Below are 115343 nucleotides of genomic sequence, written 5' to 3'. Positions count from 1 at the left end.
AGCAGGACGACCGGTACTAGATATGAAATGATCATGTCTTGGCTCCTTATGGATTGCATGGTACCTGGTTGCTTGTTTCACACCGGCTCGACATGCAGCGTCAAGCCCTCGACGCGAACCACTTTAACCGTCTGGCCCTGGCTCAGCGGCGTTTGACTTCGTGCATGCCAGCGCTCGCCTTCCAGTCGTACATAGCCCTGCTCTTCGAAGTCCTTCAGCACTACCGCTTCATGGCCCACCAGCTGATCCTGGCCGGTATGCGCCGGTTGTAGCTTGAGTCCGATGAAGCGTGTTGCCGTCCACAGCATCACCGCCGCGGCCAGCAACGCCACCCCACCGATCATGGGCAACGAGACACGTAAATTTTCGGCGTCCATCAACATGATGGAGCCGAACACGAAGGCCGCAATTCCGCCTATGCCCAAGATACCAAAGCTAGGCATCAGGGCTTCGCCCACGATCAATCCCAGCCCGACCACTATCAGTGCTAGTCCCGCGTAGTTGATAGGCAACACTTGAAAAGCAAACAACGCCAATAACAGACAGACGATACCGATGGTGCCGGGAAACAGGCTGCCGGGGCTGGAAAGCTCGAAGAGCAATCCATAAAACCCGATAAGCATCAGAAAATAGGCGATGTTGGGGTTGGTGATAATCGCCAGCAACTGGGTACGCCAATCCGGGTCGAAACGATCAACCTCCAGCCCTGCGGTTTGCAGAATACGCTCACCGTCATGCATGACCACTTCCCGACCGTCAATTTTCGCCAGTAGCTCCGACAAGTCGCTTGCCAGCACATCGATCACCTCTTGTTCCAGCGCTTCGCTTGCGGTCAGGTTGACGGCTTCGCGCACGGCTTGCTCCGCCCAGTCGGCATTGCGTCCGTGGCGCTCGGCCAGGCTGCGAATGAAGCTGACGGCATCTTCCAGCACCTTACGCTCCATGGCGTCACCGCCTCGGCGGGGTGTATCGGTCGAGGTATCCTCATCGCCCGTGGCATCATCCTCATCGGGCTGCTCGCTCATGCCGGGAAGGCCTCCACCCATCTGAATCGGCGTGGCGGAACCCAGGTGAGTCGCGGGTGCCATCGCTGCCACATGGCTGCCATAAAGCAGATAGGTTCCGGCACTCGCCGCTCTTGCCCCGCTAGGCGAAACATACATCACCACCGGAATATCCGAGCCCAGCATTTCCCGAATCATGTCCCGGGTGGTTTCCACCAAACCACCCGGGGTATCGAGCTGCACGATCATCACTTCACTGCCCCGCTCCCGGGCAGTTCGCAAGCCGCGCTCAAAATAATCCTTGGTCGCTGGGCCGATTGCCCCTTCCACCGTCAAAAGTAGCGCCTGGCGCTCAGCTGTTTGAGTTTGAGCATGGGTTTGCCAAGCCAGCAGGAGGGTACCCAGCAGCAGGAAGCCCAAGGAAATCGAAAAAATCCTGAGAACATGCTTCCCGAACGTCATGATGACTCTCCCTGCATATGCCTAGGCTTACTGCACAGCCTAGCAGCTGAATACCATCCCACCCATATCTCATGCTCGGTCGATGCATGCTAAGCCCAATGCAGAATGTGAGTCGGCGGTGTCTTTCGTTACCATGGGCAGCAAGGGTGGCGATCACCACCGAACCAACCTGTTCGGCGACATCCTTTCCGACCTCTGCGCGGGGCTGATGGGCGGCCTGGGCCTGGCCCCCGGCTCCAATATCGGCGAGCAAGCGGCAATCTTCGAAGCGGTACATGGCTCGGCACCCGATATTGCCGGCAAGAACATGGCCAACCCCTGCGCCTTGTTGCTCGCGGCAGCCGATATGGGAGGCAGTGGTACCACGCAAACCTTCGCCGAGGCACTCGTGGCCGAACTGAAGTGGCGAAACTGAAGTAACCCAGCACCGCATCGTGCTTCCCCTTTGAGCCACGATGCGGGCACCGGAACTCCCCTCAGGCACCTCCCTATCACAATCCTCATGCTTTCAAAGCAACTTCTAATAACTTTTTATTAACTAAAAAGAATGTTAAATAAAAAAAATAACTAATAAAAATTCCTAAAAAAACAATAAAAATAATTGATTAAAAAACAAAACAGGCTACCCAAATACCCCTCGTTCCTGTTTCTCTTTATTTATCTTTCTTTCCAGGTCCCTTACTTGATCTAAATTATAGTGATCACTGCTTAGCTAATCTATGATTATTCGACTATACCTGTGTACTAGCTCTTACAGACGCAGAGCCTACGGTAAGATTGCCAAACGCAGGATGCGTAGTGAGATCAGCATTAAACGATGCCTATAGGCATCGTTGACCATGATAAATCCAAGGAGGGCAAACATGGGCAATGTGGCTTTACATGATGTTACTACCAACAAAGGTGATCTAAACCCAAACATTCCGGATGATATCGTGCAAATTGACTCAAGTGTCATTGATACCCCTTTTACCTATGAAAAACCTCTTCGCGAAGCTAAAAAGCCGTGCAAGACAGTTCATGACCGCAACGTTAACCAACCTCCTGAAAAGACGCTCGAATCTCCCCAACGTATACTTTTCGTTACTTCCGAGATTGCCGATTTCGTCAAGGTCGGGGGACTGGGCGATGTCTCCTCGGCACTGCCCCGAGCGCTCGCGACGCACCATGACGTAAGAGTGTTGATTCCCGCTTACCGGGAAATGATTGAGTCCGAGCATGAAATCGAACCTGTCGGTCACCTGGCCGCATTTGCGGGTCTGCCGGCCTGTGATATCGGAAAAATCACCTGTGACGACGGCCTGATTATCTATGTGTTGTTGTGTCCCGAGCTTTATCAACGTGAGGGTACGCCCTACGGCAGGGGTTCGAGCGGCTATGGCGATGGGCAAAATGAAGGCTGGGATGACAATGATATTCGCTTCGCCAGATTGTCACGCGCCGCCGCAGATATCGCCCTGGGAGATGCCGGTCTGGATTGGCAGCCCCAACTGTTGCACCTCAACGACTGGCAGTGTGGCCTGACAGCGGGCTATCTGCATTGGCAGGGAGAGTCGGTACCCAGCGTATTCACCATCCACAACCTGGCCTATCAAGGCATATTCAACGCCTCGCGTCGCGAAACGCTGGGCATTCCCCAAGAGGCGTTTCATATCGAAGGGGTCGAGTTTTACGGCAACCTTTCTTTCATGAAAGCCGGGATCGTCTATGCCTCGCATGTCACCACCGTCAGCGCGACCTATGCCCAGGAGATCACCACGCCTAACTTCGGCTGCGGGCTGGATGGCCTGCTTCGCTGCAAGGCCGAAAGTAAGCAATTGAGCGGTATTCCCAACGGGATTGACGACTCTTGGGATCCACGTACCGATATCCACATCGCTCAAGCTTTCTCCTGCAATGATTGGCGGGGCAAGCGCGTCAACGCCGATTACGTAAGGCGCCACTTCGGCCTGGCAGCCGGCCAGGGTCCTCTGTTTGCCGTGGTGTCTCGTCTGGTACATCAAAAGGGGCTGGATCTGACCATAGAGGCGGCCAAGACCATCGTTCATGCGGGGGGCCAGATCGTTTTCATGGGCTCCGGCGAGCACCACGTGGAAGAGGCATTACGCAAGCTGGCAGCGCGTTTTCCGGGCGCCATCGCCGCCTATATCGGTTTCGACGAGCACCAGGCCCGCTGCCTGTTTGCCGGCAGTGACTTTCTGCTGATGCCTTCACGGTTCGAACCATGCGGGCTGAGCCAGATGTATGCCCAGCGTTTCGGCTCATTACCCATCGCCTATTGTACCGGCGGCTTGGCCGACACCATTGAGGATGGCGTGTCCGGCTTTTTGTTCAATGACATGGAATTCGGCAGTTACATGAAATCCATTCAGCGAGCCTTCACCGTTTTCAAGTCGACCGACCTGTTCAATGCCATGCGCGGCGCCGCCATGGCGGGCCGCTATCACTGGCGGCAGTCGATCGAACCGTATAGCAGGCTGTACCAGCAGGTACTCGAAAAGCAGGGCGACAAGACGCAAGCCATCTACTGAAGAGATGAGCCATGTTTCAAAGCGACGCATCTCAGAGAGCCAGGTTTCAGCCTACCTTCGGCGCCCAGGTCATCAGTGAAGGACGAACACGCTTTGTTCTATGGGCGCCTAGCGCGCATACAGTCGAGCTGGAAGTCGAAGGGAGACCACGCATGGTCATGGCGGAGGCAGGCAATGGATGCTTTTCGATCGAAGCGTCATGTAGCCATGGTGCTCGCTACCATTATCGCGTGTTCAAGGATGATGACCAAGCCGGTACTCGGATACCCGACCCGGCCTCCCGCGCCCAGGCCGGTGACGTCGACGGGCCGAGCCTGGTGATCGACCCCCAGCATTATGTATGGCGAAACATTGCCTGGCAGGGCCGCCCTTGGCACGAAACCGTGCTTTATGAAGTGCATATCGGCACCTTGGGCGGTTTCGACGGTGTGCGCCAACGTCTGCCTTATCTTGCCGAGCTTGGGGTCACCGCCATCGAACTGATGCCGGTCTCGGAATTCCCCGGGGCACGCAATTGGGGCTACGACGGCGTGCTTCCCTACGCGGTGGAGGCCTCCTACGGCAGCCCCGACGATATGAAAGCGCTGATCGATGAGGCTCACGAGCTCGGATTGATGGTGTTTCTCGATGTGGTCTACAACCATTTTGGTCCGGAGGGCAACTACCTCGCTCATTATGCCGACGCCTTCTTTCGTGACGACCTGGTCACGCCCTGGGGTCCTTCCATCGATTTTCGCCAGCCCATGGTGCGCCAGTATTTCATCGACAACGCCCTGATGTGGCTCGAAGAGTACCGGCTGGACGGCTTGCGCTTCGATGCAGTGCATGCCATCAGCGAGCGCGACTTTCTGATCGAAATGGCGGAGGAAATACGCGCACGCAGCGCACCGCAACGCCATCTGCACCTGGTTCTTGAAAACGAGGGCAACAGCGCGAGCCTGATCAACCCTCGACAGTACAGTGCCCAGTGGGACGATGACTGGCACAACGTCATCCATGTGCTGCTGACCGGCGAGCATGAAGGCTACTATGCCGATTTCGTCGAGGATGCCACGTCACGCCTGGCACGCTGCCTGAGCGAGGGCTTCATCTACCAGGGCCAGCAGTCGCGTCACGGCCATTCCCGTGGTGAGCCCAGCGGCCACCTGCCGCCTACCGCCTTTGTGGCGTTCTTGCAGAATCACGACCAGATCGGCAATCGCGCCCTTGGCGAGCGGCTGAGCGTTCTCGCCGACCCCGAGGCACTCGAGGCCGCCACCCTGCTGCTGCTGCTTTCGCCGATGGTGCCCTTGCTGTTCATGGGCGAGGAATGGGGTTCCAGGCGCCCTTTTCTGTTCTTCACCGAACATAAAGATGACCTCGCCGAGGCAGTCCGTGAAGGAAGACGCTCGGAATTCGCCGACTTCAGCGCCTTTCGCGACGCAAGGACCCGCGAGCAAATTCCCGACCCCAACGCGCGCCAGACTTTCGAGGACTCGATTCCCGATTTCGAAGCTCGCAAAACACCTCCTCATAATGCCTGCCTTGAGCGTTATCGCACCCTCCTGGCGCTGCGCCACCGTGAGATCGTGCCACGCCTGGAAGGCGCCGTGGCACTGGGGGCAGAGGTGCTGGGCGAAAAAGCCGTCGTCGCCCGTTGGCGGATGAACGATGACAGCCAATTGGCCATAGCGCTCAACCTGAGCGATGAGCCGGTGGCGACCTCCGGTTTCGGCGTCGGTCAGCATTTGTATGAAACCCGGGAAGGCGTGGCGGTAGCAGCACAAAGCGGGCGCCTGGCACCCCGCTGTGCCGCCGCTTGGCTGCAACACAATCCAGGAGAAGAGGAAATGAGTGTATGAGCGATACGCTGAGACAACTCGCCACGGCGGCCGGTTTACTCCTGGAATGGGAAGACAGCGATGGTGAAACCCGCCAGTTGCCGGAAGAGCGCCAACGCAGACTGCTTTCAATCCTCGGTTTTCCCGCCGATGATGAACCGGCCATGCGGGACAGTCTGAAACGCCTGAAACGCTTGAACGAACCCGAAGGACCCGAGCAATGGCCGCCGCTGATTACCGCCGACGGTGGTTATTCGGTGGCACTGCCTTCGTCGCTGACGCCCGGCACCCCTTTCACCCTGATTCTTGAGCAGGGCGGCCGTCGAGCGGGGTATCTTGAAAAACGCGATTACCTGCCCGCCGTAGCGGAAATTGGCTACCACCGGCTGCAAATTGCCAACGTGGAAATAACGCTGGCCGTCGCCCCGGCGCAATGTTTTTCTCCCAAGGATGCGGTCACCGAGCCTACTCCACGACTCTGGGGACTCGCCGCACAACTCTATGCCCTACGGCGCCCCGGTGATGGCGGGATCGGCGATGCCTTGGCCCTGGAAATCTTTGCCGCGCGCGCGGCTGAACAGGGAGCTGCGGCGCTGGCAATCAGCCCGACTCACGCCATGTTCAGCGCCGACCCCGAGCGTTACAGTCCCTATTCGCCTTCCAGCCGCTTGCTGCATAACGTGCTTTACGGTTCCCCCGAAATCTTACTGGGCAAGGCGGCGGTGAAAAAGGCCGAGGCACAAGGCGACCTGGAAGCGCGAATGCGTCGCCTGGAAGCCGACGACTATCTCGACTGGCCTGCAGCGGCACGTACCAAGCTGGCCTGGTTACGCACCCTCTACGACGACCTGACGACCCGCCAGGATAGCGAGGCTCAAGCACTGCGCCAGAACCTGGCGGCGTTTCGCCAGGCAGGCGGCAGTTTGCTGGAAGATCATTGCCGTTTCGAGGCGCTGCAAATGGAGTTCGGACCGAGTGACTGGCATGACTGGCCTCAGGCCCTGCGCGACCCCGCCAACCCCGACGTCAGCCGCTTTGCTGAAGCCCACTCCCAGGAAGTGGGCTTTCACGCCTTTTTACAGTGGGTCGCAGACCAAGGGTTGGCTCATGCCCAGAAGGCGGCCCGCGATGCAGGCATGAAAGTCGGGCTGATCGCCGACCTGGCCGTAGGCGCCGACGCCGCGGGCAGCCAGACATGGAGCCGCCAGTCCGAAATGCTGGAAGGCGTCTCGATCGGCGCCCCCCCCGACCTTCTCAACGTCCATGGCCAGGACTGGGGATTGGCCGCCTTTTCACCCTACGGCCTGGTCCATGCAGGGTTTCGCAGCTTCATCGACATGCTGCGTAACGCCTTCACCCACGCCGGCGGGTTGCGTATCGACCACATTCTCGGCCTGATGCGTCTGTGGCTGATTCCCTATGGCGCCCCGCCTACCGAAGGCGGTTACCTGCGCTATCCCTTTGACGACATGCTGCGCCTGGTGGCGCTGGAATCGTGGCGCCATCGCGGCATCGTCATCGGCGAGGATCTGGGCACCGTCGCCCCGGGCTTTCGGGAACACTTGGCCGCACGCGGCATCCTGGGCATGCAGGTGCTCTGGTTCGAGCTGGATGAAAACGATGCCTTCCTGCCGGCAAGCGACTGGTCTGCCGAAGCCTTGGCGACCACCTCGACCCATGACCTTCCGACTGTCGCTGGCTGGTGGGCGGGTCGCGACATCGAATGGCGCAGCCGCCTCGGACTACTCAAGGAGACGCAAAGCACCGAAAGCGAGCAAGGCGAACGTCGCCGAGCACGCGCCAGGCTCGCAAGCACCCTGGGGCTGCTTTGCAACGGTTCGTTGACCAGAACGCTGGAAGCGTCCGACATTCCCACCTCCCAGGTACTCGATGCCTGCGCCCGCCATTTGGGTCGCACGCCCGCCCCCCTAGCATTGCTCCCGGTGGAGGACGCCTTGGGGCTCGAGGAGCAGGCCAACCTGCCGGGCACTATCGACGAGCATCCCAACTGGCAAAGGCGCTGGACGGCCGATGCCGACGTGTTGCTCGCATCGGATGAAGTTCGCCATCGCCTTGGCGAACTGGCGCGCGCCCGCAAGGCTTCAGGTACCGAGGCGCCCCGGGAGCCCCAATCATGAGCGATATCCGTGCGACCGTTCGTCTGCAATTTCATGCCGGTTTCACCCTGGATGATGCGGAACGCTGGGTGGACTACTACGCCGCCCTGGGTGTCAGCCACATCTACGCCTCGCCGCTCCAGGCCTCGCGCGCCGGCTCCCCACATGGCTACGACGGGATCGACCCGACCCGCATCGACCCGGAGCTTGGCGGCGAGGCGGCGCTGGAGCGCCTGGTGACGCGGCTACGCGCGAACGACATGGGGCTGATACTGGATATCGTGCCCAACCATGTCGCGGTCGGCGGCTCGGAAAATCCCTGGTGGCAGGAGGTGCTGGCCTGGGGTCGTGACAGCCCCTATGCCGAATTCTTCGACATCGACTGGTGCTCTCCCGACCCGTTGCTCACCGGAAAGCTGCTGGTTCCGTTTCTCGGTGCGCCTTATGCCGAGATACTCCAGTCAGGTGAGTTGTCGCTGCGCTACGTGCCGCAAGCGGGGAATTTTCACCTCGCCTATCACGAGCATCGCTTTCCCATCGACCCACGCCATTACGGCGATATCTTGCGCCTTGCCGAGCATGACTTGCTATGGAACCTGGCGGCACAGTTCGATGCGCTGCAGCAGCGTGAGGACGCCTACACCGCGGTTAGCGAAGCACGAGGCGCGCTGCAACGAGCCGTGGAGGACTCATCGGCCCGTCAAGCGCTCGACGAGGCCCTGGTGCAATTCGACGGCGCCACCTCCGACGAGGCCATCCGTCTGCATGCCCTGCTCGAACGTCAGCATTACCGCCTGGCATGGTGGCGAACCGCCTCCGATGAAATCAACTGGCGGCGTTTCTTCGACGTTACCGAACTGGGGGGATTACGCGTCGAGCTGCCCGAAGTCTTCGAGGCCACCCATGCCCTGCCGCTACGCCTGGTCGAAGCGGGTTGGGTGGATGGCCTGCGGGTCGACCATGTCGACGGGCTTGCCGACCCCCGCGGCTATTGCTTGCGTCTGCGCCAGCGCCTGGACGCCTTGCAGGAAAAGCGTCCCGCCGATGCGCCGCGCCATGTTGTCCTCTATGTAGAAAAGATTCTGGGCGCCGAGGAGACATTGCATTGCGACTGGGGCGTGGATGGCACCAGCGGTTACGAGTTCATGAACGACGTCTCCGGGGTACAGCACGACCCGGCCGGTACCCAGCCTCTGCGAGAGCTGTGGCATGAGGTCAGCGGTCGCGACCCCGACTTTCTTGTCGAGGTACGCCTGGCCCGGCGTGAAATACTCACCCATATCCTGGCCAGTGAATATGCTGCCTGCGCGCGAGCGCTGCACGCCGTCGCCCGCTCACAGCTGGCCAGCCGCGACATCACCCTGGCGGCGATTCGACGTGCGCTGAAGGCATTGATCGCGCATTTTCCGATCTATCGCACCTATGCCGACGACGCAGGCCGCCCCGAGGTAGACGAACCTTTCTTCGCCCAGGCCATGGCGGGGGCACGCCAAGACCTTAGCCCTCCTGATGCGTGGGTTCTCGAACAACTCGACCTTTGGCTGGGTGGCGAAGCGCCAAGCGACTGCGAGGATAACCAGGAACGCCGGCTGCGCCAGCGGGCCATCGTGCGTTTCCAGCAACTCACCTCCCCGGTCGCCGCCAAGGCGGTGGAAGACACCGCCGGGTATCGCAGTGCGGTGCTGATCTCGCGCAACGACGTGGGCTTCGATGGCGAGCACTTCCACCACTCCCCCGAGCATTTTCATGCCGCGAACGCCTGGCGCGCTCGCCACTTCCCTCTCAGCCTGGTAACCACCGCGACTCACGACCACAAGCGCGGCGAGGACGTACGCGCACGGCTGGCCGCGCTCAGTGAGCACGCCAAGCCGTTCACCGACCAAGTCGAGCATTGGCGGCTGTTGGCCACCCCGCTGCGTCGGACACTACTCGACGGGCCTGCCCCCTCGCCCGGCGACCAGTTGATCCTCTATCAGCTGCTGCTCAGTGCCTGGCCGCCGACCCTCGAAACTCAGGACGCCGACGGCATGCGGGACTTTACCCAGCGCCTTGTCCAATGGCAGCAAAAAGCCCTGCGCGAAGCCAAGTTGCATAGCCATTGGCTATGGCCGGACGAAGCCTACGAGGCGGCCTGTCGTGAGTTTCTGGAAGGTCTGCTGGCAGAGCCGATGCTGCGTGATTCACTCGCCGACGCGGCGCGAGCGCTCGATCTTCCCGGGGCGATCAACGGCCTGACCCAGACTGTACTGCGACTCACCGTCCCCGGTGTGCCGGATCTCTACCAGGGGTGCGAATTCTGGGACTACAGCCTGGTCGACCCCGACAATCGGCGCCCGGTGGATCATGCTGCGCGCCAGGCGGCGTTGGCTGAGGAGCCGACACCGCTTGCCACTCTGCCTGATTGGCGTGACGGACGATTGAAGCAAGCCGTCATCGCTCAGCTGCTGGCGCTTCGACAACATCAGCCTGCGCTATTCGCTCAAGGCAACTATCGTGAGATAGCGACGACTGGCGAAAACGCGGCCAACCTTCTAGCTTTCACACGAGGCCACGCCGGGCAACAGCTACTGGTGGTAGTGCCCCGGCTCCCCGCTGGCCTGTTGGGCGATGCCGAGCAACCACATATCCCGCCACAGCGTTGGGGCAACACCCGTTTGCAGCTGACGCCTGAACTGCAAGGCACCTGGCAGGAAGTGCTGACTCACGCCACCCTAGCGATAAGCGAGAGCGAGATTCCAGCCGCAACACTTCTGACAGAGCTGCCCGTCGGGGTTTTTCTACGTGACGATGCCTTGGCCGCTAGAGATCGGGAAACATCTTTTCTACATTGAAACAAACAAGTCAGGGAGAATTGATATGGCTGACGAAATGAGTGAAGCCGAGCGAGTACGTTACTTGGCCTACAAGATCTGGGAGTCCGAAGGGCGCCCCGAAGGGCAACAACAGCGCCATTGGGACATGGCATTGAAAATTGTCGCCACCGAACAAGTAGCGGGCACCGATGCCACTCTCGAAGAGGTGGGGGAACCCCTTGATGAGGCGCCTATTCTGGAAGACGAATTGCCCTTGGAAGAGGACGAAGTGGGCATTCAGGAGAACCGTCTGCCGTTGGAGCCGCCCGACGGGGAGCCTTCTTTCGATGAGGTACCCTTTCGTGATGACAAGATGGCGGGAGCGGATGTCCCGGTACAGGATCGTGGCCATCCGGAACAGGCACCGCCATCAGCTGAACCGCCGCCAGGGGTGATGGAGCCGCTGCCGGAAGATTCCGCCACGGCAAAGCGTGCCCGCCGCCCGAGGCGTAGCGACGATACCCTAACGCCGACTAACGAGACGGATACCACCCAGGTGCCGGGCAAGACAGCATCCCGCACTCGCAAAAGCGCCACCACCTCGGAAAAAACCACCAAAAAGCCTGCAAAAACGACAAAAGCTACGAAAACGGAGCAAGAACCTAAAACAGCGAAAAAGACCAAAGCCTCCAAGACCAAGAAGACCTCGGACCCTAGCTAGACACACGCCTGACGTGCCCGAGCGGATCAAGGACGAATGCGATGAATACCAATCAAGCCTCACAGGACAGTGAAAAAATCGTTACTTCCGAGGAGGCCCCCAGCGTCATGCGGCGCTCCAGAGTGCATGAAGGTCAGTCATTCCCGCTGGGGGCGACCTGGGATGGCTTGGGCGTAAATTTCGCGCTGTTTTCGGCCAACGCCACCAAGGTCGAACTGTGCCTCTTCGATGAGTCTGGCGAGCAGGAACTGGAACGTGTCGAATTGCCGGAATATACCGATGAGGTATGGCACGGCTATCTCCCCGATGCCCGGCCCGGCCAGCTTTACGGCTATCGGGTTCATGGGCCTTACGCGCCCGAGGAAGGCCATCGCTTCAATGCCAACAAGCTGTTGCTCGACCCCTACGCCAAACAGATCGTCGGCGACCTGAAATGGGATGAAGCCTTGTTCGGCTACACTATCGGCCACCCTGACGGCGACCTGAGCTTCGATGAACGCGACAGCGCTCCCTTCATGCCACGCTGTCGTGTACTCGACCCCGCCTTTACCTGGGGCCGTTCGCGAGGCGTACAACTACCTTGGGATCACACCATTCTCTACGAGACGCATGTACGCGGCTATACCATGCGCCACCCGGCGGTGCCGGAAGCACTGCGCGGCACCTTCGCCGGGCTGATGGTTAACGAAGTGGTCGATTACATCCACTCGCTGGGGGTGTCCTCGGTGGAGTTTCTGCCGATTCACGCCTTCATCGATGATCAGCATCTGCTTGAAAAGGGCCTGAGAAATTACTGGGGGTATAACACCCTGGGATTTTTCGCCCCGCATTCGCGTTATCTTTCGGGCGAAAGTATTCATGAATTCAAAGAATTGGTGGCGCGTTATCACGCTAAAGGCCTGGAGGTAATTCTGGATGTGGTCTACAACCACACCGCTGAAGGCAATGAACTCGGTCCCACGCTTTCGCTCAAGGGAATCGACAACGCCGTCTACTACCGTCTGATGTCCGACGAGCCGCGCTACTACATCGATGATACCGGCACCGGCAACACCCTGAACCTGAGCCACCCGAGAGTGCTGCAGATGGTCACCGACTCACTGCGCTACTGGGCCACGGAGATGCGTGTTGACGGCTTTCGCTTCGACCTGGCGACAATTCTCGGGCGCGAACACCACGGCTTCGACGAAGGCGGGGGGTTCCTCGATTCCTGCCGTCAGGACCCGATCCTGAGCCAGGTGAAGCTGATCGCCGAACCTTGGGACTGCGGCCCCGGCGGCTATCAGGTCGGCGGTTTCCCGCCGGGCTGGGCGGAGTGGAACGACCGCTACCGCGATACCGTTCGTGCATTCTGGCGCGGCGACGAGGGCCAATTGCCGGAATTGGCCACCCGGCTGATGGGTTCGGCGGATTTCTTCGATCGGCGTGGCAGGCGCCCATTCGCCTCGGTCAACTTCGTGACCGCCCACGACGGCTACACTCTTTTCGACCTCGTCGCCTACAACGAGAAACACAACGAGGCCAACGGCGAGGACAACATGGACGGTCATGACCATAACCTCTCCTGGAACCACGGCGAGGAAGGCCCCACAGATGACCCTGAGATCAAGGAACTTCGGCTGCGTCAGATCCGTAACTTCATCGCCACTACCCTGTTTTCTCAAGGCACCCCGATGCTATTGGCGGGCGACGAGCTGCTGCGTACCCAGCAAGGCAACAATAACGCCTACTGCCAGGACAATGAGATCAGCTGGCTTGACTGGAACTTCAGTGGCGATGCCCACGAGATGATTGAATATCTGCGTCGCGTGACGGCACTGCGATTGCGCTACCCCATTCTGCGCCGCGGACGCTTTCTAAGCGGTGAGTACAATGAGGACATGGGGCTCAAGGAAGTCACCTGGCTAGCCCCGGACGGCGAGGAAATGGATGTCGAGCGCTGGGAGGACTCCGAAGCCCGCACCTTGGGGCTAATGCTCGATGGTCGCGCCCAGCCCTCGGGCATTCGGCGTGCGGGTGCCGATGTCACCCTGCTGCTGATCTTCAATGCCCACCACGACGCAGTGGCTTTCAAGTTACCCGACGCGCCGAGCGGAAGCGGCTGGCTATGCCGCCTCGATACCAGCCGGACCATCGAGGAAGAACCTTTCCAGCATGCTTTCGGTGACGAGCATGTAATGGAAGGCCGTTCATTGGCCCTACTGGAATTGGTGCAGGGAAAAGTCAGCGCCTTTGCTACCTAGACATGACGCAGCTCAGGCAAGGCACAGTGCAATTATCGACCAGGCCGAACTGCAACAGAGGAGCATGTGATGAGTTCACCTCCGTATTCAACGCCCGGGGCCGCCCCGACGCAAGAGCAGGACCCGCAAGACGTATGGGCAGCCGTCCAGGCACCTCGTATCGCTATCGAATCGGTACAGCCGACACTCGACCATGGGCGATTCGCGGCCAAAGCCATCGTCGATGAACCAGTGACTGTCACGGCGACGATCTTTGCCGATGGTCACGACGTGCTGGCAGCTGCGGTTTGCTGGTACGACGAGCAAGGCCAGCAGCACCGTGAGCCCATGCGTCAGATAGAACCGTTGGGCCTGGATATCTGGGAGGGCCGTTTCACACCCCAGCGGGTTGGACGACACGGTTTTATCATCGAAGCCTGGTGGGACATTTACGCCACTTACCGCTACGAACTCTCGAAGAAGCATCAGGCCGGGGTGCCGGTGGAACTCGAACTCGAGGAAGGCAGACGCCTGATCGAGCAAGCCGCCGAACGCAGTGAAGGCGCGCTAAAAGAAGCGCTCGACGTCATTCATGAGCACTTTCGCATCCTCGAGCATGGCGCCGAGCGAGTCGCCCTGCTGCTGGCTAGCGAGACGGCGCATTTGATGCACCAGGCGGATGCCCGCCCTTACCTGACCCGAAGCGATGCGCTTTATCCGTTGGAAGTGGAACGCCTCAAGGCACGCTTTGCCAGCTGGTACGAGCTGTTTCCCCGCTCGGAAACCGACGACCCCGAGCGCCACGGCACCTTCGACGATGTCCACAAACGCCTGCCGATGATTCGCGACATGGGCTTCGATGTGCTCTATTTCCCGCCCATCCATCCGGTTGGGCGCACTCATCGCAAGGGCCCTAACAATATTCTTGAGGCAGGGCCGGACGACCCGGGCAGTCCTTACGCCATTGGTAGCTCCGAAGGTGGCCACGACGCCATTCATCCGGAACTGGGTAGTCGCGAGGATTTCCGCAATCTTGTGCGTGTGGCCGCCGAGCATGGCCTGGAGATCGCCCTGGATTTCGCCATCCAGTGCTCGCCGGATCATCCCTGGCTCAAGGAGCACCCCGGCTGGTTTTCCTGGCGGCCCGATGGTTCGATCCGCTACGCCGAAAATCCGCCCAAGAAATATCAGGATATCGTCAACGTCGATTTTTATGCCGAGGACGCCATCCCTTCACTGTGGATCGAGCTGCGTGATGTGGTGCAGGGCTGGATCGACGAGGGAGTGAAAATCTTTCGCGTCGACAACCCTCACACCAAGCCGCTGCCCTTCTGGGAATGGCTGATCGCCGATATTCGCGGGCGCGACCCCGCGGTGATTTTCCTTGCCGAAGCCTTCACCCGGCCGGCCATGATGCTGCATCTCGGTAAACTGGGATTCACCCAGAGCTACACCTACTTTACCTGGCGGCATACCAAGAAGGAGCTGACCGAGTATTTCACCCAGCTCAACGAGTCGCCGCTGCGCGAGGGATACCGGCCCAACTTTTTCGTCAATACGCCGGACATCAACCCCTACTTTCTGCAATCGTCGGGGCGGCCCGGCTTTCTGATTCGTGCAGCCCTTGCCACCATGGGCTCAGGGTTGTGGGGCATGTACTCGGGGTTCGAGCTATGTGAAGGTCAACCGGTGCCGGGCAAGGAGGAATATCTCAATTCCGAGAAATACGAAATACGCCCGCGTGATTACACCGCGCCCGGCAACATCAATTACGAGATCGCCCAACTCAACCGCATCCGGCGCGAGAATCCGGCGCTGCAGACCCATTTGGGGCTTCGCTTCTATCCGGTGCACAACGACCGGCTGCTGTTCTTCGGCAAGCGTAACGAAACAGGCGACAACTTCATTCTCGTCGCCGTCAACCTCGACCCCTTCGAAACCCAGGAAGGCGCCTTCGAATTGCCGCTCTGGGAGCTTGGGCTACCTGATGATGCCGCCCTGCATGGCGAAGATCTCATGAATGGTCATCGTTGGACATGGCATGGCAAATGGCAATCGGTGCGGCTCGACCCGTGGCACCAGCCGTTCGCCATCTGGCGCATTCGCCCGGCCCACTAGCCACTTCATTCGTGCCCATAAAATGCAGGGAGGGTAAGCCCAATGATGGATGCCAGCAGCGAAACACACGCCGTCGAGGCCATTGATTTCCTTGACGATCCCCTCTGGTACAAGGATGCCGTGATCTATCAGGTGCACGTCAAGGCGTTTTTCGACGCCAATGACGACGGCATCGGCGACTTCGAAGGGTTGATCCAGAAGCTCGACTATATCGTTGAGTTGGGCGTGAACACGATCTGGATATTGCCGTTCTATCCCTCGCCACGTCGCGACGACGGCTACGATATTGCCGAATACACCAGCGTCAGCCCCGATTACGGCACCCTTCAGGATGCGCAACGCTTCATCGAGGAGGCACATCGGCGCGGCCTGCGCGTACTCACCGAGCTGGTCATCAACCACACCTCCGACCAGCACGAATGGTTTCAGCGCGCCAGACAAGCGCCGCCGGGCTCACCGGAACGTGACTTCTACGTCTGGTCGGATACCGATCTGAAGTACCCGGGCACGCGGATCATCTTTCTCGACACCGAGTCCTCCAACTGGAGCTGGGACCCGGTGGCCGGCGCCTACTACTGGCACCGCTTCTATTCCCACCAGCCGGATCTCAATTTCGACAACCCTCAAGTACTCGATGAAGTGCTCAAGGTGATGGCGTACTGGCTGGACATGGGCGTCGACGGCCTGCGCCTGGACGCCATTCCCTATCTGGTCGAGCGCGAAGGCACCAACAACGAAAACCTGCCCGAGACCCATGTGGTACTCAAGAAGATCCGGGCGGTGATCGACGAGCGCTACCCCGATCGCATGCTGCTTGCCGAAGCCAACCAGTGGCCGGAGGATACCCGACCCTACTTCGGCGACGGCGACGAGTGCCATATGGCGTTTCACTTCCCGCTGATGCCGCGCATGTACATGGCCCTGGCCCAGGAAGACCGCTTCCCGATTACCGACATCCTGCGCCAGACCCCGGAGATTCCCGCCACCTGTCAGTGGGCGATATTCCTGCGCAACCACGACGAGCTGACCTTGGAGATGGTCACCGACAAGGAGCGCGACTATCTCTGGAACCACTACGCTTCCGACCGCCGGGCACGCATCAACCTGGGGATTCGGCGTCGCCTGGCACCGCTACTCGAGCGCGACCGCAGGCGGATCGAACTGCTCAACAGCCTGCTGCTGTCGATGCCGGGCACGCCGGTGCTGTATTACGGCGACGAGATCGGCATGGGCGATAATATCTATCTCGGCGACCGGGACGGCGTGCGTACCCCGATGCAGTGGTCGGTGGATCGTAACGGCGGTTTTTCCCGCGCCGATCCGGCAAGCTTGGTTCTGCCGCCGATCATGGACCCGCTTTACGGCTACCAGACCGTCAACGTCGAGGCTCAGGTACGCGACTCGCATTCGCTGCTCAACAACATGCGGCGATTGCTGGTGGTGCGCAGCCAGCACCGCGCCTTCAGCCGCGGCACCATGCGTCCGCTCTACCCGGCCAACCGGCATATCCTCGCTTACCTGCGCGAGATGACGCTGGACAACGGTGAGACGGAAACGCTGCTGTGCGTGGCCAACGTGGCACGTACCGCCCAGGCGGTGGAACTCGACCTTTCCGCTTTCGCCGGCCAGGTGCCGGTGGAAATGGTTGGTGGCAGCGCCTTCCCACCGGTCGGCAAGCTGCCTTACCTGCTGACCTTGCCGCCCTATGGCTTCTTCTGGTTCCTGCTGGCCCCGGAAACCGCCATGCCGGAGTGGCACGTCCCGGTACCCGAACCGATGCCAGACTATGTCACCCTGATCATAAAACGTCACCTGGAAGAGATTTTCGAGGCGACACCCAGGCAGCTTCTCGAACGTGAAACATTGCCCAACTACCTGCCCAAGCGGCGCTGGTTCGCCGCCAAGCAGGCGCGCATCAAGCAGGTAAAAATGCTCTACGTGGCTCGCTTGGAGCACAACCGACATACTTTGCTGATCAGTGAACTGGACGTCGATCATGCCCAGGGTAGCGAGCGTTATCAGTTACCGCTGGCATTTCTGAGTGAGGAAGAGCAGACCAGCGCCCTGCCGCAGCAGCTCGCCATGGCGCGGGTACGCCGCTTCCATGAGGTAGGACTTCTGACCGACGCCCTCACTCTGGACGCCTTCACCCTGGCAGTGCTCGATGCCATGCGCCAGGAAACCCGCCTGCCTTGCGATGCCGGCGAAATATGCTTTCTGCCCACCACGGCCTTTAGCGAGCTTGCGCTTCCCGAGCAACCGGAGGTGGTGCAACAGGCCGCGGAGCAGTCCAACAGTTCGGTGATCATCAATCGTCAGCTGGTACTCAAGTTGTTCCGGCGCCTAGAGCCGGGCCTGCACCCCGAGGCGGAAATCGGACGCTACCTCACCGAGCGGGGCTTTGCGCATATTGCACCACTGCATGGCGAGGTGAGCCGCTTCGACGACCAAGGCACCCCGCAGACGCTGATGATCCTGCAAGGCTACATCGATAACCAGGGCGACGCCTGGTCCTGGACCCGTAACACCCTGGGGCGGGCGATTCGTGAAGCGGTAGCCGACAGTGAGCGCGGGCGGGATACCAGCCGCGAAGAGACAGGCTACGGCGCCTTCAATGAGCTTGAAGATTTCACCATCACCCTGGGCCGGCGTTTGGGCGAGCTGCACATGGTTCTGGCGTCGCCCAGCGACGATCCGGCTTTTGCCCCCATGATCGCCGATGAAACCCAGGTGGAGCTCTGGACGCAGCGCGTACGTGAACGCGTCGAGGAAGCGCTGGAATTGCTTGAGCATCACAAAAGCGCTGCTGGCGAAGCCGAACAGCAACTGGCCGATAAGATTCTGGCCCAGCGCGATAACTTGCTGGCTTCCATCGAGACGATGGCGGCGCTTGCCGAAGGCAGCCTGATCACGCGTATTCATGGCGACCTGCATCTCGGTCAGGTACTGGTGGCGCATGACGACGCCTACATCATCGACTTCGAGGGCGAGCCGGCCCGGCCCCTGGAGGAGCGTCGCGCCAAGGACAGCCCGCTTAGAGACGTTGCCGGGATGTTGCGCTCGTTCGCTTACGCCTACGCCAAGGTCGAGGAAGCGCAAACCGGCCATGAAGGCACCGAAGCGCAAGCCGATACCGGCCACGACGTAACGGAACAGTATCTGCTCAAGGGACGCCAGGCGTTCTTGAATGCCTACTGGCAGGCCACGCTCGATATGCCCCACGAATGGAAACAGACCAGTGGAGCAGCCGCAGCGGTCGATCTATTCGTACTCGAAAAGACCGCCTACGAGATCGCCTACGAAGCCGCCAATCGCCCCGCCTGGCTGGGGGTACCGTTACGTGGCCTGGCCTCCATCGTCGAACAATTGAGCTCAGGAGAACCCCATGAATGATTTTACTGCCAGACCCATGCTGGATCGCACCCTGTGGCTGTCGGAGGATGATGCCGAGGCGCTGGCAAAGGGGTCGCACCGCAATCCTTTTTCGCTGCTCGGCATTCACGACACCGAGGAAGGCAGTCTGCTGCGGGCTTTCCTGCCCGGTGCCTTGGGTGTTGATGTGCTTGACCGCGAAGACGGGACTTTTCGCTGCTGCCTGACGGCCATCCAGATTCCTGGGCTATTCGCCGCCCAGCTGCCGCATGCCGCCCCTTACATCTTGCGTATCCGCTGGCCCGACGGTGAACAGCTAACCGAAGATCCCTACAGCTTTGGCCTGCTGCTCGGCGAGATGGATCTTTACCTGATCGGCGAAGGCAACCATCGTGACTTGGGCCACTGCCTGGGGGCTCAACCCATGCAAGTGGACGGCGTCAGCGGAGTGCGTTTCGCCGTCTGGGCACCCAATGCGCAACGTGTCTCGGTGGTGGGGCCTTTCAACCACTGGGACGGACGCCGCCATGTGATGCGCCTGCGTCATCCCGCAGGGGTGTGGGAATTGTTCATTCCACGCCTCGGCCCGGGAACGTCGTACAAGTACGAAATACTCGATGTCCAAGGCACCCTAGGGTTACGCGCCGACCCGGTGGCACTGGCCACCGAAGCTCCCCCCAATACCGCTTCGGTGGTCGCCGATACCACGCCCTTTGTCTGGCATGACGAAAAATGGATCGCGCAACGCGACGAGTCGCACCAACCTACCCGGCCGATCAGTGTCTACGAAGTGCATGCCGCCTCATGGCGCAAGCACGGCGGCGACAACGGCGAGATGTACAGCTGGCGCGACATGGTCGAGCATTTGATCCCTTATGTCGTGGAAATGGGTTTCACACATGTCGAGTTACTGCCGATCATGGAACACCCCTTTGGCGGCTCCTGGGGTTACCAGCCGCTGAGCCAGTTTGCGCCCAGCGCACGCTTCGGCACGCCCAAGGACTTCGCCTATTTCGTCGACGAATGCCACCGCGCAGGACTCGGTGTGATTCTCGACTGGGTACCGGCGCACTTTCCCACCGACCCCCACGGTCTGGCGCGTTTCGACGGTACCGCCCTGTATGAGTACGAGCACCCTTTCGAGGGTTTCCATCAGGACTGGGACACCTACATCTACAACTTGGGCAGGCGTGAAGTACACGGCTTCATGCTCGCCTCGGCGCTGCACTGGCTGCGGCATTTCCATGTCGATGCGTTGCGCGTCGATGCCGTCGCCTCGATGCTCTACCGCAACTATTCGCGCAACGAGGGCGAGTGGATTCCCAACAAGTACGGCGGCCATGAAAACCTCGAGGCGATCGACTTCCTGCGTCACCTCAACGATGTGGTCGCCGAAGAAGTTCCCGGCGCGGTGGTGATTGCCGAGGAATCCACCGCCTGGCCCGGGGTTACCCGGCCAACCGCCGAGGGCGGGTTGGGCTTTGCCTATAAATGGAACATGGGCTGGATGCACGACACCCTGGAGTACATCGCCAAGGATCCGGTATATCGCGCCTACTCGCATCACGACATGACCTTCCCCATGATTTATGCGTTTTCCGAACACTACGTGCTGCCGATCTCTCACGACGAGGTGGTACATGGCAAGGGGTCGTTGATCGGCAAGATGCCCGGCGATGAGTGGCAGCAATTCGCCAACCTGCGCGCCTATCTTTCCGTCATGTGGTCCCAGCCCGGCAAGAAGCTGTTGTTCATGGGCTGTGAATTCGGCCAGTGGCGCGAGTGGAGCCATGACCGCGAACTCGACTGGTCGCTACTCGGCGAGCCCCGCCATGTCGGCGTTCGCCGGCTGCTCTGCGATCTCAATCGCCTCTACGCGGAACAGCCCGCCCTGCATGAATGCGACAGCGAGCCGCAAGGCTTCATATGGGTGGTGGGTAACGATGATATCAACAGCGTCTTTGCCTGGCTGCGGGTAAGCGCCACGGGCGAACCAGTATTGGTGGTCGCCAACATGACACCGGTGCCTCGCATCGACTATCGGCTAGGGGTACCCCAGGCAGGGGGGTGGGAAGAGATATTCAACAGCGACGCCGAATGCTATGGGGGATCGAACTTGGGTAACATGGGCCGGCTGACAGCCGCCGATGCTCCCTTGCACGGTCAGATCGCCAGCCTGGAATTGACGCTGCCACCGCTGGGGGTATTGATGCTACGCCCGACTGAAGTTCTCCGAGAATAAGCTGGGTAGGCTGGCACGAGGTAACCCTGACTCAATGCCGAGTCAGGGCAAGCTATCTTTAATCACTCTATCCGCTTCAACCTTCCCAGGCGTAATCGGCAAAGGCGTCATCCAGCTCAGGATGATTGATGTGATTCGAGTAGTTGCTCAGAGTCTTCACCGCCATGGCGAGCACAATCTGCATCACATGCTGCTCTTCAAACCCCGCCTCCAGAAACGCTTTTACATCGGCGTTGTTCGGCTTGCCTCGGGTATCGAAAATGACCTGGGTGAACTGGCTCAAGGCGGCCAGACGCTCATCGGGAATCGGCTGGTCATTGCGCAGCGCCTTTATCACCTCGGACGGTACCTGAGAGACCTTTTCGCCCAGCATGCTATGCGCCGACATGCAGTAGCTGCAGCCATTCAGACGGCTGATGGTGAGAAATACTACTTCCTGCTCGGGCGGGGAAAAACCTGACTCCTCACGGAACAGCTCATAGCCGTGCAGATAGGTATCCAGTACCCCCGGCGCCTTGGCCATGGCCTGGTACATATTGGGCACGAACCCCAGTTTGGCGTTGGCTTTTTCCAGCAACGGCTTGGCCTTGGCATCGGCGTTATCGAGGGTTTGCGGGGCTAGCTTCATTTTATATTCGGCTGTCATGGTAGTTTCCTTGCTGTTGTTGGATGGGCGATAATAAATATGGAACAATCGATCCAAAAATACCAAATGGATTATTTCAAGCGTGCTTTTTCTCGCTCTTCCGTGCAGGTATTTTTCAGCGAAGCCCTGTCAACACCTGCTCGACCGCGCCGCCGGCATCTTCGGCACTGGCGCCGCTCTTGAGTAGCGTGCGCAGCCCGGCCATCGAAAGCGTCAGGTAATTGGCCAGCATGGCGGCATCTCGACCCGCGTCGATATCGCCTTCCTCCTGGGCCTGAAGCACCGCCTGGTGGAAAAGCTGCCTGATCGCCGCAACGGCAACAGCGGCCTCACGCGAGGGGGCGTCGCCACGCTGGCCCAGCTCACTGGCGGAATTGAAAATCAAGCATCCCAGGGCAGCACGCTCGCTGCAGGCATCCCGGGCGGTGTCGCGAAACAAGCCTTCGATGAAGGCAAGTGCACTCGGTGAAGCCGTCAGCGTCCGCTGCAGTCTTGCCACCAGGTTGTCACGGTAACGATGCAGCGCTTCAAGAAACAGCTGTTCCTTGTTACCGAAAGCCTGATACAGGCTGCTGCGCGAGATCTGCATGGCCGCCAGCAGATCACGGGTGGATGCACTATTGTAACCTTGTGCCCAGAAGACCTGCATTGCCTGGGCAATAGCTTGGTCGGGGCTGAATGCTAGGGGGCGTCCTCTTGTCATGGCTGGACTTTAAAACCAATCGTTCCATAATGCAAACCGTAGCGTCACACGACAGATGTTGCCAATTTCCATTTTTCTCCACAGAGTCGCTCTCTCATGTTGCATCAAGCCTCCTCTTTCGAGAGTCAAAAGCGCCTTGAAGCGGTGCGCCCGCGTTTAATAGCTTTTGCCAGGTTGCATTTACGCAATGCCACCCTGGCAGAAGATGTGGTCCAGGAAGCGCTGCTTACCGCCCATGAAAAAGCCAATGATTTCGAAGGACGCTCCGGCTATGAAACCTGGGTGTTCGGCATATTGAAATACAAGATTCTTGATGGGCTTCGCGCTCAGAAACGCCAAGGTACCTGGCAGCCGATGAACGACGATATCAGCGACGACCTGCTCGATCGCCTGTTTCAGGAAAACGGACGCTGGCAACCTAATGCCCGCCCTAGCCGCTGGGGCGAACCGGATGCCGTGTTCGAAAACGAACATTTCTGGCAAGTGTTCGATGCCTGCATGACCGCCCTGCCGGACACCATTGCCCGGGTATTTTCGTTGCGGGAATTGATGGGGCTCTCGACCCAGGAGATATGCAAGGAGACCGGCCTCAAGGAAAACAACTGCTGGGTCATCCTGCACCGCGCGCGGCTACGCCTGCGTACCTGTATCGAGCACGGCTGGCTCCAGGAAGAATCAACTTGAGGAGGAATACAGCATGATCATGTGCCAACGCGCCACAGAGCTGATGTCTCAACGTTTGGACCGCCCACTGAGCTGGCTGGAACGTGTATCGCTGCGTTTGCATCTTTCGATGTGTGGCGCCTGTAGCCAGTGCAATCGTCAATTCGACCTGCTTCACCAGGTGGGCGAGCGTCACCCGGCAGTAAACACGCACAAAAAGCCATCCATGAAGTGATAATTCATTGTTGCCATGCTTCTTCGTGGCTATTGTGCATTGAGCACTGAACAGAAAGTTTCTAGCAATATGTCGCTGCATTTCTTGCGCTGGCGCATTGAAGTCAATACAAGAAACGGGTTTACTAGCAGAACATCCTATGAGGAATTCTCGATGAAGGGGTTTGGGATACCACCGCTTCGCCTACGAAATAGCCGCCTGCTGGCGTTATTTCTGGTGCTGGTGCTGTCATTGAGCAGCTTGCCGGTGCATGCGAGCATGGATGCCTGCTTCATCGATTGTACCCCTACCCAAGTAGAGATGCTGGATACCCATGAAGGCTGCGCCGCCTGTGCCGCCCTCACCTCAACGGGTATTTTTACTATAAACGTTCCCAATTCCCTGGCCATCGCTCCCTTGATGGCCGTTGACGTTCACACGCCTCCTCCCCCGCGCCGACCTCCCAAAGCCTGAACGAACAACTGACATCTCTATCAGTTGCGGAAGCACTCACGCTTCCTGAAAGAATATTTCGCATATTCCCCGTTCGTCAGGAGTTACATCATGATGACTGCATGCTTCAACGCCATGGGTAGCATGGGCTGGTTAGGCTGGCTGATGCCTATCGTCATGCTCAGCCTATTAGGCTTAAGTATCGCCGCACTGGCCAAATATCTTTTTTCTTCTTCCTCCGTAGACTCCTCCTCTTCCGCAGATTCCTCTTCCAAGGGAGCTAGCTAATGAACCGTCCTATTACCGCCCTCGTTCTATCCACCGCCTTGATGACGGCCGGTACAGCGCAAGCCGCCCTGCCGAGCGAAGCGACTCTCTACAAGAACCCGCAATGTGGCTGCTGCGATGCCTATGCCCGTCATCTGGAAACCTTGGGTGTCAGCGTTACCATCGTCGATGATGTCGAGGTGGGCAGCATCAAGATGGAAGCCGGTTTGCCCTACGGTCTTGGTTCCTGTCACACCACGCTGATGGGTGATTATGCCATTGAAGGCCATGTGCCTCTTGAAGCCGTCGAGGCACTGTTCGAGCAACAACCCGACATCGACGGCATCGGCTTGGCAGGCATGCCTATCGGCACGCCGGGGATGCCCGGTCCTCAACAGGCACCTTGGGATGTCTACCAGTTCACTGATCAAGAATCGCAACCCTTCATGACACTTTAGCCATCAGCAGCAAGTTTTCGGCTATTTTTCGCCTCGGCTCGACCACAACATCGCGTAACGAGCTGAGGCAGCCATACTTATCTCGTGGCATCCCGCCACAAGGTGTTCAACGACACTGACATAATGGGCTGACGCGCCCGAAAGGAGATAAATAATGAAACTATTCAATAGCTTGCCAAAAAACTTTCTTAAGCGTTTTTCCAAACAGGCTCTTGCGCTCGGCTTGGCCGTCTCGTTCAGCGCCGGTTCCAGCATCGTTCTTGCACAAGGCATGATGGGTGGTGGCCAAGGCGGTGGCCAGGGCATGCACCAAGGCATGATGGGTGGCGGTCAAGGCGGCATGGGTCCCGGCATGATGGGCGGCGGCAAAGGCATGGGTCCCGGCATGATGGGCGGCATGATGGATATGCCTTGTCCCATGATGGGCGGAATGGACGGAATGGACAGCGCCGGGATGGGCATGATGCTGCAGGCCGATCCTGAACAGCGAGAGCAGTTACGAGCGCTGAAAGAGGAATATCGTCCCGCCCAGTTCGCCCGCATGGGCCGGTTGATGAACCTGCGCGACGAGATGATGGCGGCAATGCACCAGTCTCGCCCCGATCCCGAAGAGGTAGAGGAAATCCATAGCCGCATGGCCGAGTTGCGGGGCGAAATGCTCGTCGAGCATATTCGTCATCGCAATGAGATGATGGAATTGCTGAGCGATGAACAACGCCAGAACGGTGGCTCCTCCATGCAGGAAGGTATGTCCCCATCCGCTGGTTCCAACGCTCAGCAGTAGTAAAGGCGGTAAGCAGTTGAAAACCGCAACGAAATGGGCGGCCATTTCATGGGTCGCCCATTCATCCTTATCCAGAATGCAAAGGTACTGATCGGCAAACAGAATAAAACAATTGAGCTCAGGCGCGAGTGACGTAACGCAATATCTCTACCACCTGCTCGGGGGTCGTGGCCCATGCCATGGCGGCGGCATCGACTTCCTTGAGCGGATGAATGATTTCCTCGCCATGCAAGGTGATATAAGGCTTGTCGAGTGCCGCGCAATACCCCGCATCGAAGGCGGCATTCCACTGTTTGTATTTGTCTCCGAAGCGTACCACTACCAAATCACTCTGCTCGATCAGGGTCCGCGTGCGGATGGCGTTGACCTTGGATGATTTATGGTCGCGCCAGAATTGATTGCCTTCCTCACCCAGATGATCGCCGGCGGCGTCACTGGCGTCGTGATCAGTCACCGGCGACGTGAACACCACATCCAGACCGGCAGCCTCGGCGCCTTGGGCAATCTGCTCGCGCCAATCGGTATGAATCTCGCCGGAAAGATAGACATAAAAGCTCATGCTGATTCCTTGTAGTTTTTGAGTAAAACTCATCAGAAAGGCGCGGCATGATAACGAGGAACGCAGCGAACCTTCAAGCAATCACGCGGTCCGCCAGCTCTTCCAAGTCGGCAACGGTCATGCTCGGTTCGATGGCCCAAGGGTCGAAAGGCGCTTCCGGGCTGCGCCGCACCCAGGCGCTACGCAAGCCGGCATGAGTGGCACCAATCACGTCAAAGGCGTTACTTGACACAAGCCAAGTATGTTCCGGGCGGGTTTCCAAGCGGTCGCGCAGATGGGCATACACCACCGGGTCCGGCTTGAACCGCTTGATCTCATCGACGCTGATGATGTCATCCATGTGCGCTTTCACCCCGGCGCGATCCAGCAACTTTTCTACCGCCTCCCGGGTGCCGTTGGAGAATGCCACGCAGCGCATTCCCGCCTGATGAAACTTGTCCAGCGCGGGCGCCACATCGGCGAAAGCGGGTAGTTCGGCGTAGCTGGCCATCAGGTGGTCATGGTCGTTTTCGCTAAGCCCCGTCTGCATGGAGCGGTCGGTGAACAACAGGGCATCGCGGGTACATTCGGAAAACGGTACGTAAGCACCCATCAGCCCGCGTCGAAAACTGTATTCAAGTTGTTTTTCGCGCCAGCGACGAGCAAATTCCAGCGCTTTTTCAGGCTGTTTCAAGCGCCGTTCGAGTTCCACGGTGACGCCCTGGGTGTCAATCAAGGTACCGTATACATCCAACGCGATAACTGGTTGCATGGTAACTCCTGCCTTGGTGGATAGAGATTGGCGACTAAGGATCTTAATGCATCTAGCATAGCTGGCCACTTCGAAAACAAAAACGCCGCTGTGTAGTGACACAGCGGCTCAGGGGTAGGGTTAGCCGCTATTAAACCGTAAAGGCGGCTTCTTTTTCACCGGTTTTAAGATCACCGGCGCGCACCAGCTCATCGGTAACGCGGTCAATCGCGCGTTTCGCACGGCCGATCATATCATCCACCTCATCGCAATTGATGGTCAGCGGCGGAGCGAAGCCCAGAATGTCGCCTTGCGGCATGGCGCGTGCAATCAGGTTTTCTTCCAGGGCGGCGGCGGCCACACGCGGGCCGACTTTCAGCGCCGGGTCGAAATGCGCACGACCGGCGGCATCCGGAGAAAACTCGAGCGCCGCCATCAGGCCGACACCCCGCACGTCACCCAGCAGCGGGTGGTCACCGAAAGTGGCCTTGAGCTGTTGCTGGAAGTAAGCACCGGTTTCGGCGGCGTTGGCCACCAGGCCTTCGCGCTCGATGATATCCAGGTTGGCGATAGCCGCCGCACAGCCCAGTGCATGGCCGGAATAGGTCCAACCGTGACCGATGGGGCCGTATTCGCCGGTGCCCTGCTCCAGCACACTCCATACCTTGTCGCCCACGATCACGCCGGAAAGCGGCTGGTAGGCGCTGGTCAGACCCTTGGCAATGGTGATCAGGTCCGGCTTGATCCCGTAGAAATGGCTGCCGAAATCAGCGCCGGTACGCCCGAAACCACAGACCACTTCATCGGCGATCAACAGCACATCGTACTTCTTGAGCACCGCCTGAATCTGCTCCCAGTAGCCTTCCGGCGGTGGCACGATACCCCCGGTGCCCAGCACCGGCTCGCCGATGAAGGCGGCGACGGTATCCGGGCCTTCCTCCAGGATCATGGCTTCGAGCTTCTGGGCGCAAAAGGCGGAGAATTCACGCTCGGTCATGTCGTGCTGCTCGGCAGCGCGCAGGTAGTAATGCGGTGCTTCGGTATGGCGAATGGTTTCGATAGGCAGGTCGAAGTGATCGTGAAACGCCTTGAGGCCGGTCAAGGAACCCGAAGCGATGCCCGAACCGTGATAGCCGCGCATCCGCGAAATGACCTTCTTCTTCTGCGGGCGACCCAGGACGTTATTGTAGTAACGCACGATCTTGAGCTGGGTTTCATTGGCATCCGAGCCGGACATGCCGTAATAGACCTTGGACATCCCCATGCCGGCGATTTTCAGGATGCGCTCGGAAAGCGCAATCTGCGGCTCGTTGGAATGACCCACATAGGTGTGGTAATAGGAAATTTCCATGGCCTGATTGTAGATGGCTTCGGCGATTTCCTTGCGACCATAGCCGATATTCACGCAGTACAAACCGGCAAAACCGTCGATGAACTCGCGGCCGTCCTTATCCACGATATTGATGCCCTGGCCCCCGCTGATCACACGACCCGGCGCGTCGCCATGGGCAAAATCACGCAGATGAGTGGAAGCGTGGAAGGTCACCTTGCGGTCGCGGTCGATCAAATCCTGATGCTGGCTCATGGCGTTCTCTCTGTACGGTGAACCTCCCCACTATTTGGGGAGGGTATTTTATCATTGATGACTAGCTAAATTTTTGGGCAACTAGCGGTGCCTTCGCCCGGCAGAGCCGGCCTCCCACGGTACCTACTCTCCTTTACTAGGCAAGGATGGTGGGAGGGCGCGTAAGCCGCGCGATGATCAACTTCCCGATACTGAACCTAGTGCCCCAAGGCAGTAATACTTGGTTTCGAGATACTCATCGATCCCCGTGGCGCCGCCTTCGCGGCCCAGACCCGACTGTTTGACACCGCCGAAGGGCACCGGCGGGCCGGTCATCTTCACCGAGTTGACACTGACCATGCCATATTCGAGTGCCCGCAACAGCCGCCAGATGCGCCGTATATCGTGGGTATACACATAAGCCGCCAGGCCGTATTCGGTATCGTTGGCCAGTTCGATCACTTCATCATCGTTGGCGTAAGCAGTGATGCCCGCCACCGGAGCGAAGTTCTCTTCCTTCCATACTTTCATCTGCGGGGTGACGTTGGTCAGCAACACCGGCATGAAGAAGTTGGGACCAGGCGCTTGCGATTGATCACCCATCACCAGCTTGGCGCCGCGCGAAACGGCATCGTCGACAATGGCGGAAGCTTTCTCTACCGCCTGAGCATGGATCAAGGGGCCGAGGTCGACTTCGCTGTCCAGGCCGTTGCCCACGGTGAGCGCCGACATCCGCTGAGCGAAGTGCTCGACGAACTCATCGTGAATCGACTCATGCACCAGGATGCGGTTGGCTGCCAGGCAGTCCTGCCCGGCGGTCTGGAACTTGGCCGACACCGCCGCAAACGCCGCCTCCTTGGGGTCGACATCCGGCCCCACGATGAAGGGCGCATTGCCGCCAAGCTCCAGCGCCAGCCGCTTGATGGTATGCGCGCTCTGCTCCATCAGAATCCGCCCCACCCGAGTGGAGCCGGTGAATGACAGCGCCTTGATGCGCGGTTCGTCACACAGCACCTTGGAAACTTCCGGCGCATCACCCAGCACCACGTTGAAGATGCCATCGGGAATACCGGCACGCTCGGCCAGTTCCGCCAAGGCCAGGGCGGAGAATGGCGTTTCATTGGCAGGCTTCACAATCACCGGGCAGCCTGCCGCCAGTGCCGCGGCGGCCTTGCGGGTGATCATCGCCAGCGGGAAGTTCCAGGGGGTGATCAAGGCGGCGATACCCACCGGCTCCTTGAGAGTACCCAAGGCCGCATTGGGAATGTGGCTGGGAATCGTCTCGCCGTAGGTACGCTTGCCCTCCTCGGCGAACCAGCGAATGAAGCTGGCCCCGTATTCCACTTCACCACGTGCATCGGGCAGTGGCTTGCCCTGCTCCAGCGTCATGATGGTGGCAAGGTCTTCGCGGTGTTCCTGCAACAGGTCGTGCCAGGCCAGCAAACGCTCACAACGCTCATCGGCGCGTAGCGCTCGCCACTGCACGAATGCCGCTTCGGCGGCGTCTACCGCGGCGGTGATCTGTTCAGCTTCAAGCAGTGGAATATGCCCCAGCGCTTCGCCGGTGGCCGGATCATACACAGCCTCTTCGCGGCCACCTGAACCGTGCGTCCACTTGCCATTGATGTAAGCATATTGGCGAAATAGGCGTGGATCGCTGAGTCGAGTCGACAGTGTCATGAACACCTCCCCTGGGTCTCGCTGCGAGATGGACATCGGTGCGCAGCGGGAAAAAAAGTGAACGGCCCGCAGGCCGTTGCATGTGTTCAGGGTAAGGCCATTCGTGGCAAGAGAGTTTTTGAAAGGCCGCCCGTTGGGCGGCACTTTTTTTGTCTATCCCCTCTGGAGTGTGGTTTTTTTTGGTGGAGCCGGTTTCATCAGCCTGCAGCCGGGTCGATCAGGGCTTCCTCGGTAAACACCACCAGCCCCAGTTCCGGCCGATAGCCGTGGATCTCGGTCACATCCAGCGCCTGAAGGAAATACAGAATTTCCTCGCTGATCACCTGCCCCGGCACCAGCACTGGAAAGCCTGGTGGGGGGAAACTCACTTTCATCCTAAGCCAACGGAGCGCTGAATGGGTGTTGACCATGCGTCTGGCTCAATCATATGAAATCCTCCGGGAGAACACCCAGCTCAGACTGCTTGACTGCCTTGGTCACGATATAAGTGCAATAGCGCTCGATGCCCACTTCCGAGACCAGCCAACTATCGATCAGACGCTGATAGCTATCGATGGAGCGCGCCTCGAACTTGACCAGGTAATCCACCCCGCCGCCCACCGCCACGCATTCGGTGACTTCCGGGGTTTCCTGCACCATCGCCTCGAAACGCGAGAAACTTTCGCTATTATGCGCCTTGAGTTCGATCTGCACCCATACCGTATTGCGCGGCACCAGCGCCTGGCTGTCGATACGCGCACTGTAGCCTTGAATGATACCGGCCTTTTCCAGGCGGCGAACGCGTTCCCAACAGGGGCTGACCGAGAGATTGATCGCCTCGGCCAGCTTGGATTTGGTAATTCGCCCGTCCCGCGCCAGGATTTCCAGAATCTTTACGTCATAACGATCAAGTTTCATTGATTCAGACGTCCAGTGACTCAACGATGGCGGCAATTACCGCCAGCGTATCGCCCATATTGATCAGCGCCGGACCGCGCCGTGCCATCAACATGCCGTCACGCTCGGCGTAATAGGCCACCGGCTCGGCGCCACTGCGGGTCATGTCGTAGACGTAGGCGATCACCTGCCCTTTCTCGATCCTGTCGCCCAAGGCCACGGTCAATTCCAGCAGCCCGCTGTGTTCACTCTGTACGTAGCAGCTGGCATCGGGCATATCCAGGTATACCTGCGGCGCGTCGGGCATGACGATCTCGCCTTGAGTGAGCCCGAAATGCACCAGGAAGTTATCGATGCCGCGCTGGGTAATCGCGATGCTTTGCGGTGTCGAGGTACCCACGCCGCCCAGTTCGGTTGCCACAAAAATCTTGCCCTGACGCTCACAGGCGGTATCGAACAATCTTTCGGCATCCAGTTCGAACATCACCATGGCGTAGGGAGCGCCGAAGGCCTTGGCGCCGTCAAGGGCGTGCTGTTGCTGATGTTTGTCATCCAGCACATGCGAAGCGGCAAACGGCAGGATGTCCAGCGTCCGCCCGCCGGAGTGCAGGTCCAATACCACATCCACCAACGGAATCATTACCCGGTTGAAATAATCGGCGATCTGGGCGGTGGGACCCCCATTGGGGTCGCCGGGGAAGCTGCGATTGAGGTTGCCGCCATCCATCGGTGAGGTGCGCTTGCCGGCCATGGCTGCGGGCGTATTCATCATCGGCACGATAATCACCCGGCCGCTGACGTCTTCCGCCTTGAGGGTCGTGGAAAGCTTCATTAGGGCGGTAATGCCTTCGTACTCGTCGCCGTGATTGCCCCCGGTCAGAAGCGCCGTCGGGCCATCGCCGTTCTTGACCACAGTGACCGGAATCATCACCGCGCCCCAGGCGGACTCATCGGTGGAGATCGGCAGCTTGAGAAAGCCGTGCTGCACACCCTCGGCATCAAAATCAACCGTGGCGGAAATCGGGCTGGGTCGCTTGCTCATAATAAGGTCCTCGTTGGCGGGCAGTGCTTATTTTATTTCTCTTCATTTCACAAACAGCTGACGCGGAAAATTGGCCAGCGTTTCGACGCCGGTTTCGGTGATAAGAATGCTTTCGGTAATTTCCAGCCCCCAGTCTTCGACCCAGAGTCCCGGCATGAAATGAAAGGTCATGCCGGGCTTTAAAATGGTTTCATCCGAGGGGCGCAAGCTCATGGTGCGCTCCCCCCAGTCCGGCGGATAGGAAATACCGATGGGATAACCGCAGCGCGCCCCGCCACGGTCGAAGCCGTATTTATCCATTGCCGCCCCCAGCGCCATGGCGATATCCGCGGTGCGGTTGCCCGGCTTAGCCACCGCCAGACCGTTCTCGATACCTTCGAGCAGGGCGGACTCGGCCCGGATGAAGTCTCGCGGCGGCCTTCCCAGAAAGACGGTACGCGACATCGGGGCATGATAGCGTTTATAGCAACCGGCAATCTCGAAGAAGGTGCCTTCCCCTTCGCGAAAGGGAGTGTCATCCCAGGTCAGGTGGGGGGCGGAAGCATCCGCGCCGGTAGGCAATAACGGCACAATGGCCGGGTAGTCGCCGCCGAACACCTTGCCGTCTCCGTCAGTCCAGCCTTCGATACCCACACGATAGATTTCCGAGACCAGCTTGCTCTTGGGCAAGCCAGGCTCGATCACTTCCAGAATGCGCGAGTGCATGCCTTCGACGATCTTCGCCGCCACGCGCATGTACTCCACTTCCTGGGACGACTTGATCGCACGACACCAGTTGACCAAGGCATTGGCATCCAGAAAACGGGCATGGGGAAGCTCGCGCAGCAGACTCTGGTAGGCCTTGGCGGAAAAGTAATAGTTGTCCATTTCCATGCCGACTACCCCGGTATGCCAACGCCGGTCAGGCAGAATGGTCTGCGCCAGATAGTCCATGGGGTGCATGTGCGGATTCTGCACATAGTGATCCGGATAATAGGTAATGTTCTCAGGGTCCATCCAGCAGGTACGCAGCGCGCCATTGGCATCCATCCGGCGACCGTACCACACAGGCTCACCTTCCAGTCCTACCAGCACACATTGGTGTACATAAAATGACCAGCCGTCATAACCCGTCAGCCAGGCCATATTCGAGGGGTCACTAACGATCAACACATCAATGCCACGGCCGGCCATCTCAGCTCGCACCTTCCACAGGCGGGTGGCGTACTCGTCTCGTGTGAAAGGGAGGGAAACCTGAATCATGGGCGACTCGCCATTAAAAAATCATTCAAGAACCGGGGCACACCAATTGCCGCCGGACCGGAGAATCGACTGCTAGCCTCGAGCTGCCTGCCATGGCACGCCCGACAGCCCCGCCAATGTCGTCTTGGCCGATACTAGCACCCACCCTTGGCCAGTGGTCAAAGCCTTTGTATCAAAAGATGAATAAAGCCGATTCAGCCCGCCAAAGCGCTTCGGGTGGTTGCACTCGACAATGGGGCTCACCCATCATGGGCAATAAACCCTTACGTTCATTACCCTTTGAAGGAGAGCCTTCGCCATGAAGATTCTTGTGCATATCGACGACGCTGAGGCTTGGCGCGATGCATTGGCCGAACGCCTGCCAGACGCTCAGGTGATTACTAGTGATGCTCCTGCCGAGCAACGTCGTGACATGGATTACCTGGCGGTATGGAAGCCCTCCGAACAGCTGCTGCGCGAACAGACACAGCTCAAGGGCATCATCAACCTGGGCGCGGGCGTGGATGCCCTGCTGCGCAACCCGGGGCGCCCAAGCGATGTGCCCATCGTCAAGCTGCGCGATGCTGGCATGGGCGATTTAATGGTGGACTACGTGCTCTATGGGGTGCTGCATTTCCAGCGCAATTTCGATCGGTATCGCTTCCAGCAACAGCAGGCGCAATGGCGCGAAATCATGGTTCCCGACAAGGCCGACTGGCCGGTGGGGGTGTTGGGGTTAGGCGCTATCGGGTGCAAGGTCGCCACGCGCCTGGCAGAGGAAGGGTTCCCGGTGATCGGCTGGAGCCGTTCGCCCAAGCAACTCGACGATGTCGAGGCTGTTCACGGCGATGACGGCTTGAACCACCTGCTGGAGAACGTCAAGACGTTGGTCACGCTGCTGCCGGACACCGCCGAGACCCGTGGGCTGCTCGATGCCCGGCGTCTCGCACAGTTGCCCGAAGGCGCTAGCTTTATCAACCCGGGGCGTGGCAGCCTCGTCGATGAGCGGGCGTTACTCGATGCACTGGGTACGCCCTCTTCCTCCGGCCATCTGCGTGGCGCTCTGCTGGATGTCTTTCAGGAGGAGCCTTTGCCGCAAGACAGCGAGCTGTGGCGACACCCCAACGTCATCATCACGCCGCACATGGCCGCCCCGACACCGCTCAAGGAAGCCGTGGACCAGGTCGCCGACATGATTCGTCGCTTTGAAGCGGGGGAACCCCTGGATACGGTCAATCGCGACGCCGGTTACTGACTCCCTTGCCAATGGCGGTATACTCGATGGTTCGGCAACGCTTGCCCGCTAACGCTAATAAGCGCTAGCACCACTGTCGGAACCAAGAGCGCACCAAGAGTTCCTATGCTTATTATAGGCTGCGGTTATTGCCCTGACCGTGGAACCTGCGTGAACCGTTTTGGAGCAAGTGCCATTGGCTAATTCTGCTGTATCAGCATTCCGGCTAGCGAGTCGGCTGTTTCGGGTACCGGCGCATGCCTGGGTCGCGGTTGCATTTTTTTCGCTCTTGAGTGGTGTGGGAGCCGGCACGCTACAGGCTGCCATCCACACCCAGCAAACGCCCTTGGCCGAGCCAAAGCCGTTCGAAGCCCAGTATCGCTTTGAAATGCGCGGTTGGCCGAGCGCCACCATCATTCATCAATTAAGCCAGGAAGATAATCATTGGCTCAGCGACATGAGCTTCTCGGTGACGGTTGCCAGAGGGGCTGAGCGCAGCCGTTTCATTGTCAATGAAGACAGCGTGCATTCGCTGGTTTACAACAGCAGCTACGCCCTGTTCGGCATTGGCGACACCTATCAGCTGGAAGAAGCCGAGATGTTCCTGCCGGACCGCCAGGCCGCCCTGTTCGAGCTCTCCCGCCAGGCGGGTAATGCCGGCTGTGTGGTAACCTCTCCTTGTGAAATCAATTACCTTGATCACCGTGGCCGTGAGGAACAATTCGCGTATTATCTCGTTCAGCGTGGTCCGATCAGCTTGCCCGCCGGTGAATTTGATGCCCTCACCGTGGCGCTGGTCGACGCGGAAAAACCCGATCGTCAGCTGCAACTCAGCTTCCATCCCGGTTTTCCCGGCCTGGTGCTGTCCGCCGACTATCGGCGCGAAGGCCGCCGAGAAACCAGGCTATCCTTGACCCACTTCCAACCCCAGGGGGGCGCTACGCCCTAAATGCTCTCCGGTCTTGTTATCGTTCTCTTACCCTTAGTGTTGGGTTATCTGGTAGCGCTGCGCTCCACCGCCGTACTCAATATCGTCAATCAGGCGGTCAATCTGTGTGTCTATGCCATCCTGTTGTTCATGGGCATCAGCCTGGCGGGGCTGGAAAATCTGGCCAGCCAGCTATCGCGGCTGGGCGGACAGACGCTGCTGCTGTTCAGTGTGACCACGCTATTCAACCTCGTGGCCCTGTGGTGGCTTTCGCATCGGGTCGCATTGCGTGGGGGCACCTCGCCTGTGGTGGAAAATGCTCCCACCAGCAAGCTGGCCGCCATGGCGGGTTCGCTCATGCTGGTCGGGGTGGTCGCCGGGGGAGTAGGCGCGGGATTGATTCTTGGCCCATGGATGGGGGTGAGCCTCTTTCATGGCGCGGAAACCCTGGCTGAGTGGACCCTTTACCTGCTGCTGGTGTTGATCGGCTGCCAATTACGCAACTCCGGCATGCCGCTCAGGCAGATACTGCTCAACCGGCTGGGATTGGTCATTGCCCTTACGTTGGCGGCAAGTTCGCTGCTGGCGGGGCTGGTGGCAGCGCCGCTGCTGTCGCTTTCCTGGAATGAAGGTCTGGCCATGGCCGCCGGGTTTGGCTGGTATTCGCTCTCCGCTATCCTGATCGGTGAACACCTGGGGCCGCTCTTGGGCGGGGTGGCATTTTTCAACGACCTGACCCGGGAGCTATTCGCCTTCATCCTGATTCCTCTGGTCATTCGCCGCTACGCGGCACTGGCCATCGGTTACGGCGGCGCCACCTCGATGGATTTCACCCTGCCGGTGATTCAACAGCACGGCGGCGTGGCCTGCGTCCCGGTAGCCGTGGTCAGCGGCTTCATACTCTCGCTGCTCTCCCCGCCGTTGATCCTGTTTTTTCTGTCGCTTTCGGGTTGATGGTGGTGCCTGGGTGGGGTGGCCGTCCGCGTGCAAAAGCATTAACAACACCAGGTACTACGCTTCTTTTGTTGAATTCAGGTCTATTTCAATAGGATAACTGCATGGAAACCACCCCTCCGATTGTCCTGGCGTTTCTTGGCAGCCTGGCAGCCGGTTTGCTCACTGCTGTTGGAGCACTGCCAGTCTTGTTTGGCAAGGTACCAGGCCGCGCTTTCCGCGATCTGGCGCTGGGCTTCGCGGCCGGGGTGATGCTATCAGCGTCCTTTTTCTCCCTGATCATCCCTTCCCTGGAAGCATCAGAGCTACTCTACGGTGGTACTGCCTTGCCAGCCGCCATTGCTTGCCTTTCGATTCTGATGGGTATTGGAGCGATTGCCCTGCTGAATGAGCGCCTTCCCCATGAACACTTCCAGCAGGGCCGAGAAGGACCCGAGGCCGCTTCACTTCGCCGAGTGTGGCTATTCATCATCGCCATCACTATTCACAATCTGCCGGAAGGGCTTGCTGTCGGCGTTGGTTTTGGTGCCGGCGGGTTCGAACAAGGGTTGCCGTTGGCGATCGGGATAGGTCTTCAGAACATGCCGGAAGGACTGGCGGTGGCCATTTCTCTATTGGGTGAAGGCTACTCCCGATGGAAAGCGTGGATGATCGCCGCCTTGACAGGCCTGGTCGAACCAATCGGTGGCTTGCTGGGAGCGAGCATCGTGAGCATATCCCAACCGCTTCTACCTTGGGGCCTGGCTTTCGCCGCTGGGGCCATGCTTTACGTTATCAGCCACGAAATCATTCCCGAAACCCACCGCAACGGTCACCAGAACAAGGCGACGCTCGGTCTTTCGATCGGTTTGGTTATCATGCTATTTCTCGATGTTTCTCTTGGGTGACGCGTAGCCACTCCCTTTCTCCCCAAAGGCCAACGCAACACCTGAACTGGGCAGCGTCGCTTGCGAAAAACAAAGTGAGGATAATGCATGGGACATCATCACGAGCATCACCATCTCATTGATCCCGCCTCCGGTGACCGGCGCGTGACCCTATCCATCTGGGCCAACGGGCTATTGACCGTGGCTCAGATTATCGGCGGCATTCTGTCGGGCAGCCTCGCCTTGATCGCGGATGCGCTGCATAACTTCTCTGACATGGCGGCACTTATCATTGCTTTTGCCGCCCGCAAGATAGCCAGGCGGCCGGCAGACGCGAAGATGACGTTCGGCTATGGCCGCATCGAGATTGTTGCGGCGCTGATCAATTACACCACGCTGATTCTCGTTGGCATCTACCTGATTTACGAAGGCGCCATGCGCATGATCGACCCGCCGGAGATTCAAGGCTGGGTGATCGTTATCATCGGCGGCGTGGCACTGGCCGTCGATACGCTCACCGCATTTCTCACTTGGTCGATGCAGAAACATAGCGTTAATATCCGGGCCCTTTTTCTGCACAACCTGTCCGATGCGTTTGCGTCGATCGCCGTGATCGTGGGGGGAACACTGATCCTGTTATACGATGTACGCTGGGTCGATCCAGCGATTACGATCGGCATTGCGCTATACATTCTCTATCTCGCCTTTACCGAGATTAGCGGCCCTATTCGTACATTGATGCTGGGTTCGCCGCCCGATATCGACGGGCAGGCGGTCATTGACCTGATGCGCGATGTCGATGATGTAAAGGACGTTCATCACGTTCACCTATGGCAAATGCAGGAGAACACCGCAGCCCTTGACTGCCACGTGGTGATCACAGAGGCTGGCTGGCAGCATCTTGAAGCGATCAAGGCGGATATCAAAACGCGCCTAAAAGAACATTTCGGTATTGAGCACTCCAGCCTGGAGTTTGAGCATATCGACTATCCCCATGAGAACGTCAAACTCTATGGGCACTGGTAATTTTACAAGTTTGGCCTCACCAGGCCCGGCTTGTAATTATTTTCAGCGCGTGAGGGGGGTTGCTTGCACAAAAAAACCTAATGCCTCAAGACATTAGGTTCAAAAGTAAATGAATTAAAACTAATTCACATACTGCGTTACAGCTGCTGCTGCGTCGGGCGGATGATCAGTTCGTTAACGTCGACATCGGCGGGTTGCTCGATGGCAAAGGCGATGGCACGTGCAATCGCATCGGCGTCGATCGCCATCTCGTAGAGCTCGTTGACACCCTGCGCCGTCTTGTCATCGCTGATGGTGGTGGTCAGTTCGGTGGCTATTGCCCCGGGGGAGATATTGGTCGAGCGAATCTCGCCGTTGGATTCCTGGCGCAGTCCTTCGGAAAGCGCCTTGACCGCAAACTTCGTCGCGCAGTAAATCGCCGCGGCGGGAAACACCACATGCCCCGCCACGGAAGACAGGTTGATCACATGGCCGGAATGCTGGTCGCGCATGGTCGGCAGCACAGCAGCAATGCCGTACATCACGCCCTTGATGTTGACATCGACCATCTGCTCCCACTCGTCAACCTTGAGACGGTTGAGCGGTGACAGCGGCATCACGCCAGCATTGTTGATCAGCACATCGATACGTCCGTAGGTATCCCTTGCCGCCTGGGCCAAGTCTTCGACCTGCTCGCGCTTGGTGACGTCGGTCACCCGGTAGATCGCATCACCGCCCTGCTCATTGATCTGATCGGTCAGGGCTTTCAAGCGCTCTTCACGGCGTGCGGCGAGTACCAGCTTGGCACCACCCCTGGCCAAACGGTGTGCGGTAGCTTCGCCCAGGCCGCTGCTGGCACCGGTGATAATGACGACTTTTGCGTTGATCTCGGACATGAAATCTCCTTACAGAAATGAAATGTAGTGCGTGAATGATAAAAGACGTTGACCTGAAACTCAGGTATCGCTCAAGAAGGGATAGTCGGTATAACCGTGCTCATCGCCTCCGTAGAAGGTGCTGTCGTCCCAGTCGTTGAGCGGGGCATTGCGCCGGAAACGTTCAGGCAGGTCGGGGTTGGCAATGAAAGGCCGCCCGAAGGTCACCAGGTCGGTCTTGCCGGCGGTGATACGTTCCCGAGCTTCGTCGGCAGTGTAGTTGCCATTGGCAATGTAGGTGCGCGAAAAGACTGCCTGAATGGCTTCGATGACGCTTTCGGGACGGCCGTTCGCATGATTGCCCTGGAAGGAGTCTTCCACCACTTCGATGAAGGCGATGCCCAGCGCATCCAGCTTCTTGGCGAAGGCAGCGAATGTTTCCTCGGGGTTATCGTCCTGCATGGCGTTGAAGCTTCCGGTGGGCGATACCCTCACGCCGACGCGCTCGACGCCCCACACATCGACCACTGCATGCACGACTTCCAGCGGCAGACGCAGGCGATTTTCGAGTGAACCGCCGTAGTCGTCATCGCGCTGGTTGCTGCCGCTGCGCAGGAACTGGTCAAGCAGATAGCCGTTGGCGCAATGCACCTCCACCCCATCGAAACCGGCCTGCTTGGCATTTTCCGCGCCTTTACGATACTGGGCGACGATATCGGGCATTTCCTCAGTTGTCAGTGCGCGAGGAGTGGGGATATCCACCATACCCGAATCAGCGCTGATAAAGGTCTTGGCGCCTTCCGGCTTGATTGCCGAAGGGGCGACCGGCAGGGCATTGTCGGGCTGAAGCTCAGGATGAGAAATGCGCCCCACGTGCCACAGTTGCAGGTAGATGCGCCCGCCTGCCGCGTGAACTGCCGAGGTTACCTGGCGCCAGCCTTCAATCTGAGCTTGTGAATGAATGCCCGGCGTGAAGGCGTAGCCTTTGCCCTGGGGTGAGACCTGGGTTGCCTCAGCGATGATCAAGCCGGCGCTTGCCCGCTGGCGATAGTATTCAGCATTCATGGCAGTGGGCACATCGCCGGGCTGGGCGGCACGCGAACGCGTCAAGGGCGACATCAATATCCGGTTGGGCAGCTCTAGATCGCCTAGCTTGAGCGGCTGAAACAATACGTCTGGTGTTGCCATGAAAGCCTCCTTAAGGTGGTTCATGAATCATTTATGTTAGACCGGTCTACTAGAGAGTAGACGATAAACGGTGCCTACCCAAACCCTTCAGGAACCAGGAATGGGTATTTAACGAAGCTGTGTGCCTTCAACGAAGGAACAATGTCAGGGTTTTAACAGCTGGCTGAACAGAATATCTTCAAAACGCTGCATGGGCGTCACCGACTTGAGTGTCTTGGCACGCAGGATGGCGCCTTCCCAGCCGGCTAAAATGAAACTTGCCAGGTCGTGGGTATCGATATCAGCGGCGATCTCACCGACGGCCTGGGCGTCGTTCAAGCAAGTCACCAGGCGATGCTCCCAACGCTGAAAGACTTTATCCAGGGTGTCGCGAAACACATCGCTTTGTCCGGCCAGTTCCTGGCCCAGGTTGCCGATCAGACACCCACGCGCATGGTCACAAGTGAGCATGTCAGCGCGCCCGGCAGCGAAATAACGCTGCAGTCGTTCCAGCGGCGTTACCGAGGTATCTTCCAACAACTGCGCCAAGGCTTCATCGTATGCCTCGGCAAAGCTTACGATCACCGCCAGACCGAAATCTTCCTTGCTGGAAAAATAATGGTAGAACGACCCCTTGGGCACACCGCTCGCCTTGAGCACGGCATTGATGCCGGTGGCGTTGTAGCCGTGCTGAGCAATCAACTCAGCACCTGCCTCGATCAATCTGTCACGAGTGGCCGTCTGTTTCATGCCTGTCTGTTTCGTGGCTGTCTTTTCCATAGGCTCAAAGTAGACCAGTCAGTCTAATCTTGTCAAGAAACGCAACCCGTCAAGAACAGAAATGCGCGGCGGTAGCTTGCATCCCCGCTTTAGCCGCGCGGGCCGCGTGAAGCTTCTTGTAGCTTTCGACCAGACGCAGGTGCCTGTCCAAGCCTTCCAACTGCATATTGGTCGGGGTCAAGCCATGGAAGCGCACCTCGCCGTTTACCGAGCCCACCACGGCGACCATGGTGTCTTGGCCAAACATGCGCTGGAAGCTGTGCAGGTAGTCTTCAAGCACCAAGTCGTCATCCAGAGCGATTTCCAGCACTGCGTTGACCGCCTGATAGAACAGGCCGCGCTCGACAGTGTTGTCGTTGTATTGCAGGAACATCTGCACGCAGTCCAACGCCTCTTCGTGGCGCTGGAGCGCCAAGTAGACAAGCAGCTTGAGTTCCAGAATGGTGAGCTGCCCCCAGACGGTATTTTCATCGAACTCGATGCCGAGCAACGTGATGATATCGGCATGGTCGTCCATCTGGCTGTCTTCCAGGCGCGCAACCAGGTCGGCCAGCTGATCGTCATCCAGGCCATGCAAGTTGAGAATGTCCTCGCGGTACTCCAGCGACTTGTTGGTGTTATCCCAGATCAGTTCCTCCACGGGATATACTTCCGAATAGCCCGGCACCAGAATACGGCACACCGGCGCGCCGAGGTCCTCATGCACCGCCATATAGACTTCGGCGCCCAGCTCCTCGAAGATGCCCAGCAGTGTCGCGGCTTCTTGCTCGTTGGTGCCGGAGAAATCCCATTCGTAGAACTCGAAGTCCGGCTTGGCACTGAAGAAACGCCAGGAAACCACACCCACCGAGTCGATAAAGTGCTCGACGAAGTTGTTCGGCTCGGCGACCGTCTGGGAATTGAAGGTAGGTAACGGCAGGTCGTTCAGGCCCTCGAAGCTGCGGCCCTGGAGCAGCTCGGTCAGGCTGCGCTCCAGCGCTACTTCGAAACTGGGGTGCGCACCAAATGAGGCAAACACGCCGCCGGTGCGCGGGTTCATCAAGGTGACGCACATCACCGGGAACTGCCCGCCCATGGAGGCATCCTTAACCAGCACCGGGAAGCCCTGGTCTTCCAAGGCGTCAATGCCTGCGACAATGCTCGGATACTTGTCCAATACCTTTTGGGGTACATCCGGCAGCGTCAGTTCCTGCTCGAGAATCTCGCGCTTCACCGCCCGCTCGAAAATCTCCGAGAGGCACTGTACCTGCGCCTCCACTAGGGTATTGCCGGCGCTCATGCCGTTACTCAGGAACAGGTTCTCGATCAGGTTCGACGGAAAGTAGATCGTTTCCCCATCCGACTGGCGCACAAACGGCAGCGAGACGATGCCGCGATCGGTACGACCGGAATTAGTGTCGATCAAGTGCGAGCCGCACAGCTCACCGTCGGGGTTGTAGATCTCCAAACAGTGCTCATCGAGAATTTCTTCGGGCAGCTCGTCGTTGGGCCCCGGCTGGAACCACTTTTCATCGGGGTAGTGAACAAAGGCACCACCCGCAATTTCTTCCCCGAAAAACTGATCGTTATAGAAGAAGTTACAGCTCAGCCGCTCGATAAACTCGCCCAGCGCCGAGCACAGCGCGCTCTCCTTGGTGGCACCCTTGCCATTGGTGAAACACAGGGGAGAGGCCGCATCGCGGATATGTAGCGACCATACATGGGGCACGATATTGCGCCAGGAGGCGATCTCGATCTTCATGCCCAGACCCGCCAGAATCCCGCTCATGTTGGCGATGGTCTGCTCCAGCGGCAGATCCTTGCCTTCAATGTAGGTACTGCCGCCTTCCGGTGCGCCCATCAGCAGCGCCTGGGCGTCTTCGTCGATGTTCTCGACCGTCTCGATCTGGAACTCGGGGTTGGTTTGCACCACTTTCTTGACCGTGCAGCGGTCGATGGAACGCAGAATGCCTTCGCGGTCCTTGGCGGAGATATCCTCCGGCAGCTCGACCTGAATCTTGAAAATCTGCTTGTAGCGGTTTTCCGGGTCAACGATGTTATTCTGGGAAAGGCGGATATTCTCGGTGGGAATATCGCGGGCGTTGCAGTACACCTTCACAAAGTAAGCGGCGCACATGGCCGAAGAGGCCAGAAAATAATCGAACGGACCGGGTGCCGAGCCGTCGCCCTTGTAGCGGATTGGCTGGTCCGAGATAACGCTGAAGTCGTCGAACTTGGCCTCCAACCGGAGGTTGTCGAGGTAATTGACTTTGATTTCCATGAGCGGGGGTCCGGATAGAGAAATGGGTCTAGGCCATAGGCTGATTGGCGGCCATTATCCAGTTTTTAGCCCACTGCGTCTTGGGGAAGCGTTGCACTCAGGTTATCAAGAGGCGGATAAATGGACGGTGAATAGCTTAATCATGCACTTGCCATGCGCCACGGCCTGAATCGTCCACCCATTTGCACATTGTTTACACGCTTATTGCCCAATCGCTGCGCGCCGATCGGCGATGCTAGCATGCAGTCGATACTCGTGTAGACACGCCTCAGGCTAATCAACTACGCCAACCGCAAGCACCGCGGATGATTCTAGAAACCTCGTGCCAGGCGCGTTTCATGATTCCCATGGCGGTTTCGATGGGTTTCGGTATGTTGTTCGCTACCGTGATTCTGCTGGCACTGGCGTCCTGCCTGTATCTGAGGCTGGAAATTTCCGGGAGCGCCTAGGGCGTTCTCTTCAAATAAAGGAGCCATGTCCTGATGGCAAGGCCTTCTTTTCGATGGGCTATCTCGCCCCTCGGGCTCAAACTGTTCGTGATCATTCTGAGCGTCAATGTGGCGATTTCCGCCGCGGTGTTCCTTGCGGTGTCTCACAGCATCGACCGCGGCTTTCTGGATTATCTGAACCAGGCACAGCAGCGCCGTGCGGAAACCTTGGCCGAAGGGCTGGTAGAACAGTGGAGTCAGCACGGCGACTGGGAGTGGCTGGCCCGTTCTCCCGAGCGCTGGCCGCTATTGGTACGTCAGGCGTTGGCCGTGGAGCGCCGTCGCCGACCGTCTCCCTTGGGAGAAGCTCATGACTTCGTGCTGCGCGCCCCCGACGGCGCTTTCGTGATTCCGCCTCAAGAAGAAGACCCCGACGCCGCCGCTGACTGGCACTGGTTGCCGTTGAGCTACCACAATGCCGTCATCGGAGAATTGGGCTATCGGCCACCGCAACAGATGATGGAACGTATGGAGCGCGGCTTTCTCGCGCGCCAACAGCGCAACCTGATGATTATTCTAGCTTCATTGGGTGTCGCTTCGCTGTTGCTCGCCGGGGGACTTTCCTGGTGGCTGGGGCGGCGCACCCGAGCGCTAGCCTTGGCGACTCGCCGGCTGACGGAAGGCGATTACAACACTCGCCTGAAAGGCGGCGGCCGCGATGAGCTGGCGCGCCTGGCACAGGATTTTAATGTCCTGGCAGCCACCTTGAAAGCCAACCGTGAAGCCCGCGCTCGCTGGGTATCGGATACCGCCCATGAATTGCGTACCCCCCTTGCCGTCTTGCGCGGTGAAATCGAAGCCATGCAGGACGGGATTCGCCCGCTAGACCAGGAAAACCTGGGCTCTTTGGCGCAGGAAGTCAGCCAGCTCGAACGCCTGGTGACCGACTTGCGCCTGCTTTCACAGAGCGATGCCGGTGCCCTGGAAACGCAACTGGCGCCCCTGGATCTCAGCCACAGTCTCAAGACCCGCCTGCTCGACGCCCATGGCTGGCTGGCCGACAGCGGCCTGACTCTCAGCACCGAGATTGCCCCCAAGGTAATGATTCGGGGTGACAGCCAACGCCTGCGCCAGTTATGGAACAACCTGCTGGACAATAGCTGCGCCTATACCTCACCGCCCGGCATTTTGAAAGTGAGCCTGCACCGCAAGGCGGACCAGGCGGTGGTGACCTGGCAAGACAGCGCTCCCGGCGTTCCCGAACGGGAACTCGACCGCCTGACGGAGCGCCTTTACCGGGTGGAAGGTTCACGGAGTCGCGCCAGTGGCGGCAGCGGCCTAGGGCTTTCGATTGCCAGTGCCCTGGTAAAGGCCCATGGCGGCACCATGGTCGCCTCGACCTCCGCCCTTGGCGGGCTGTGCTGGACACTGACATTTCCTCTTCTGACGGATAAAATCCAATGACATCAAATGCAACCGATCATCTGCTGATCGTCGAAGACGAACCCAAGATTGCTCGCCTGGTGACGGACTACCTGGAAAGCAATGGCTTTTCCACCCATCACCTAAGCCATGGCGACCAGGTACTACCCTGGCTGGAAGAGACCGCTACTACTCCTTCACTGGTGTTATTGGATCTGATGCTGCCGGGCACCGACGGCCTGACATTGTGCCGGGAAATTCGCCAGCGTTGGCCGAATATCGCCATCATCATGCTCACCGCCAAGGTGGAAGAAGTCGACCGGCTGCTGGGCCTGGAACTGGGCGCTGACGACTACATCTGCAAGCCTTTCAGCCCACGAGAAGTCGTGGCCCGCGTCAAGGCCGTGCTGCGTCGCAGCCAGGCGATTCAGGATGCTCCCGTCGCCCTGGCCTCCCAGGCATTGCTGTCTCTCGACGAAGACGGCTGGCGAGCACTTGCCGATGGCCAGGACATCGCCCTGACCGCCGTGGAATTTCAGTTATTGAAAGTATTGATGCAGGCGCCCGGGCGCATCTTCAGTCGCGAACAGCTGATGGATCACATGTACCGTGACCACCGTATCGTGTCCGAGCGTACCGTCGACAGCCACATCAAGAAGCTGCGCAAGAAGATCAACGAAGCCTTGCCCGAACATGACATCATTCGTTCGGTCTATAGCGTCGGTTACAAGTATCAACCCGAAGGCTAGAACACCTGCTGATTGAGGAAGGCGATACCTGCATCCACCGCGTTGCCCCGGGTCAAGAAGCTGGTGATGTGGCCGCGAAAATGCTGCAGATAAAGTTCGCTTTCCACACCGTTGGCCTTCAGTTCATCATAGAAATCCGTGGCGTGATCCACCGGCACCAGCCGGTCCCAAGTGCCATGAAAGAGAAAGAACGGCGGCGCTTGCGGGGTAATATGCCGAGCGGGAGATGCCAAGTAATACGCTTCGGGTTCCTCGGCACGGGTACCGCCGATGAATTCAACCACCAGGCGACCATCGGCGAACTTGAACAGGTCACTTGGCAAGCCGCCGGCAACCACGGCCGCCAGACGCGTATGCTCGCCGCCATAAGGCTCGGCCAAGGGGCCTTCGGCACCGGTAAGTGCCAGCAGGCTTACCAGATGCGCCCCGGACGAAAATCCCACCCCGACGATACGCTGCGTATCCACCCGCCACGCATCAGCCTGTGAATGCAGCCACGCCATGGCTTGCTGGAGGTCATGGAGTGGTTTGGGAAATTTATATTCGGGCGCCTTGCGGTGTTCGATATTGATCACCACATAGCCTTGCTCAGCCAGCTTTCGTGCGATGCTCCGCATATCTTCAGGACCCCGGTTCTGCCAGCCGCCACCGTGAACCACCAGGGCGGCGGGCCGTAAGGCGTCCCCTGGCATTTCGGGCAGATAGACATTCGCTTCAAGGGGTTCCGGCCAGTCGCTGGGAGTATAGATTTGTCCTTCCAGGCGTTTGAAATCCAACGAATCTCTTCCTGCGTCAGCGGTCGTCGCCGCCGGCTCGCCTTGGCTTGCCAGATGCGTTCCCCCGCACCCGACGAGCATCAAGGCAACGCCTGCCGTCAGCACTAGATACAGACACTTTTTCACCTGAGCGCTCCCTTGAGTGATGGTTTGAAAGATAGTTTGAGGGATAGTCTAAGAGATGGAAGTCATGATTGTTGCACAGTATCTGCAATGACCTTGCACAGCGTCCGATGATACTGCAGTTGTCCACTCACAAGGAGAGCTCACATGACCGCTCAACGTATCAGCAAGTTTTTGGCGCCCGCCCTTTTCGCACTGGCCATCGCCCCTTTCACCTTGACCGCGCAGGCCGGCCAGGACGACGACAAGACAGAGCGCGGTTATGGACGCATGCAGCTCCATGAGGAAAACCGCCAAGCGCTACATGAGCGCGCCGGGCTCGATGAAGAGACCCGCGCAGAACTCACCAGCACCCATGAAGAATATCGCGCCGCCATGCGTGAATTACGCGACCAGCACCGCGAACGCATGGATGAAATTCTCGACGAAGACGAACAACAGGCCTTGCACGATGCCATGCAGGAAATGCGGGCGGAAATGCGCGAAAAGGTCCGCGATAGCCATGACCCTCGTGGTGAGCGCAATAGCGACTAACGCTTATCGATAAATCCATGGATAGCCCATAGTTAACTTGAAACGCCCGGCCCTGCCGGGCGTTTCTGCGTTCGGCTTGCGCAAAACACGACTTGAAGCACCGGGGGAAAGCGGGTATTTTATTTGAACGTTCATTTAAAATAAAACCTCCAAGACCTTTCCCTTAACGACAGGAGTTAGCCCTGCATGGCGCATGACAACCCCGTCCAGGCCCCTCGTGACCGGCTGAATCCCGTGGTTTTCCATGGCAGCGTCGCCGGTATTGTTGTGTTTCTGGCACTCACCATGTTGTTCACCGAACAGGCGGGAGCATTCTTTGATGCTGGCCTGGCCTGGGTCAGCAAAACCTTCGGCTGGTACTACATGCTGGCCATCGTGGCCTACCTGGTGTTCGTGATACTGATCGGCGTTTCGCGCTATGGCAGCATTCGCCTCGGGCCGGATCATTCGCGCCCCGAATTTTCGCTGCTTTCCTGGTCGGCGATGCTGTTTGCCGCCGGTATCGGTATCGACCTGCTGTTCTTCAGTGTCGCCGAGCCTGTGGCCCACTACCTGGCGCCGCCGGACCTTACACCGGAAAGCCAGGCGGCGATGCGTAACGCCGTCGTCCAGACCTACCTGCACTGGGGGGTTTCCGGTTGGGGCCTGTATGTGTTGATGGGGATGGCCCTGGCCTACTTCAGCTACCGCCATCGTCTGCCCCTGGCGATTCGCAGTGCGCTCTATCCGTTGCTGGGCAAGCGCATTCACGGCCCAATCGGTAATGCCGTGGATATCACGGCGGTGATTTCCACCGTTTTCGGTATCGCGACCAGCCTGGGTATCGGCGTGATGCAGCTCAACTACGGCCTGGCATACATGTTCGATGTGCCGGAAAGCTTGAGCGTGCAGATCATCCTGATTGCCCTGGTGGTGATTCTGGCCACCATCTCGGTAGTAAGCGGGGTTGAAAAAGGCATCCGACGCCTGTCCGAGTTCAACATGCTACTCGCCTTGGCGCTGATGTTGTTCGTGCTGTTTCAGGGCAACACCTTGGCACTGTTGGATAAACTGGTGCTCAATGCCGGGGACTACTTGTCCGGTTTCGTGGGCAAGAGCTTCGACACCTACGCCTTTTCCGGTGAGGAAGCCCAGGAATGGAAGATGTGGTGGACGATCTTCTTCTGGGGCTGGTGGATTGCCTGGACGCCGTTCGTCGGCCTGTTCCTGGCGCGCATTTCGCGCGGACGTACCATTCGTGAATTCGTCGCCGGTGCCCTGTTCATTCCATTGGCGTTCATGATGGTATGGATGTCGGTATTCGGTAATAGCGGGATAGACCTCGTTGCCAACCAGGGTGTCGTCGAGCTGGGCGTTCAAGCGCTGAACACGCCGCAAACCACGATGTATACCCTGCTGGAATATTATCCGTTCGTGTCCATTACCGCTGCCGTGGTAACGGTGCTGGGGATCGTGTTCTTCATTACCTCGGCGGATTCCGGTGCCCTGGTACTGGCCAACTTCACTTCCATTCTGAGTGACGTGAACCATGATGCCCCGGTAAAGCTGCGTATTTTCTGGTCGGCCATCATCGGACTTATCACCATTGCACTATTGATGGCGGGCGGCCTTGCTGCGCTACAAAGTGCGGTGGTGATCACGGCACTGCCTTTTTCGCTGGTGATCTTTGCGATCATGGTGGGCATGGTCAAGGCGCTGAAGCTCGAAGGCAGCAAGGCCGATGCTCGGCGCCAGATTGCCGGTAGCGCCCCGGGAGGCGACTGGCGTGAGCGCCTGGACCGCGCCCTGGATACCTCCAACCGCGCCGGTGCCGCCGCGACGATAGAGCATTCGATTCGCCCGGCCATGACGCAGTTTGCCCAGGAGCTTGAAAGCCGTGGCCAGACGGCCAACGTCACCGAAGAGCATGCGGAGGGAGAATCACTTCCCAACCTAACGCTACAGGTCGATTTTGGCGATGCCACCAGCTTTGTGTATCAGGTTTGCCCGCATCGCATGCGCACCCCGAGTTTCATTCCGGCGGATGACGACTACTATGTGCGCCTCGATGTCTACCTTGCCGAAGGTGGCCAGGATAAAGACCTGAACGGCTATACACGTGGTCAGGTGATTGGCGATCTGGTAGCCGAGTATGAGCGCCACCTGCACTTCTTGGCCTTGGCCGGTCAGCAGGGCAATATCCAGGCCATGCCCGGCACCATCGGCGAACCGCCGGAGGACGCTACCCAAGGCTGAACGTCAGTAGGTACTTTTTTATCTGTAACACTTTTATCATTAGCCATTTTTAGTGGTTCCTCTTTCCCCAGCCTGCAGGCTGGGTTTTTTTATGTGCCATGCTCCTTGGGTTCAAGCCGCAAGATTTTGTGTTCAATGAGCACGCCGATTAAGCTTTAGCCTTCTTAACTTATTTCTTGTTGGTTTATTTTCTTCGGCCACGACCCGGATCGCCTATCGGTTGAAAGCTCAGGAGCCGCTCATGTCGTTCGATGTCACTTTATGGACGGTGTTCGTCGCCGCCATGATCACCGCCCTGGCCACCGGCCTCGGGGCGCTACCCTTCTTGTTTGTCAAGCAGTTCAGCAGATACTGGCTCAGCCTGTTCAATGCGACCGCTGCCGGTCTGATGCTGGCCGCCAGCCATAGTCTGCTGGTGGAAGGGGCCAATAATGACCCTTGGCTGACCATGCTGGGTATGGTCGTGGGGCTGGTACTGATCAATGTATCCGATATGTGGATTTCTCGACGCGGCGCCCCGGACATCAGTGACCTGCATGGGGCCAACGCCCGCAAGGCCTTGTTGATACTGGGGGTGATGACCATCCATTCCTTTGCCGAAGGCGTGGGGGTCGGAGTGTCGTATGGCGGCGGTGAGTCGCTGGGGATGTTCATTACTACCGCCATTGCAGTACACAATATTCCCGAGGGGTTGGCGATCAGCCTGGTGTTGATACCGCGCGGCATGTCGGTATGGAAGGCCGGGGGCTGGAGCATTTTCACCAGCTTGCCCCAGCCGTTGATGGCGGTACCGGCGTTTCTATTCGTCACCCTGTTTGCGCCTTTCCTGCCGTTCGGGCTGGGGCTGGCCGCCGGGGCGATGATCTGGATGGTGTTTGCCGAACTGGTGCCGGATGCCATGCAGGATGCGTCCAGCACAGCCGTGGCCACCATGGTGACCCTGGCCTTTGTGCTGATGTTCGGCTTCCAATACCTGATCCATTAAAGGGGCTGGAAGCTCTGTCATACCTTGGCCGCCTTGCGAGCCACCTGGGGTGGGCGTAGCGTACCGGCTCCTTCCGCTAAGGCACGGTGGCAATGTCGCGCAGAACCAAGACCCCCAGTTACCTCTTTCCACTTCCCGGCCGGGCATTGTTCAATGCCTGGCGCGAAGGCTACAGCCTGGCCGCCTTCAAGCGCGATCTCATGGCCGGGTTGACCATCGGCATTGTCGCCGTGCCGCTTTCCATGGCGCTGGCAATTGCTACCGGGGTCCCGCCCCAGCACGGCCTCTACACCGCTATCGTGGCCGGTGCCGTTATCGCCTTGACCGGTGGTTCACGCTTCAATATTTCCGGCCCCACCGCCGCCTTCGTGGTGATTCTGTTTCCGATCGTGGCCAATCACGGCATCGGAGGGCTACTGATCGCCACGCTAATGGCGGGTCTGATCCTCGTCGCTCTGGGCCTGGCGCGGCTGGGCAGCCTGATCCAGTTCGTCCCCTACCCGGTGGTATTAGGCTTTACCGCCGGGATAGGGGTGGTGATCGCCCTGTTGCAGGTGCCTGACTTTCTGGGCCTGTCTGGGGTGGCGCTTGGCGACAGCACGCCGCACAACGCCGTCGCCATTGTTCAGGCCCTGCCGAGTATCGCTCCGGCGGAGCTGGGCATCGGGCTGATCACTCTGGCGACCTTGCTGCTATGGCCCCGCCTTAATACGGCCGTGCCCGCGCCGTTGGTCGGCTTGGCCGTGGGAACCCTGGCAGCGGCTTTGCTCATGGCGTTCGGTGGCGACGTGGATACCATCGCCTCGCGCTTTAGCTGGGAATTCGAAGGCCAAAGCGGTAGCGGCATTCCGCCTTTTGCGCCGAGCCTGGTGGCTCCCTGGCACTTGCCGGGAGCCGATGGCACGCCTCTCAACGTGAATTTCGACTTGATTCGGGAGCTGCTCGGCCCGGCCCTGGCGATCGCCTTGTTGGCCGCCATTGAATCGTTGCTTTGCGCCGTGGTGGCGGACGGTCTGACGCGTACGCGACACGATCCCAATGCCGAGTTAATGGGCCAAGGTATCGGCAATATCGTCGTACCGTTCTTCGGCGGCATCACGGCCACGGCGGCGCTTGCGCGCACCGCCACCAATATCAAGAGCGGGGCTTTTTCGCCGGTAGCGGCGCTGGTGCATTCTCTTGTCGTATTGTTGGCGGTGGTGGCGCTGGCCGGCGTCTTGGGGTTGGTGCCCATGGCGGCACTGGCGGCACTTTTGTTCATCATTGCCTGGAACATGAGCGAAGCGCGCCATTTCGTCCACACCTTGAAAAGCGCTCCGTTCACTGACGTCCTGGTACTGGTGATCTGCTTCGGCCTGACGGTCATCTTCGATATGGTGCTGGCCGTCGCCGTGGGCATGGGTCTGGCCGCCGCCCTGTTCATTCGGCGCATGGCGCAACTCACTCATACCCGGCGCCTGAATAGTCCAGAAGATCAAGCCACCTATCATCTGCCCGCCAACGTGACGCTTTACAAGATATCCGGCCCTCTATTCTTCGGTGCCGCGGAAAAAGCCATGGCATCGCTGCGTATCGTCGATCATGGGGTGAATGTTGTGATGCTCGACATGCAGGACGTACCCAGCCTTGATGCCACCGCCATTGTGGCGCTGGATGGATTACGCCAGGAGTTACACGACCAGCAGGTAGGGGTGATTTTCATCGGCCTGCCCGCGCGCATGGTGGTCAAGTTGAAGCGTGCGGGAATCAAGCGTGAAGCCGGAAAACTGGCGGTGGTTTCCAACATTGAGCAGGCTCGGCGCTTGGCGAACCGTTGGCTGGAAACACAGCCTCAGCAATCATGATTTTGATGCATGGCGCTCGAAAGCTGCCAGCTGGGTCGGCTGGCCAAGATGCGAATGCCATTCCCCGACCCCGCCGAAACGCACGCGATAACCATTACGCCGCGCTACGCCCTGAGCCCAATCGCGAAAGCGGTCGCGTGGCCATTCAAACTTGTGGTCGGGGTCACGAAACTCGCCGTCTTCCAGGTCGAACAGCGGGTTGTATTCGCTGTTGGGGGTAGTCATGACCAGATAGCCGGGGCGTAACCCACCGAAAACCACCTGCTCCACAGCGGATAAACGCTCTGGAGGGATGTGCTCGATGGTTTCCACCATGGCCGCGCCCGCGAACCCGGTGAGCGCGGGGTGATGTTCGGTATAAGAACCGCATACCAGCTCCAGACGCCCTTGGCGTGCCTGCGGCAGCCTACCCAGACGAAACTTGGCTTGAGCCAGCAATTCCCCGCTCAACTCCAAGCCTACCAATTTCTCGAACTGAGGCTGATGGAGTAGATATTGCAAGAGCCCACCCGAACCGCAGCCCAAATCCAGTACTTTGCGAGCACCGCTGTCACGCAGCCGCTCCACCACGTGAAGAAGCCGCTGTTGGTGTAAATCCGGCGCTTCGATATCGCTCATGATCCGCCTTGTGTTGGGCAAAGCCGCCATGATGCAGCAAAGTTTCGCTGTCTTATAGCGAGAAAGAGCAAAAAATGGGCGGGATAAGGCACGAAAAATAGTGCGTGGGGAATAAAAGCTCCGTTCGGGCACTGGCGTATTTTAATAAACGTCCCGAACGTTTCTAACCAGAGACATGCACGCTTCTCCAAGCCCCCATAGCCGCCAAGGTACGCTCCGCGGTTTCAAATAACTGTTGCAAGGCAGCGTCTATTTGAAATTGATTCTCTTCCTTAGCTAGAAGCTCCACGATTTTGGCTTGCTGGGCCAGACGTGCGCCCCCCAAGCTTGCCGATTCACCGCGTAGCTGGTGTGCCAAGCGACCAATTTCTCGAATTGGCGATGCGCGACTCGAGGGTTCTTCTACGGCGTACTTAGCGGCTGTTTTCTCAGTTTCTGACAGGGCCATTAAATCAGCGATATAATGACTAATATTCTGATGATGCAGTTCCACCAATTGAGCCACTCCTTGGACACCCAGCATGGCATTCAGATTTTCCAGGATCGCGATATCCAGCAACGGCGCCAAATCCGCAGAGTCATACCAGCACAACCGTTGCGGTGGCGAAAGCGGGGTTTCCAGTTGCCGGGAAAGCAGTTCGCTAAGGGCCGTCAACGATAATGGTTTGGTGATATACCCGTTCATGCCCGCAGCAAGACAACGAGCACGATCATCATCATAACCACCAGCGGTCATGGCGACGATAGGTACATCCTTCAGCCAGCCGGTTTGAGCACGCAATTGACGTGTTGTTTCAATCCCATCCATGTCCGGTAACTGGATATCCATGAAAATTAGCGCTACCTGCTGATTGTCCACACGGCTCAAGGCTTCGTTGCCAGTGCCCGCACATATTACCTTGCAGCCCAAATACTCCAGCATGCCCACCGCTACTTTTTGATTGACCGGATTATCCTCCACCAACAACAGGGTTACTCCGTCGAAATGGTGCTGGGCAGGAACAAGGGCACCAAGTGACGATTCCGGTTCTGCTTTCACCAACGGTAGCTTCAACAAGAACTCACTCCCTTGGTCGGGAGTACTTTCCACCTCTATTTGGCCCTGCATGGCAACCACCAGACGCTTGCATATCGCCAAGCCCAAACCGGTACCGCCATAGCGCCGAGTCACGCTATTATCTGCCTGTTGGAAGGGTTCAAACAAGCGGGCCTGTTGCGATGGGGTCAAACCGCAACCGGTATCGCTGACGCTTATATGCAAGCCACTATCGCGGGTAAAGACACTTACCTGAATACTTCCGTGCTCAGTGAATTTGATGGCGTTAGCAATCAAATTGAGCAGAATTTGGCGCAACCGTCTGGCATCCATCAGTATCCATTCGGGAAGCTCGGAATCAAACGTTACCCTCAAGGCAACTCCCTTGGCCTGCGCCTTGGGATCAAACAATGCGACCACGCTCTTCACTAATGGCTTGATTTCGGTAGGACTGGTTTCAAGTATCAGATGTCCGGCTTCAATCTTGGAGAAATCGAGAATTTCGTTGATCAGTTCCAGCAGCTGGCTGGCACTCTCATGGATCGTATGCGCGTAGTCACTGACATTTTCAGCCTTAATCGGCGCCAGGAGTAATTCGCTCATTCCGATCACGCCATTGAGTGGCGTACGCACCTCATGACTGACCATGGCCAAAAAGTCGGATTTGGCACGACTGGCTGCTTGGGCTTGATGAGCCGTTATTTTCAATTTATGGCTCAGAAGCTCCTGCTCATGCCTAGCGTTTGTACTTTCACGCATTTCTCGCACCAGGAAGATCACCACTAACAGCGCTGCCAAGCTCATTGCCATAATCAAGCTAAGCAAGAGGCTGTATAAGATATTCAGTTGGTTACGCGCCTGGGTGGCTGCTTCCGCCAAATGACCATTGAATGCAATCACAAAACGTTCGGTCAAATGCGCCAATGCTTTAAGTCGATCTTCCAGCTCACGCAAATGCGGCGTATCAAAAGAAGCGGTTGGAGTAATCAGCGGGTCCAGCGCATCCAATGTCTGCTGGATCTGGGGAATCAAGAGCTGACCGGCGGGAATGCTTTGCCACAACTCCCTGATTTCTCCATTAGTCAGTAGGTTGATACGGCTATAAAGTAATTCGAAGCGTAAATTAAGCTCTTGTTTTTCCGCGTCTTCGAAGGGGGCCGGCAAAGTACTCAAGAGATAATTAAGTAGCTGAACCGTATCTCGGTCGAGCTTGTACGCCACCCATGCGGTGTCTTCTCTCAGGCTGCGCGTCAGCCCGTCCTGACGCCAGGCGACTAGGGACGCCACCACCAAGGCAGCTGCAAACAACACAACGGCAATAATCGCGACGCTTTTCAAACGCCGCGGATAACGCAACACCTGGGGAGCATTCATGGGGGAATGCTTAGCGAACATGAATATGCATTACCTGCCACACCGAACGAAAACGAAACGTTTCGCCGAGCAGTTCTACATGGTCATCAAAGGGATACAGCACCCAGAGCGGCCCGTATTCGCGAATCGGCATGATTTCACCATCACGATGTATGGCTAACAGGACATCGTAGTTATGCAGATCGGCAATCGGGAGAGTAGCCTCGTAATCGTTAAGAGCCCTTACGTAAATGTCTTCTCCTTCAGCGCCAAGCGTTTCAAGCAAGTCACGCAGCAACGGACCGCTGTAATAACCAGACGTTTCCGTCCAGGGAGTTCTCGTTTCAAAGCCGTGAGAAGGCATTGCTTCCAACATGGCAAGATCGAATTGAGCTTCATCTCCCACGTTGGTTACCGCAATATCGCCACTTACCGTCAAGATGGCCGAGCCGATGGGCGGTGCCAAGGTAAGCTTGTCTTCGGCGTAAAGCGATGCCCAAGGAATCACGCTTCCCATCACCATGACCCATCCCAACACTATATTTTTCACGTAGCGGCCCCTTATAGTCTAACGACTCGACACTCTGTTGTTCGGCATAAAAAAGATGGCGCAAGAATACGCCATCTTATGGTCAAGGTCAGGTCATCCAACAAATTTCAGGCTTTACTATCTGATTCAGCTTTTCTTCAACGACTGCTTTGCCTTCCAATTTTCTTTCAAATTTTCACATAATCGATACGAACGAGGTCCTTATAGGCATGCCAGCTGGCATGACCCAGTATCGGAAGCACCAACGCCAAGCCGATATAAAAAGTAAGCACGCCCACCAGAACACAGCCAGTCAGTATCGCCGCCCACAAGAGCATGGGACGGAAATTCTTCGACACAGCACGTCCGCTGGCTTCGATGCCTTCCATGAAGGTGAGGTCCTGGTCCATGAGGGTAGGAATCGCCACCACACTGATGGTAAAAGCCCCAAATGCCAGCACCCCTCCTGCCGCTGTACCCACAGCCAACATGCTTAGCCCTTCAGGCGTGGTTAAAAGAGAGGTATACAGCGCTTCGGGGCTGGGCACTTCAAAGCCGAAAAACAAGGCAAACAATAACGTCGCCAAGCGAATCCAGGCCATGAAGAAGATCATCATCATCACGCCCATCATCGCCAGCTGTCCGGCATGGGCTCTCCAGCTACCGAAGGCATCCCCCAAGTGAGCCGGCCGGCCTTGCTCAAGGGCACGGCTGATCCCATAAGAACCTACCGCAACCAGCGGTCCAAGAAACATGAAGCCCGCAATCAGCGGCAATAGCCAATGCCAATAACCCAAGGTAAAGGCACCTACGGTAATCGCGATGCTCCACCCGACCCAAAACATCCCATATGACAGACTGACTGCCATGGCACGCCGGAAATCTTCGAAACCGGCGGCCAACCAAGCTCTCGGTCTTTCCATTCCTATCTTGTTAATCGAAATTTGCACCCTGGAGGAGGTGTCCGCGTAGGCTTGTGTTTTTGTCGTGGCCTCACTCATGGCATGGCTCCTGTGGTTCACCCTTAAACCGTTAATCCCGACATAATGTCGTAATGCCAGTTTAATGTAGCCGAGTTCCCCACCCTCTGTCCGCAAACACCATTAAACGATACAAAAAATCCACCAGAATGGCTTTTAGCATCGATTTAAATCGTTCAACGCACGATCATCACTGAAATCTTGGAGTGATGTACCACATGCTCGGCATTGGGCCCCAGCACATAATCGATAAACTTACGCTTATTGTGCGAGGCCATGACGATCAAATCTGCATCCAATTTCTTCCCGGCCTTGATGATCGCCTCCCACGGCGAACCATCGACGATCACGCTCTGTACCTTGATATCCTCCGGCACATGTTGCTGGATGAATTCATGCTGTGCTTGCGAGATGGCTTCATGCGCCTTCTCGGAAAAGCCTTCAGGAAAATAGGAGCCCACCATGGGCATCCGGTAGTCCGGTAATGCCGTGACGATATGTAACGAGGCCCCAAAGGTCTTGCACAACGTCAGTGCCGTGGGCAACGCCTTCTCCCATGAGCTTTCCTCGTTGATATCCACTGGCAACAGGATTTTCTTGTACATGGTATCTCCCTCCTTCAGGCAGTAGCGGTAGTCGCCGTTTTGTCACGACGCCGGCGCTGCATCAGTACAATCAGCCCGAAGACCAGGAAGGCAGGAATCCACATCAACTCCTTGGTCCAGCGGTCGACGGGGGCCAGCACCTCGATGATTTCCTGGTCGAAGTCAAAACCGAGATCCGACGCCTGGCTGCCGTAGGCGACCATATCGACGATCACCCTGTTGTCTTCGATCAAAAGCTCCATCCCCAGGTTATCGAGTCTCTCCTGACCAGTATCACCCTCAGGCACCGGCAGGGTCATGTAGGTGGTCATGGGATCGCCATACGCATCGAGGCCCGCAATCTGCAGGCGCAGGGTGGAGTCTTCATCGACATTGCCCAGAGCCTCGACAAATTGCGTGGGTGGCACGGATTCGTAGGGATCATGGATCATGTCCATCCAGAACCCAGGCCGGAACAGCGTGAACGCAATCAGTAGCAGCACAATGGACTCATACCAGCGGTTACGGGTGATCATGAAGCCCTGTGTCGCCGCGGCGAAGATCAGCATGGCGATGGTCGACACCACGAAGATCAATATGCCCTGCAAAAAGGTCACGTCGATCAGCAGCAGGTCGGTATTGAATATGAACAGAAACGGCAGCGCCGCAGTACGCAGGCTGTAGTAGAAGGCCTGAAAGCCGGTCCGGATGGGGTCGCCACCCGATACCGCCGCTGCCGCGAAGGACGCCAGCCCCACCGGTGGCGTGACATCAGCCATGATGCCAAAATAGAACACGAACAGATGCACCGCAATCAACGGTACCAGTAGGCCGTTCTGCGCCCCCAGCTGCACGACGACCGGCGCCAGAAGCGCCGATACCACGATGTAGTTGGCCGTCGTGGGCAGCCCCATGCCGAGAATCAGGCTGAGCACCGCCGTAAGCAGCAGGATCAGCATCAGGTTGCCCATGGCGAGGGTTTCCACCACCTCGGCCAGCACCAGGCCGACACCGGTCTGCGATACGGCCCCGACGATGATGCCGGCGGTGGCCGTGGCGATGCCGATACCGATCATGTTGCGGGCACCGGTGACCAGGCCATCCCACAGATCCATGGCGCCTTCACGCAGGTCCGCGCTCATATCGCTGCGACCCCGGAATATCGAGGTAATGGGGCGCTGAGTCACCATGATGAAGATCATGAACATGGTGGCCCAGAAGGCGGACAGCCCCGGCGACAAGCGCTCCACCATCAGACACCAGACCAGCACGATGACCGGCAGAATGTACTGCAGGCCGACCAGCACCGTGGGCTTGGTCTGCGGCAGCGAATAGATCGGTTGATTGGGATCATCGAGCTCGAGTTCGGGGTAACCGGCGGCCAGCTTGAGCAGCGCGATATAGACCCCTGTCAGCCCAACTGCGATTACCCAGGGCGTGGCGTCTCCCAGCACGGGCTTGAGCCAGCCAAGGCCGTAATAGACCGCAAGAGCGGTGATCATCATCAGCAACAGACCACCGAGAAAGCCGATCACCTTGCTCACCAGCGGCTTGGGCGGGTTGCTGCTCTGAAGCCCCTGCATGTTGGCCTTCATGGCCTCCAGATGAACGATATAGACCAGCGCGATATAGGAGATCAGTGCGGGCAGGAAGGCATGCTTAATCACCTCGACATAAGAGATACCCACATACTCGACCATCAGGAAGGCGGCAGCGCCCATGACCGGCGGCATGATCTGACCGTTGACCGAGGACGCCACCTCGACGGCCCCGGCCTTTTCGGCAGAAAAACCGACACGCTTCATCATCGGCACGGTAAAGGTACCGGTGGTCACGACGTTGGCAATCGAGGAGCCGGAAATCAGCCCGGTCATGGCCGAGGCCACCACGGCGGCCTTGGCCGGCCCGCCCCGGTAGTGACCGAGCAGCGAGAATGCCACCTTGATGAAATAGTTGCCGGCCCCGGCCTTGTCGAGCAAGGCACCGAACAACACGAACAGGAACACGAAACTGGTCGAGACCCCCAGCGCGATGCCGAAGACCCCCTGGGTCGTCAACCACTGGTGATTGATCAGCCCGAAGAGGCTGACCCCGCCATGCGAGAGAATACCGGGCATCCAGGGGCCGGCCAGGCTATAGAGAAGAAAGACCGACGCCACGATCATCAGTGGCGGACCAAGGGCTCGGCGGGTTGCCTCGAGCAGCAACAAGATTCCCGCCACCCCGACGATCACGTCCTGCAGTATCGGTGCCCCGGGGCGCTGGGATAGCTGCTCGTAGAACATGAACATGTAGGCGCCGCAGAAGGCCGCCGCCGCGGCTAGGATCCAATCCTGGATGGGGATGCGATCGCGGGGCGAGCGCTTGAGTGCCGGATAGGCCATGTAGGCCAGAAAAAGCGCAAAGGCCAGGTGAATGGAGCGAGATTCAGTGGCACTGAACACCCCGAAACCCAGAATGAAGGGTACCGGGGACGCTATCCACAGCTGGAAGAGGGACCACGCTGCCGCAATGCTCACCAAGAGCTTCCCGGGCATGCCGGCCGGTTTGCGGGCCCCCGTGTCGGTGGAGGCGACCATGTCCTCCAAGTCCACTCCGCTTCCCGAAGCCCTGCTGTTATCGTCAGTCATATGCCTGCCCTGCTCCGAGTCGATTGACGCCTGATTGCCATATCGAAATGCCTATCAACATCCTAAACCCAGAATGCGCGGCACCCTGGGGTAACCGCGCATTCCTTACCAAGGTAGCAACACCTCGGACTGTAGGATTACTCGATCCAGCCTTGTTCACGATAGTAACGCGCCGCCCCATCATGCAGCGGTGCGGAAAGCCCTTGAGTCACCATCTCTTCCTGATTCAGGTTCTCAAAGGCCGGGTGCAGACGCTTGAAGCGATCGAAGTTGTCGAATACCGCCTTGACGGTCTGGTAGATGATCTCGTCATTGGCCTCGGCGGTGGTTACGAAGGTCGCCGCCACCCCGAAGGTCTCGACATCTTCGTCATTGCCGCGATACAGGCCACCCGGAATTACCGACGTGGAGTAGTAAGGATACTCCTCGACGATGTCCTGAATATCCTCGTCGTTCAGCGGGATCAGACGAGCATCGACAGTGGTGGTGGCTTCCTGAATGGAACCATTGGGGTGGCCCACGACATAGACCATGGCATCGATGTTATTGTCAGCAAGGGCGGCAGCCTGCTCGGCGGCATCGAGCTGAGACGCCAGCGAGAAGGTATCCTCGGTCCAGCCCTTGGCGTCCATCACCACTTCGAAGGTGTTGCGCTGACCGGAACCCGGGTTACCAATGTTGACGCGCTTGCCTTCCAGGTCGTCGAGTTCTTCGATGCCCGAATCAGCACGCGCCAGCAGGGTCAATGGCTCACCGTGGACGCGGAACACGGCCCGCAGCTCCTCGTAGGCATCGCCTTCGAAGTTGCCAGTGCCGTGGTAGGCCTGGTACTGGACATCGGACTGGGCGACACCCATGTCCAGTTCGCCGGACTTGATGCCATTGATATTGGCAACCGAACCGCCGGTCGAGGGCGCATTACACTTGATGTTGGAATCTTCCAGACGATTCACCAAGCGACAGATCGACTGGCCGACCACGTAATACACACCGGTTTGGCCACCGGTGCCGATGGTGATGAATTGCTCGTCATCCTGAGCCACCGCCGGGGAGGCAAAGGAGGCTGCAGCAATCAAAGCGCCGGAAAAAGCGGCGGTGGAGAAGACATGGCGTTTCATGAACACACCTCTTGATATTGTCAGCAAAATATTTTGCATTTTTCAGTACCGACCCGGTATATGCCGGTTATTTAACGTAATTTTCTACTTAAGCAATTTACCACAGCAAGATTCCAATTCAATGAAGAAATGCTCCTTGGTGTAGCCATTTTCTTTTGGCTGAGCTTTTTACTCATTCTGAAGTCTAGCCATAAGCTACGTTTAGAGAACGTTAATTTTTACCTTGCATCATGCTATCTTCTCGGCATTATTTCACGACGCTTTCATGATCAACGTCTGCTTAGCTTCAATGCTTGCGAATCAGCTTGGCCGTCACTCTCTGAAAACGGGGTGCGCCTACCCATATAAGAGAAAAAGCTACTGGCCAGGCAATATAGAACGCATGCCACCAACGCCCGAGAAAACCATCGCCAAGGCCAGTGTTGATCCAAGTAATCAGACACGTCATCAGCGATACCATATAGAACGACATCAGCACGGCAAAAACCAGCGGGGCAAAACGTGGAGCAAAAAGCATCCGACTCTCCTGAAACAGGAAAATGAATTAACGTTATAACAATATCGTCCTTCAGTATATTACCTCAGCTTGTTAAGCACACTCAAAAGCAACCAGACTGCCATTGACTCAGTATTTTTTGACAACTAACCAGAATCGAACATCCTTCCACAGGAGTGCGATCATGAACACACCAGCGGAACGTATCGAATGTCGACAAGGGGATATTGCCAACCAGCCGGATATGGACGCAGTCGTCAATGCCGCTAACGCCCAACTTAAAAGTGGTGGAGGCGTGGCGGGAGCATTACACCGTGCCGCCGGGCCAGGCCTTGCGCAGGAATGTCACTCAATGGCCCCGATCAAGCCTGGACAGGCGGTACTCAGCAGTGCCCACGACCTGCCCAACGACTACGTTATTCATTGCCTGGGGCCGGTATATGGGCGCGACGAACCTTCCGACAAGTTGCTTGCCGATTGTTATCGCAATGCCCTACACCTTGCGGAAAAGCATGCTATTGCGTCTCTCGCGTTTCCTGCGATTTCAGCTGGAGCCTTCGGTTATCCACCCGCCGAAGCGGCTCGTATTGCGCTGAGCACCGTCATCAAGACGTTACCCGAGTGCCCGCATATCAAGTGCGTGCGATTCGTGCTGTTCGATGCTAAAAGCGCCCAATTACACCATGAAATCCTGGCTCAATTACACTCCAATACCAGTCATAGTGAGTGAACCGCAGCAAGCCGGTGACCGCCTGGCTCATGTCCTGGGCCAGGCGCTATAAAACGTTATCTCCAGATAGCCCACACAGCCAACTCAACACATGCCTTCAAGCCCCGGCCAACTGACGCAGTCGCCAACCTTGATAGCATGCTCGGCGAAAAATCCTGCGTTTACCTCAAGCGCGGAGCGGTAGCTTGCTCCTGCCGGATAAGAGGCGCAATCGGCCGCCGACTCAGATTCACAGGGTGACATACGATTGATGGCGACAATCCGACCTTGCTCATCCAGATAAGCGATATCCAGCGGAATGCGCGTGCGGTACATCCAGAAAGCGCTTTCCGGAGGCTGATCCTCCGCGTAGCGAAACAGCATGCCCGAGCGGGGCGCAAGGCTGTCACGCTCCATCAAGCCCTGGCGTCGCTGTGCTGGGGTTCGAGCCACTTCCACCTCCAGGCGCTGCGGCCCTTGGTCGCTATGGATCACCAGGCGCGTCACCGCTGGCAGGGGAGACTCTTCGGCCTGCAACCAGGCAAAGGGCACCAGGCTGAAAAACGGCAGGGCAAGCGCCCCTTTAAGCAAAGCACGACGTGTCGGGTTCATTTCGGTGTCACCTCGCCGTGGACATCGTCCACCTGCATGACCTTCATGGTATTGGTGCCACCGTGAGCATTCATGTGATCGCCCCGCGTCAGAATGACATAGTCGTCCTTTTCAGCCAGTCCGTGACTCACCAACAAGGCCAAGGCGCGGTGATTGAGTTCTGTCGGGCTCATCCCGGAGGTATCGAACGGCAGCGATACCACACCGCGATACAGTGCCATGCGTCGCTGGGCAATGGGGTTGTGCGCCAGACCCACGATCGGCAGACCCGAGCGTATACGCGAGGCGATCAGGGGGGTATAGCCCGATGCCGTCATGCAGGCAATGGCAGCCACGCCGGTCATATGATTGGCCGCGTACATGGCGGAAAGTGCAATCGTTTCATCCGCCCGCGTGAAGCCTTCGTGAATACGATGACCCGATTCCTGGGCGCTCCTTTCGCGCTCGGCACCCAGGCAGATACGCGCCATGGCTTCGACGGTTTCCACCGGATAATCGCCGGCGGCGGTTTCGGCGGACAGCATCACGGCGTCACTACTGTCGAGCACGGCGTTGGCCACATCGAATACTTCAGCCCGCGTCGGCAGCGGAGAGTCGATCATCGACTCCATCATTTGAGTGGCGGTAATCACCGCACAGTTGAGGGTGCGGGCGCGCTTGATAAGGCGTTTTTGTATCCCCACCAGCTTGGCATCACCAATTTCCACACCCAAATCGCCACGTGCCACCATGACTGCTTCCGATGCTTCGATAATCGCATCCAAGGTCGCGTCATCGGCCACTGCTTCGGCGCGTTCGATCTTGGCCACCAGACCGATATCGGCACCAGCCTCACCCAGCATGCGGCGAGCGGCATGCATGTCGTCGGCGGAACGCGGAAAGGAAATCGCCAGATAATCCACGCCGATGGCGACGGCAGTCTCGAGGTCCTGCTTATCCTTTTCGGTCAAGGCCGGGGCGGAAAGCCCACCGCCTTGTTTATTGATCCCTTTGTGGTTGGAAAGCTTGCCGCCCACCACCACCGTCGTGTAAATTTCCTTTCCTTGAACGTGAGCGACTTCCAGCACCACGCGGCCATCGTCGAGCAACAGGCGATCACCTGTTACCACGTCATCCACCAGAGCGGTGTAATCGCACCCCACCCGCTGGTGGTCACCGGCATCACGATCCAGCGCCATGTCCAGAATGAACGCCTGGCCTTCTTGCAAAGCGATAACGCCTTCCTTGAACCGGGCGATGCGAATCTTGGGGCCTTGTAAATCACCCAAGGCCGCGACGCTGCGACCCAGCCGGGCGGCAATTTCACGGACCTGTTCCAGGCGCCGTTTGTGATCTTCGGCACTGCCATGCGAGAAATTCAGCCTGACCACATCCACACCCGCCGCCAACATGGCTTCCAGCACACCGTCACGGTCGCTGGCAGGCCCCAGGGTGGCAACAATCTTGGTACGGCGAAGGGGAATATGCGGTAGGGGTTTCATAAGGCTCCTCGATAAACCGGCACGGCAAGATCGTAAATGCTTGCCTTTATTTTTCAGGCACCACCTCGATCATTGACGCCCTATAGATGAGCATCGAGGTAGCTGAGAGCCTCCGAGTATACTCGCCATTGAATGACAGAGGTACGAGAGAGGCACGAACGTCCCCACTCAAAATCGAGCTCGCCCTTCCATGGGTTAATAGCCTCCCTCGGCCACTCAGTACCGAAAGCGCATAAAAAAACGCCACCTTATAAGATGACGTTTTTGCACTCCGGCCTAGCAGCGCGGATCAAACCTTTCAAGCTAACCCTGACAATTACTGAGTTGCCACGACATTATTGGCTTTCTTGCTATTTTCTTCGGTCATTTCCTGGCTTTGTTGAGCGAAATCCTGGCTCATGGAAATGACTTTTTCCGCGTCACCTTTCATCCGTTCGGTAAGGTTGGCGGCGATTTTTTGCTGGCTTTCCATGGCTTTTTTAATGCTGTCGGTGTCTTTGACGTCCAGCCAGGTGCGCGCTTGCTCCATGGACATGTCAGTGTAGGCCCGCATTGCATCAATCTGGGTGTTGAGTAATTGATCATAATAGTTCAAGGCGGCGACGGCGTAGGAACGCATTGGAGAAATCATTGCAGATTCAAACTGTTGGCTGGCTTTTTCGGCTGTGTTTTTCATTGTTTCATCTCCTCAAGTGATAACGCCTCAGGGGCGACCATCCCCGTTAAGGGGAGACTTATTGCCCTGGCTGGGTAAAAAAGTAGCAGGGAGTTTTGTGCAGCGCAACATAGTTTTTGTCTTCGTTTCATCCTCTTTTCATGTTTCCCCTTTTTAGGGCTTTTTAAACATATACTTCCGTGCTTCTCGTTCATCGGCTATCGATGGCTTAATCCAGGTCTCGAATCGTGAAAGCCTTGGCCCCCACGCCATCGTGCACCATCAACATGCGCTTGAACCATTCATCCACCGGGTCTCCAGCACTCACCCAGGCGGCACGTGAGACGCTATAGGCCCACATGCAGCTGCCGAACATCAGGTAGTCCGCGCCAGCCGGTGCATCGCCATCGATGAAATCAGTGCCCCGTAACTGATCCCGTAAGGGTGCGAGTAGCGTTTTGAGCTGCGCGCGTCCTTGTTCGGGCTGGTGAAATTCTTCCAGGCGGCAGCCGAAACGTGCTTCGCGTGTAGTACGGAAATAATCTCGGTCATCGGGGTGAATGGCAGCCAATAAGTCCATGACCACAATTCGAAACAAGGCAGGCGTGACGCTGCGTTCCACGAAATGCTTGAAGAAAAGTATCCGGGATTGAGCTAAACCTTCTCCCAATACGGGTGATTCAGGGTAGGCCTGATCCAGGTAACGCATGATCTCGAAGCTGTCAGTCACCACCTTTTCGCCATCGCACAGCACCGGTACCTTGTCATGATCGGCAAAGGCCAATGCCTGCTTGTCACTGAAACGCCATTGGCGGGTTTCAAAACTCAGCCCCTTGTGCGCCAGCGCCATACGCACGCGCCAGCAATAAGGGGAAAAACGTAGCCGCTCATCACGACCGCAAAGATCATAAAGTATTCGAGTCATCATAATGCCTTGTTATCAGGGGATGGAATTACCTTTCATTTGTCGCACAAAGGTCTGGATGGCATCAATATCCCTGTTGCCTTTCGCTGGACTGCTTTGCATAGGCAGGCACACAAACAGAGCCCGAGAAAGGAGCGGGCAAAAATAGGGTGGGCAAAACAGTGGTCAAGGCCTGTCTATTAGTCTAATGAAATTATCATGACTCAATGCCGATAAACCCAAGCAAACATCATAAAAATCATAATATTAAAAAAACCTCTCCTGATACCCAATAGCTTCGGACACTCAAAATATTGGTCATACCAATTCTCCAATAGTAGTCAAGCTGATAAGCGATACGTATCTTTCAGCCTGGCTTGGCTGCTGTATTTACGGCGCCGAGGTTATCGCGGAGCCTACCGATAAATAACAAGGGGCAGTTTTTTCCATGAATGAAACAACGCTTGCACTGATTGCTTTTGTACCCTTGGTACTGGCTGGGGTGCTGTTGATTGGACTACGCATGCCGGCCAAGAACGCCATGCCGATCGTCTTCGTGGTCACAGCACTGATCGGCCTATTGGCCTGGGAAATGACTTTCACACGCGTGCTGGCCTCCACCCTTCAAGGGTTGCTTCTGACGGTGGCGATACTGTGGATCATTTTCGGGGCTATTCTACTGCTCAACACCTTGAAACATTCCGGCGGCATCACGGCAATTCGCAAAGGTTTTTCCGGCATCAGCCCGGACCGCCGCGTCCAGGCGATCATTGTTGCCTGGATGTTCGGCTGTTTCATTGAAGGGGCTTCCGGCTTCGGGACGCCGGCGGCGGTAGCAGCGCCGCTGCTGGTCGCCTTGGGGTTTCCCGCCCTAGCGGCAGTCGTGGTGGGCATGATGATCCAGTCGACACCGGTTTCCTTCGGCGCCGTAGGTACGCCTATCGTGGTGGGGGTGAGCGGTGGCATCAACCGGGAAGGCATTACCCAGCAGCTCGCCGAGGGTGGCTATACCTGGCTTGAGTATTTCCGATTGATTGTTTCTGAAGTCGCGGTGATCCACGGCATCGTGGGTGTGCTGATGCCACTGATCATGGTGGTCATCATGGTGCGCTTTTTCGGTGCTAACCGTTCGTGGAAAGAAGGTCTCTCCATCGCCCCCTTCGCGATCTTCGCCGGTGTGGCCTTCGTGGTGCCCTACATGCTCGCAGGCGTATTTCTCGGACCGGAATTCCCGTCGATGATCGGCGCCATGGTGGGCCTGGCAATCGTCGTGCCCGCGGCTCGTCGCGGCTTCTTGATTCCCAAGGACACCTGGGACTTCCCAGATCGTAAGTCCTGGCCTGACGAGTGGATCGGCAAGTTGGAAATCAAGATGGACGACATCGCCGGCAAGGCACCGATCTCCACTTTCATGGGCTGGGTACCCTACGTACTACTGGCTGTTTTCCTGGTCGCTTCACGCGTCATCGAACCGCTCAGGGATGCCTTGACCTCGTTCGCCTTCGGCTGGAGCAATATCTTGGGAGAGGCAGGCGTCTCGGGCAGCATTCAACCCTTCTATCTGCCTGGCGGTATCCTGCTGATCGTGGTTTTGATCACTGCGTTACTGCACCGCATGAAATTGGGCGAACTGAAAAATGCCTTCAGTGATTCCTCCAAGACCATTCTGGGTGCCGGTTTCGTACTGATCTTCACCATTCCCATGGTGCGCATCCTGATCAACTCCGGCGTCAATGCAGCGGATCTGGTTTCCATGCCGGTAGCCATGGCGCAATTTGTCGCCAACAGTGTGGGAGATGTCTACCCATTCTTCGCGCCGACCGTGGGGGCTCTGGGAGCTTTCATTGCCGGCTCCAACACCGTGTCCAATCTGATGCTCTCGGAATTTCAGTTCAACATCGCCCAGCAGTTGGGGGTTTCCACGGCCATGATGGTGGCACTCCAGGCCGTCGGTGCAGCCGCGGGCAACATGATCGCCATCCACAATGTGGTGGCGGCATCGGCGACGGTCGGCTTGTTGGGGCGTGAAGGTACAACGATCCGCAAGACTATCCTGCCAACGCTTTATTACCTCATCGCCAGTGGTATTCTCGCCATGATCGTGTTGTATGGAGTGGGTATCAGCGATCCACTTATGCGCGCATCTGGCACCTAACCAAGCCCATCGCCGGGATAGCATTATCCCGGTGATTTCATGGAAAAGGTTTCCATAATTTATTTTAAGAATTGCAGGAGGAAACCTTTTGCATGAAACAATACCCTACAGGGCGGAGGCGTTCATTTCGTCTCGCCCTCTCTGGTTTCAGGAGTTGCCATGAATATTCACTTCGACGAGCGCCTGGATGGTGAACTGACTGTCATCGACAAGGCCGAGGTACTGGCCGACCTTCAGCACGCCTCCCCTGACTTGACCTTGCTGCATCGCGAAGAAGACCTGCATCCCTTCGAGTGCGACGGCCTTGCAGCCTATCGCGTACTTCCCATGCTAGTGGCGATGCCGGAAACCTTTGAGCAGGTACAAACGCTACTCAAGCGCTGTCACCACCTGGGTGTGCCTGTAGTGACCCGCGGTGCCGGCACCGGCCTTTCCGGCGGCGCCCTGCCCCTGGAAAAAGGCGTGCTGCTAGTGATGTCGCGCTTCAGCAAGATTCTGAGTGTCGACCCGGATGCCCGCCTGGCCCGAGTGCAACCGGGGGTACGCAACCTGGCCATTTCCGAGGCGGCCGCACCTTACGGGCTGTATTATGCACCCGACCCCTCCTCCCAGATCGCTTGCTCGATTGGCGGCAATGTGGCGGAAAATGCCGGTGGCGTGCATTGCTTGAAGTACGGCCTCACGGTGCACAACGTCATGCGCTTGGACATACTCACCATCGAAGGCGAACCCATGACACTGGGCTCGGAAGCCCTGGATGCACCCGGCCTCGACCTGCTGGCGCTGATGAACGGCTCCGAGGGTATGCTGGGTGTGGTCACCGAAATCACCGTCAAACTGCTGCCCAAGCCGGAAACTGCCAAGGTACTGATGGCCAGTTTCGACGACATCGAGAAGGCCGGCCGGGCGGTAGGCGATATCATCGCTGCGGGTATCATTCCCGGCGGTCTGGAAATGATGGATAACCTGGCCATTCGCGCCGCCGAAGACTTTATTCGGGCGGGCTATCCGGTGGACGCCGAGGCCATTCTGCTCTGCGAACTGGATGGTGTGGAAGCGGATGTCGATGATGACTGCGCCACGGTACGCCGCGTTCTCGAAGCTGCCGGCGCCACCGATATCCAGCAGGCCCGCGACGATGCCGAACGCGCCAAGTTCTGGGCCGGACGCAAGAACGCCTTTCCAGCCGTTGGACGCATGTCACCGGATTACTACTGTATGGACGGCACCATTCCTCGCCGTGAGCTACCCAGGGTACTCAAGGGCATTGCCGCACTGTCCGAAGAAAGCGGCCTGCGCGTGGCCAATGTCTTTCATGCCGGCGATGGCAACATGCACCCCTTGATCCTGTTCGATGCCAATCAGGAAGGCGAACTGGAACTCGCCGAAGATGTCGGGGGCAAGATACTCGAACTCTGCGTGGCTGCCGGTGGGTCCATTACCGGGGAACATGGCGTGGGGCGCGAAAAGATCAATCAGATGTGCAGCCAGTTCAAACCCGATGAGCTGACGATTTTTCATGCCTTGAAGGCAGCTTTCGATCCAAAGCGCCTGCTGAACCCCGGCAAGAACATTCCCACCCTGGCGCGCTGTGCCGAGTTCGGCGCCATGCACGTGCACAACAATGAATTGCCGCATCCGGAACTGCCCCGTTTCTGAATGGCCTGCAGGAGTGATTATGACCAATACCAACCAGCCGTTACCCCAGGCCCCGGCCATGACCGAGCAGGACAATGCCGAGACCCTGTGCGAGCAAGTGCGTCAAGCCTATCGTGAACGCTCACCGCTGCGCATTGTCGGGGGTGATACACGCGCTTTCTATGGGCGCGCAGTGGAAGGCCGGACCTTATCGACCTCGGAGCATCGCGGCATCGTGCACTACGACCCTGTCGAACTGGTGATCTCCGTGCGGGCCGGCACGCGCCTGAGCGACCTGGAAGCCGCCCTGGCGCACCATAATCAAATGCTGCCTTTCGAGCCACCTCGCTTCGGCGAAGCCAGTACCATCGGCGGCGCCGTGGCAACCGGCCTCTCCGGCCCCCGGCGCCCTTGGGCGGGTGCCGCACGCGATTTTGTACTCGGCACCCGCGTCATCACCCAAGAGGGCAAACTGCTACGTTTTGGTGGCGAGGTAATGAAGAATGTCGCCGGCTACGACCTTTCACGTTTGATGGCAGGCGCCCAAGGCACATTGGGCATCCTCAGTGAAATCTCCTTCAAAGTATTGCCCCGGCCCAACGCGACTCACAGCCTGCGCCTGACAATGCCCATTGACGAAGCCTTGAAAAAACTCGCTGAGCTGGGTCGAAAACCGCTACCGATCACTGCGGCCGCCTGGCATGACGGAGGCCTGCACCTGCGTCTGGAAGGGGGGCAAAGCTCGGTCAAGGCCACCCATGAACGCCTGGGGGGGGATCATCTGGAGGCTTCCTTCTGGCAAGAATTGCGCGATCATTCGCTGAGTTTTTTCCAAGGGACCGGCGATAAAGCCCTGTGGCGCCTGTCGCTACCTCCCAATAGCGGCATCTTGGCGCTACCCGGCATCCAGGAAAACGAGGTGCTTTACGACTGGGCTGGCAGCCAACGCTGGGTGAAAACCTCCCTTGATGCCGAAACGTTACGGCGCCTGTGTCAGGAAGCCGGTGGTCATGCCACCTGTTATACCGCTCACCAGGACGGGGGCGCTAGCGAGCCGTTCACACCGCTCAACCCGGTGGTGGCCAAGTATCATCGCAACCTGAAGCGCGAGCTCGATACCTACGCCATCTTCAATCCCGGCCGTCTCTACGCGGAGCTTTGAACCATGCAGACGCAATTTACCGATGCCGACCGCCAGAAACCGCATATCCAGGAAGCCGATCGCATTTTGCGTACCTGTGTGCACTGCGGCTTCTGTAATGCCACCTGTCCCACCTACCAGCTGCTGGGCGACGAACGCGACGGTCCGCGCGGGCGCATTTACCTGATGAAGGAACTCCTGGAAAGCGCCGATGACGACGACCAGGTCACAAAAGAGACCCGCCTGCATCTGGACCGCTGCCTGACGTGTCGCAGCTGTGAAACCACCTGCCCTTCCGGGGTCGAGTATCACAAACTTCTGGATATCGGGCGTGCCGAAATCGATCGTCGCGTTCCCCGCCCGGCGGCGGACAGAATGCTGCGCTTTGGATTACGCAAAGCCTTGGTCGAACCCAAGCGTTTTCAGGCATTACTCAAGCTGGGCCAGACTTTCAAGCCAATGGTTCCCGGCGCCCTGCAGAACAAGATGCCACCCAAACCCGTCGATGCAGGACAGCGCCCGGATACACAAACGCATACCCGCCGTGTACTGATGCTGGAAGGCTGCGTGCAACCCGGGCTTTCGCCCAACACCAACGCCGCCACGGCGCGCGTGCTTGACCGCCTGGGCATCAGCGTCACACCCGTCAATGAAGTCGGTTGCTGCGGTGCCATCGACTTTCACCTCAATGCGCAAGAAGACGGCCGTCGCCGCATGCGCACCAATATCGATGCTTGGTGGCCGCATATCGAGCAAGGGGCTGAAAGCATCGTTCAGACCGCCAGTGGCTGCGGTGCCTTCGTCAAGGAGTATGGCTACATGCTCCGGGACGACCCCGCCTATGCCGAGAAGGCCCAACGCGTGAGCGAACTGGCCAAGGACCTGGTGGAAGTATTGCGTGACGAAAAACTGGAAGTATTCGAGATAGGCGACACTCAGCGCCTGGCCTTTCATTGCCCTTGCACTTTGCAACATGCCCAGCAACTGAGTGGCGCCGTGGAAGGTGTACTCACACGCCTGGGGTTTGCGCTGACGCCAGTGGCGGATGCCCATCTGTGCTGTGGCTCCGCCGGCACCTACTCGGTCACCCAGCCGGAACTTGCCACCCAACTGCGCGACAATAAGCTCAATGCCTTGGAAGCGGGCAAGCCGGCGGTGATCGTGACCGCCAATATCGGCTGTCAGACACATCTTGCCGGCGCCAACCGTACGCCAGTACGCCACTGGATCGAAATAGTCGATGCCGCCCTTGTCTGACCCTCTAGCTTCAAGCTTGATGCCGGCATGATTCAGCTGCGAGTCGTGCCGGCATCGACTTTTCGGGCATTTGCTCACCACCCCTGATCGACAATCAATCATCAAAAGGAAACTCTCATGCAGACCAAATCTGTTTTGTCCCAAGCCGATGTCACCGCCATGCTGGACGCTGCCCAACAGGAAGCCGACAGCAATGGCTGGCCGGTGACTATTGCGGTCAGTGATGATGGTGGTCATTTGTTGGGATTGCGTCGCCTGGATAACGCCGCCCCCATGAGCGCTTACGTAGCCACCGAAAAGGCGCGTAGTGCTTCTATCGGGCGCAAGGAAACCAAGGTCTTCGAAGACATGATCAATGGCGGGCGAAATGCGTTTCTTTCAGCCCCATTGGAAGGAATGCTCGAAGGTGGCGTACCAGTCATCATTGATGGCCAGGTAATTGGTGCAGTGGGCATTTCCGGGGTAAAGCCGGATCAAGATGCCCAAGTAGCCAAGGCAGGCGTCAAGGCTGTCGGCGGCTAAACATATTTACCGAAAAGCGCCCATGACGAAAACCCCGGATCAGTTACCTGATCCGGGGCTTAGGGATTCGTAGATGCTAAATGGCGGACCGGACGAGACTCGAACTCGCGACCTCCGGCGTGACAGGCCGGCATTCTAACCAACTGAACTACCGGTCCGCGTGGTGGGTGATACCGGATTCGAACCAGTGACCCCCAGCATGTGAGGCTGGTGCTCTAACCAACTGAGCTAATCACCCACGCATAAGCATTCTAATAACGCTGTTCTTACTACTTTCTACTACAAATTCGGCACTTTCATCATGGCGGACCGGACGAGACTCGAACTCGCGACCTCCGGCGTGACAGGCCGGCATTCTAACCAACTGAACTACCGGTCCGCATAATGAAAATTCACTCAGAAAAGCAAGACTAGGAGGATGATGCTGGCGGACCGGACGAGACTCGAACTCGCGACCTCCGGCGTGACAGGCCGGCATTCTAACCAACTGAACTACCGGTCCGCTATATGCATCAAAACTTCAGACTACGTTTTTCTTTGCTTTTTCAACGTGATCACATCACCTAGGTGATGGTGGGTGGTACTGGGTTCGAACCAGTGACCCCCAGCTTGTAAGGCTGGTGCTCTCCCAACTGAGCTAACCACCCGTCTGGTCACGTGGCGCTGCATTCTACCAAAACTCAGGGGGATGTCAATATTCATGAAAATTTGATTGTCATGAATTATCTCCCTGCCACGGCAGCCTGCTGCGAGCGCGTGAAGAATGCAATATACGCGCCTCTGGGTCAATCATCTTGAAGAAATACCTGTGAGACAAACATGGAGGCAATTTGTCGCAGGCCAACCAGGATCGCTTCTCGGTCCTCAAAAAAACAGTAGGGATAACAGGCCTTCCGGTTAACCGCTGCACTCGCAAATGCTTGCAATAAAGGCGATTCCAGGCGTTTGGAAGGTTTGTAGGCTAATAATAAAGGGTGCTACAAAAATCCACCCGCAAGGCTCGAACCCAGACGTTATTGCTTGCGTATATAATCGCTTAGCCAAACGCCTTGTTCAGCTTGTAGCGTGGCTGCGATAGAATACCAAACGGAATTATTGACCTGCATCATCAAGCGGGTGGCCGCACCCGAGCACAATGCTACGGGTTACCCCCTAACCGCGTTCGATGGGAACATTCAAATGAACTCAGCACTAGAACACCCGACCTACAATTACAAGGTAGTTCGGCAGTTCGCGATCATGACAGTGGTATGGGGCATCGTGGGCATGCTCCTCGGTGTCATCCTTGCCGCACAGCTGGTATGGCCGCAACTGAATCTCGATCTACCTTGGACGAGCTTTGGGCGGCTACGCCCGCTGCATACCAATGCCGTCATCTTCGCCTTCGGTGGCTCAGCATTGTTTGCCACGTCTTATTACGTCGTACAGCGTACTTGTCAGGTACGTCTTTTTTCCGACAAGCTCGCGGCGTTTACATTCTGGGGCTGGCAAGCTGTCATTCTTTCCGCCGTCATTTCGCTACCCTTGGGTCACACCACCACCAAGGAATACGCCGAACTGGAATGGCCAATCAACATATTGATCGCCGTTGTCTGGGTGACGTATGCATTGGTATTCTTGATGACCATCAAGAAGCGGACGACGTCGCATATCTATGTGGCCAACTGGTTCTTTGCTGCCTTCATTCTGACCGTGGCCGTGCTGCACATCGTCAACAATGCAGCCATTCCAGTCACGGCCATGTATTCCACCTCGCTTTATGCCGGCTCCATCGATGCCATGGTGCAATGGTGGTACGGGCATAACGCGGTAGGGTTTTTCCTTACTGCCGGCTTCCTGGGGATGATGTATTACTTCGTACCCAAGCAGGCGGAGCGTCCGGTGTACTCCTACCGGCTCTCCATCGTCCACTTCTGGGCGCTGATCATGATTTACATGTGGGCCGGCCCGCACCACCTGCATTACACCGCTCTGCCTAACTGGGCGCAGTCTTTGGGCATGGTCATGTCGATCATCCTGCTTGCACCTTCTTGGGGTGGCATGATCAACGGCATGATGACGCTATCAGGCGCCTGGCATAAGCTACGCACCGATCCGACCTTGCGTTTTCTGGTCGTGGCACTGTCGTTCTACGGCATGTCGACCTTTGAAGGTCCAATGATGGCCATCAAGACCGTCAATGCTCTTTCTCACTACACTGACTGGACCATTGGACACGTACATGCGGGTGCGCTGGGCTGGGTCGCCATGATTACCATCGGCTCCATGTACCACTTGATTCCACGCCTGTTCGGCCAGGTACAAATGCACTCGGTCAATTTGATTGCCGTGCATTTCTGGCTGGCGACCATCGGCACCGTGCTGTATATCGCCTCCATGTGGGTCAACGGCATTCTGCAAGGCCTGATGTGGCGCGCCATCAACCCGGACGGCACCTTGATGTATACCTTCATCGAATCCGTGGAAGCCAGCGGACCAGGCTATTTCGTTCGCTTGATTGGCGGCTTGTTCTGGGTAACCGGCATGCTGATCATGGCCTACAACGTCTACATGACGGTGAAGCGTAGCGAAGCCATTCGTCAGCAGCCTGCACCGCAAGCGGCTTAAACGGGGATACCAAGACCAATGAAACACGAGATTGTTGAAAAGAATGTCGGTCTGCTCGCCGTCTTGATCCTGGTAGTGATCAGCTTCGGCGGCCTGGCAGAAGTGGTACCGTTGTTTTTCCAGAAACAAACCACGGAACCGGTGGAAGGGCTTGAACCGCTTTCCGCTCTGGAGCTGGCAGGGCGCGACATCTATCGCCGGGAAGGCTGTGTCGGCTGTCATTCCCAGATGATTCGTCCGTTCCGCGCAGAGACAGAACGCTACGGTCACTATAGCGTGGCTGGCGAGTCGATCTACGACCACAACTTCCTGTGGGGCTCCAAGCGCACAGGCCCGGACTTGGCACGCGTCGGCGGCCGTTACAGTGATGACTGGCATCGTGCCCACCTGTACAACCCGCGCGACGTCGTTCCTGAATCGATCATGCCTTCCTACCCTTGGCTGTTCGAGAATACCCTCGATGGTGAAGACATGGCCGCCAAGATGAGCACATTGCGCATTCTAGGCGTCCCGTATACCGACGAGCAGATCGAAAATGCCAAGCGTGACGTTCAGGGAACTCAAGAAATCACCGCGTTAATCGCTTATTTGCAACAACTCGGAACTGTGCTTGAGGGCACTCGCTAAGTTATGGATACGGGAACCTTTCGCGGCCTTATCACTTTTATGCTTCTGGTCGCCTTCATTGGCATCACCTGGTGGGCCTACTCCAAGCGACGCAAGCCGGATTTCGACGAAGCGGCCAACTTGCCCTTCGCCGATGATAAAGATGAAGAAGAAATCCGCAAACAACACGCCGCGCAAGAAGAGCAGACCAATTCCCGACACGACGGGGGAGACAAAAACATATGAATAATCTCTGGGGTGACTCCCTATCCGGCTTCTGGAGTGCTTGGATCATCATCATCACGCTTGGCACCATTGCCTTCAGCTGGTGGATCCTAGTCTCGAATCGCCGTACCGATAAAACTCCTGACGCCGACGGCAATGTGGAAACCACAGGGCACGCAGCAGACGGAATTGAAGAATATGATAACGCTCTGCCCAAATGGTGGTTTCAGTTGTTTATCGCCACCATCATATTTTCTTTGGGCTATCTGGTGCTTTACCCAGGCCTGGGCAATTTTGCCGGCATTCTGGGTTGGACACAGGAAGGTCAATGGGAAGAGGAAGTGGCTCAGGCCGAAGAACGTTTCACACCGATTTTCGCGCAATATCAGGAAGTACCGATTCCTGAACTGGCAGAAAACGAAGAAGCCATGCAAGTGGCCGAGCGCGTCTACCAGAATAACTGTGCCGTTTGTCACGGCTCCAACGCCCAGGGCGGGTATGGTTTCCCCAATCTCACCGATGATGACTGGCTATATGGGGGAGAGCCGGAGAACATTCTGACGTCCCTGCACAATGGACGTAATGGTTTGATGCCTTCCTGGCAGCAGTTGGGGGAGAACAATATTGGCAACCTGACACAATATGTCCTCTCTCTTTCTGGGCTTGAGCACGACGCCGAGAGTGCCGAGCAAGGTGAAGCCACCTTCGCATCGGTATGTGCGGCATGCCATGGACCAAGCGGTACCGGTAATCAGGCCTTGGGCGCGCCCAACCTGACCAACGACACTTGGCTCTACTTGGCTCCTGGCCAGGAAGTCGCGGATTCAGTTCGTCAAACACTGCGTAACGGGCGTAACGGACACATGCCGGCACAGGCCTCTTACATTGGTGAAGAACGGGTTCATCTGGTAGCGGCTTACGTCTATAGCTTTCGCCTACAAGACTGATTCAATTAGCGTTTTTAACCAAAGGGTGCGGCTTCGAGTCGCACCCTTTCTTGTTGGCGACGATGAATAGTTATAATGAGGCTCCATTCTCTGGAGCAGCTTCCTTCTGTTCCTTCTGAGCTATGACATCATTATGGAAAGAATACCCAGCGAAGATGTAACTCCGGATTCCGTGGGTCATTACGCCCCCAAGGATCAATCAGCCACCCAGGAAATGTATGCTAGACGGCAGCATATTTATGTGCGTGAAATAAAGGGGCTATTCCAGAAAATCCGGCGCAGCGCCAACTGGGTACTGATGCTGGCATTCTTTCTGCTTCCATGGATCCGGTGGGGAGATCGGCCGATCATCTGGTTTGACCTGCCGAGTAGGGAATTTCACCTCTTTGCCGGGACATTTTATCCTCAGGAGTTCATGCTGCTTTCCTGGCTGCTGATCATCTGTGCCTTTGGTCTTTTTTTCATCACGGTTTTTGCAGGCCGAGTCTGGTGCGGCTATACCTGTCCGCAAAGTGTCTGGACCTTCTTGTTCATGTGGGTCGAGCACCGCATCGAAGGGCAACGCAACAAGCGCATCAAGCTCGACAAACAGCCCATGACATCTGAGAAATTAGCCCGCAAGAGCGCAAAACATACTATTTGGCTGCTGATTGCTCTGGCTACCGGCATTACATTCGTGGGTTATTTCACCCCGATTCGCCAGTTAGTAGTTGATCTTCCCACCTTTGAGGCGCATGGCTGGTCGTATTTTTGGGTGGGTTTCTTTCTGGTATTCACCTATTTGAATGCTGGCTGGTTGCGCGAGCAGGTGTGCTTTTACATGTGCCCCTATGCCCGTTTCCAATCGGTCATGTTCGACCGCGACACCTTGATTGTGTCTTATGATCAAGAGCGTGGTGAACCTCGCGGCGCGCGTAAAAAAGGTGTCGATCCCAAGGAAAAGGGCTTGGGCGACTGTATCGACTGCGAGCTTTGCGTTCAGGTATGCCCCGTGGGGATCGACATTCGTGACGGTCTGCAATATGAATGCATAAGCTGTGCCGCCTGCATCGATGCCTGCGATAGCGTGATGGACAAGATGGACTACCCGCGCGGCCTGGTGCGTTACACCACAGAAAATGCGCTGGAGGGTAAGAAGAGTCACATTCTGCGCCCCCGCCTCGCAGGCTATTTTGCCGCCCTGGTGATCATGATCGGGGTATTTGCCTGGGCGGTAGGTGATCGCCTGCCATTGGGCTTTGATGTGGAACGTGAGCGCAATCAGCTTTATCAAATGACACGTGACGGTCGCATCACTAACGTTTATACATTGAACGTGCGTAACCTGGATGATCGTGACCATACCTATCAGCTAAGTGTTTCCGGACTTCCGGGGCTCACTCTTGATCACAAGACGCTCGACGTGGAAGCCGGTGAATCACGCCTACTCGTGATTGACGTGACCGCCGATGAGGAGGTTATCGAAAAACCCAGCCATTCCATCTTCCTGACTATTGAATCTCAGCAGGATGAAAGTATCAGCCTAGAGCGTGACATACGCTTTATCGGCAACATAAGGAGGTAACATGCCTACCACGACACCCACAAAGATACCTCCTTGGTACAAGCAGTTTTGGCCGTGGTTCTTACTCGGCCTGCTGTTTTCCTCGATTATCGTCAGCACCACTTTTGCCGTCGTGTCGATAAAGAGCTTCGACGGCATGGTCGTCCAGGAAGATTATTACGAGCATGGCAAAGCCATTAACATGGTAATCGCCAAGCAAGTACGTGCGCGTGAATTGAACTTGAGCGCAGAGCTGCTTCTTGATCCGCTCACCAGCGATATCGTGGTGGACTTGGCGGGCGATACACGCCCCGAAAAGTTGTATTTACAGCTCATTTTCCCCACGGAAAATAACCGTGACCAATCGTTCGTGCTCGAGCATGTCCGCGACGGCCGTTATATCACTCAAGGCCCCGATAACCTGCGCTATCGTTGGTATCTGCAGCTACAGCCCGATCAGCAAGATAGCGATTGGCGTCTCACGGGTGAGGCTACCTTCCCCAGTGATAACAGCATCGTGTTACTGCCGGGAGGGCGTAAAGAAAGCGAATGAGCCACGCACCTGCCTGCTACCATTGCGGTAACCCAGTGCCCGCTGCAGCACCTTGGACCATCACCCTGGACGAGGACACCCACCCGCTTTGCTGCCCAGGCTGCGAAGCGGTAGCCCATGCTATCGTCGACGGTGGTCTGGAAAGTTATTACCGCTATCGTACCGAACTTCCAGAGCGCCCGGATGAACGCCAAGCCGTGCGTGCCGACACCTGGTCGGTCTTCGACGACCCAGGCCTGCAACAGCAATTTGTCCATCCCGACGGCGATGAAGGGCATGTCGCCACCACACTAGCGGTGGAAGGCATTACCTGTGCGGCCTGCGCCTGGTTGATCGAGCACCGCCTGAACGCCATGCCGGGAGTAAAATCCAGTGCCGTCAACCTGACCCACCACCGGGTCCGTGTCAGCTGGGACCCCGATCAGATCAAGCTTTCCGAGCTACTTGCCGAAATGGCGGCTATCGGCTATAACGCCCAACCTTATGAGCCGGATCAGGCTCAGGCGCGCCTGCAGCACGAAGAACGAATGAACGTACGGCGTTTGATTATCGCCGCTGTGGGGATGATGCAGGTGATGATGTTTTCCATCCCTATCTATGTCTCTTCACCAGGCGAGATCAGCGAAGATTTCTACGCCCTGTTCCACTGGCTGTCGTTTGCACTAGCAACACCGGTCGTATTTTTTTCCGCCTTGCCGTTTTTCCGCAATGCCGTGCGGGATGTAAAAACAGGCGTACTCGGCATGGATGTTTCGGTATCACTAGCCATTGGTGGCGCTTATCTCGCCAGCGGTTATGCCGTGATATTCGGCGTGGGGGAAGTGTATTTCGATTCAGTGGCCATGTTCACTTTCTTCCTGCTGTTCGCCCGTTATGTGGAAACCCGCGCCCGCCGTCGCAGTGGGCATAGCGGCAATGCCTTGAGTGGCGCGCTACCCCTTTCTGCCGTTCGCCTGGATGATGAGGGCAATGAACGCATTCTCCCCGCCTCAGAGCTCAGAACAGGCGACCGAGTCAGAGTAAAACCAGGCCATAGCGTACCCGCTGACGGCATAATAGAAGCGGGCGAATCAAGTCTCGACGAGTCCATGCTGACCGGCGAATACCTACCTGTCACTCGGCGAATAGGCGATGAAGTCACCGGGGGCAGTCAGAACATGGAAAGCCCTCTGGATATTCGGGTCACTTATGCGGGACGCGAAGCTCGTGTCGCTGGTATTGTCGACTTGACCGACCGCGCCTTTGCCAGCCGTCCGCGTCTGGCACAGATGGCCGCACGCATGGCGCACCTTTTTGTGCTACGCCTATTGATCGTTACCGCCTGCGTGGCAGCGGTCTGGTGGTTCATTGATCCCTCTCGTGTACTCTGGGTCACCCTTTCCGTACTGGTGGTCACCTGCCCTTGCGCCTTGGCACTGGCCACCCCAACGGCTCTTACCGCGGGTCATGGCCAACTGCGTAACCGTGGCGTCTTGATTACGCGTGCCGACGCCCTGGAATCCCTCTCCCAAGCCCATAGAGTGATCTTCGATAAAACCGGCACACTGACGCATGGCGAAATGCAGCTGATGCAGACCCTTCCACTGGGGAATATCGACGAAGCAGATGCCCGCGCCCTGGCAGCCGCCCTTGAAGCCCACTCGGAACATCCCATTGCCCGAGCGTTTCATCCTTTTCGTGACACCACCGTGCAAGCAAACGAGGTGCAAAGCCATACGGGACAAGGGCTGTCAGGCTCCATCAACGGGGCACGCTGGCGACTAGGCAAACCCGAATTCGCCGCGATACAGCCGCCGACCATACCCGATGAAGGGCAATGGCTATTGTTGGCGAAAGAAGGCGAGCCACGTGCCTGGTTCGGTCTGCACGACGCGATTCGCGAGGACGCCGGAGAAACTGTAATGACACTACAGGCCGCTGGCCTCAAGGTCGAACTGCTTTCAGGCGATACGTCGCATGCAGTGGCAAGCTTGGCCAGACAGCTGAATATCGATACCTGGCAGGCAAGCACCTCCCCTGAAGGCAAGCTTGAGCGTTTGCAGCAATTGCAGGCTAGCGGCGAAACCGTGATCATGGTCGGCGATGGCATCAACGATATTCCGGTGCTGGCCGGGGCTGACGTGGCGATCGCCATGAATAGCGCCACGGACCTGGCCCGCACACGCGCCGATGCGATACTGTTGAGTCCACGCCTGATGCGCATTGCCGAAGCGATCCAGATTTCTCGGGCGACGCGCCGGGTGATGCGTCAAAACATGATCTGGTCGGTATGTTATAACGCTTCCGCCTTGCCGCTGGCCGCGATAGGTATCGTACCGCCCTGGCTTGCCGCCATCGGAATGTCTCTCAGCTCACTGGTGGTGGTAGGCAATGCCTTACGCCTATCCCGCTGGCGCAGCAGCACTGTGCCGCTGCCCCATTCCCCTACGCCGGTGCCCGCATGACGATATTGTATCTGTTGATTCCATTATCGCTAATTCTCCTGGGGTTGGCGGTCTGGGCTTTTTTCTGGGCGGTGAAAAATGAACAGTTCGATGATCTGGAAGGGCCCGCTCATCGCATCCTGTTCGATGAAGATGAAAACGACCTCTCGCCCGAGGAGCGCCAGCGCAGAAAACAGCAAAAGCAGCCCCGGACGCGACCGGACGATAACTCCGAGAGCCCTCGATGAATCCCACCGGCATGGACCTACCACCACTGCTGGCGGCGTTCGTTTTCGGTCTTTTGGGTGGAGCTCACTGCATCGGGATGTGCGGCGGCATCATGAGCGCCCTGACCTTTGCCGTGCCGCCCAGCATGCGCCATCCAGCTAGGCTCACAGGCCTGTTATTGGGTTATAACGCCGGGCGTATTGTTAGCTACATGGCTGCCGGTGCCTTGGTGGCAACGCTCGGCACCTTGCTGGCATTGTCCCCCGAGGCCGGCATGGTGCTTCAGGCCTTCGCCGCCGTCATGCTCATCCTCATGGCCTTGTACATCGCCAACTGGTGGAAAGGGCTACTCAAGGTTGAAGCGGTAGGCAAGCGGTTATGGCGTTACCTGGAGCCTTTGGGGCGCCGCTTGATGCCGGTGGTCAAACTCCCCCAAGCCTTTGCTCTAGGTGCCATCTGGGGCTGGTTGCCCTGCGGTCTGGTGTACTCAATGCTCGCTTGGAGTCTGGCCACAGCGGACCCTTTGCATGGAGCCGCCCTGATGGGAGCCTTCGGTCTGGGCACGCTTCCCGCATTGCTGGTTACCGGCATTGCAGCACGCCAGATGGCCGGCTTGATTCGTCACCGCGCCACACGCAGCCTGGCAGCATTAACTATCATTAGCTTCGCGCTTTGGCAATTATGGACATTGCTCACAACCTCCTCGCTTCACTAAGCCCAACCATCGTTACATTGACTCAGCTCAATCTTCCTTTCCTCTCTGCGAACTACCATTAGTACTCTACGTTCTAGATACCGGAGCATCTGTATGCCCGTTCAAGCCATTCCCGACCGCTACCCTGCTTTGAACGGATTCATTCCAGGCAGAGCTTGGAACCAAGCCATGTTACAGCGCAACGACAAAGAGGAGCCTCGCTATGCGTCTTACCCTACGCCGCGCTCCTTTCATGATAACTTCAGTGCCGAAGAGTTTACTGCTGCGCTAGAGCGCAGCAATAGTGGCAACAAGCCTTTAGGCGTGTATGTTCATGTGCCATTTTGCCGAAAAGTTTGCTTTTATTGCGCTTGCGACAAGATAGTCACTCAGAACACCCAACTAGCCGAGCCTTACCTATCCCGGCTGGATCGAGAAATGGTGCTGAGCTCACGCCATCTAGATTCCTCTCGTCAAATACAACAGCTTCACTGGGGCGGCACACCGGCTTTTTTGACATTGGATCAAATGAGCGACTTGATCGACCGGCTGGATGCACGCTTTGGTCTTTCCTACGCGCCAACCCGCGATTACTCCATCGATATTGACCCGCATCAAGCCGATGTATTGACCTTGCGCCATCTTCAAGCCCTGGGCTTCAACCGGATAAGCCTGTCGATACAGGATTTCGACCCGACTGTTCAGCATGCAATCAATCGTGTGCAACCGCACGTCTTGACCGAGACATTGATGGAAGAAGCCAGCCGTCTCGGTTTTCGCTCGCTTTCTCTAGACCTGATTTACGGCCTGCCTTGCCAGACTCGCACAAGCTTCGCCAAGACACTCGCCCAGGCAATCGAACTCAACCCAGCACGCTTCAAGATAACCAGCTACCGTCATATGCCTGAGCGTTTTGCGTCCCAACGGCACATCAACCGCGACGACCTGCCGTGCCCCGAAGAAAAAACGGCGATTCTACATACCGCTATCACCATGCTGACCCAGGCCGGTTACGTGCCTATTGGACTAGACCATTTCGTCCGACCGGACGACAACCTGGCTATCGCTCAGCAGCAAGGCACCCTACAGCGAAATTTCAAGAGCTACTCCAGCCACACCCAATATGATTTGGTGGGCTTAGGAGTTTCCGCTGTAAGTTGTGTGGATAATATCTATGCCCAGAACCCCACTAAGCCGGCAAGCTATGAACAAGCTTTGGATAAGGGTCACTTGGCTATAAAACGCGGCATTCGCCTGACACAGGATGACCAAATCCGCCGGCATGTCATCGAATGCATGTTGTGTGACATGGCGCTCGACCTTGATGAAATCAGTAGACGATGGAGCATCGACGCACCGCGCTATCTTGCAGATGCCTTGACCAAGCTGGAAGACGCCGAACGAGCCGGCTTGATTCAGCGAACCGGTAATAGATTGGTGGCTACTGCCCAAGGGCGATTACTGCTCGGCCGCCTAGTCATGGCTTTCGATGCTCATTCACCAGCCCAAGCGATTTTTTAAAAACCGTTTTTTTAAGGAACTTTTTCGACAACACTTGCTGCCGGCGCTTAATTCCTCATAATGGTCCTTGCCACCTATTTGAGGGAGGAACTCATGCCGGACATCATGGGCCGTCATAGAGCCATACTGAACGAAGCTCACTGTCAAACCTGCAGTTTGAGCTCACTTTGCCTCCCCTTGGCGCTTGAGCTTGAACACATGGATCAGTTCGACTCGATTATTCGTCGTCGCGCACCGCTCAAGAAAGGTGAGCCCCTATTTCGCCAAGGTGATGTCTTCACCAGCGTGTTTGCTGTGCGTTCCGGCAGCCTCAAGCAAGTCACCACGGAAGGTAATGGTAGCGATCAATTGACCAACTTTTACCTCCCCAGTGAGTTGGTGGGTCTTGATGGCATCAACGAAGCAACCTATCCCGGCAGCATCATTGCGCTGGAAACGACTACCGTTTGTGAAATTCCTTTCGACCGTCTGGATCTTCTTTCCGAGCAACTCCCTGAATTACGCGGACAGCTTTACCGCAGCATGAGCAAGGAGTTACGTGAGGATCGGCGCATGATGCGCCTACTTTCACGCAAGACGGCAGACCAACGCCTGGCAAGCTTCTTGATAACGTTATCCGAGCGGTTTCGCCGCAGGGGCTATTCGCCCTATAGCTTTCGGCTTTCCATGTCCCGAGCGGATATTGGTAACTACCTGGGACTGGCAGTGGAAACCGTCAGTCGCATCTTGAGTCGCTTTCAAAGCCAGAAGGTGGTGGCGGTTTCCGGAAGGGAGGTCAATGTTCTCGATATGCCTGCGCTGATTGCCTTATCCGAGGAAGAAGAGCAAGAGCTCAACTCACCTTGACTGCCTGAATGCGGCTGGCCATCAGGTCAGCCTGCTTGGCTTCCAGCCCGATAAAATCGAACAGCTCACGATCGGCCAACTGAGACGGTGCCACATTGGTGACTGCCTTGAACATGCTCTCCAGTCGGCCAGGGTATTTCTTGTCCCATTCCGCCAGCATCTCTTTGGCCAACTGACGCTGCATGTTGGGCTGGGAACCACATAGATTGCAGGGAATGATCGGGAAAGCCATTTGTCGGGAAAACTCGGCGATATCGGCTTCCTTGCAATACGAAAGCGGCCGAATCACAATATTTTTTCCGTCATCAGAGAGCAGCTTAGGCGGCATGGCCTTGAGCGTTCCACCGAAAAAAAGATTAAGAAACAAGGTCTCCAGTATATCTTCTCGGTGATGCCCCAACGCAATTTTGGTGGCCTTGATTTCTTCGGCAAAGCCATACAAAGACCCTCTACGCAGCCGTGAACACAGCGCGCAGGTGGTTTTGCCTTCGGGGGTTTTTTCCTTGACCACCGAATACGTATCTTGCTCGAGAATATGATACTCGACACCTAGATTGTCGAGATAGGCTGGCAAGATATGCTCGGGAAAACCGGGTTGTTTCTGATCAAGATTGACTGCTATCAAGGAAAAATCAACCGGTGCATTGCGCTGCAGGCTGCGCAATATTTCCAGCAGAGTGTAGCTATCCTTCCCGCCACTGAGACATACCATGACGCGATCTCCTTCCTGGATCATGTCATAGTCAATAATGGCATTGCCTACCTGACGCCGCAGGCGCTTTTGCAGCTTGTTGAAGGCGCGTTTTTCCTTGCCATCTTTGCCTGGCTCGGAAGCCGCGACGACGCCATGAGAATTATCTACACCGGAACCGCTCACGCTGGAATGGGCAAAAGCATCAGGATCGAAATGTTCAACGGATTGCATAGAGTAAGACCTGCCGATGGCTGGAATGGCGGGCAAATATTCTATCAACACTCACCCCTTGCCTACCAACAATCTATCCACCAATGATCCCCCGCAGCCTCCACTCACGAATATTCCAGATGGTAACGATGCGTCAGGCGCTGCTTGAAATCCTTGACGATGTGCAGGGCCTCACGCAGCAGATCACGTTCCAATGAGGAAAGTTCCTGCACCACCACGCGATCCGGCTGGCGATCTTCGGCCTCCCCATCCATCTGGGCCAATTGCTGTCTTAGACGAAGTTCGGTGAAAAGTGCCAAGGCTTCTCCCAAGTCTTCGGCAAAACGTTTTTTCAGCCGCCCATCCTCCACTAACGCATCGAGACGCTCAAACGTGGACGTCGCCTTGATACGCCGCTCCAAGGCCATGGTGCGAACCCCATGCACAATCGTAAAGATACCGCCTTTTTTGATATCAATGCCGTGCTGAGGTTTTTTCAGCGAGCCGAACAATGTCAAAGGTGTCGAGAAACGCAGCGCCGTGCGAGCAAAATAGGACAATAAAATCTCATCTCGTGCGCAGCGTTCAAACAATTCATCGCGTACCTGCTCCAGCAATGCTGCATTACCCGCCACCGCATGAGAGTCCAGAAGGATGGCCAGCTTCATCAGGCTCTCACCATCACGAGCCGCGACCCAGTGAGCAATATTGTGCTTCCACTGAGTTACCGTTCCCACCCATTCAGGGTTACATACCATGATATTGCCGGGACAAGGAGGATAGCCCAGCTCCACCAACGTATCCGTCAGGGCTTGCATTTGTTCGCCAACATCCGGCCACTCCAGATCGTCAGCAAGAATCAATCCGTTGTCCTGGTCGGTCTTGAGAATTTGCTCGCCCCGCCCTTCACTGCCCATCACCATCATGCAGCTATCACGATGGTAGCGCTCATCAATCAGAAATCCCCACGCCTTGTTCATGATGCGTCCGTTGAGTGCAGCCAGAAGATCCATGGCAAAGCGTAATTTGACTCCCTGAGCCATTAACGCCTTAACCAGCTCAGGGGTGCGCCGGCTAGCTTCGGTCAGAGCCTGCAGGCTATCCGCCTGCTCGACTTGGAGGCTGATGACATAGCTACGACTGGAGAAATAACTCAGCACATCCGTCAGTTCGACAACGCCGGTTACTTCCTTGTCTTCCACCACCGTTACACGGGCGACTTTGTGACGCGTCATGGCGACCAAGGCTTCAAACAGATATTGCTGCGGTGTGACGCTCACCAGCTCAAAATGGGCAATATCCTTGACCGCAGTGCTCTGCGCCAGCCCCTTGACCACCAAGGCATTGAGCAGATCGGTCTTGGTCACCATCCCCACGCCTTCCTGACTTTTCACCAACAAGCTATCGGCATGGCTGTCATTGAGGGTATGTACCGCCTGGTCGATTGGTGTCGTCGCCTCGACCATCAAGGGCGCGCGCATGCATTCACTCACCTTGGCCAGCATGAACCCGGCCATGGTAACGCCACCTTCTGCACGCTTTTCGGTCAATAAGCGCGCTTTGTGGGCCAAGGTTTGACGAAAAAAATCGTTGAAATCGGGATATTTTCGGCATAACTGCTGAAACAAGGCCTTTGGCAGTAAGTAGCACAGCGTCTCCTGCTCCGCCTGGAAACGATAACGGCTCTTGCCATTGAGGATACTGATCGCGCCAAAAAGATCGCCGGCAGTGTAAAGACCGATCCGAGCACTTGAAGCGGGCAAGGTGGGATCAAGTTCAGCTACTTCACCTTTGTGGATCAGAAAGACAAACTCACCCGGCTGCCCGGTTTCCAGAATGATTTCGTCTCGATCAAAATAGGCCAGATCCACACCACTGCGTATCCGTTCTCGACCCTCCTCGTCCAACAATGAAAAAGGCGGTTGTGAAAGTTCGACATCGACCATGGTATTACCCTCGTTATAGTACAGGTACTACAAGCTTGTGGTGATTCACTGTCTGTCGCCGGCAATGCCGGTAATACTCGTTTCGGTGCAGTTTGCCAAAAACTGCAGCCACACCTGGAGAAGGGTTTCACCGCGCCTTACCATTATTTGATGGAACCCAAAGAACGACTTATGAAAAGAACTCACCCATGCTGAGAAACTGAAAGTCGATGAAAACAGAATACCAAAATCATGTTTTGCGAGAATACCTAGACTATCGTTTCGTATCCTTGAGAAACACATAAGCCCCTACAACAAAAAAATTATCAAAGTCTTTGTTTTTTAAGGTTTTATTAAAAATATTCATTACTCCCCTTTTGTCGTGATACCAAAGTCTGGGATTTAATTTTTGTGTTTATTGCCCAGTATTGTTCATGAGTCAGGCAGGGTAATCGCATGTTAGTAACGTAGCTCGATAGCCAGGCATTGAGGTGAGTAGAGAGCGACTTTAGTCGGCCAAGGGCAGTAAAGGGTAACCGGCGCTGTCATCACCAGTGATGAAAACGCCAGTTACCTTGTTACCTTTTGGACCTATGAACGAGCAAGATGGCTGTAGGCTGAAAAGCGATACAAGAAACTATTCCGTGCATGCGACACCCTGATGAGTCATTCATTTTCAATGCAACTTACCCTCCAACCTTAAATTACAAGTGGAGATCACCACTATGGCAGACGATAAATCCAATGCTGCTGCTTACTGGAAGGCTAACGTACGCCTGATTGCCGGGTGCCTGGTCGTCTGGGCATTCGTCTCGTACGGCTGTGCCATCCTGTTCCGCCCATTGCTGGCAGGTATCCCTGTCGGCGGCACCGACCTTGGTTTCTGGTTTGCCCAACAAGGTTCCATTCTGACGTTCATAGTGCTCATTTTCTTCTACGCCTGGAAAATGAACAAACTGGACGAAAAATTTGGACTCGGGGAGTAAGCCAGCATGAGTCAATTTGCAATCAATCTTTTGTTCGTTGGGGCATCATTTGCCCTATACATAGGCATCGCTGTATGGGCGCGTGCCGGCTCGACCAAGGACTTCTATGTTGCAGGGGGTGGGGTACACCCGATCACTAACGGCATGGCAACGGCGGCCGACTGGATGTCGGCCGCTTCCTTTATCTCCATGGCGGGTCTGCTGGCGTCCGGCGGCTATGCCAACTCATCGTTCCTGATGGGCTGGACCGGCGGCTATGTCATCCTGGCCATGTTGCTGGCACCTTACTTGCGCAAGTTCGGCAAGTTCACCGTACCGGACTTCATCGGCGATCGCTTCTACAGCAACACCGCACGTCTGGTGGCGGTAATCTGCCTGGTAGTGGCATCGGTCACCTACGTTATCGGTCAGATGACCGGTGCTGGCGTGGCCTTCTCGCGCTTTCTGGAAGTCAGCAACACCTGGGGCATCTGGATCGCCGCCTTCATCGTGTTCCTGTATGCCGTATTCGGTGGCATGAAAGGCATCACCTACACCCAGGTGGCGCAGTACGTGGTACTGATCATTGCCTACACCATCCCGGCAGTGTTCATTGCCATGCAGTTGACCGGCAATCCCATTCCCATGTTTGGCATGTTCAGCACTCATACCGAGTCCGGCTTGCCGCTGCTGACGAAGCTGAACACAGTACTCAATGAGCTTGGGTTCCGGGACTACACGGCTGATGTCGACAACAAGCTGAACATGGTTCTGTTCACCTTGTCGCTGATGGTAGGTACCGCTGGTCTGCCTCACGTCATCATCCGCTTCTTCACCGTTCCCAAGGTGGCTGACGCACGTTGGTCCGCGGGCTGGGCATTGGTGTTCATCGCCCTGCTCTACCTGACGGCCCCGGCTGTCGCCTCCATGGCACGCCTGAACCTGATGACGACCGTTTACCCACAAGCTGCAGGTCAGGTGGAAAACTACGAGGAGGCCATGGATAACGCCCTGGTCTACGAAGAGCGTCCCGAATGGATCAGAACCTGGGAAGAGACGGGCCTGATTACCTTCACCGACCTCAACAATGATGGCCGCGTCCAGCTTTACAACGATGGCAATGAAGACTTTGCCGATACAGCGGAAGCGCGTGGATGGGAAGGCAGCGAACTGAATGTCAACAACGACATTCTGGTACTCGCCAACCCGGAAATTGCCAACCTGCCGCCTTGGGTTATCGGTCTGATCGCCGCCGGTGGTATTGCAGCGGCACTATCTACCGCCGCGGGTCTGTTGCTGGCCATTTCCTCGGCCATCAGTCATGACTTGATCAAGACCATGATCAACCCGAAGATCTCCGAAAAAGGCGAAATGCTGGCTGCGCGCATCTCCATGGGCGGCGCCATCTTGCTGGCAACCTATCTCGGTCTTAACCCACCCGGGTTTGCGGCTCAGACGGTGGCGCTTGCCTTCGGCATCGCCGGTGCTTCGCTGTTCCCGGCGCTGATGATGGGTATCTTCTCCAAGCGCATGAACAGCAAAGGCGCGATTGCCGGCATGCTGGCCGGTCTGCTCTGCACCCTACTGTATATCTTCACCTACTTGGGCTGGCTCTTCATTCCCGGCACCAACATGCTGGCCAACACCGCGGAAAACTGGGTACTTGGCGTTTCGCCGCTGTCCTTCGGCGCGGTGGGTGCAATGATCAACTTTGCGGTTGCCTTCGCGGTATCCAGTGCCACTGAAGAACCTCCGCAAGCTATCCAGGACCTGGTGGAAAGCGTTCGCTCTCCAAAAGGAGCTGGCATGGCAGTCGACCATTAAGCCATAATCGATTCCGGATGCAGCCTCTCTGAGCTGTGGAATCAAAATGAAATCGGGCTTCCCCTAGGGGAGCCCGATTGCTTTGAGGAAGGTTGAATTATGTTATGGCATTTAGTTGCGGCAGTATTTGCCGGTTTAGCAGCCGCCGGAGTGGGCTTGTTCTTGCGGGTTGTGACTCGCAAATGGCTACCCAGCTGGATCGTTCCGGTCTGTGCCGGGCTGGGCATGCTGGCTTACCAAATCAACCACGAGTATTCCTGGTTTAGCCACAAGCAAAGCCAGCTGCCTGAATCAGCGCAGGTAATCAGCAGTGAAAGAGGCGAAGCCTTCTGGCGCCCCTGGACGTATTTCTTTCCGATGACCATCGCCTTCAGGGTCGTGGATCAGGACAACATGGTGAAAAGTGAGGCGAATGACCAACAACTGGTTGAATTCATCCTCTACCACTTTGAAAAACTGCATATGGACCGGGTAACCACGCAGGCTTATCTACTCAATTGCACCACCCGCGATATCGTGCCCCTCGGAGGGGAACAGCGTCAGCCCCGCACCACCGAGATGCGTCAGCTAAAAGACTCGGCCCCTCTCTACCAAGCGTTATGCAACACCTGACATTGCTTTCAAGCGACCTGTGTCAAATTTTCAATGCCTGAGTAGCGCCCGGAAACCGCTCGGTGGACTGGACTCACTCAGGTTATTTCGCCATTACAAACTTCCCGCCTCACGACTGCCCCCCTAAGCGGTATTAACGTAGAATCGGCGTTTTCCCCTGCTGCCTATCGCTTGGCCCGGGTTTTCCAGCACTTCCAGGCGCTATTTCGGTAATCGTATTTGCCAAGCTCCTATTGTTAGCTCTATTGACGGAGAGATGCATGTTCCACGGCTGGCTGCTGGTAATTATTTCCTTGTTCTACATTGCCGTGTTGTTCACTATCGCCTGGTACGGTGACCGTCGCGCACGCATGCATGGCGCCAGCCGACGCCGTCCGATCATCTACAGCTTGGCACTGGCCATTTACTGTACTTCCTGGACGTTTTATGGCGCGGTTGGGCAAGCCGCTACGGCGGGCTGGTCATTTGCCAGCATCTTTGTCGGACCGATACTGACCTTCCTGCTTTTCTGGCCGATTCTGGCCAAGATGATCCGGGTGGCCAAACACCAGAACGTCACCTCGATCGCCGACTTTATCGCTTCGCGTTATGGCAAGACACAATCCTTGGCCGCCTTTGCCAGCCTGATCGCCCTCGTCGGTACCCTGCCTTACATCGCCTTGCAGCTGAAAGCCGTTTCCACATCGTTTACCGTACTGACTGATGCCACTGATATCACCCATACCCCGCTATTCGGGGACACTGCCTTTTACATTGCCATCGTCATGGCCGTGTTTGCCATTCTATTCGGCACCCGCCACACCGATGCAACCGAACATCATGAAGGTCTAATCCATGCGGTCGCCTTCGAATCATTGATCAAACTGGTGGCATTTCTCACCCTGGGTGCCTATGTCACCTGGGTGATGTTTGACGGCTTGGGCGAGCTAATGAGCCATGCCGAAAGCCAACTTGAGCTGCAGCGCCAGCTCGCTCGCCAGGACTTCGGGCAAAGTTTCTGGGCGCAAACGCTTCTGGCCATGCTGGCGATCCTTTGTCTGCCCCGCCAATTCCATGTAGCAGTAGTGGAAAACATTCATCCAGATGACGCCACCAAGGCGCGCTGGCTATTTCCGCTCTACCTGATTGCCATTGCCTTCTTCGTAGTGCCTTTGGCCGCCGCCGGCCTGATGCTGTTTTCCGGCACTGGGGTGGAAGCCGACTCCTACGTCCTGGCCCTGTCGATGGCCTCCAACCAGCAATGGCTGACGTTACTTACCTTCATCGGTGGTTTTTCCGCCGCCACCGGCATGGTCATTGTTGCGGCGGTAGCCGTCTCCATCATGATCTCCAATGAAATCGTGATCCCCGCCCTGTTCCGTATGCGCTGGTTCGACACCAAGGCCCGGGATTATGGGCGTATGGTGCTGCGAGCACGGCGCCTTACCATCATCGCCGTCCTCGCCATGGCCTACGGCTTCTACCATTTGATCGCCGAGTTCTCCTCACTGGCATCGATCGGCATGCTGTCTTTTGCCGCTGCGGCACAGTTCGCTCCAGCGGTAATCGGCGGGCTTTACTGGAAACGCGGTAACCGGCTCGGGGTTATCGTGGGGATGAACGTGGGTTTTGCCATCTGGGCCTACAGCCTGTTACTCCCGGCAATGATCAGTGCTGGGGTGCTACCGATGGAATGGCTGGACGGTGGACCATTGGGGCTGAACTGGCTATCACCCGTGTCATTGTTCGGACTCAACCTGGGCGACAGCTTCACCCATGGGGTCATGCTGTCGTTGGGACTCAACTTATTCTTTTATATCTTTATTTCGCAAATTACCTCGCAACGCGTGGTAGAACGCATTCAGGCTTCGCTGTTCGTCGATAGTGTTGAAACTCGTCAGACCTCGGTCAATCGTCCCTGGACGGGCGCCACCACGGTGGGCGACTTGAAAGTACTCTGTGAACGTTTTCTCGGAGCAGGCCAGGTCGACAGAGCCTTCGAGAACTACGCCCGGCGTAGTGGCAAACCCTTGGATAACAGCACGCGTGCTTCGATCGACATCATTCAGTTCACCGAGCGCTTTCTGGCATCGGTGCTTGGCGCCTCCTCGGCGCGCATCGTGGTCAACTCGGCGCTCCAGGGCCGGGGTATCGGCATTTCGGATGTTATCTCGATTGTCGATGAAGCCTCGCAAGTGCTGGAATTCAACCGCGCCCTTCTTCAAGCCACCATCGAAAACATCAACCAAGGCATCAGTGTGGTGGACCAGAACCTCAAACTGGTGGTGTGGAACCAGCGCTATCTGGAGCTGTTCCGCTTCCCAGATCACTTGATTCGCGTGGGCGCGCCTATCGACAGGATCTTTCGCTATAACGCCCATAACGGTGAATACGGCCCTGGTGACCCGGAAGAACACGTCCAATTGCTGCTCGACAACATTCGTGACGGCCAACCGCATCGCTATGTGCGCTACCGCCAGGATGGCAGCGTGCTGGAAGTTCAGGGTAACCCGATGCCCGGCGGCGGGTTCGTGTATACCTATCAGGATATTACTCAGCAAAAGCGCATTGAAGAGGCGTTGATTCGTTCCGAGAACAACATCCGCATCTATACCGACAACGTCCCGGCTCTCATTGCCTATTTCGACAAGGAGTGTCGCTACCTCTTCACCAACCGCGCTTATGAGCAGGCCTTCGGCATCGACCGTAATGCGGTCATCGGCAAACGCTATGAAGAGGTACTTCCGGCCAGGCATGCCGAAGAACGGGTACCTTGGGTGGCACGCGCCCTGGCTGGCGAGCGAGTCAACTTTGAAGTCTCGCTCAGGGTCAGTGACGCCATGCGTTACATGCTGGTGACCTACACCCCACACTTCGGCGACAGTAATGCCATCCTGGGTTTCTTTGCCCTCTACCAGGACATTACCGAACGGCGCCAGGCTGAAATCGCGCTTAAAGAAACCAACGAAACTCTGGAGGAACGGGTCCGCGAGCGTACTCAGGCGTTATCCGAGGCCAACGCCGCCCTGCGCCAGGAAAACCGCGTACGTGCAGAAGCGGAGCTGGCGCTACGCCAGGCCAAGCAGCTCGCGGAAGATGCCAACGCCTCCAAGACCCGCTTTCTGGCGGCGGCAAGCCATGATCTGTTGCAACCTCTCAATGCCGCGCGTCTTTTCACCTCAGCCTTGCTGCAGAACGTGAAAGCCGAAGACACCCAGCGCACCATCGGCCATATTGATAACTCCTTGCAGGCCGCCGAAGAGCTACTCGGCACCTTGCTGGATATTTCCAAGCTCGATGCCGGCGCCCTGACCCCGCGGCGCAGTCACTTCGCCCTGGCGGATATCTTCCGTCCCTTGCGCGCCGAATTCGAAGTCATGGCCGATGAGCGCGGCCTGGATCTGATGGTGGTTCCCACTCAGCAATGGGTGGACAGCGACCCCCAGATGCTCAGACGCATCGTGCAGAACTTTCTTTCCAATGCCCTTCGCTACACTCAAGACGGCCGCGTATTACTGGGATGCCGACGCCGGGGCGACCGGTTATGGATAGAAGTCTGGGACAGTGGCCCGGGCATTCCTCAGTCCAAATTATCGGAGATCTTCCAGGAGTTTCGCCGACTGGACCAGGTATCACGCCACAAGGAAAGCGAGAAAGGATTGGGGCTCGGGCTGTCGATAGCCGACCGAATGAGTCGCGTACTCGATCATCCGATCAAGGTGCTTTCTCAGGAAGGGGTGGGTACCGTCTTTGCCGTGAGCGTTCCGCGAGTAGCCGCCAGAGAGCGACCCACCGAAAATACCGAGCTTCAACAGCGTCGCGGCAGTAACAAGCTTGCCGGCATTCGCCTTGTATGTATCGACAACGAGACATTAATTCTGGAAGGCATGGTCGCCATGCTATCGGGATGGGGATGCGAGGTGTTTACCGCAACCACCATCGGAGGAGCGAAATCGATACTGCGCAACATGAACGGAGAACCCGATGCGATTTTGGCGGATTATCATTTGGACAATGAAGTCACGGGGCTGATGGCGCTGGAAGTGTTGAGTGAACGCTTGGAAGGGGAAGTACCGGGAGTCGTGATCACTGCCGATAGAACCGAAGCCGTGGCGGAAGAAATCAGACGCAGTGGTTATCAGCTATTGCTCAAGCCAGTGCGCCCCGCTGCGCTACGTGCCCTGCTGACCCGCACCTTGCAGGCCAGCCGTGCCCCTCACAGCGACTAGTCGATTCGCTGCAAAAGACAAGGTTAGCTCAGGACTGAACCTTGGGGGGGTCGACTTCAAGCTTCTGGGCGGCAATCACCGCCTGGGTGCGTGAATGCACTCCCAGCTTGCGCAAGATAGCCGTTACATGCGCCTTGATCGTGGCTTCGGAAACACTCAGTTCGTAGGCAATTTGCTTGTTAAGCAAGCCTTCCGTCAACATGTTGAGAACACGAAACTGCTGAGGCGTCAACGAGGCAATGGCTTCGGCAAAGCGCGTTTCATCCTCATTGTTGCCTTCCATGACATTGGCCAAGGCTTCCGGCAGCCATACTTCACCTTCGAGAATTTCTCCCACTGCTTCAGCAATCAGGGCAAGCGAAGATGATTTGGGAATGAAGCCGGAAGCGCCATAATCGATGGCACGTCTTACCACATAAGGTTCATCACTACCCGATACTACTGCTACCGGGATATCGGGCATCTGGCCGCGTAACTGGATCAACCCGGAAAAACCATGAGCGCCGGGCATGTGTAAGTCCAGAAGGATCAAGTCCGCATCGGGGTGGCGCTTGACCACTTCATTGGTCGCTTGCATGGTGTCGGCTTCCACGATTTCTGCTTGTGGTGCCAACTGGCGCAACGCCTGAGTCAGCGCCGCACGAAAAAGCGGGTGATCGTCGGCGACAATAAATTTATGGGCAAAGGCCATGGATATTCCTCCGGTTCCTTACGCAGCGGGTCACTACCTGCCGCCACGAGGCTAGGCTCATTGGGTGGGAGCATGGTACCGCATGGACTTCCTGATGCCCAAGCACTGCACGAAGAATGTATCATTTTTATACAACAATGCCGGCCCAAAGGGCCGGCATTGTTCATTGGCATCGCTTATATTTGATTTGGCGCAATTATTTGATGGCGCGTTGCTCGATCAAGTCATCCACGACAGAAGGATCCGCCAGAGTACTGGTATCGCCTAGGCCCTCACATTCATTTGCAGCGATCTTGCGAAGGATGCGACGCATGATCTTGCCTGAGCGCGTTTTGGGCAGACCCGGCGCCCACTGAATGATATCCGGTGAGGCAATAGGCCCGATGTCCTTACGTACCCACTTGATCAACTCTTTCTTGAGTTCGTCGGTAGGTTCGGCATTATCGTTCAAGGTAACGTAGATATAGATACCCTGACCCTTGATATCATGCGGGAAGCCAACCACGGCAGCCTCGGCAACGGCTTCATGGGCCACCAAGGAAGATTCGATCTCGGCGGTACCCATACGGTGGCCGGAGACGTTGAGCACGTCGTCAACACGCCCAGTGATCCAGTAGTAGCCATCTTCGTCACGGCGGGCACCGTCACCGGTGAAGTACATGCCTTTGTAGGTCGAAAAATAGGTCTGAACGAAGCGCTCATGATCATTCCAGATCGAACGCGCCTGACCCGGCCAGGAATCCATGATCACCAGATTACCGTCGTTCGCGCCTTGGAGCTCATTGCCTTCGTTATCGACAAGGGCCGGCACAACCCCGAAGAAAGGCATGGTCGCAGAGCCCGGCTTGAGGTCAATTGCGCCCGGCAAGGGAGCAATCATGATGCCACCGGTTTCCGTCTGCCACCAGGTATCCACGATAGGGCATTTTTCATTGCCGATAACCCGGTAGAACCACTCCCAGGCTTCCGGGTTGATCGGTTCACCTACCGAGCCCAGCAAACGCAGACTTTCACGGGTGCTGGAATCCATGACGTTGTCGCCATGCGCCATCAAAGCACGCACTGCCGTGGGAGCCGTATAAAGGATGGAAACCTTGTGCTTATCGACGATCTCGCCCATGCGGCCGTGAGTCGGATAGCTCGGCACCCCTTCGAACATCAGGGTGATGCCACCGTTGGCGAGCGGTCCATAAATAATATAGCTATGGCCCGTGACCCAGCCCACATCGGCGGTACACCAGTAAACCTCGCCTTCCTTGTAATCGAAGACATACTGATGCGTCATCGCGGCATACGTCAGATACCCCCCGGAGGTATGCTTCAACCCTTTGGGGGCACCGGTGGAGCCGGACGTGTAAAGGATGAATAGCGGGTCTTCGGCGCCCATTTCTTCCGCCACACAGTCGGTGGACTGATGGTCCACGGCATCCTGATACCAGACGTCACGGCCGTCTTTCCACTCGACATCGCCCCCGGTACGCTTGACCACCAATACCTTCGTGCAGACGTCGGTACCGGGACGCGTCAGGGCGGCATCGACGTTATCCTTGAGCGGCACGTGCTTACCGCCACGCACGGATTCATCGGCGGTAATCACCAGTTTGGAGTCGGCACCGATGACACGCTGGGCCACGGCGTCCGGGGAGAAACCACCGAAAACTACGGAGTGAATGGCGCCGATACGTGCACAGGCCAGCATGGCGACGGCGGCTTCCGGAATCATCGGCATGTAAAGCGTGACCACGTCACCCTTGGCGACACCCATTTCCTTGAGCGCATTGGCAAGCTTGCAGGTACGCTCATGCAGCTGACGGTAGGTGATCGTCTCGGAGTCGTTGGGGTCATCCCCTTCCCAGATGATCGCCGGCTGATCGCCGCGCGCTTCAAGATGGCGATCCAGGCAGTTGGCGCTGACGTTGAGAGTACCGTCTTCAAACCAGCGAATATCTACGTTATTGATGTCAAAAGAAGTGTGCTTGATTTTTGTGGGTTTTTTGATCCAGTTAATACGCTCGGCCTGGTCGGCCCAGAAGCCTTCAGGATCGTCCACCGATTGCTGGTACATGGCCTGATACTTTTCTTGGTCGGCCCAGGCATTGGCGGCGAAATCGTCGCGCACCGGATAGACGTTCTGCTGTTCGCTCATGAAATTGCCTCTAGTCCGTAGGAATGTGTTCGCGGAAACAATTCCGTGAAATGCATTCACTAAGGGGAATGTTGTCGACCAGGTTATTATTAACTCTATCGACGCCATATAACTCTCTTAGCATAAACCTCCCTTGGCGGCCTTCCCTTTAGACATTGGTATTAGCTATTTTTATTTATATAACAAAGACTTATATACACCCTTTGGGCCTATCCTCCGCATGATAGACCAAGGTCTCGGCACAAAAACGGCACCGGTAGTATCCTCCTTGCAGGACGAAGGTATGTCGGCGGCGCGTCAAGGCATGCTCCCGGCAACCACAGCGATAGCGAAACGGGGTCGAACGCACGCGCCGCGTATCGAAGCGGTGGGTTACCCGAGGCACCAAACCGAATAACTCTCGCATGACGGTTTTCCATTCATGCCCATGAGGTTTCAGCCGAGGACCATTTTCCAGGTGAAATACCAACCAGTGGGCCATTTCATGGGGAATCACTTCCTCAAAGAAAGCCAGACGATTATCTCCCAAGAGTAGTCGATTAAAACGCAGTCCGCCGCGTTTCATATTCGCCTGACCCGCCCCGGCCCCACGCAGATCCAGCCATACTCCCGGTCGCGGTAAATCGGGATGCACTTCCCGGCACAACTGCCATGCCTCGGCCACCCGCACATCCACGGCCTGTGCCAAGGCGCTCGAATCAAGTGATCCTAGCCGTTTGCTGCACGGCGAAGGCAATACCGGTGTCATCATAATGCTAAACTGTGCCCTTGATTCACGTAATGATGAGGTTCCCATGGCAGATCACTCCTCCCCTCATGCGGAGACACCCTCTCCTCAGCCGCTGCTTGACGATGAGCAACTTGAACGGCTGGATGAGTTTCTCGATTCCGAGCATGTCGACCCCGATGCGCTGGATTTGATTTCAGCTCATGGCTTTCTTGTCGCTCTCGCCGTCGCTCCGCGGGAAACCCCTTTCACTGAATGGATGGCGGAGCTTTTCCAGGGCGAGCCGACGTTCACCAGCGACGCTCAGCGCCAGGACATTTTCGCGCTGCTCACCCTGCTGCGCGATAACGCCGTGGACGTGCTCGAACAAGGCGGGCTGCCGGAGCTACCTTTCGACTTGACCCTCGAGGGAGCCATACCGGAAGACACACCTATAGGCGACTGGTGTGCCGGTTTCATGGAAGGCGTTTTCCTCGATGAAACCGCCTGGTTCGACGATAACGAAGAGGCCACGGCAACGCTACTTCTGCCGTTCATGCTGCTCTCCGGGCTGTTCAATGACGAACCGGACATGGCAGAGCTCTCCGCCGATACCCAGCGCCTGGAAGCGCTGGTGGTTCAGCTACCCGAACTGGTACTGGATATTTACCTGCACTACCGGGTGCCGCCGGAAACCGCCAAGCCCAAGCCGCGCAGAAAGACACCGGCGCCGGGCAAAAGACGTTAACGCAATCGAGCCAGCAAACTGTCCAGCGTGCCATACAGCCATTCCTTGATGCGTTGCGGATAGGGACGTTTCGCCCATTCACCGGCATTCACTTCTGCACTGGAAGCGAAATTGCGCTTGAACAATTCGCCCACCTCATCCGCCAGATATCGATCTTCGATTTCCTGGTTGGCTTCCAAGTTCCAGTGCAGATTCCAGTGATCGAAATTGCAGGAACCCAAGCTGACCCAATCGTCCACCAGCACAAATTTTGCATGAATGAAGGTAGGCTGAAATTCAAAAATTCGCACACCCGCCTTGAGCATACGCTGATAAAACCGCTGACCGGCATAGCGCACGCCAGGGTGGTCGTGCTTGCTCCCCGGCAGCAACAAGCGTACATCCACCCCACGGCGCGCCGCTCGAGTCAGCCGCAGGCGCAAGGTAAAGGTGGGCACGAAATAAGGCGTACATAGCCACAGCCGTTGCCGGGAAGAGGAAACACGTTGGTACAATGAGTGGCGGATGGCCTGATAACGGTAACCCCGCCCCCAGATCACCCGGCCGCGCATGCCTTCCTCGCCTTGCCGCAACGTAGACATATCCGGAAGCTTGCGTACCAGCCACGTCTTTCCCTTACCGCGCGTCAGCCTGGAATCCCATAACTGGCGGAACAGCCGCTCCCAGTCGTTCACTACCGGTCCTTGAATACGGATGGCAATTTCGTACCAGGCTTGAAGGAATTCATCCACGGCCCCGAACCCACCGGTAAATGCCACCTTACCATCGACGACCACGATTTTACGGTGATCACGGCTCAGGTTACGCGCCAGGGAATGAAACCCCAGCGGATTGAAAAGACGCAGTGCCACACCGCCCGCCTCCAAGCGGTTTCGGTCTTCATTGGAAAGGCCCATGGCGCCGTAACCATCCAGCAATAGAAGAACCGTCACGCCGCGCTGGGCCGCGGCTATCAGTGCATTGCAGACCCGAGTGGCAAGCTTACCGGACTCCATCAAGTAGAGTTCGATCAGTATGTAATCCTGCGCTTGCGCCACTGCCTTGAACATGGCGGGCAAAAACCGAGAAGCCTCGGGCAATAGCGTAAACTGATTGCCCTCTTGCCATACACTTTTCAAGTCGCTTCCTTCATGCATCCCGTCGCATCCTTGGTCTTCTTTCCCAGGCGTTTGTGGCTCAGCCCGGCAAGTATCAGCGCTGGGTCAAAGCCCGATGAACATACAAATCATACCGACTGGTTTTACCCTCCACCCTATGCTGTGGCGCTGGACCCTCGATAGGCGGCGCCTTGCGTGGCCGCTTGACCACCACCCGATGGGTCGCCACATCCAGCGCCGCTTCCAGCAAGCGCGATGCATCAGGATCATCGCCAGCTAGCTCACGAAACAGGCGCATTTCCTTTTTGACCAGGGCGGACTTTTCCCGATGAGGAAACATGGGGTCAAGATGAATAACCTGAGGCGAAAATGCCGCTTCAGCGACCAATGTTTCAAGCTCGCTGGCTGCATCGCCCTTGACCAGCCGCATGCGGGCGATGATCGCAGCCGTTTTTGGATCACCGGCAGCACGTATCAGGCCGTCCTCAAGCAAGGCGGCAATGGCGTCGACACGTTCGATCAATAGCACCTCGGCACCCAGGCTCGCCAATACGAAAGCATCGCGCCCTAGACCCGCAGTGGCATCGACCACATTCGGCGTTATCCCCTTGCTCAAACCGCAGGCCTTGGCGACCAACTGGCCGCGACCCCCGCCAAAGCGACGCCGATGAGCCACGCGTCCTTGCACAAAGTCCACTCGTAGAGGTTTGCCGTACAGACGTTCATCGCCGGCCAACACCAAACCATCTGATTGATGGCGCAAGACCCACCCTCCAGGCAGGCTCATGCTGGTTTTTTCCAGGCGACTTCATTACGCAGGTAGACTGGCTGAACTTCATGGGGGTCGCATCCCAGGCCGGCATCAAGATCCCGAGCAGCCAACACCGCCATGTCTTCGGCACTGGCCTCGATGTTCTCGAGGGTCTGGGTCAAGCCGGCTTGGACCTGGGCGGGCATTTGTTCCCATAATGCCCATCCCGACCCCACCCCTACCCAGTCAGTTTCCTTTGATGGCAAACGCAAGGCTTGCGGGGCCAGGACGGCTTCTTGCTGCAAAAGCGTGGTGACGCCATCGGCACAGTGCCAGGCAGCCACGTAAATCTCGCCCATCCGGGCATCCAGGGCAGTGACTAGATAGCGAAAGTGATAGCGACGGTGGGCGCCCAGTGCCAATGCCTCCAAGGTGGATACGCCCAGCAGCGGCCGTTCCAGACCAAACGCCAACCCCTGAGCTGCACCCGCTGCAATTCGCAAGCCGGTGAAAGAGCCTGGACCACGACCATAGGCAATCGCATCCAATTCGCTTGGAGTAATGCCGGCCTCGGCCAGGACCTCATTCACCATCGGCATCAACCGACGGGTATGGGCACGGGGCGTCAGCTCAAAGCGACTGATGCATTCCTGCTTTTCGGCATCCCGCCGAAGCAAGGCAACCGAACAAGCACTCGAAGAGGCATCCAAGGCAAGCAACACTGATGACATGGCGAAAACCACCCAACGCAGAATGAAACATGATTATACGTGGCTTGAACCATAACGACGATGGCCCGCACGAGGCGGGCCATCTGTAATACTGGGCAAGCAAGAGTCAGTCTTTAAGTGCTTCAAGCACCTGACGGGTAATCTCGTCAACGCTACCAGTGCCTTCCACACGATGATACTCGGGGGCCACCTGCGGATCTTCCTTGGCCCACTGCTTGTAATAGTCGACCAGCGGAGCCGTTTGGTCATGATAGACCGCCAGACGATGACGCACGGTGGATTCCTGATCATCTTCGCGTTGAATCAAGGCTTCGCCGGTCACATCATCCTTGCCTGGCTCCTTGGGCGGATTGTGCTCGACGTGATAGACGCGCCCAGAGGCAGGGTGGACACGGCGACCTGCCAGACGGCTGACAATTTCCTCATCGGGAACCGCAATTTCCAGGACGTGATCGATCTTCACGCCGGCGTCTTTCATGGCTTGCGCCTGAGGAATGGTGCGCGGGAAGCCATCCAACAGGAATCCATTTTCGCAATCCGGCTGGCTGATACGTTCCTTGACCAGATCGATGATGATGTCGTCGGACACCAGGCCACCGCTGTTCATGATTTCCTTGACCTTGAGCCCCAGCTCACTGCCTTCCTTCACGGCGGCGCGCAGCATGTCGCCGGTAGAAATTTGCGGAATATTGAACTGCTCGCAAATAAACTGAGCTTGAGTTCCCTTGCCAGCCCCCGGGGCGCCCAACAGGATCAAACGCATCGCACTGCTCCTTGGATTACAAAAATATAAAAAATAGACCGTCGACAATAACCGTGGCGCCGGGGTGGCACAACTCTCCAAAAGCCTGAGACACGCCTTTTTTATCAAGTTTAGACGGGAAAGTCGGCTTGGAGGGAGAACCGGATACGCAAACGGCGCCCGAAGGCGCCGCTAACGTAGCGTTACTTTAAACAATTCTGTTACAACAACAATCGCCGGATATCGCTCAGCACCTCCGCCAGGAAGGCGGTGAAGCGCGCCGCGTCCGCCCCGTTGATCGCCCGGTGATCATAGGACAACGACAGCGGCATCATCAGCCGCGGCTGGAAGGCGGCCCCGTCCCAGACCGGCTTCATTGACGCCTTGGACACCCCGAGGATGGCCACTTCCGGCGCATTGACGATCGGAGTGAACGCCGTGCCACCAATCGAGCCCAGGCTTGAGATGGTGAAACAGCCGCCGGTCATTTCCTCGCGCTTGAGCTTCTTGGTCTGGGCCTTCTTGCCCAGCTCCGCCATGTCCTTGGCGATCTCGATCAACGACTTCTGGTCGGCATCGCGCACCACCGGCACCATCAGCCCGGCCGGGGTATCCACCGCCACGCCGATATGCACGTAGTGCTTCCACACCAGCGTCTCGCCATCGCCTTTCAGGCTAACGTTGAACTGCGGGAACTTCCTAAGCGCAAAGGCACAGGCCTTGACCATGAACGGCAGCGGGGTGAGCTTGGCGCCCTGGGCTTCCGCTTCGGCCTTCATCGCCTTGCGAAACGCTTCGAGCTCGGTGATGTCGGCTTCGTCGAACTGGGTCACGTGGGGCACGTTCAGCCAGCTGCGATGCAGGTTGGTGGCGCCCATCTTGAGCAGCCGGCCCATGGGCTTTTCTTCGATCTCTCCAAACTGGCTGAAGTCGACCTCGGGAATCGGCGGGATGCCCGCACCACCGCTGGCAGCGGGGGCGGCACCGGCCTTGTCCTGACGGGCAATCGCCTGCTTGACGTAGTTCTGCACGTCTTCCTTCAGCACCCGTTCCTTGGGGCCGCTGGGCTTGACCAATGCCAGGTCGACCCCCAGCTCACGGGCCAGCATGCGCACCGCGGGGCCGGCGTGCACTAGTTTGCCGTCGCGCGGCTTGTGCGCGGCCATCTGGGCTTCGGGGCTGGGAGTGCCGGGGGGCGTTTCAGCCTTGCCGGATTTCTTGTCGGTCGTGGGCGCCGGAACGCTCTTTTCGGCCGGCTGCGGCTTGGCCTTCTTGGCTGGTTTGGCCCCCGCCACTTCCATGATGCCGATCACGTCACCTTCGGAGACCGTGTCGCCCTCCTTGACGGTGAGCTCGACGATCGTGCCCTTGTAAGGGCTAGGCACGTCCATGGAGGCCTTGTCGGACTCCAGGGTGATCAGCGGATCTTCCTCATTGACCTCGTCACCGGCCGCCACCCCGATCTCGATGATCGGCACATCCGTGGCGCCGGACAGGTCCGGCACCCGAATTTCCTTGCGTTCGGGCGCACCGCTGCCCTCTTCTTCTTCTTCAGGTTCAGCTTCCTCGCCCGCTTCCTCTTCAGGTTCAGCTTCCTCGCCCGCTTCCTCTTCAGGTTCAGCAGGCTCAGGCGCCTGGGTCTCGTCGGGTCTCGCTTGCTTGTCGGAGGCGCCCTCACCGGCGATCTCCATCTGGCCGATGACATCGCCTTCGGAGACCCTGTCGCCTTCCTTGACCGTCAAGCTGACGATAGTGCCGTCATGCGGGCTGGGCATGTCCATGGAGGCCTTGTCGGACTCCAGGGTGACCAAGGCGTCCTCGGCGTTGACCTCGTCGCCTTCGGCCACCGCCACGTCGATGATCTCGACATCGTTTTCGCCGCCGAGATCCGGCACCGTGATATCCACGGTCTGCTTGCCGCCGGCTGGCTTGGCGGCCTTTTGGGCGGCGGGTTTCTCCGCTGCCTGCGGTGCCGCTGGCTCTTGCGATGACGGCGTCGCCTCGGACTCAGACTCGGCTGGCCCGGTATCTTCCTCTTCCTCGCCGCCCCCCTCGGCTTCGAGTTCGAGGATCTCGTCGCCTTCCGAGACCGTATCGCCTTCCTGGACCAGCACCTTGAGAACCTTGCCGCCTTTCGGAGCGGGCACGTCCATGCTGGCCTTGTCGGATTCCAGGGTGATCATGGTGTCTTCCGCGGCAATCACGTCGCCTTCGGCCACCGCGATCTCGATGATTTCGACATCCTCGCTGCCGCCGATGTCGGGCACTTTGATGATTTCGCTACTCAAGGTCGCGCTCCTTACAAATCGTGTCGAGCCGGCGGGCCTGGCCCGCCGGGCACCGGATCAGCTGGTCAGCGGGTTGGGCTTGTCGGGGTCGATGCCGTACTGCTTGATCGCGTCCCCGACCAGCTTGCGTTTGATCTCGCCGCGATCCGCCAAGGCCTTGAGCGCGGCGACCACCACGAAGTGGCGGTCCACTTCAAAGAAGTAGCGCAGCTTCTCGCGGCTGTCGGAGCGCCCGTAGCCATCGGTCCCCAGCACGGTATAGTCGCTGGGCACCCAGGCGCGTACCTGGTCGGCGTAGAGCTTCATGTAGTCGGTGGAGGCGATCACAGGCCCCTCGCGCCCGCTCAGGCACTGGGTGACGTGCGGCGTGGCCGGGTCCTCGTCGGGGTGCAGGAAGGCCTGACGGTCGACGGTCAGGGCGTCACGGCGCAGCTCGTTGAAGCTGGTGACACTCCAGATATCGGCGCCGATGCCCCAGTCGTTGGCCAAAAGGTCGGCGGCGGCTTCGACTTCGCGCAAGATGGTGCCGGAGCCCAGCAGCTGGACGCGGCCCTTGTCACCCTGGGTTTCGCGCAGCAGGTACATGCCCTTGATAATGTCCTCGGCGGGGATCGTCTCGAGCTCGGGATGCACGTAGTTCTCGTTCATCACCGTGAGGTAGTAGAAGCAGTTTTCCTTGTCGGCGAACATGCGCTTCAGGCCGTCCTGGACGATCACTGCGACCTCGTGGGCGTAGGTGGGATCGTAGCTTCTACAGTTGGGGATGGTGGAGGCCTGGATCAGGCTGTGACCGTCCTGGTGCTGCAGGCCTTCGCCGTTGAGCGTGGTGCGCCCGGCAGTGCCGCCGACCATGAAGCCACGGGCCTGCAGGTCCCCGGCGGCCCAGGCCAGATCGCCGATGCGCTGGAAGCCGAACATGGAGTAGTAGACGTAGAACGGCAGCAGGGTGACGTTGTTGTTCGAGTAGGAGGTGGCGGCGGCGATCCAGGCGGACATGGCGCCGGCCTCGGAAATGCCTTCCTCGAGGATCTGGCCTTGCTTATCCTCGCGGTAGAACATGATCTGGCCCTTGTCCACCGGCTCGTACTTCTGGCCTTCGGAAGTGTAGATGCCCAGCTGGCGGAACATGCCTTCCATGCCGAAGGTGCGCGCTTCATCGGGGATGATCGGCACCACGCGCTTGCCCAGGGTCTTGTCCTTGACCAGGCCGTTGAGGATGCGCACGAAGGCCATGGTGGTGGAGACTTCGCGGTCCTTGGAGCCGCCGGTCTGGGTGGCGAAGATCTTGTGGTCGAGCCCAGGAATCTCCAGCGCCTGGAAGTCGCTGCGCCGGCTGGGCAGGTAGCCGCCCAGGCGTTCGCGCTGCAGGTGCATGTACTTGAGCTCGGGGGAGTCGTCCTCAGGCTTGTAGTAGGGCACCTCCTTGAGCTGGTCGTCGGACAGCGGAATGCCGAAGCGGTCGCGGAAGGTCTTCAGCGCCTCGTGTTCCATGGTCTTGATCTGGTGGGCTTCGTTGGCGGCTTCGCCATCACCGCCGCCCATGCCGTAGCCCTTGACGGTATGCGCCAGGATCACGGTGGGCTTGCCGCCGGCGTTCTGGGTGGCTTCGTGGTAGGCCGCATACACCTTGAAGGGGTCATGGCCACCGCGGTTGAGCTTCCAGATGTCCTCGTCGGACAGATCCTTGACCATCTCGGCAGTTTCCGGGTACTTGCCGAAGAAGTGCTCGCGGGTGTAGGCGCCGCCGTTGGCCTTGTAGTTCTGGTACTCGCCGTCGACCGCTTCGTCCATGCGCTTTTGCAGGATGCCTTTCTTGTCCTTCTCGAACAAAGGGTCCCAGTGGCGGCCCCAGACGACCTTGACCACGTTCCAGCCGGCGCCGCGGAATACCCCTTCCAGCTCGTCCATGATCCGGCCGTTGCCGCGCACCGGACCATCCAGGCGCTGGAGGTTGCAGTTGACCACGAAGATCAGGTTGTCGAGGTTCTCGCGCCCGGCCAGGGAAATCGCGCCCAGCGATTCGGGCTCGTCGCACTCGCCGTCGCCCAGGAAGCACCAGATCTTGCGATCGTGCATGTCCTTCATTTCACGCGAATGCAGGTACTTCATCACGTGGGCCTGGTAGATCGCCTGGATCGGGCCCAGGCCCATGGAGACCGTGGGGAACTGCCAGAAGTCGGGCATCAGCCAGGGGTGCGGGTAGGACGACAGGCCGTCGCCGTCGACTTCCTGGCGGAACTTGTCCATCTGCGCTTCGGTCAGGCGGCCTTCGAGGAAGGCGCGGGCGTAGATGCCCGGGGCCACATGGCCCTGGATATACACCAGGTCGCCTTCGAAGTCGCCGTTGGGGGCGCGGAAGAAGTGGTTGAAGCCCACGTCGTACAGGGTCGCCGCCGACATGAAGCTGGCGATGTGACCGCCCACCCCGGGGCAGGCACGGTTGTTGCGGATCACCTGGGCGATGGCGTTGTAGCGGATGATCGAGCGGATGCGCCGCTCCATGAACAGGTCGCCCGGCATCGGCGCTTCGCGGTGGACCGGGATGGTGTTGCGGTGCGGGGTTGTCACCGAGAAGGGTACCTTCATCCCGTCTCGGCGTAGCCGGTCCGCCAGGCGGGTCATCAGGTAGCGGGCACGTTCCTCACCCTCGCGATCCAGTACCGACTCCAGGGAATCCATCCATTCCGTGGTTTCGATCAGATCGAGATCTTCTCTTGTCTCCAGACTCATAGAGGTCTCTCCGAATGACGATAAATGACAAGGGCCCCGCAACCTCAGGGCCAGCCGGCGATAGCAACGCTTGCGCCGTGAATCAATGACAAATCGTTGTACAGCGCATCAACCCTAACAGGTAACAACAGCACCGAATTAGATTTTGGCTCTATATTCAACGAATTACATAATTCAAATGTAGTAAACCTACAAAAATGTTAAAAAATAACCGCCTTGTATAGGCAGAAGATACCTCAAAGTCGCCACGCTGCCAATTCAGCAGGCCGGGAAAAGCCTATCGAAAACAAAGTACTGCACTGCAACATAAGGGTTGTCCAGCATATTGCAGTTTACGACCAAGGCGCAGCAACTTGTAGTCAAACTACCGTTTTAAAGGTTTTAGAGGGCTGCTTGGCCAGACAACCACGAAAGTACTTCCAATCAAATGCCGGTCCGGGATCAGTCTTGCGCAGTGGCGCCACCTGGGCGTGGCTGGTAATACGTTCGGGTGTAAGAGAAGGATAGCAGTCCATCAAGGTTTTAGTGACGCACGCCAAGGCATGATATTGAGCCTGGGTGAAAGGCGTCTCGTCATCTCCTTCAAGCTCGATACCCACGGAAAAATCATTGAGCGCTTGGCGCCACTGTTCAACGTGCGCATCAAACCAGTGCGAACGCCCGGCATGCCAAGCCCGCGCCTCGAATGAGACGAACTGAACACACTTTCCGTCGCGGCGAATCAGCAAATGTGCCGAGACGCGCAAATGTGCAATCTCGCTAAAAAATTTATCCGCGTCAGGATCAAGGCGGTTCAGGAACAAGGCCTCTATTGCATCGCCATGAAACTGCCCCGGTGGCAAACTGATAGCATGCAGGAGCAATAACGAGACTTCACCTTCAGGGCGCTGATCCTGATTGGGCGAATCCACCCGGCAAGCCGCCTCCCACCATCCTTGATTGATTGAACCCTGATGAACGGAACGTTGATTGCCTGCGCTTTGTTCGATGGTTTGTTGGTGCTTGATCACCTTACCCCCCTGACGTTGTGCCATGACTTTTCCTATAATGCTCAACTATATGTTATTCCTTCTGCTGAAAGGCACGCTATGCATTATCAAACCGCCCTTATCGATGAAATCCGTAACAGCGCCGCGCACTTGCTAGCGGAAGACGTCGGCCCCGGGGACATTACCGCTGAATTGATCCCCGACACCCAGTGGGCCACCGCTCATGTGATTACCCGAGAGGCTGCGGTGCTATGCGGTGTTGCTTGGGTCGATGAGGTATTTCGCCGCCTGGACAGCCGTGTGGTGCTCCACTGGCTGGCCGCGGATGGTGACAGCTTGGAAGCCGGGCAACGCTTTGTGGAAATGGAGGGTCCGGCGCGCAGTCTATTGACCGGCGAACGTGCCGCACTCAATCTGTTGCAGACACTTTCCGCCACCGCGACAGCCACACGGCATTATGTGAACTTGATCGACAATACCGGTGTACGCCTGCTGGATACGCGCAAGACGCTGCCCGGCATGCGTTTAGCGCAAAAATACGCGGTGACTTGCGGCGGTGGGCACAACCATCGTATCGGTCTGTGGGATGCTTTTCTGATCAAGGAAAATCATATTGCCGCCTGTGGCGGCATCGAAGCGGCAATCAACCAGGCTCACAAGATTGCCAAGGAACTTGCCGTGGAAATCGAAGTGGAAACGTTCGATGAGCTCGATCAGGCACTGGCCGCGGGTGCCGATACCATCATGCTGGATAACTTCTCGCTGGACGATATGCGCGAAGCAGTCAAGCGTACCGCAGGACGCGCTGTCCTGGAAGCCTCGGGGAACGTCGACGCAAGCACGCTGCGCGCCATTGCCGAGACCGGCGTTGACTGTATTTCCAGCGGTGCATTAACCAAGGATATCAAAGCCATCGACCTTTCCATGCGTATCACCCAGACCCGCTCACAAGCCTAACGCCAGGCGTCGCCTAGGTTTCTACCGCCACGATTGGCTTTTTCAAATGGTGGCGACGCAACCGCTCGCCTCCACGCTCAACCCATTCCTCACCTAAATCACGCCAGCCCCGTCGCAGCAACCGTTCACAAAGCATCAGGCTGGCGTCTATCTGGATATGCTGAATGCCATGCTCCAACAACAAGCGCTCGGCGTGGATCAACAAGGTGGTACCGATGCCCCGCCCGGCCAACGTCGGCCAGACGTAGAGAGTGACCACGCGACCTGTGGGAATATCCAGCTCCAAAAAAGCCACGCAACGGCCGTCACAGCTAGCCACCAGGGTGGTATAAAGCGCCTGACGCACCGCCCAGGCACTGGCTTCTCGCGGCAGTGCCGAAGCCCAGGCCTGGCGCTGAGTCAAGTCGTATTGTGCCGTCGCGCCTTGCATCACCGCATGGTAAAACACTTCCGCCTGGTCGGCCGCATCACGCGACAGGGCGGCACGATAAAGTATGCGAGGGCTAGTCATCCGGTTATCCTTATTGGTTGGCGCGTCTTGGCAGCCTAAGCACTTTGCTTAAACGACTCAAGCCGCACCGTTTCGATTACTTGCCACGATACCCTGCTCCCCATGCCTGATTCATCTTTCGCAGCTGCTCACTTTTCACTCACGTCCATCGGGGTGATCGAAAGCGATTACCCCGATAAATTCGGCATTCCGCGCCAGCCGGGCCTGGCCCCGGCGGCGCGCGCCACGCTTGTGCTGACACCCCCGCACAATGACGCCTTGGCGGTACGCGGACTGGAAGCCTTTAGCCACCTGTGGCTAAGCTTCATTTTTCATCAGAGCCCTGAACGCTGGACACCGTTAGTGCGTCCACCTCGCCTGGGCGGCAATGCCAAAGTCGGTGTATTTGCCAGCCGCAGTACCCATCGCCCCAACCGCCTGGGACTTTCGCTGGTGGAGCTTAGGCGCGTGGACACTACCCAGGGTGTGCGTCTGGAATTAGCTGGTTGCGACTTGGTCAGCGGCACGCCGGTGGTGGATATCAAGCCCTACTTACCTTGGGCGGAAGCACACCCGGAGGCACGTTCCGGTTTTGCTCCCCAGCCGCCTGAAGCCTGCCCGGTGAGCTTCTCCCCTTCTGCTGCTTGCGACTTGGCGCAACACCCTGGGGGGGAGTCGCTAATGCTGCTCATCACCCAAGTGCTTGCCCAAGATCCTCGCCCGGCCTATCGCAAGAACAGCACAGCGGACCGCCTCCATGGAGTCAGGCTCAGAGACATAGATGTGCGCTTTCGCGCTGTAATACACAATAACGCCACGACTCTGGAAGTCGTGGCGATCGTAGCGGTTTAGGGCAGGCTGGCTTGCAGGAAAGGCGGTTCAGGCAGGGAATTCGATCCCGATCCGCCGGCCGACTTCCTCGTAGGCCTCGATGACACCACCCAGACCCTGGCGGAAGCGATCCTTGTCCAGTTTTTCGCGGGTCTCGGCATCCCAGAGTCGGCAACCGTCCGGCGAGAATTCATCGCCCAGCACAATCTCACCCTTGAAGATACCGAATTCGAGCTTGTAATCCACCAGCAATAGACCACCTTGAGCGAACAACGCCTTGAGCACGTCGTTCACCTGGTAAGTCAACGCTTTCATTTCAGCCAGTTGCTCGGGTTTCGCCCACCCGAAGGTTTCCGCCAATGACTCGTTGATCATGGGGTCGCCCTTCTCATCATCCTTCAGGAACAACTCGAAGGTCGGTGGGACAAGTTCGATGCCTTCTTCCACCCCCAGTCGCTTGACCAGCCCGCCGGCAGCAACGTTACGCACCACACATTCCACCGGAATCATGTCGAGCTTCTTGACCAGGCTTTCGGTGGCATCCAGGCGTTTTTCAAAATGCGTCGGCACCCCGGCTTCCTGCAGGCGCGCCATGATGAAGGCATTGAACACATTGTTGACCATGCCCTTGCGAGCCAAGGCTTCTTTTTTCTTACCATCAAAGGCGCTGGTATCATCACGAAACTTCAGCACCAACCGGTCTTGATCATCGGTGGTGTAGACGGATTTCGCCTTACCGGCATAAAGTTCTTGACGCTTTTCCATGAGGGCTCCGAAGGAGAGTCAAAACAAAGATAACAACCGATCAAGCCGGCACTCAGCGCAGGTAGCCGGATACCCGTTCCAGCAGTTCACGCTGGTCTTGCGGGTCAAGGTCACGCTCGCTGGCATTGATCGCCCGCAGTACCGTCTGATTGGTACCCACGGATTCCAGCGCCAGGCGGATGCGTTGCGACATCTGACTGACGTCCGGAGTGATCAGGCCTAATAGAAAACCACGCTCGCGCTTTTCGCTGGGCGTATAGTTCACGAGAAACTCATGCACTTGGGGGTCTTCCGACAACAGCTCATGCTGTCCTTCTTGAACGAATTCAAGCGTCAGGAAATGATTGAGCTCCGCCCAGACTCTGTCAATATTGCGGGGAATGATGACTTTCCACTCGTCTCCTTCCTGTTCCAGCTGGATGTAGGCGCTACGATCCAGACGCTGGGCAGAAAGTGAAGATGATGCAGAGTCAGCCAAAGCGCTACGGGCGCTGAAGTAATTTTCCAACGCATCCAGGCAGGCACTCAATGCCTGACCGCCGCGCTCACAGCGCACCTCGCTGTTACCGGCACGCAAGCCACTTTCCAGCCGAATACGTCCCTCAGAGGTTTCAATCATCCCACGTTCGGCATCGCTCTCTTGCACCCCGAGTTGGCGTGATTGGACGAAATCTTCCAGCTGCGACCATACCGCCCCGGGAGGAGCTGCAATCACCAGCCAGCTTTGCCCATCGATATTGCGGCGTTCCACGTAATCCTGCTCGGAGCCACTACCGGCAAGCGCTCTTGGCGGCCTGACCAGAGCAGGTTCGGAAGGTTGTACATTTTCAGAAGCAACGCGTGGCACTGGCATGGCGTCGCCATACTGCCGCATGTCGCGGCTTTCCGGCAATGCCAAAGGTGCACTGGGTGTGGTTTCCACATAATCCAGGTTACGGTCATGGTAGAAACCATCACGCGCACACCCTGCCAATGACATGGCCGCCACTAGCGTCAACGGCATCCATTTGAGTGCAGGGTTAAAAAGCGCAAATTTCATCAAGCCACCTTAGCAATCTACAGTTCGGGATCCGGCGTCGGCTCACCGGTATATGCGCCTGCTCAACAAGACGACTATTCCTCGATCACACCAGCCAACTGCAGCGCTTCACTGACCGTGGCGTGGTATTTTTCCGAAAGCCAGGTAAGTGGCAAACGGATACCGGGTTCGGCATACCCCATGCGGTGCAGAGCCCATTTCACCGCAATAGGATTCGACTCAATACCCAGGTTAGTATGCAATGGCATCAGGCGCGTATTGATCTGGTGAGCCTTGTCGGAATCCCCCGCCACGGCCGCCACACAAAGCTCATGCATCGCCTTGGGCGCTACGTTGGCGGTCACCGAAATATCGCCATGACCACCCATCAGCATGAAGTCGCAGGCGGTAGCATCATCGCCCGAATAAAGCATGAAACCACTGCCTTCCAGGCGCTTGATCAAGTCTTCTGCACGCTCAAGATTGCCGGTGGCATCCTTCAACCCAATGATATTATCGATTTTGGCCAGGCGTACCACGGTCTCATTGTACAGATCGGAGCAGGTACGCCCCGGCACATTGTACAGGATAACCGGCAATTGGCTGCCTCCGGCCACCGCCTTGAAGTGTTGATACAACCCTTCCTGGGTCGGCTTGTTGTAATACGGACACACCGAGAGACAGTAATCCGCACCCACTTCGCTGGCATAGCGTGCCAATTCCACGGCTTCTGAGGTGGCATTGGCACCGGTACCCGCAATCACCGGAATTCGCCCGTTGACTTGCTCGACCACACTGCGAATCACATCGAAGTGCTCGGCGAATGACATGGTGGTGGGCTCACCGGTGGTGCCGGCAGCGACAATACCATCAGTGCCGTTGTCGAGATGGAAGTTCACCAGACGACGAAGCGCCTCCCAGTCGATGTCGCCATTGACTTTCATCGGCGTCGCCAGGGCGACAATACTGCCTGTGATCATCCGTTCATTCCTCTATTTCGGAGGTACCCGCTGACAAGAAATTGGCGCAGCGTCAAACATAACACCCTGCCGCCATGTAAGGGACAAATGGTACTCAGGCGGCTCTAGTGTGTACAGCGCAAAGCCACCTGTCTTTTTTCAGCCTGCATAAAAGCGTTTTGACAGCAGGCTGCGGGTTGCGTGTAATCAGCACCTTAATCTACAACCCCATGAGGAATTTTCATGAGTCTCAGTCTCGGCCAGCCCGTTCCGGGTTTTACCGTCCAGGCCACCGGCGACGCCACCATCACGCTTTCAGATCTCAAGGGAAAGCAGGTAGTGCTGTACTTTTACCCCAAGGCCAGCACGCCAGGCTGCACCACGGAAGGCGGCGATTTTCGCGATCTCAAGGAAGCCTTTGATGCGGTCGACACCCTGATACTCGGCGTCTCGCGTGATGGCATTCGTGCCCAGGAAAACTTCAAGGCCAAGCAGGGCTTTAATTTCGAGCTTATCTCGGACAAGGACGAAGCGGTTTGTCGGTTATTCGACGTGATCAAACTCAAGAAGCTCTACGGCAAGGAACACTTGGGGATCGAACGCAGCACTTTCCTGATCGATAGAGACGGGCGACTTGCCCGCGAGTGGCGCAAGGTCAAGGTGAAAGGTCACGTCGACGAGGTGCTGGAAGCCGCCCAAGCGCTGCATAAAGGTGAATGATAGCGTTTGACCGAGCCCCGCCTGACCAAACACATCGCCCGTTGACGCTTAATCGCGTTTGCGGGCGAGTGGATCAATCCTGCTCCAATGTTTCCAGCGCCTGTTTTTCATGGCGCTTACGGATACCTCGCGGCCAGGCATACACCAATGCCTTGAGTAGCGTGGCCAGCGGTATCGCAAAAAATATTCCCCAGAAACCCCAAATCCCGCCGAAAAACAGCACCGCCACGATGATCGAGACCGGGTGAAGATTGACCGCTTCGGAAAACAATACCGGCACCAGCACATTGCCATCCAGCGCCTGGATAATTGCGTAGGCGATCAATACATAGGCGAACTGCTCACTAAGACCGAAATGAAACCCGGCCACGGCGGCAACCGGCAGGGTCGCCACCGCCGCCCCAATGTAAGGCACCAGTACAGAGAACCCTACCAATACCGCCAGCAAGGCTGAATACGGCAAGCCGAAGTAAGCGAACGTCAAGAAAGTGACCGTGCCCACAATGATG

At 57.4% G+C, this 115343-nt stretch carries 98 protein-coding genes, 5 tRNA genes and 1 pseudogene (2 of these 104 cut by a window edge); 53 read left to right on the top strand and 51 right to left on the bottom strand.

Going from position 1 to position 115343, the window contains the following annotated elements; translation table 11 throughout:
• Both GPM19_RS11510 and GPM19_RS11505 read right to left on the bottom strand, forming a co-directional pair.
• Nucleotides 1–35 carry the beginning of a slipin family protein gene (locus GPM19_RS11510; protein ID WP_160419176.1) on the bottom strand. Its footprint begins 751 nt before the window's first position, so only the first 35 of its 786 coding nucleotides appear in the window; its start codon is at nucleotides 33–35; its stop codon lies beyond the left edge, outside the window.
• 42 nt (nucleotides 36–77) lie between these two features.
• Complete coding sequence (locus tag GPM19_RS11505) at nucleotides 78–1466, bottom strand: NfeD family protein (RefSeq protein WP_160419175.1); 1389 nt, start codon at nucleotides 1464–1466, stop codon at nucleotides 78–80.
• A gap of 163 nt (nucleotides 1467–1629) precedes the next feature.
• On the opposite strand from GPM19_RS11505, the pseudogene GPM19_RS11500 reads away from it, so the two are divergent.
• From GPM19_RS11500 to glgB, 10 genes and pseudogenes are all read left to right on the top strand, one after another.
• Nucleotides 1630–1881: pseudogene (locus tag GPM19_RS11500) on the top strand (isocitrate/isopropylmalate family dehydrogenase); the annotation flags it as partial.
• Nucleotides 1882–2401: 520 nt separating this feature from the next.
• Nucleotides 2402–3997, top strand: coding sequence for a glycogen synthase GlgA (glgA, locus tag GPM19_RS11495; protein ID WP_371829364.1), 1596 nt, complete (start codon nucleotides 2402–2404; stop codon nucleotides 3995–3997).
• Between the two features lie 11 nt (nucleotides 3998–4008).
• Nucleotides 4009–5838 carry a malto-oligosyltrehalose trehalohydrolase gene (treZ, locus tag GPM19_RS11490; RefSeq protein ID WP_160419174.1) on the top strand — a complete coding sequence of 610 codons (1830 nt, stop codon included), beginning with the start codon at nucleotides 4009–4011 and terminating at the stop codon, nucleotides 5836–5838.
• A complete protein-coding gene (malQ, locus tag GPM19_RS11485; protein WP_160419173.1) occupies nucleotides 5835–7955 on the top strand; it encodes a 4-alpha-glucanotransferase in 2121 nt (706 codons plus the stop codon). The genes treZ and malQ overlap by 4 nt, the downstream gene beginning before the upstream one ends.
• Entirely contained in the window at nucleotides 7952–10765 is a 2814-nt protein-coding gene (treY, locus tag GPM19_RS11480) for a malto-oligosyltrehalose synthase (RefSeq protein ID WP_160419172.1), read from the top strand. The genes malQ and treY overlap by 4 nt, the downstream gene beginning before the upstream one ends.
• 25 nt (nucleotides 10766–10790) lie before the next feature.
• Nucleotides 10791–11447 carry a DUF2934 domain-containing protein gene (locus tag GPM19_RS11475; protein WP_227842371.1) on the top strand — a complete coding sequence of 219 codons (657 nt, stop codon included), beginning with the start codon at nucleotides 10791–10793 and terminating at the stop codon, nucleotides 11445–11447.
• A gap of 41 nt (nucleotides 11448–11488) precedes the next feature.
• Nucleotides 11489–13690, top strand: coding sequence for a glycogen debranching protein GlgX (gene glgX / locus GPM19_RS11470; RefSeq protein WP_160419171.1), 2202 nt, complete (start codon nucleotides 11489–11491; stop codon nucleotides 13688–13690).
• A gap of 69 nt (nucleotides 13691–13759) precedes the next feature.
• On the top strand, nucleotides 13760–15787 hold the full coding sequence (locus GPM19_RS11465; protein WP_160419170.1) for an alpha-1,4-glucan--maltose-1-phosphate maltosyltransferase: 2028 nt from the start codon (nucleotides 13760–13762) through the stop codon (nucleotides 15785–15787).
• 42 nt (nucleotides 15788–15829) lie between these two features.
• Nucleotides 15830–19180 (top strand): maltose alpha-D-glucosyltransferase, encoded by a 3351-nt coding sequence (treS, locus tag GPM19_RS11460; protein WP_160419169.1) that lies wholly within the window; start codon nucleotides 15830–15832, stop codon nucleotides 19178–19180.
• Complete coding sequence (gene glgB / locus GPM19_RS11455) at nucleotides 19173–21401, top strand: 1,4-alpha-glucan branching protein GlgB (RefSeq protein WP_160419168.1); 2229 nt, start codon at nucleotides 19173–19175, stop codon at nucleotides 21399–21401. Before treS ends, glgB begins: the two co-directional genes overlap by 8 nt.
• 76 nt (nucleotides 21402–21477) lie before the next feature.
• Here glgB and GPM19_RS11450 read toward each other — a convergent pair whose 3' ends face one another.
• Nucleotides 21478–22047: a carboxymuconolactone decarboxylase family protein gene (locus GPM19_RS11450; RefSeq protein WP_160419167.1), complete on the bottom strand. Its 570-nt coding sequence runs from the start codon at nucleotides 22045–22047 to the stop codon at nucleotides 21478–21480.
• 115 nt (nucleotides 22048–22162) lie between these two features.
• Nucleotides 22163–22750: a TetR/AcrR family transcriptional regulator gene (locus tag GPM19_RS11445; protein WP_160419166.1), complete on the bottom strand. Its 588-nt coding sequence runs from the start codon at nucleotides 22748–22750 to the stop codon at nucleotides 22163–22165.
• Between the two features lie 96 nt (nucleotides 22751–22846).
• Between GPM19_RS11445 and GPM19_RS11440 the strand changes: the two genes are divergently transcribed.
• From GPM19_RS11440 to GPM19_RS11420, 6 genes are all read left to right on the top strand, one after another.
• Entirely contained in the window at nucleotides 22847–23434 is a 588-nt protein-coding gene (locus tag GPM19_RS11440; RefSeq protein ID WP_160419165.1) for a sigma-70 family RNA polymerase sigma factor, read from the top strand.
• A gap of 13 nt (nucleotides 23435–23447) precedes the next feature.
• Complete coding sequence (locus GPM19_RS11435; protein WP_160419164.1) at nucleotides 23448–23648, top strand: zf-HC2 domain-containing protein; 201 nt, start codon at nucleotides 23448–23450, stop codon at nucleotides 23646–23648.
• A gap of 153 nt (nucleotides 23649–23801) precedes the next feature.
• Complete coding sequence (locus tag GPM19_RS11430) at nucleotides 23802–24101, top strand: hypothetical protein (RefSeq protein WP_160419163.1); 300 nt, start codon at nucleotides 23802–23804, stop codon at nucleotides 24099–24101.
• A 90-nt stretch (nucleotides 24102–24191) separates the two neighbouring features.
• Nucleotides 24192–24368: a hypothetical protein gene (locus GPM19_RS15285; RefSeq protein WP_202114805.1), complete on the top strand. Its 177-nt coding sequence runs from the start codon at nucleotides 24192–24194 to the stop codon at nucleotides 24366–24368.
• Nucleotides 24368–24805, top strand: a complete 438-nt coding sequence (locus GPM19_RS11425) for a DUF411 domain-containing protein (protein WP_160419162.1) — start codon at nucleotides 24368–24370, stop codon at nucleotides 24803–24805. The genes GPM19_RS15285 and GPM19_RS11425 overlap by 1 nt, the downstream gene beginning before the upstream one ends.
• Nucleotides 24806–24959: 154 nt before the next feature.
• Nucleotides 24960–25589 (top strand): Spy/CpxP family protein refolding chaperone, encoded by a 630-nt coding sequence (locus tag GPM19_RS11420; RefSeq protein WP_160419161.1) that lies wholly within the window; start codon nucleotides 24960–24962, stop codon nucleotides 25587–25589.
• A gap of 118 nt (nucleotides 25590–25707) precedes the next feature.
• Here GPM19_RS11420 and GPM19_RS11415 read toward each other — a convergent pair whose 3' ends face one another.
• From GPM19_RS11415 to doeA, 8 genes are all read right to left on the bottom strand, one after another.
• Nucleotides 25708–26148 (bottom strand): YtoQ family protein, encoded by a 441-nt coding sequence (locus GPM19_RS11415; protein WP_160419160.1) that lies wholly within the window; start codon nucleotides 26146–26148, stop codon nucleotides 25708–25710.
• A gap of 73 nt (nucleotides 26149–26221) precedes the next feature.
• The gene (locus tag GPM19_RS11410) at nucleotides 26222–26899 is read right to left on the bottom strand and encodes a haloacid dehalogenase type II (RefSeq protein ID WP_160419159.1); all 678 of its coding nucleotides are present in this window, start codon (nucleotides 26897–26899) and stop codon (nucleotides 26222–26224) included.
• A 130-nt stretch (nucleotides 26900–27029) separates the two neighbouring features.
• Nucleotides 27030–28463, bottom strand: a complete 1434-nt coding sequence (locus tag GPM19_RS11405) for an aminotransferase (RefSeq protein WP_160419158.1) — start codon at nucleotides 28461–28463, stop codon at nucleotides 27030–27032.
• A gap of 177 nt (nucleotides 28464–28640) precedes the next feature.
• Nucleotides 28641–30122 carry an NAD-dependent succinate-semialdehyde dehydrogenase gene (locus GPM19_RS11400; protein WP_160419157.1) on the bottom strand — a complete coding sequence of 494 codons (1482 nt, stop codon included), beginning with the start codon at nucleotides 30120–30122 and terminating at the stop codon, nucleotides 28641–28643.
• Nucleotides 30123–30319: 197 nt separating this feature from the next.
• Complete coding sequence (locus tag GPM19_RS15280) at nucleotides 30320–30490, bottom strand: hypothetical protein (protein WP_202114811.1); 171 nt, start codon at nucleotides 30488–30490, stop codon at nucleotides 30320–30322.
• A 55-nt stretch (nucleotides 30491–30545) separates the two neighbouring features.
• On the bottom strand, nucleotides 30546–31019 hold the full coding sequence (locus GPM19_RS11395; RefSeq protein WP_160419156.1) for an Lrp/AsnC family transcriptional regulator: 474 nt from the start codon (nucleotides 31017–31019) through the stop codon (nucleotides 30546–30548).
• Nucleotides 31020–31023: 4 nt separating this feature from the next.
• Nucleotides 31024–32040: a N(2)-acetyl-L-2,4-diaminobutanoate deacetylase DoeB gene (gene doeB / locus GPM19_RS11390; RefSeq protein WP_160419155.1), complete on the bottom strand. Its 1017-nt coding sequence runs from the start codon at nucleotides 32038–32040 to the stop codon at nucleotides 31024–31026.
• Between the two features lie 42 nt (nucleotides 32041–32082).
• A complete protein-coding gene (gene doeA / locus GPM19_RS11385) occupies nucleotides 32083–33282 on the bottom strand; it encodes an ectoine hydrolase DoeA (RefSeq protein WP_160419154.1) in 1200 nt (399 codons plus the stop codon).
• A gap of 298 nt (nucleotides 33283–33580) precedes the next feature.
• Between doeA and GPM19_RS11380 the strand changes: the two genes are divergently transcribed.
• The 5 genes from GPM19_RS11380 to GPM19_RS11360 all read left to right on the top strand — a co-directional run bounded on the left by GPM19_RS11380 (nucleotide 33581) and on the right by GPM19_RS11360 (nucleotide 38269).
• Nucleotides 33581–34516, top strand: coding sequence for a 2-hydroxyacid dehydrogenase (locus GPM19_RS11380; RefSeq protein ID WP_160419153.1), 936 nt, complete (start codon nucleotides 33581–33583; stop codon nucleotides 34514–34516).
• Nucleotides 34517–34685: 169 nt separating this feature from the next.
• On the top strand, nucleotides 34686–35444 hold the full coding sequence (locus tag GPM19_RS11375; protein ID WP_371829363.1) for a hypothetical protein: 759 nt from the start codon (nucleotides 34686–34688) through the stop codon (nucleotides 35442–35444).
• Complete coding sequence (locus tag GPM19_RS11370; protein ID WP_160419152.1) at nucleotides 35445–36377, top strand: LysO family transporter; 933 nt, start codon at nucleotides 35445–35447, stop codon at nucleotides 36375–36377.
• Between the two features lie 104 nt (nucleotides 36378–36481).
• On the top strand, nucleotides 36482–37264 hold the full coding sequence (locus GPM19_RS11365; protein WP_160419151.1) for a ZIP family metal transporter: 783 nt from the start codon (nucleotides 36482–36484) through the stop codon (nucleotides 37262–37264).
• 87 nt (nucleotides 37265–37351) lie between these two features.
• The gene (locus tag GPM19_RS11360; RefSeq protein WP_160419150.1) at nucleotides 37352–38269 is read left to right on the top strand and encodes a cation diffusion facilitator family transporter; all 918 of its coding nucleotides are present in this window, start codon (nucleotides 37352–37354) and stop codon (nucleotides 38267–38269) included.
• A gap of 137 nt (nucleotides 38270–38406) precedes the next feature.
• Here the strand turns inward: GPM19_RS11360 and GPM19_RS11355 are convergent, their stop codons facing one another.
• From GPM19_RS11355 to GPM19_RS11340, 4 genes are all read right to left on the bottom strand, one after another.
• Nucleotides 38407–39144, bottom strand: coding sequence for an SDR family oxidoreductase (locus GPM19_RS11355; protein WP_160419149.1), 738 nt, complete (start codon nucleotides 39142–39144; stop codon nucleotides 38407–38409).
• Nucleotides 39145–39204: 60 nt separating this feature from the next.
• Nucleotides 39205–40311 carry an alkene reductase gene (locus tag GPM19_RS11350; RefSeq protein WP_160419148.1) on the bottom strand — a complete coding sequence of 369 codons (1107 nt, stop codon included), beginning with the start codon at nucleotides 40309–40311 and terminating at the stop codon, nucleotides 39205–39207.
• 144 nt (nucleotides 40312–40455) lie between these two features.
• Nucleotides 40456–41040 (bottom strand): TetR/AcrR family transcriptional regulator, encoded by a 585-nt coding sequence (locus tag GPM19_RS11345; RefSeq protein ID WP_160419147.1) that lies wholly within the window; start codon nucleotides 41038–41040, stop codon nucleotides 40456–40458.
• Nucleotides 41041–41119: 79 nt separating this feature from the next.
• Complete coding sequence (locus GPM19_RS11340) at nucleotides 41120–43330, bottom strand: OsmC domain/YcaO domain-containing protein (protein ID WP_160419146.1); 2211 nt, start codon at nucleotides 43328–43330, stop codon at nucleotides 41120–41122.
• Nucleotides 43331–43635: 305 nt separating this feature from the next.
• On the opposite strand from GPM19_RS11340, the gene GPM19_RS11335 reads away from it, so the two are divergent.
• From GPM19_RS11335 to GPM19_RS11325, 3 genes are read left to right on the top strand one after another with little or no spacing between them, the layout of a single operon-like run.
• Entirely contained in the window at nucleotides 43636–43779 is a 144-nt protein-coding gene (locus GPM19_RS11335; protein WP_160419145.1) for a hypothetical protein, read from the top strand.
• Nucleotides 43780–43812: 33 nt separating this feature from the next.
• Nucleotides 43813–45222, top strand: coding sequence for an ATP-binding protein (locus GPM19_RS11330; RefSeq protein WP_160419144.1), 1410 nt, complete (start codon nucleotides 43813–43815; stop codon nucleotides 45220–45222).
• Nucleotides 45219–45929: a response regulator gene (locus GPM19_RS11325; RefSeq protein ID WP_160419143.1), complete on the top strand. Its 711-nt coding sequence runs from the start codon at nucleotides 45219–45221 to the stop codon at nucleotides 45927–45929. Before GPM19_RS11330 ends, GPM19_RS11325 begins: the two co-directional genes overlap by 4 nt.
• On the opposite strand, the gene GPM19_RS11320 is transcribed toward GPM19_RS11325, so the two are convergent.
• Entirely contained in the window at nucleotides 45926–46786 is an 861-nt protein-coding gene (locus tag GPM19_RS11320) for an alpha/beta hydrolase (RefSeq protein WP_160419196.1), read from the bottom strand. The genes GPM19_RS11325 and GPM19_RS11320 overlap by 4 nt on opposite strands.
• 189 nt (nucleotides 46787–46975) lie before the next feature.
• On the opposite strand from GPM19_RS11320, the gene GPM19_RS11315 reads away from it, so the two are divergent.
• From GPM19_RS11315 to dauA, 4 genes are all read left to right on the top strand, one after another.
• Nucleotides 46976–47362 carry a hypothetical protein gene (locus GPM19_RS11315; RefSeq protein ID WP_160419142.1) on the top strand — a complete coding sequence of 129 codons (387 nt, stop codon included), beginning with the start codon at nucleotides 46976–46978 and terminating at the stop codon, nucleotides 47360–47362.
• A 186-nt stretch (nucleotides 47363–47548) separates the two neighbouring features.
• Nucleotides 47549–49597 carry a choline BCCT transporter BetT gene (betT, locus tag GPM19_RS11310; protein ID WP_160419141.1) on the top strand — a complete coding sequence of 683 codons (2049 nt, stop codon included), beginning with the start codon at nucleotides 47549–47551 and terminating at the stop codon, nucleotides 49595–49597.
• 241 nt (nucleotides 49598–49838) lie between these two features.
• Nucleotides 49839–50582 (top strand): ZIP family metal transporter, encoded by a 744-nt coding sequence (locus GPM19_RS11305; RefSeq protein ID WP_160419140.1) that lies wholly within the window; start codon nucleotides 49839–49841, stop codon nucleotides 50580–50582.
• A 92-nt stretch (nucleotides 50583–50674) separates the two neighbouring features.
• Nucleotides 50675–52426, top strand: coding sequence for a C4-dicarboxylic acid transporter DauA (gene dauA / locus GPM19_RS11300; RefSeq protein WP_160419139.1), 1752 nt, complete (start codon nucleotides 50675–50677; stop codon nucleotides 52424–52426).
• Here dauA and GPM19_RS11295 read toward each other — a convergent pair.
• The 8 genes from GPM19_RS11295 to GPM19_RS11260 form a co-directional block, all read right to left on the bottom strand.
• Nucleotides 52421–53044: a methyltransferase domain-containing protein gene (locus GPM19_RS11295; RefSeq protein WP_160419138.1), complete on the bottom strand. Its 624-nt coding sequence runs from the start codon at nucleotides 53042–53044 to the stop codon at nucleotides 52421–52423. The two genes, dauA and GPM19_RS11295, sit on opposite strands and share 6 nt — an antisense overlap.
• Nucleotides 53045–53207: 163 nt before the next feature.
• Nucleotides 53208–55475 carry an ATP-binding protein gene (locus GPM19_RS11290; RefSeq protein ID WP_160419137.1) on the bottom strand — a complete coding sequence of 756 codons (2268 nt, stop codon included), beginning with the start codon at nucleotides 55473–55475 and terminating at the stop codon, nucleotides 53208–53210.
• Nucleotides 55465–55983 (bottom strand): putative pterin-binding protein, encoded by a 519-nt coding sequence (locus GPM19_RS11285; RefSeq protein WP_319928118.1) that lies wholly within the window; start codon nucleotides 55981–55983, stop codon nucleotides 55465–55467. Before GPM19_RS11285 ends, GPM19_RS11290 begins: the two co-directional genes overlap by 11 nt.
• 167 nt (nucleotides 55984–56150) lie before the next feature.
• Nucleotides 56151–56963, bottom strand: a complete 813-nt coding sequence (locus tag GPM19_RS11280; protein WP_160419136.1) for a DUF2189 domain-containing protein — start codon at nucleotides 56961–56963, stop codon at nucleotides 56151–56153.
• A gap of 155 nt (nucleotides 56964–57118) precedes the next feature.
• Nucleotides 57119–57547 (bottom strand): universal stress protein, encoded by a 429-nt coding sequence (locus GPM19_RS11275; RefSeq protein WP_160419135.1) that lies wholly within the window; start codon nucleotides 57545–57547, stop codon nucleotides 57119–57121.
• Nucleotides 57548–57561: 14 nt separating this feature from the next.
• On the bottom strand, nucleotides 57562–60156 hold the full coding sequence (locus tag GPM19_RS11270; protein ID WP_160419134.1) for a TRAP transporter permease: 2595 nt from the start codon (nucleotides 60154–60156) through the stop codon (nucleotides 57562–57564).
• A 137-nt stretch (nucleotides 60157–60293) separates the two neighbouring features.
• Nucleotides 60294–61274 (bottom strand): TAXI family TRAP transporter solute-binding subunit, encoded by a 981-nt coding sequence (locus GPM19_RS11265; RefSeq protein WP_160419133.1) that lies wholly within the window; start codon nucleotides 61272–61274, stop codon nucleotides 60294–60296.
• A 286-nt stretch (nucleotides 61275–61560) separates the two neighbouring features.
• A complete protein-coding gene (locus GPM19_RS11260; protein WP_160419132.1) occupies nucleotides 61561–61791 on the bottom strand; it encodes a DUF2798 domain-containing protein in 231 nt (76 codons plus the stop codon).
• A 163-nt stretch (nucleotides 61792–61954) separates the two neighbouring features.
• Here GPM19_RS11260 and GPM19_RS11255 point away from each other — a divergent pair, with 163 nt between their 5' ends.
• The gene (locus GPM19_RS11255) at nucleotides 61955–62500 is read left to right on the top strand and encodes a macro domain-containing protein (RefSeq protein ID WP_160419131.1); all 546 of its coding nucleotides are present in this window, start codon (nucleotides 61955–61957) and stop codon (nucleotides 62498–62500) included.
• An 84-nt stretch (nucleotides 62501–62584) separates the two neighbouring features.
• On the opposite strand, the gene GPM19_RS11250 is transcribed toward GPM19_RS11255, so the two are convergent.
• The 4 genes from GPM19_RS11250 to GPM19_RS11235 all read right to left on the bottom strand — a co-directional run bounded on the left by GPM19_RS11250 (nucleotide 62585) and on the right by GPM19_RS11235 (nucleotide 66152).
• Nucleotides 62585–63091: a DUF192 domain-containing protein gene (locus GPM19_RS11250; protein ID WP_160419130.1), complete on the bottom strand. Its 507-nt coding sequence runs from the start codon at nucleotides 63089–63091 to the stop codon at nucleotides 62585–62587.
• A complete protein-coding gene (gene pyk, locus GPM19_RS11245; RefSeq protein WP_160419129.1) occupies nucleotides 63088–64572 on the bottom strand; it encodes a pyruvate kinase in 1485 nt (494 codons plus the stop codon). The genes GPM19_RS11250 and pyk overlap by 4 nt, the downstream gene beginning before the upstream one ends.
• A gap of 316 nt (nucleotides 64573–64888) precedes the next feature.
• Nucleotides 64889–65248, bottom strand: coding sequence for a phasin family protein (locus GPM19_RS11240; protein ID WP_160419128.1), 360 nt, complete (start codon nucleotides 65246–65248; stop codon nucleotides 64889–64891).
• Nucleotides 65249–65456: 208 nt separating this feature from the next.
• Nucleotides 65457–66152 carry a glutathione S-transferase family protein gene (locus tag GPM19_RS11235; protein WP_160419127.1) on the bottom strand — a complete coding sequence of 232 codons (696 nt, stop codon included), beginning with the start codon at nucleotides 66150–66152 and terminating at the stop codon, nucleotides 65457–65459.
• Nucleotides 66153–66579: 427 nt separating this feature from the next.
• Between GPM19_RS11235 and GPM19_RS11230 the strand changes: the two genes are divergently transcribed.
• The 5 genes from GPM19_RS11230 (at nucleotide 66580) to GPM19_RS11210 (ending at nucleotide 72844) form a co-directional block, all read left to right on the top strand.
• Complete coding sequence (locus GPM19_RS11230) at nucleotides 66580–68286, top strand: L-lactate permease (protein WP_160419126.1); 1707 nt, start codon at nucleotides 66580–66582, stop codon at nucleotides 68284–68286.
• Between the two features lie 159 nt (nucleotides 68287–68445).
• Nucleotides 68446–69945, top strand: coding sequence for a glycolate oxidase subunit GlcD (glcD, locus tag GPM19_RS11225; RefSeq protein ID WP_160419125.1), 1500 nt, complete (start codon nucleotides 68446–68448; stop codon nucleotides 69943–69945).
• 19 nt (nucleotides 69946–69964) lie between these two features.
• Nucleotides 69965–71086: a glycolate oxidase subunit GlcE gene (gene glcE / locus GPM19_RS11220; RefSeq protein ID WP_202114804.1), complete on the top strand. Its 1122-nt coding sequence runs from the start codon at nucleotides 69965–69967 to the stop codon at nucleotides 71084–71086.
• A gap of 3 nt (nucleotides 71087–71089) precedes the next feature.
• A complete protein-coding gene (gene glcF / locus GPM19_RS11215; protein ID WP_160419124.1) occupies nucleotides 71090–72322 on the top strand; it encodes a glycolate oxidase subunit GlcF in 1233 nt (410 codons plus the stop codon).
• A 117-nt stretch (nucleotides 72323–72439) separates the two neighbouring features.
• Complete coding sequence (locus GPM19_RS11210) at nucleotides 72440–72844, top strand: heme-binding protein (RefSeq protein WP_160419123.1); 405 nt, start codon at nucleotides 72440–72442, stop codon at nucleotides 72842–72844.
• Nucleotides 72845–72925: 81 nt separating this feature from the next.
• Here GPM19_RS11210 and GPM19_RS11205 read toward each other — a convergent pair.
• From GPM19_RS11205 to GPM19_RS11185, 5 genes are all read right to left on the bottom strand, one after another.
• Nucleotides 72926–73002: transfer RNA gene (locus GPM19_RS11205), tRNA-Asp, on the bottom strand.
• 3 nt (nucleotides 73003–73005) lie between these two features.
• A tRNA-Val gene (locus tag GPM19_RS11200) sits at nucleotides 73006–73082 on the bottom strand.
• A 64-nt stretch (nucleotides 73083–73146) separates the two neighbouring features.
• Nucleotides 73147–73223 (bottom strand) — tRNA-Asp (locus GPM19_RS11195).
• A gap of 46 nt (nucleotides 73224–73269) precedes the next feature.
• Nucleotides 73270–73346 (bottom strand) — tRNA-Asp (locus GPM19_RS11190).
• Between the two features lie 69 nt (nucleotides 73347–73415).
• A tRNA-Val gene (locus GPM19_RS11185) sits at nucleotides 73416–73491 on the bottom strand.
• A gap of 532 nt (nucleotides 73492–74023) precedes the next feature.
• Between GPM19_RS11185 and ccoN the strand changes: the two genes are divergently transcribed.
• The 11 genes from ccoN to fnr all read left to right on the top strand — a co-directional run bounded on the left by ccoN (nucleotide 74024) and on the right by fnr (nucleotide 85037).
• On the top strand, nucleotides 74024–75451 hold the full coding sequence (gene ccoN, locus GPM19_RS11180) for a cytochrome-c oxidase, cbb3-type subunit I (protein ID WP_160419122.1): 1428 nt from the start codon (nucleotides 74024–74026) through the stop codon (nucleotides 75449–75451).
• An 18-nt stretch (nucleotides 75452–75469) separates the two neighbouring features.
• Nucleotides 75470–76078 carry a cytochrome-c oxidase, cbb3-type subunit II gene (gene ccoO, locus GPM19_RS11175; protein ID WP_160419121.1) on the top strand — a complete coding sequence of 203 codons (609 nt, stop codon included), beginning with the start codon at nucleotides 75470–75472 and terminating at the stop codon, nucleotides 76076–76078.
• A gap of 3 nt (nucleotides 76079–76081) precedes the next feature.
• A complete protein-coding gene (locus tag GPM19_RS11170) occupies nucleotides 76082–76303 on the top strand; it encodes a cbb3-type cytochrome oxidase subunit 3 (RefSeq protein ID WP_160419120.1) in 222 nt (73 codons plus the stop codon).
• Nucleotides 76300–77229: a cytochrome-c oxidase, cbb3-type subunit III gene (ccoP, locus tag GPM19_RS11165; RefSeq protein ID WP_160419119.1), complete on the top strand. Its 930-nt coding sequence runs from the start codon at nucleotides 76300–76302 to the stop codon at nucleotides 77227–77229. Before GPM19_RS11170 ends, ccoP begins: the two co-directional genes overlap by 4 nt.
• Nucleotides 77230–77362: 133 nt before the next feature.
• Complete coding sequence (gene ccoG, locus GPM19_RS11160) at nucleotides 77363–78793, top strand: cytochrome c oxidase accessory protein CcoG (protein WP_160419118.1); 1431 nt, start codon at nucleotides 77363–77365, stop codon at nucleotides 78791–78793.
• A 1-nt stretch (nucleotide 78794) separates the two neighbouring features.
• Nucleotides 78795–79325, top strand: coding sequence for a FixH family protein (locus GPM19_RS11155; protein ID WP_160419117.1), 531 nt, complete (start codon nucleotides 78795–78797; stop codon nucleotides 79323–79325).
• On the top strand, nucleotides 79322–81769 hold the full coding sequence (locus tag GPM19_RS11150) for a heavy metal translocating P-type ATPase (RefSeq protein WP_160419116.1): 2448 nt from the start codon (nucleotides 79322–79324) through the stop codon (nucleotides 81767–81769). The genes GPM19_RS11155 and GPM19_RS11150 overlap by 4 nt, the downstream gene beginning before the upstream one ends.
• Nucleotides 81766–81996, top strand: coding sequence for a cbb3-type cytochrome oxidase assembly protein CcoS (gene ccoS / locus GPM19_RS11145; protein WP_160419115.1), 231 nt, complete (start codon nucleotides 81766–81768; stop codon nucleotides 81994–81996). The genes GPM19_RS11150 and ccoS overlap by 4 nt, the downstream gene beginning before the upstream one ends.
• A complete protein-coding gene (locus GPM19_RS11140) occupies nucleotides 81993–82691 on the top strand; it encodes a sulfite exporter TauE/SafE family protein (RefSeq protein WP_160419114.1) in 699 nt (232 codons plus the stop codon). Before ccoS ends, GPM19_RS11140 begins: the two co-directional genes overlap by 4 nt.
• Before the next feature lie 168 nt (nucleotides 82692–82859).
• Nucleotides 82860–84191 carry an oxygen-independent coproporphyrinogen III oxidase gene (hemN, locus tag GPM19_RS11135; protein WP_227842368.1) on the top strand — a complete coding sequence of 444 codons (1332 nt, stop codon included), beginning with the start codon at nucleotides 82860–82862 and terminating at the stop codon, nucleotides 84189–84191.
• A gap of 93 nt (nucleotides 84192–84284) precedes the next feature.
• Complete coding sequence (fnr, locus tag GPM19_RS11130; protein WP_160419112.1) at nucleotides 84285–85037, top strand: fumarate/nitrate reduction transcriptional regulator Fnr; 753 nt, start codon at nucleotides 84285–84287, stop codon at nucleotides 85035–85037.
• Here the strand turns inward: fnr and ttcA are convergent.
• Both ttcA and GPM19_RS11120 read right to left on the bottom strand, forming a co-directional pair.
• Nucleotides 85024–85962, bottom strand: a complete 939-nt coding sequence (gene ttcA, locus GPM19_RS11125) for a tRNA 2-thiocytidine(32) synthetase TtcA (RefSeq protein ID WP_160419111.1) — start codon at nucleotides 85960–85962, stop codon at nucleotides 85024–85026. The genes fnr and ttcA overlap by 14 nt on opposite strands.
• Before the next feature lie 104 nt (nucleotides 85963–86066).
• Nucleotides 86067–87887 carry a putative nucleotidyltransferase substrate binding domain-containing protein gene (locus GPM19_RS11120; RefSeq protein WP_160419110.1) on the bottom strand — a complete coding sequence of 607 codons (1821 nt, stop codon included), beginning with the start codon at nucleotides 87885–87887 and terminating at the stop codon, nucleotides 86067–86069.
• Between the two features lie 704 nt (nucleotides 87888–88591).
• Here GPM19_RS11120 and GPM19_RS11115 point away from each other — a divergent pair.
• The 4 genes from GPM19_RS11115 (at nucleotide 88592) to GPM19_RS11100 (ending at nucleotide 95475) form a co-directional block, all read left to right on the top strand.
• Nucleotides 88592–88852: a DUF4212 domain-containing protein gene (locus tag GPM19_RS11115; protein ID WP_114485728.1), complete on the top strand. Its 261-nt coding sequence runs from the start codon at nucleotides 88592–88594 to the stop codon at nucleotides 88850–88852.
• 6 nt (nucleotides 88853–88858) lie between these two features.
• Nucleotides 88859–90655, top strand: a complete 1797-nt coding sequence (locus GPM19_RS11110) for a sodium:solute symporter family protein (RefSeq protein ID WP_160419109.1) — start codon at nucleotides 88859–88861, stop codon at nucleotides 90653–90655.
• Nucleotides 90656–90754: 99 nt separating this feature from the next.
• Nucleotides 90755–91267, top strand: coding sequence for a hypothetical protein (locus tag GPM19_RS11105; RefSeq protein ID WP_160419108.1), 513 nt, complete (start codon nucleotides 90755–90757; stop codon nucleotides 91265–91267).
• A 260-nt stretch (nucleotides 91268–91527) separates the two neighbouring features.
• The gene (locus GPM19_RS11100) at nucleotides 91528–95475 is read left to right on the top strand and encodes a hybrid sensor histidine kinase/response regulator (protein WP_160419107.1); all 3948 of its coding nucleotides are present in this window, start codon (nucleotides 91528–91530) and stop codon (nucleotides 95473–95475) included.
• Nucleotides 95476–95503: 28 nt separating this feature from the next.
• Here the strand turns inward: GPM19_RS11100 and GPM19_RS11095 are convergent, their stop codons facing one another.
• The 3 genes from GPM19_RS11095 to GPM19_RS11085 all read right to left on the bottom strand — a co-directional run bounded on the left by GPM19_RS11095 (nucleotide 95504) and on the right by GPM19_RS11085 (nucleotide 99063).
• On the bottom strand, nucleotides 95504–96166 hold the full coding sequence (locus GPM19_RS11095; RefSeq protein WP_160419106.1) for a response regulator: 663 nt from the start codon (nucleotides 96164–96166) through the stop codon (nucleotides 95504–95506).
• A 196-nt stretch (nucleotides 96167–96362) separates the two neighbouring features.
• Nucleotides 96363–98312: an acetate--CoA ligase gene (gene acs, locus GPM19_RS11090; protein ID WP_160419105.1), complete on the bottom strand. Its 1950-nt coding sequence runs from the start codon at nucleotides 98310–98312 to the stop codon at nucleotides 96363–96365.
• Between the two features lie 190 nt (nucleotides 98313–98502).
• Nucleotides 98503–99063, bottom strand: a complete 561-nt coding sequence (locus GPM19_RS11085) for a SprT family zinc-dependent metalloprotease (protein ID WP_160419193.1) — start codon at nucleotides 99061–99063, stop codon at nucleotides 98503–98505.
• Nucleotides 99064–99106: 43 nt separating this feature from the next.
• Here GPM19_RS11085 and GPM19_RS11080 point away from each other — a divergent pair, with 43 nt between their 5' ends.
• Nucleotides 99107–99766: a YecA/YgfB family protein gene (locus tag GPM19_RS11080; RefSeq protein ID WP_160419104.1), complete on the top strand. Its 660-nt coding sequence runs from the start codon at nucleotides 99107–99109 to the stop codon at nucleotides 99764–99766.
• Here the strand turns inward: GPM19_RS11080 and GPM19_RS11075 are convergent.
• From GPM19_RS11075 to ampD, 7 genes are all read right to left on the bottom strand, one after another.
• The gene (locus GPM19_RS11075) at nucleotides 99763–100902 is read right to left on the bottom strand and encodes a phospholipase D-like domain-containing protein (RefSeq protein ID WP_371829362.1); all 1140 of its coding nucleotides are present in this window, start codon (nucleotides 100900–100902) and stop codon (nucleotides 99763–99765) included. The two genes, GPM19_RS11080 and GPM19_RS11075, sit on opposite strands and share 4 nt — an antisense overlap.
• Before the next feature lie 55 nt (nucleotides 100903–100957).
• On the bottom strand, nucleotides 100958–101650 hold the full coding sequence (locus GPM19_RS11070; protein WP_160419103.1) for a class I SAM-dependent methyltransferase: 693 nt from the start codon (nucleotides 101648–101650) through the stop codon (nucleotides 100958–100960).
• Nucleotides 101647–102345, bottom strand: coding sequence for a tRNA (adenosine(37)-N6)-threonylcarbamoyltransferase complex dimerization subunit type 1 TsaB (gene tsaB / locus GPM19_RS11065; RefSeq protein ID WP_160419102.1), 699 nt, complete (start codon nucleotides 102343–102345; stop codon nucleotides 101647–101649). The genes GPM19_RS11070 and tsaB overlap by 4 nt, the downstream gene beginning before the upstream one ends.
• Nucleotides 102346–102451: 106 nt before the next feature.
• Nucleotides 102452–103108: an adenylate kinase gene (gene adk, locus GPM19_RS11060; protein WP_160419101.1), complete on the bottom strand. Its 657-nt coding sequence runs from the start codon at nucleotides 103106–103108 to the stop codon at nucleotides 102452–102454.
• Between the two features lie 200 nt (nucleotides 103109–103308).
• Nucleotides 103309–105375 (bottom strand): dihydrolipoyllysine-residue acetyltransferase, encoded by a 2067-nt coding sequence (gene aceF / locus GPM19_RS11055; protein ID WP_160419100.1) that lies wholly within the window; start codon nucleotides 105373–105375, stop codon nucleotides 103309–103311.
• Between the two features lie 57 nt (nucleotides 105376–105432).
• Nucleotides 105433–108105, bottom strand: a complete 2673-nt coding sequence (gene aceE / locus GPM19_RS11050) for a pyruvate dehydrogenase (acetyl-transferring), homodimeric type (RefSeq protein ID WP_160419099.1) — start codon at nucleotides 108103–108105, stop codon at nucleotides 105433–105435.
• A gap of 359 nt (nucleotides 108106–108464) precedes the next feature.
• The gene (gene ampD, locus GPM19_RS11045; protein WP_160419098.1) at nucleotides 108465–109139 is read right to left on the bottom strand and encodes a 1,6-anhydro-N-acetylmuramyl-L-alanine amidase AmpD; all 675 of its coding nucleotides are present in this window, start codon (nucleotides 109137–109139) and stop codon (nucleotides 108465–108467) included.
• A gap of 54 nt (nucleotides 109140–109193) precedes the next feature.
• Here ampD and nadC point away from each other — a divergent pair, with 54 nt between their 5' ends.
• Entirely contained in the window at nucleotides 109194–110051 is an 858-nt protein-coding gene (gene nadC / locus GPM19_RS11040; protein WP_160419097.1) for a carboxylating nicotinate-nucleotide diphosphorylase, read from the top strand.
• 13 nt (nucleotides 110052–110064) lie between these two features.
• Here nadC and GPM19_RS11035 read toward each other — a convergent pair whose 3' ends face one another.
• Nucleotides 110065–110562, bottom strand: coding sequence for a GNAT family N-acetyltransferase (locus tag GPM19_RS11035; RefSeq protein ID WP_160419096.1), 498 nt, complete (start codon nucleotides 110560–110562; stop codon nucleotides 110065–110067).
• A 102-nt stretch (nucleotides 110563–110664) separates the two neighbouring features.
• Between GPM19_RS11035 and tsaA the strand changes: the two genes are divergently transcribed.
• Nucleotides 110665–111393 (top strand): tRNA (N6-threonylcarbamoyladenosine(37)-N6)-methyltransferase TrmO, encoded by a 729-nt coding sequence (gene tsaA / locus GPM19_RS11030; RefSeq protein WP_160419095.1) that lies wholly within the window; start codon nucleotides 110665–110667, stop codon nucleotides 111391–111393.
• 27 nt (nucleotides 111394–111420) lie between these two features.
• On the opposite strand, the gene purC is transcribed toward tsaA, so the two are convergent.
• From purC to dapA, 3 genes are all read right to left on the bottom strand, one after another.
• Nucleotides 111421–112137: a phosphoribosylaminoimidazolesuccinocarboxamide synthase gene (purC, locus tag GPM19_RS11025; RefSeq protein WP_160419094.1), complete on the bottom strand. Its 717-nt coding sequence runs from the start codon at nucleotides 112135–112137 to the stop codon at nucleotides 111421–111423.
• Nucleotides 112138–112189: 52 nt separating this feature from the next.
• Complete coding sequence (locus tag GPM19_RS11020) at nucleotides 112190–113176, bottom strand: outer membrane protein assembly factor BamC (protein ID WP_160419093.1); 987 nt, start codon at nucleotides 113174–113176, stop codon at nucleotides 112190–112192.
• Nucleotides 113177–113250: 74 nt separating this feature from the next.
• Nucleotides 113251–114135 (bottom strand): 4-hydroxy-tetrahydrodipicolinate synthase, encoded by an 885-nt coding sequence (gene dapA / locus GPM19_RS11015; protein WP_160419092.1) that lies wholly within the window; start codon nucleotides 114133–114135, stop codon nucleotides 113251–113253.
• Nucleotides 114136–114357: 222 nt separating this feature from the next.
• On the opposite strand from dapA, the gene GPM19_RS11010 reads away from it, so the two are divergent.
• Nucleotides 114358–114834: a peroxiredoxin gene (locus GPM19_RS11010; RefSeq protein WP_160419091.1), complete on the top strand. Its 477-nt coding sequence runs from the start codon at nucleotides 114358–114360 to the stop codon at nucleotides 114832–114834.
• Between the two features lie 73 nt (nucleotides 114835–114907).
• Here the strand turns inward: GPM19_RS11010 and GPM19_RS11005 are convergent, their stop codons facing one another.
• Nucleotides 114908–115343 carry the end of an AI-2E family transporter gene (locus tag GPM19_RS11005; protein ID WP_160419090.1) on the bottom strand. The gene runs 665 nt beyond the window's last position, so only the last 436 of its 1101 coding nucleotides appear in the window; its start codon lies beyond the right edge, outside the window — the gene reads right to left on this strand; it ends in the stop codon at nucleotides 114908–114910.

Origin of the sequence: Vreelandella zhuhanensis (assembly GCF_009793355.1) — a bacterium.
GTDB classification, from domain to species: domain Bacteria; phylum Pseudomonadota; class Gammaproteobacteria; order Pseudomonadales; family Halomonadaceae; genus Vreelandella; species Vreelandella zhuhanensis.
Note: the sequence above shows the minus strand (reverse complement) of the source record. Positions and strands in the feature narration are given on the sequence as shown.

Bases quoted from the DNA above. Each gene is read 5' to 3' on its own strand.
- GPM19_RS11095 (WP_160419106.1), bottom strand. From the start codon at position 96,166: ATGGCCTTTGCCCATAAATTTATTGTCGCCGACGATCACCCGCTTTTT.
- GPM19_RS11340 (WP_160419146.1), bottom strand. From the start codon at position 43,330: ATGGAAATCAAAGTCAATTACCTCGACAACCTCCGGTTGGAGGCCAAG.
- GPM19_RS11275 (WP_160419135.1), bottom strand. From the start codon at position 57,547: ATGTACAAGAAAATCCTGTTGCCAGTGGATATCAACGAGGAAAGCTCA.
- betT (WP_160419141.1), top strand. From the start codon at position 47,549: ATGGCGCATGACAACCCCGTCCAGGCCCCTCGTGACCGGCTGAATCCC.
- GPM19_RS11290 (WP_160419137.1), bottom strand. From the start codon at position 55,475: ATGTTCGCTAAGCATTCCCCCATGAATGCTCCCCAGGTGTTGCGTTAT.
- glgB (WP_160419168.1), top strand. From the start codon at position 19,173: ATGAATGATTTTACTGCCAGACCCATGCTGGATCGCACCCTGTGGCTG.
- GPM19_RS11410 (WP_160419159.1), bottom strand. From the start codon at position 26,899: ATGCAACCAGTTATCGCGTTGGATGTATACGGTACCTTGATTGACACC.
- GPM19_RS11435 (WP_160419164.1), top strand. From the start codon at position 23,448: ATGATCATGTGCCAACGCGCCACAGAGCTGATGTCTCAACGTTTGGAC.
- GPM19_RS11240 (WP_160419128.1), bottom strand. From the start codon at position 65,248: ATGAAAAACACAGCCGAAAAAGCCAGCCAACAGTTTGAATCTGCAATG.
- acs (WP_160419105.1), bottom strand. From the start codon at position 98,312: ATGAGCGAACAGCAGAACGTCTATCCGGTGCGCGACGATTTCGCCGCC.
- GPM19_RS11335 (WP_160419145.1), top strand. From the start codon at position 43,636: ATGATTCTAGAAACCTCGTGCCAGGCGCGTTTCATGATTCCCATGGCG.
- GPM19_RS11475 (WP_227842371.1), top strand. From the start codon at position 10,791: ATGGCTGACGAAATGAGTGAAGCCGAGCGAGTACGTTACTTGGCCTAC.
- treZ (WP_160419174.1), top strand. From the start codon at position 4,009: ATGTTTCAAAGCGACGCATCTCAGAGAGCCAGGTTTCAGCCTACCTTC.
- GPM19_RS11110 (WP_160419109.1), top strand. From the start codon at position 88,859: ATGAGTCAATTTGCAATCAATCTTTTGTTCGTTGGGGCATCATTTGCC.
- GPM19_RS11270 (WP_160419134.1), bottom strand. From the start codon at position 60,156: ATGACTGACGATAACAGCAGGGCTTCGGGAAGCGGAGTGGACTTGGAG.
- GPM19_RS11070 (WP_160419103.1), bottom strand. From the start codon at position 101,650: ATGAGCCTGCCTGGAGGGTGGGTCTTGCGCCATCAATCAGATGGTTTG.
- GPM19_RS11345 (WP_160419147.1), bottom strand. From the start codon at position 41,040: ATGAAACAGACGGCCACTCGTGACAGATTGATCGAGGCAGGTGCTGAG.
- GPM19_RS11080 (WP_160419104.1), top strand. From the start codon at position 99,107: ATGGCAGATCACTCCTCCCCTCATGCGGAGACACCCTCTCCTCAGCCG.
- GPM19_RS11115 (WP_114485728.1), top strand. From the start codon at position 88,592: ATGGCAGACGATAAATCCAATGCTGCTGCTTACTGGAAGGCTAACGTA.
- GPM19_RS11360 (WP_160419150.1), top strand. From the start codon at position 37,352: ATGGGACATCATCACGAGCATCACCATCTCATTGATCCCGCCTCCGGT.
- GPM19_RS11210 (WP_160419123.1), top strand. From the start codon at position 72,440: ATGCAGACCAAATCTGTTTTGTCCCAAGCCGATGTCACCGCCATGCTG.
- GPM19_RS11265 (WP_160419133.1), bottom strand. From the start codon at position 61,274: ATGAAACGCCATGTCTTCTCCACCGCCGCTTTTTCCGGCGCTTTGATT.
- GPM19_RS11355 (WP_160419149.1), bottom strand. From the start codon at position 39,144: ATGTCCGAGATCAACGCAAAAGTCGTCATTATCACCGGTGCCAGCAGC.
- GPM19_RS11325 (WP_160419143.1), top strand. From the start codon at position 45,219: ATGACATCAAATGCAACCGATCATCTGCTGATCGTCGAAGACGAACCC.
- GPM19_RS11250 (WP_160419130.1), bottom strand. From the start codon at position 63,091: ATGAACCCGACACGTCGTGCTTTGCTTAAAGGGGCGCTTGCCCTGCCG.
- GPM19_RS11350 (WP_160419148.1), bottom strand. From the start codon at position 40,311: ATGGCAACACCAGACGTATTGTTTCAGCCGCTCAAGCTAGGCGATCTA.
- ttcA (WP_160419111.1), bottom strand. From the start codon at position 85,962: ATGCAATCCGTTGAACATTTCGATCCTGATGCTTTTGCCCATTCCAGC.
- treY (WP_160419172.1), top strand. From the start codon at position 7,952: ATGAGCGATATCCGTGCGACCGTTCGTCTGCAATTTCATGCCGGTTTC.
- GPM19_RS11415 (WP_160419160.1), bottom strand. From the start codon at position 26,148: ATGAGCTTTTATGTCTATCTTTCCGGCGAGATTCATACCGATTGGCGC.
- GPM19_RS11075 (WP_371829362.1), bottom strand. From the start codon at position 100,902: ATGCATGAAGGAAGCGACTTGAAAAGTGTATGGCAAGAGGGCAATCAG.
- GPM19_RS11230 (WP_160419126.1), top strand. From the start codon at position 66,580: ATGAATGAAACAACGCTTGCACTGATTGCTTTTGTACCCTTGGTACTG.
- GPM19_RS11280 (WP_160419136.1), bottom strand. From the start codon at position 56,963: ATGAGTGAGGCCACGACAAAAACACAAGCCTACGCGGACACCTCCTCC.
- malQ (WP_160419173.1), top strand. From the start codon at position 5,835: ATGAGCGATACGCTGAGACAACTCGCCACGGCGGCCGGTTTACTCCTG.
- GPM19_RS11320 (WP_160419196.1), bottom strand. From the start codon at position 46,786: ATGCTCGTCGGGTGCGGGGGAACGCATCTGGCAAGCCAAGGCGAGCCG.
- GPM19_RS11370 (WP_160419152.1), top strand. From the start codon at position 35,445: ATGCTCTCCGGTCTTGTTATCGTTCTCTTACCCTTAGTGTTGGGTTAT.
- ccoS (WP_160419115.1), top strand. From the start codon at position 81,766: ATGACGATATTGTATCTGTTGATTCCATTATCGCTAATTCTCCTGGGG.
- adk (WP_160419101.1), bottom strand. From the start codon at position 103,108: ATGCGTTTGATCCTGTTGGGCGCCCCGGGGGCTGGCAAGGGAACTCAA.
- GPM19_RS11235 (WP_160419127.1), bottom strand. From the start codon at position 66,152: ATGACTCGAATACTTTATGATCTTTGCGGTCGTGATGAGCGGCTACGT.
- GPM19_RS11465 (WP_160419170.1), top strand. From the start codon at position 13,760: ATGAGTTCACCTCCGTATTCAACGCCCGGGGCCGCCCCGACGCAAGAG.
- GPM19_RS11150 (WP_160419116.1), top strand. From the start codon at position 79,322: ATGAGCCACGCACCTGCCTGCTACCATTGCGGTAACCCAGTGCCCGCT.
- GPM19_RS11440 (WP_160419165.1), top strand. From the start codon at position 22,847: ATGTTGCATCAAGCCTCCTCTTTCGAGAGTCAAAAGCGCCTTGAAGCG.
- GPM19_RS11305 (WP_160419140.1), top strand. From the start codon at position 49,839: ATGTCGTTCGATGTCACTTTATGGACGGTGTTCGTCGCCGCCATGATC.
- glcF (WP_160419124.1), top strand. From the start codon at position 71,090: ATGCAGACGCAATTTACCGATGCCGACCGCCAGAAACCGCATATCCAG.
- GPM19_RS11450 (WP_160419167.1), bottom strand. From the start codon at position 22,047: ATGACAGCCGAATATAAAATGAAGCTAGCCCCGCAAACCCTCGATAAC.
- dauA (WP_160419139.1), top strand. From the start codon at position 50,675: ATGTCGCGCAGAACCAAGACCCCCAGTTACCTCTTTCCACTTCCCGGC.
- GPM19_RS11255 (WP_160419131.1), top strand. From the start codon at position 61,955: ATGAACACACCAGCGGAACGTATCGAATGTCGACAAGGGGATATTGCC.
- dapA (WP_160419092.1), bottom strand. From the start codon at position 114,135: ATGATCACAGGCAGTATTGTCGCCCTGGCGACGCCGATGAAAGTCAAT.
- GPM19_RS11420 (WP_160419161.1), top strand. From the start codon at position 24,960: ATGAAACTATTCAATAGCTTGCCAAAAAACTTTCTTAAGCGTTTTTCC.
- doeB (WP_160419155.1), bottom strand. From the start codon at position 32,040: ATGAGCAAGCGACCCAGCCCGATTTCCGCCACGGTTGATTTTGATGCC.
- GPM19_RS11295 (WP_160419138.1), bottom strand. From the start codon at position 53,044: ATGAGCGATATCGAAGCGCCGGATTTACACCAACAGCGGCTTCTTCAC.
- tsaB (WP_160419102.1), bottom strand. From the start codon at position 102,345: ATGTCATCAGTGTTGCTTGCCTTGGATGCCTCTTCGAGTGCTTGTTCG.
- GPM19_RS11170 (WP_160419120.1), top strand. From the start codon at position 76,082: ATGGATACGGGAACCTTTCGCGGCCTTATCACTTTTATGCTTCTGGTC.
- tsaA (WP_160419095.1), top strand. From the start codon at position 110,665: ATGCCTGATTCATCTTTCGCAGCTGCTCACTTTTCACTCACGTCCATC.
- glcE (WP_202114804.1), top strand. From the start codon at position 69,965: ATGACCAATACCAACCAGCCGTTACCCCAGGCCCCGGCCATGACCGAG.
- GPM19_RS11405 (WP_160419158.1), bottom strand. From the start codon at position 28,463: ATGAGCCAGCATCAGGATTTGATCGACCGCGACCGCAAGGTGACCTTC.
- treS (WP_160419169.1), top strand. From the start codon at position 15,830: ATGATGGATGCCAGCAGCGAAACACACGCCGTCGAGGCCATTGATTTC.
- glcD (WP_160419125.1), top strand. From the start codon at position 68,446: ATGAATATTCACTTCGACGAGCGCCTGGATGGTGAACTGACTGTCATC.
- GPM19_RS11430 (WP_160419163.1), top strand. From the start codon at position 23,802: ATGAAGGGGTTTGGGATACCACCGCTTCGCCTACGAAATAGCCGCCTG.
- fnr (WP_160419112.1), top strand. From the start codon at position 84,285: ATGCCGGACATCATGGGCCGTCATAGAGCCATACTGAACGAAGCTCAC.
- GPM19_RS11100 (WP_160419107.1), top strand. From the start codon at position 91,528: ATGTTCCACGGCTGGCTGCTGGTAATTATTTCCTTGTTCTACATTGCC.
- ccoO (WP_160419121.1), top strand. From the start codon at position 75,470: ATGAAACACGAGATTGTTGAAAAGAATGTCGGTCTGCTCGCCGTCTTG.
- GPM19_RS11105 (WP_160419108.1), top strand. From the start codon at position 90,755: ATGTTATGGCATTTAGTTGCGGCAGTATTTGCCGGTTTAGCAGCCGCC.
- glgX (WP_160419171.1), top strand. From the start codon at position 11,489: ATGAATACCAATCAAGCCTCACAGGACAGTGAAAAAATCGTTACTTCC.
- ccoG (WP_160419118.1), top strand. From the start codon at position 77,363: ATGGAAAGAATACCCAGCGAAGATGTAACTCCGGATTCCGTGGGTCAT.
- pyk (WP_160419129.1), bottom strand. From the start codon at position 64,572: ATGAAACCCCTACCGCATATTCCCCTTCGCCGTACCAAGATTGTTGCC.
- GPM19_RS11010 (WP_160419091.1), top strand. From the start codon at position 114,358: ATGAGTCTCAGTCTCGGCCAGCCCGTTCCGGGTTTTACCGTCCAGGCC.
- GPM19_RS11445 (WP_160419166.1), bottom strand. From the start codon at position 22,750: ATGACAAGAGGACGCCCCCTAGCATTCAGCCCCGACCAAGCTATTGCC.
- ccoN (WP_160419122.1), top strand. From the start codon at position 74,024: ATGAACTCAGCACTAGAACACCCGACCTACAATTACAAGGTAGTTCGG.
- GPM19_RS11260 (WP_160419132.1), bottom strand. From the start codon at position 61,791: ATGCTTTTTGCTCCACGTTTTGCCCCGCTGGTTTTTGCCGTGCTGATG.
- GPM19_RS11400 (WP_160419157.1), bottom strand. From the start codon at position 30,122: ATGACACTGTCGACTCGACTCAGCGATCCACGCCTATTTCGCCAATAT.
- purC (WP_160419094.1), bottom strand. From the start codon at position 112,137: ATGGAAAAGCGTCAAGAACTTTATGCCGGTAAGGCGAAATCCGTCTAC.
- GPM19_RS11330 (WP_160419144.1), top strand. From the start codon at position 43,813: ATGGCAAGGCCTTCTTTTCGATGGGCTATCTCGCCCCTCGGGCTCAAA.
- ccoP (WP_160419119.1), top strand. From the start codon at position 76,300: ATGAATAATCTCTGGGGTGACTCCCTATCCGGCTTCTGGAGTGCTTGG.
- GPM19_RS11395 (WP_160419156.1), bottom strand. From the start codon at position 31,019: ATGAAACTTGATCGTTATGACGTAAAGATTCTGGAAATCCTGGCGCGG.
- GPM19_RS15285 (WP_202114805.1), top strand. From the start codon at position 24,192: ATGATGACTGCATGCTTCAACGCCATGGGTAGCATGGGCTGGTTAGGC.
- GPM19_RS11380 (WP_160419153.1), top strand. From the start codon at position 33,581: ATGAAGATTCTTGTGCATATCGACGACGCTGAGGCTTGGCGCGATGCA.
- GPM19_RS11365 (WP_160419151.1), top strand. From the start codon at position 36,482: ATGGAAACCACCCCTCCGATTGTCCTGGCGTTTCTTGGCAGCCTGGCA.
- GPM19_RS11120 (WP_160419110.1), bottom strand. From the start codon at position 87,887: ATGGTCGATGTCGAACTTTCACAACCGCCTTTTTCATTGTTGGACGAG.
- GPM19_RS11085 (WP_160419193.1), bottom strand. From the start codon at position 99,063: ATGATGACACCGGTATTGCCTTCGCCGTGCAGCAAACGGCTAGGATCA.
- hemN (WP_227842368.1), top strand. From the start codon at position 82,860: ATGTTACAGCGCAACGACAAAGAGGAGCCTCGCTATGCGTCTTACCCT.
- doeA (WP_160419154.1), bottom strand. From the start codon at position 33,282: ATGATTCAGGTTTCCCTCCCTTTCACACGAGACGAGTACGCCACCCGC.
- GPM19_RS11140 (WP_160419114.1), top strand. From the start codon at position 81,993: ATGAATCCCACCGGCATGGACCTACCACCACTGCTGGCGGCGTTCGTT.
- ampD (WP_160419098.1), bottom strand. From the start codon at position 109,139: ATGGCACAACGTCAGGGGGGTAAGGTGATCAAGCACCAACAAACCATC.
- GPM19_RS11505 (WP_160419175.1), bottom strand. From the start codon at position 1,466: ATGACGTTCGGGAAGCATGTTCTCAGGATTTTTTCGATTTCCTTGGGC.
- aceE (WP_160419099.1), bottom strand. From the start codon at position 108,105: ATGAGTCTGGAGACAAGAGAAGATCTCGATCTGATCGAAACCACGGAA.
- GPM19_RS11035 (WP_160419096.1), bottom strand. From the start codon at position 110,562: ATGACTAGCCCTCGCATACTTTATCGTGCCGCCCTGTCGCGTGATGCG.
- GPM19_RS11155 (WP_160419117.1), top strand. From the start codon at position 78,795: ATGCCTACCACGACACCCACAAAGATACCTCCTTGGTACAAGCAGTTT.
- nadC (WP_160419097.1), top strand. From the start codon at position 109,194: ATGCATTATCAAACCGCCCTTATCGATGAAATCCGTAACAGCGCCGCG.
- GPM19_RS11425 (WP_160419162.1), top strand. From the start codon at position 24,368: ATGAACCGTCCTATTACCGCCCTCGTTCTATCCACCGCCTTGATGACG.
- GPM19_RS11020 (WP_160419093.1), bottom strand. From the start codon at position 113,176: ATGAAATTTGCGCTTTTTAACCCTGCACTCAAATGGATGCCGTTGACG.
- GPM19_RS11315 (WP_160419142.1), top strand. From the start codon at position 46,976: ATGACCGCTCAACGTATCAGCAAGTTTTTGGCGCCCGCCCTTTTCGCA.